The sequence below is a fragment of the Streptomyces sp. CLCI03 genome, assembly GCF_053615355.1.
On sequence record NZ_JBSIFU010000001.1, the window covers coordinates 55276 to 170618 of the forward strand.

Here is a 115343-nt window from a genome sequence, read left to right on the forward strand (position 1 = left end):
ATTCCTGAGAAGACCTGTGGGCGACGGCCTGACACTTCACGACCTCGCGGCCGGGACACTGGCCCCGGTGAATACCACCCTGGCCGACATCGATCCGGAGAACGCCCGGCTCGCCGCCCTCATCCGAGCGCTGCTGCCGACCGAGCGCACCAGCGCCATGGCGTGGGCCCATCCGCAGGTGTCCACTTGGGCCGAGGCTGCTCAGCACGCAGGCGCGGCTGAACCCACCACCGACGGAGAACGCGTCAGGCGCAAGATCCGCCGGATCGCTGCCGAGCTTGAACGCCGCCGAGTCCAGGCGGTGCGGGGCCTCAGGAGCCAGCCGTGAGCCTCCTCATGGCAGCAGCGCCCGAGTTCTTGGGAAGCATTGCCGCATCCTTGCTCGTCGCTGGTGCCACTGCGTTCGTCCGCAGGCTTCGCCGGCAGCACACTGCAGAGACGACCTCCGAGGACCGGCCGGACTGAACCGGTGCCTGGATCTGGCCCTATTTCGATCCCGACCCCACGAAGACGAAACTCGATGCTGACGTCCAGGAGCCATACGCCTGCCGACGTCGAGTCCTGAGTCGAGGAGACTTGGCTGCCCGACATGGCAGCCGCCCGCGACCAGATCGTTGATGGCATCGGGGTTGGCGGCGTCGCCGACCCATTTCCCGTCCGCGGCGAACGCCGGCACGGTGTTGCGGTCCGCGTCGAAGACCGTCGTGTAGTTGCCCCAGCGCTCGATCGCGAGGTCGTGCAGCACCGGGCCGGTGCGGCGTCCAGGACCTCCAGGGCATCCATGATGAGCCGGGACCGGGGCGTCGGGCCGGACGGTGGTGCCGGTGACGCGCGGGATGTCGTCGAGCTGGATGTCGCGCAGGAGAACGTCGGCGATGGGCGGTTCGTCGGTGGTGCAGGAGTACGCGACGTCGGGGCGTCGGGGCGAATCCGGTTCGCGCCGGCGGAGGCGTGGATCAGGTCGAACGTTGTGCCCCAACTGGCGTCGGGACCCGCGGGGTTGTGAAGCCCGTTGTTCATGGGTTTGGGAGGCGCCCAGATCCACGGTCGGGTGATGTTCACGAGATTTGAAGTCGCCAGGGTTCTTGCCACGGGAGCATCGGGATGCTCCTGGTGAAAGGGCCTCGTCATGCCGCAGATGTCGAAGGTCGAGCTGTACGCGGCGATCCGTCGCGACCACCGCGGCGGTATGAAGATCCGGGAGATCGAGCGCAGGTACAACGTGTCGTGGCGGACGGTCCGCAAGGCCGTGGACTCGGTCTGGCCGGAGCCGCGGAAGCAGCTGCCGCCGCGGCCGACTGCTCTGGATCCGTACAAGCCTGTCGTCGATGAGATGCTGCGGACGGATCTGGATGCGCCGCGTAAGCAGCGGCACACGATCACGCGGATCTTCCATCGCCTGGTCCAGGAGCACGGCGCGGATGTCTCCTACCAGATGGTCCGGCGCTACGTCTCGGACCGGAAGCCGCAGATCCTCGTCGAGTCGGGGAAGGCGCCGGTCGAAGCGTTCGTGCCGCAGACCCACCAGCCCGGCATGGAGGCCGAGGTCGACTTTGGCGACGTGACCGTCCGGCTCGCTGGCGAGCTTGTGACCTGCTATTTGTTCTCCTTCCGCCTGTCCTACTCGGGCAAAGCCGTCCATCGTGTCTTCGCGTCCTGCGGGCAGGAAGCCTTCTTCGAAGGGCACGTTCACGCGCTGCGGACGCTGGGCGGGGTCCCTCGGAGCAAGGTCCGTTACGACAACCTGAAGGCCGCCGTCGCACGGGTGCTGGGGCTGAGCCGGGCCAGGGTGGAGGCTGACCGGTGGATCGCGTTCAGATCGCACTTCGGGATCGAGAGCTTCTACTGCCGGCCCGGCATCGAGGGCGCCCACGAGAAGGGCGGAGTCGAGGGGCAGATCGGCTACTTCCGCCGCAACCACTTCACCCCGGTGCCCGAGGTCGACTCGCTGGCCGAGCTGAACGAGCTGGTCGATCAGTGGGATCTGCATGACGGACGGCGCCGGATCGGTTCGCGGCCGCGGACCATCGACGAGTACTTCCAGGTCGAGCGGCCGCTGCTGATGCCGCTGCCGGAGGAGCCTTTCGAGACGGGCCGGCTGTTCACTCCGAGGGTCGACCGCTACAGCCAGATCGCGGTCCGCACGAACAGGTACTCGGTGCCGGTCCGGCTGATCGGCAAGCGGGTCCGGGTGGTGCTGCATGCCTCTCACCTGGTGGTTTACGACAGGAATGTGGAAGTGGCCCGGCATGAGCGTCTGATCGCGAAGGGCGGCTGCCGCCTGGATCTGGACCACTACCTGGAGGCCCTGATCCGTAAGCCGGGGGCTTTCCCTGGTGCTACCGCGCTGGAACAGGCCCGCTCGGCGGGCAAGTTCACCCCGGTCCATGACGCCTGGTGGGCCGCGGCGGTCAAGGCCCACGGCGACACGGCCGGAACAAGGGCTTTGATCGAGGTTCTGCTGCTGGCCCGCCACGTCTCGCACGAACACCTGATCGCCGGCCTCGCAACGGCTCTGCGGGCCGGGGCACTGACTGCGGACGCGGTCGCCCTCGAGGCCCGCAAGGTCGCCCAGGCCGAGGACGAACCCGCCGGGCACCCTTCGCCTGCCGGCTCCGCTGGTGAGGCGACGGTGACGTTTCTGCACGAGTGGAGGCTCGCGCATCTTCCCCCGGACACCAGGCCGCTGCCCTCGGTGACCCACTACGACCAACTGCTCCGACGCCGTCGCACCAGCGGCGGTGAACACCGCGAGGGAGAAGCACAGTGACCCTGCCCCGCCAGCGAGGACTGACCGAGCAGGCCGCCACCACGGCCATCGACACCGCCTGCCGCCTACTGCGGCTTCCGTCGATCAGGAACGAGTTCTCCGACATCGCAGACCGGGCGATGAAGGACCAGATGACCTACCGCGGCTTCCTCGCCGAGCTGCTGATGGCCGAGTGCGACGACCGGGCCCGGCGCCGTTCTGAGCGGCGGATCAAGGCGGCTGGCTTCCCCCGGGACAAGTCGTTGCGGACCTTCGACTTCGACGCGAACCCCAACATCGACGCAGCCGCCATCCACACGCTCGCCAGCTGCGAATGGATCAAGAAGAGCCAGCCGCTCTGCCTGATCGGCGACTCCGGAACCGGCAAGTCCCACATGCTGATCGCTCTGGGAACCGAGGCAGCGATGGCCGGCTACCGGGTCAAGTACGTGCTGGCGACGAAGCTGGTCAACGAACTCGTCGAAGCCGCTGACGAGAAGCAACTCTCCAAGACGATCGCCCGCTACGGCCGCGTCGACCTCCTCTGCATCGACGAACTCGGCTACATGGAACTCGACCGCCGCGGCGCCGAACTCCTCTTCCAGCTCCTGACCGAACGCGAGGAGAAGAACAGCGTCGCCATCGCCTCCAACGAGTCCTTCGGCGGCTGGACCAAAACGTTCACCGACCCCCGCCTCTGCGCGGCCATCGTCGACCGCCTCACCTTCAACGGCACCATCATCGAGACCGGCACCGACTCCTACCGCCTCGCCAGCACCCGAGCACGGGCCGAGCACGCTGCAGCCAGCTGACTGGAGCCCCCTGCTGGTCCGCTGCCCCAAGGGCAGCGGACCAGCCAAGCCTCATGACCTGCTTCATTCTCCGAGTGCGAACGACGCCCGTTCTTGCCACTTCACGCCGTCGTGCACCATCAGTTCAACCGACGCGACGTGAGACGTGAACGGGAGCCTGCCTGCGAGGTCGGCCTCGATCTCCTCCAGGACGGCGTCTTCCTGACCTTGAGCGATGGTCAGGTGCGGAACGATCTCGGCAAACCGGCCGCCATACGGCGGAGCCTCAGGCCAACGATCAGCAATCGCCTCCGTGAGCTGCCGCAACTGCGTGTCAGGCTCGGGAACGAGATACAGCACTTCCGGGAGCCGTCCACACCTCTCGAACCTCAGGTCAAAGGCCTGGTGGCTGCCCAGCAGGTCCGTGAGAGCGGAGTAGACGACCGCATCTATTCGGCTCTCATCAAGGAACGGGAAGAGCACGGTGATGTGGGCTGGAACCCCGGCCTGGGCTGAGGGGTCGAGCCGTTCACGCCACCCTCGGACGGCCGGCTCCGCCTCCGGGATCCGGACGATGAGCCCCGTCTGGCCCGCCTGAAACGCACTGGTGTTGTCATCTGCCATGACACCGCATGCTGTCACCTCCGTCGCAGACAGCACGGCTCCTTTTCCGCCGAACGATCACGACCGATCTCCGAAGCAAGTCGCGAGGGGCCACGGAGAAGGCGACGCTGCCGTCATTTCCCGTGAACATCCAGAGCGCGGGTGATCACTGAACGCCTCCGGAATCCACGAACAAACGCTGTCGGTTGAAGTGAACGAAGCCAAACAGATGTTGGGGGGGCGGGGGAGCGACTGAAGCGACTGAACTTCACACACTTCTAGACTTCCTTGAGTGCAGGCCGGCATCAGTGGACGCCGCCACATCGAACCGCGTCAGGTCGGGGTTCGCCTGGCACCTGGTGCCGCATCAGACAACGTTCGCCCCGTCGCGACGTGCCGCCCTGTCGCTGTTCCGGGCGTCACCGGACGGCCGGAATGATCACGCGGCTGCACGCGTACAGGTCCGCGAGATCGATGACGACGAGGGCAGACGGCTGCTGCGGATCGTCCGCCGGGGCACCGGGTCGGTGGTGGCGGCGGGCCCAGATGGTGCTGCTGTCCGCCCAGCGCATGCCCGTGGCGAAGATCGCCGAGGTCACGTTCACCAGCGCGGACCGGGTCCGCGACGTGATCCACAACTTCGACGCCGACGGCTTCGACTCGCTCTACCCGAAGTACAAGGGCGGCCGGCCCGGATCCTCACCCAGCCCGAGCGCCGGGATATCAAGGAAATCGCATGTCGTGGCCGGCCGCCGGTGGTACGCGGGTCCTGAGGGGCCGGGTCAGGCAACCGTCGGCGCGGACGCCGACGGCCCGCGCTGCGAGCGGACGGTCTTCTTGCCGACCTCCCGCGGCGCGATCGTGCGGGGGTCCACGGCTTCGCCCGGAGCGCCTTCCTTGTACAGGCCGTGGGGCTCGGAGTCCCGGTCGTGCGGCAGCAGGTAGAACACCCGCCGCTTGTACAGCCCGCTGTCGGGGTCCGCCTCCGCGGTGTCGCCGAGCTCGGTGAAGCCGATCATGCGCCCGTCACGGTGGTAACGCGGCTTCCCCCGGCGCCGGGGGGTCTTGTCCAAGGCCTGGCGGACGTAATCGAGCTCTGCGGGGTCCTCCAGCCACACCACTGTGTCCTCGTGGGTGAGATCGCTTGCCGTCAGTAGCGAGCTCATGGCCTGGATCCTTCCTCGTTCACGTCGGCCCTCGCGAGCCCTGGATTCCTCCACGCCGCGAGCGGCGCCGATGCCGATATGTGGCTCCGCTCGGTGGGCCACCGCCGGATGGTGGGTCTGTTCATCGTCCTTGTCCATCGTAGGCGTGCCGCCCCCGGGGCAGCAGCACACATCACGTCGCGTTTGCCCGGTTGCGTGGTGCGGTGTCTACTCCTCGTCGGCCAAGAGAGCCAGACCGGGGTAGAACTTCTGCCCGTTCGAGCGCAGCATCTCACTGGGTGAGGCCACACCGACCTCCGCGCGGATGCGTGTGGCGAACGCGCGGGTCGTGGCCGGGCGCAGGCCCTCGCCGTCCTGGCACCAGGCACTGTAGGCCCGGTACAGGGCTCCCTGCTCCACTTTCAGATCTCGTGAATCAGGCAGGTCAGCCCCGCTGGTGCAGCATTCCGACAGGAACCGTCCTATGTGGTCCTCGGTGGTGGCGTAGGCCTGGGTGGCGGTGCGGACCACGCTGGGCCCGGTCAGGGCCGGCTTGGTCGCGAGGTAGGCCTTGGCTCCCTGGATCATCCAGTGCAGAATGCCCGGGCCCTCCTCCTGGACGAGCGCCTCCGCCAGGTTGTCGATCTTACGGTGGTCGGGTACGACCCGCTCGAAGGGGATCAGCCGGATCCGCCGCCAGAAGGCGTGGCCGCCGGTGCCGACCTCCGGGCGGTGGTTGCCGAGCAGCCACAGCTTGTGCGTGGGCTCGAAGCTGAAGAAGTCCTGCCGCATGCGGCGTGCCTTGAGGCGGTCACCACCGGTGAGGAGCTTGACGCGGGCCTCGTCGAACCTGTCGTGCGGCTTGAGCTCGCTGCACACGAACAGGCGGCGCCCGTGGAGCTCCGTCAGCTCGGTGGAGTGCTCGTTGAACTTGCCGCGCTCCATGAGGAATCCGGGCGGGGCGACGTCCGCGTAGTCGCCGAGGATCTTGATGACGACGTCGAGGAGGGCCGACTTGCCGTTGGCGCCGACGCCGTACAGGAAGGGCAGGACCTGGCCGCCGACGTCGCCGGTGATGGAGTAGCCGAGCAGGAGATGAAGGAAGTCGATCATCTCCTTGCCCTTGCCGTCGTCGCCGAAGGTCTGGTGGAGGAAGTCGTGGAACCTCGGGGTGTGCATGGCCTCGGGGGCAAGGTACGTGGCTCGGGAGTGCAGGTCCCGGGTGGGGTCGGGCTTGTGCAGGTCGCCGGTGCGCAGGTCCACGACGCCCGCGGGGGTGCACAGGGCGTACTTGTCGCCGTCCAGGGAGTCCGGGTCCAGGGCGAGTTCGGGGGAGGCCTTGGCCTGGGCGAGCATCGCCTTCACGCCCGAGGTGGACATGGCGCGTCTGCGGTGCTGGGCCAGTTCCCGGTCGGTGAAGACGCCGCGCGGGTCGTTGCAGGGTAGTTCCTCCGCCATCTCGCCGGCGGCCCAGATCGCGGCCTTCTCGCCACCGGTGCGCTTCCACCGGTACTCGTTCCACACGTACCAGCCCAGTCCCTCGACGTGGCGGAACCGGTCATGGTGGAGGTGCGCGAACAGCTTGGCGTTGCCTCGGTCGGTGAGGTTGCGCAGCAGTCCGGCGGAGATGAAGTCGCCTGCGGCAACCGCTGCCGGGGTCGCGGTCTGCTGCGCGGGCAGGCGGCGCCGGTCGCCCCGCCGGCCGGGCTCGGCCGTGTCGGTGGGCGGGGCGACCGCGGGGGTGTCGGCGGAGCTGTCCGTGGTGAACGCGGCGAGCTGTTCCGCCGCGGCCCGGGCGTCGAACCCCCTGCTTCCGGCGTTGCTCATGGGCGTTCCTCGGTGTGGATGGGTCGGTTGCTTCCGGCGCACAGCCCTGTTTCGACGATGAGGCGGTTCCGGCGCGGCTGGTGGGGGCGTGCGTGATCGGCGGCTTCGAGGAGCAGCCGGCGGCACTCCTGCGGGTCGAAGTGGCCCGTGGCCGCCAGTCCTCCCGCGGTGAATGCCGCTCGGTTGAGCTTCTCGCTGAACGCCGTACCGGCAGGTCTGGTCGCGCAGGCCCGCACCTCGTCGACGAGCGGGGTCAGGACGCGTGCTGCGGCTTGTGTGCGCCCCTGAGACCGGACGCGCGGGAGCTGACGGGCCGCCACAGGGCCGCCGGGAGGCATCGCGCGGGAGTCCTCGACCGAGTGCCCGGTGCGGGCGAGTTCGGTCGTCAGCCACAGCGGCAGGGGGGCAGGGAGCCGCGCTCCGGGCAGCGCCTCGTACACACCGGCGGTCGTGCGTGTGGCGGGCGCCACGATGTATCCGCCGACCGCACGGACGTCGACCTGCCAGGCGAGCGCCACCTTGGGGCTCGATCCGTTGGAGGACCGGAAGCCCGGACCGTCCTTGGGAGCCCGGTACCAGACGTGCATGCCTCCGGAGGGCGTACGGACGCGCAGGGTCGACGTGTCCTCGCACGGATGGGGCCGCGAACGGTACGCCGCCAGCAGCGCGAGGGTGTCGAAGCCGCTCTGCAGTCCGGTCAGGTCCACCCGGTCGTCGACGGGGATTCCGGGCAGCAGCCGCCCGCGGTCGGGCAGCGGGCCCGGGTGGTTGTCGACGTCGATGGCCACGAGCCGGGCCGGGCCGCAGGAGACGCCCGCACCGAACCCGGGCTCCGCCTCCCACCACCGCAGCACCGTGGGCACGTCCGTGGTGGCGGCGTGGAAGCCGTGGCACCAGCGGCCCAGGGCGTGGCACGGGCATTCCTGCGGGGGGTGCCGGCGGTCGCGGCATTCGGGGCAGTTCGGGGCGGGAGTCTTGGTCCCCGGCGCCAGCGGGTGCACGGGGTGGCCCTTCCTGGCCAGCCAGATGGCCACGTCCCGCGCCGTCCTGCCACTTTCACCACGTGGCAGGCTCTGGGAATGGACGGGCACTGGCTCTTCCTTGACGCATCGTGAGCGGCGGCTGCTCCGGTCCCCGGGCGGTTCTCCACGGAGCACCTTGACCGTGCCTCAGGGACCAGAGGGACTGAAGGTTCACTGTGCCGGAGACTACCCCAGAGATCTCCGCAGGCGGGGATGCGGCTACTGCTGTATCAGAAGTTCAGTCCCTTCGGTCCCTTGGTCCCTCACGCCATCCAACAGGTTCGTCAGGGTGGGCCCTTCTCGGAGGGCCGTTCGCACCCGGGCGTGTCGCGGCGGCGTCCCTGCACCGCATGAGCCGCCTCTGGGCGGCCACGGCAGCAGTCCTTCCGCTCCAGGGTCTGAATCCGGCGGATTCGCTTTCAGTCCCTGCTTGTTGAGTCCCTGAAGAAAATCGCAGGTCACAGCCCTGTGTATCGAGCCTCAGGGACTGGAGGGACTCGGAATCGCTCTATCCGACCTTTGTGTGTGCGTGTGTATGCGCTCGCGTAAGTAGTCAGTAGGTATTACTGCAAGTAGCGTGGGCGGCTCATAACTGGAGATTTGAGTCCCTTCGGTCCCTCTCAGTCCCTGCCGGAGCCGCTGACCTGCAGGTTCTTCAGTGACCGAAGGGGCAGGGACTCAAAGGTGCCCACCGGGCTTCAGTCCCCCGAGCCGGGGAGGGAGTACCGGGGGAGGGGGCGGCCCAGGTCCCTGAAGGCCGGGACGGACAAGGCGTGAATGCGCCGTCACGCATTCCACAGCGGTATTCGACGCGGGCCGGAATCGGGTCACCGCTCACCGACACCTGGAGGGGAGCACGCTCATTCATGCCGTCCAGGGCCACCGGCCCCGCCGGTCGGCAACGGCATCGGCGTCGACCGCGGCCGGCGGCCCGTGCGGATACCGCGCACGGGCCGCCACCGGGGGACACGAGCGGCGTCGGCGGCGCCACTGCTGCGGCCGGGGCGACAGCAGCCACCTGGACATCGGCCGGGGAGAGGCAGAGCCTTCCGCCCCGGGGAAGCGCTCGACCGGACCCGCGGGCAGCCGGGCGTACACAGCCGGATCGGGCCGGCGGGACCAGGGCGGCCGGGCCTCGGTCAGTGCAGTGGGTGGTGGCGCAGCCTGCGCACCGTGGCGTCGCCGCCCGTACCGGCGTTGCCGGCAGCACCCGGGAGCGGTTCGGCCGTCATCGCCTGGCTCTTGCCCGTCAGGGCGATCCGGTAGATCTGTGCCAGCACCCCCCACGGCGTGTGCATCGGAGCGTCACTCACCTCGGCGGCCCAGCCGGTGTCCGCGGGTGCCACGACGCTCACCCGCGACGGACGGTCAGGGGGAGCGAGCGGGCACCGAACAGCCCCTCGCGGTGGAAGTCGTACGACGCGCCCGGAGTGACCCTGATGTCCTCGAACCGGTCCAGCAGCATCTCCAGGGCGACCCTGCCCTCCAGGCGGGCCAGCGGACCGCCGAGGCAGTAGTGGATGCCGTGGCCGAAGGCCAGCTGCGGGTTGGGACTGCGCTTGGGGTCGAAGACCTCCGGGTCCTGGATGTGCCGCTCGTCGTGATTGGCCGAGAGCAGCGACGCCATGACCATCCGATCCTTCGGGATGGTCACCCCGCCGACGACGACCTCCCCGGTGGTGACCCGGGCCGCGACCGTGATCGGGGGCCGCATCCGCAGGACCTCCTCGATGACGCCCGAGATCAGGGCGCGGTCGGCCCGCAGCGCGGCGGCGGTCTCGGGGTTCTCCTCCAGGCAGAGCACCGTGTTGCCGAGCAGCATCGACGTGGAAACGTGCCCGGCCATCAACAGCAGCGCGCCGAACTCGACGATCTGTCGGTCCGTCAGCCTCTCGCCGGCGATCTCCGCCGTCACCAGTCGGGACAGCAGGTCGTCGCCCGGCGTCTCGCGGCGGGCGACGACGTGCCGCTGGAGGTAGGCGTGCATCTCCTTGAGCGGCTCCCTGACCAGCCGCTCGTAGTCCTCGCCCGCCTCGTCCCCGAACTGCATCTCGACGGCGTCGTCGACCTGCATCGAGAGCATCCGGTCCGACCAACCGCGGAACAGCTCGCGGTCCTCGGCCGGGACGCCCAGCAGCTCGGCGATCACGATCACGGGGAGCGGGTAGGCGAAGTCACCGACCAGGTCGAACTCGCTGCCCTCGACCTTCTCCAGCAGCCGGCCGGCGAGTTCGGTGACACGAGGCTCCAGGTCGGCCACGGTGCGCAGGGTGAACGCCTGGCTGACGAGGCTGCGCAGCTTGCGGTGGAGCGGCGGGTCGATGACGGAGAGGATCTCCTCACTGAGCGCACTGGAGTCCGGGCGCAGCCGGCTCAGGTCGGAGGAGAAGACGGCGGGGTCGGAGGTCACCGCCAGGACGTCGCTGTGGCGGTAGACGTGGAACACACCGTACTGGTCCTCGTGGACGGGGTGTTCGTCACGCATCGTCCGCAGCCAGGCGAGCATCGCCTTGCCGCCGTCCGCCATGGACGGTGGTGCGGGAGGGGTCTGCTGGGCCATCTTTCGGCTCCTTCGGTGCAGGGGGCTGGCGGTGCGGTGGGGAGAGGGATGTCCGGTACGGGGGCCGGGGCAGGGCGGGCTCGCGCACGGGCACCGGCCACCTGCTCGGGGCACGGTGCGCGGGTGCCGTCCCGCCGCTGCTCAGGTGCGGTCGACGGCCATGGCGGCCGTGTGCGCCGCGGTGTCGGCGTCCGCGTGCGTGCCGGTCGGGGAATACGGGTCGAGGGCGTCGGCGGGGTGGTGCTCGATCTGGAGCCGCAGGCCGAGGTCGTGCTCGGCTGCGACCTCCAGCAGTACCTCCATCGCCAGGTGGTCCTCCAGGGCGAAGCCGGTCGAGTCGAAGACCGTCAGTCGGCCGCGCAGAGCGTCGGCGGCCGCCGGATCGGCGCAGAGCTCTCCGAGGCTGAGCCCGATCTCGTGCGGCTCCAACTGCTGGCACTCGCCCTCGTGGCGGGCCTGCTCGGGGTGGTCGGGGCTCACGTGCGCCCGCCGCAGCAGGTCGAGCGGCAGCTCGGTCTTGCCGACCAGGTCGGCGCCGATGGCGTTGATGTGCAGGTGGGGGCGGAACACGGCATCGGCCGGCAGGACGGGCCCGCCGCCGACCGGGACGGTGGTGGCGGTGCAGATGATGTCGGCCTCGGCCGCGATCCGGTGCGGTTCGGCGACCTGCACGTCGAGGCCGAGGAACGCCACCCGGTCGGCGAGGCTCGCAGCGTGCGACGGGTCGGCGTCCCAGGTGAGCACCCGCTCGACAGGGAAGACGCGGGTGAGGGCGTGGAGCTGGGTCACCGACTGGGCGCCGGACCCTATGAGTCCGACCACGCGGCTGTCCGGTGCGGCCAGCAGCCGGCTGGCGACGGCGCTCGCCGCGCCCGTACGGATCGCGGTGAGCAGCACGCCGTCGATCAGCGCGGTCAGCGAGCCGGTCGTGTCGTCGAAGCGGGCGACCGTGCCGATGATGGTCGGCAGGCCGAACCGCCCCGGGTTGGCGGGGCTGTAGCCGACGGCCTTCAGGGTGATGCTGTCGCCGGCTTCGCGGTGCGGCATCCACTCCCAGATACCCGGGACCGGTTCCTCCCGGTTGAATCCGCCGCGCTGCGGGGAGAGCGCGCGGCGGCCCCGGCCGACTTCGGCGAGGCCCTCGGTGAGGCGGTCGATGACGCGGTCCATCAGGGCGTCGCGGCCCACGCTCTCCACAGCCCGTGTCACGTCGCGCTCGCTCAGGACCCAGGTCTCCATCAAACGCTCCCAGAGTTTCTCGTCGGCCGGTGCCTCGGGCACCGGCCGGAGGCTGAGCGGACATCGTCGGAGGGCCTGTTGACACGCGCCTGACACAACTGACGGGGCGGGGGCCCCCGCGGGGACGTCAGCCGGCTCAGCGCGGTGTCAACGTGCCTGCCGAGACTCGCCGGGCACCCGATGCCGGCGCCCGCCCGAGGGCGCCGGACCCTTGGTGAGCACGACGGAAGGACAAGCGATGCTGGATGGATGCGTGCCGTGGCCCCCTGATGCCGCCGAGCGCTACCGCGAGGCCGGGTACTGGCGCGGTGAGACGCTCGGTGCCCTGCTGCGCGGTTGGGCCGAGAGGTACGGGGACCGGGTCGCCCTGGTGGGTGACGACGGCACCCGGGTGACGTACCGCGAACTGGACATGTGGTGCGACCGGCTGGCCGCCGGTTTCTCCGGGCAGGGTGTGGCGCCGCGCGAGCGCGTGCTGGTGCAGCTGCCGAACACCCCGTCGTTCGTGGCGGTCTGTTTCGCCCTGTTCCGGCTGGGCGCGGTGCCGGTTTTCGCGCTGCCGTCGTACCGCAGTGCGGAGCTGCGGCACCTGGCGGAGCTGTCCGGTGCGGTCGCGATGGTGATCCCGGACGAGGTCAGGGGGTTCGACCACCGTGCGCTCGTGCGCGACCTGCTGCCGGAGCTCCCGCGCGTGGCCCGGGTCTTCGTGGCGGGCGATCCGGGCGGAGAGGAGGACGGCCTGGTCGCGCTGGCGGCCCTGGAGCAGGATCCGGTCGCACTGCCCGAGCCGGACGCCTCCGACGTCGCGTTCTTCCTGTTGTCCGGCGGTACGACCGCGCTGCCGAAGATGATCCCCCGCACCCACGACGACTACGCGTACCAGACCCGGATCACCGCCGGGATCTGCGAACTCGGCGAGGACACCGTCTACCTGGCGGTGCTGCCGGTGGAGTTCAACTTCCCGTGGGGCTGTCCCGGCATCATCGGCGTACTGGGCGTCGGCGGCCGGGTGGTGTTCGCGCCGGACCCGACCCCGCAGACCTGCTTCCCGCTGATCGAGCGGGAGCGGGTCACCATGACCTCGGTCATCCCGACCATCGTGCACCTGTGGCTGGACGCGGCCGGGCGCACCGGCCACGACCTGTCCAGCCTGGACGTCGTACAGGTAGGCAGTTCGAAGCTGCACGACGAGGTCGCCGCCCGGATCGAGCCCGAGCTCGGGGTGCGGCTCCAGCAGGTGTTCGGCATGGCGGAGGGGCTGCTGACCTTCACCCGCTACGACGACCCGCGGCAGGTCGTCCTGACCACCCAGGGCCGGCCGGTGTCGCCGGCCGACGAGATCCGGGTGGTGGACGGCGACGACCGCGAGGTGCCGGACGGTACGGTCGGCGAGCTGCTGACCCGGGGCCCGTACACGCTGCGCGGCTACTACCGTGCTCCGGAGCACAACGCCTCGGCATTCACCGCGGACGGGTTCTACCGCAGCGGTGACCTGGTCCGCAGGACCCCCACCGGTGAGATCGTGGTCGAGGGCCGGGTCAAGGACGTGGTGATCCGCGGCGGCGACAAGGTGTCCGCGACGGAGGTCGAGGGCCATCTGACGGCGCACCCGGGCGTGCAGCAGGCCGCGGTGGTCGCGATGCCCGACCGCGTACTGGGCGAAAAGATCTGCGCCTACGTGGTTGCCGACCGGGACGGGCCGGCGCCCACTCTGCCGGAGCTGCGCCGGCTCCTGCGCGCCCGCGGCCTGGCCGACTTCAAACTGCCGGACCGACTGGAGGTGGTGGAGGCCTTCCCGCTGACCGGTCTGAACAAGGTGGACAAGAAGGTCCTCGCGGCCCGGGCCGGGCTCCTGCACAGTGGTGGCGGTGCGGGCCGAGGAGATGCGCGGTGACGGCGGCGCAGCGCTACCTGGTGCCGTTCCAGCGCCGGGGGAGCATCGTGGGCCAGGCCGACCTGGCGGCGCTCGCCTCGGTCGTGCACTCGGCGGAGCCGCTGTCGGCGGGGGTGTGGCGCGAGCGGTTCGAGCAGCGCTTCCGGGAGGTCACCGGAGCCCGCCACGCGCTGTCGGTGACCAGCGGGACGGTGGCTCTGGAGTTGGCCGTCCGGCTGCTCGACCTGCAGCCCGGCGACGAGGTGATCGCCACCCCGCAGACGTTCCAGGCGACGGTGCAGCCGTTGCTCGACCACGACGTCACCGTGCGGTTCTGCGACGTCGACCCGGACACCCTGAACATGGACCCCCAGGTCCTGGATTCGCTGATCACCGACCGGACGAAGGCCATCCTGCTGGTGCACTACGGCGGCCTTCCGGCGGACATGGCGGCCATCCTGGCCCGGGCCCGCCGTGCGGGCGTCGTGGTGGTGGAGGACTGCGCGCACGCGCTGGGCGCTTCCTACCAGGGGGACAGCCCCGGCGCGCTCGGCGACATCGGGTGCTTCAGCTTCCACTCGACGAAGAACATCACCACGCTCGGCGAGGGGGGCATGATCACGCTGAACCGGGCCGACTGGGCCGAGCGGGTCGAGCGGCTGCGGGGCAACGAGGTGGACGGGGTGTTCGCCCCGGTGCCCGGCTTCGCGGACGACGAGCCCGCGCTGCTGCCGTGGATGCGCTTCTCCGCCGACGTCTACCGCCGCCAGGCCGTCGGTATCCGGGGAGCGGGCACCAACGCCACCATGTCCGAGGCCGCCGCGGCGGTCGGGCTGGTCCAGCTGGATGCGCTGGAGCGGTTCACCGAGCGCCGCCGGTGGATCGCGGCCCGGCTGGACGCCGCCGTCTCGGCGTTCCCCGGCACCCGCCTCCAACGCACGCCGGAGGGCAGCACCCACGCCTACCACCTGTACACGTTCTTCGTCACGGCCGGGCGTGAGGTGCGCGAGCACTTCGTGCGCGCCCTGGACCGCAGGGGCGTGGAGGTTCAGCTGCGGTACTTCCCGCTGCACCTGCTGCCCGAGTGGCGGCTGCGCGGCCACGGTCCGGGCGAGTGCCCGCAGGCCGAGCGGGTCTGGTTCGACGAGCACCTGAACCTGCCCTGCCACCCGGGGCTCACCGACGAGCAGGTCGACCACCTTGTCGAGTCGGTCACCGCTGCGATGCACGAGGCCACGGCCCTCGCCAGGACGGGCCGGCCGCTGGCGGTCCGATGACGACCCGCCGGCGGCAGCCCACTTTTTTCACGGACCAGACCCGAAACGGACCCGAGAAAGGCTCCTGACGTGCCCTACATCGACGTGAAGATCTACGAGCGCCGCCTGGACGAGCGGACCGAGCGCGAGCTCGTCGAGCGGATCACCCAGGCCGTGGTGGACGTCTTCGACGAGTCCATCCGGCCGCAGACCTGGGTGGCGCTGACGGGCGTCGAGCCGCGCCGCTGGGGGATCGGCGGTGTCACCGGCAGCTGACCGGCTCTCACCCGTGCGGGCCTGTCGGACTCAGTCCGACAGGCCCGCACACATGCCGGCGATCAGCCAGTCGAGGGCGCGGTCGAAGTCGCTGTCGCGCATCTCGTCGAGGCTGAGTCCGGCGCGGCGTTCCATCAGTCCGCCGCCGGCCTCGATCTCGGGGGCCTGCGCGATGCTGCCGGCGACCTCCTCCAGGAACTCGTCGGCCGTACGGCCCACTTCCTTGCCGTACTCCAGCCAGCGGCTCTCCATCGAGGTGAAGCCGTACACGTACTGGAACACGGCCGACAGCGCGGCGGGTCGTTCGGCCTCGGGCAGCGGCGACCGGGCGACGACCGCCTGGGCGCAGGCGGAGAACCGCATGCTGTGCGGGCCGATGTTGAGGTACTCGGCGTACGAGCGGATGGCCCACGGGTGGGAGACCATGGTGCGCCGCCAGGAGAGCGCCAGCGCACGCAGGTCCTCCCGCCAGTCCCGGCCGGCCGCCGGGTCGGGGAGCTTTATCTCCGCCGCCACGGCGTCGAGGGCCAGCTCCATCAGGTCGTCCTTGTTCGCGATGTACCAGTAGACCGACATGGGGGTGACCCCCAGTTCCGTGGCCAGCACGCGCATCGTGAACTTCGCGTCGCCCTGTTCGTCGAGCAGTCGCACCGCGGCGGCGACGATCCTTTCCCGGTCCAGGCTGCCCGCTCCCGAACCGCGTTCGGGACCCCGGCGGCCGCGGGTCGTCGGCTCCGGAGTGAGCCACACGCTGCTTCTCGGTTGCGAGGCGCGCTTGGCGGCCACGTTCGTCCTCCCTGGGGTCGTCCTTCGGCTACGGGCTGTACAAAGGTACGCGGCCGGGTGCGAGCGTGCTCGCACCCGGCCGCGTGGGGATCAGACGGCAGCCTGGTCCCCGGCGGGGGCCGCGGAGGTCTCCGCCGCGGCGGCCTCGGCACGCGCCGCGCGGTGGAGCAGCAGGCCGGCCAGCAGGCCGCCCGCGAACACTGCCGCGGCGCCGATCAGCTGGCTGGTGCCGACCCCGGAAGCGAACGCGTCCCGGACCTGTTCCTGCACGTCCCCCGAGGGGTCGGCGGCGAGCGCCTCGTGCAGCGACCCGGCCGTGCCGGCCCCCACGGTGGCCGGGAGCAGCGCCGCGAAGCGGGAGTTCAGCACGGCACCGAGGACCGCGACGCCGAGGCCGCCGCCGAATTCGGTGATCGTTCCCTGGACGCCCGCTCCTACACCGGCCTTCTCCGGCGGGATGGAGCCCATGATGGCGTTGGCCATCGCCGGCATCGCCAGGGCGATGCCGGAGCCCATGAGCACCAGGCCGACCAGCATGCCGCTGTAGCCGAGGCTGCCGCCGACGGTGGCCACGGCCGCGAGCCCGCCGGCGAGCAGGGTCATGCCGGAGGTGATGGTCCCGGCGGCACCGAGCTTCGGCAGCACCTTCGCGCCGACACCCGCCAGGTTGAGTCCGACGATGGTCAAGGCGAGCGGAGCCATGCGCAGGCCGGCTTCCAACGGGCTGTAGTTCAGGACGAGCTGCAGGTGCTGCGTGAGCAGGAACAGCGAGCCCGCCATGCCGAACGCGACGAGGATGCCGCCGGCCACGGCGCCGTTGAAGCGCCGGTTGCGGAAGAAGCTCATGTCGAGCATCGGCGCCGGGACGTGCAGCTCCCAGCGGACGAAGGCGGTGAGGCTTGCCAGGCCGACCAGGGCCGGTACCAGCACGCTGACGGACGTCCAGCCGTGCTCAGGGCCGGAGATGATCGCGAAGACCACGCCGACCATGCCGACCGTGGAAAGTACGGCGCCGACCAGGTCCGGGCGCTTGCCCAGCGGGTTCTTGCTCTCCGGGACGAGCTTGGCGACGGCCAGCCCGCCGATCAGCGCCACCGGGATGTTGATCAGGAAGATCGAGCCCCACCAGAAGTGGGCCAGCAGAAAGCCGCCCACCAGGGGGCCGCCGGCGAAGCCGAGCGAGCTGACGGCACCCCACATACCGATCGCCTTCGGCAGTTCCTCGCCGTCGAACACCTGCATGATCACCGCGAGGGTGGTGGTCATGAGCAGGGCGCCGCCGATGCCCATGCCCGCACGGGCGGCGATCAGCTGGCCGGACGACGCACTGAAGGCCGCGGCCGTCGAGCACAGGCCGAATGCGACCAGACCCGTGATCAGCGCCTTCTTGCGGCCGTACCGGTCGCTGAGGCTTCCGGCGGTGAGCAGCAGGCCGGACTGGACCAACGCATAGGCGTTGATCATCCACTGGATGTCCGTCGTGCTCGCGCCCAGGTCCTCGGTGAGCGCGGGGATCGCGAGGTTCAGGACCGTGTTGTCGAGGAGGACGACGAGTTGGGCGAGGCAGATGACGCCGAGGATCACCCAGCGCCTGGGGTTGCGGGCCGGTACAGGCGCCGCCGTGATCTGTGTGTCTTGCAAGGAGACCTCCCAGGAGTGAGTGAGGAACTGTTCTACAACGTATATGAGAGTTATACGATGTACAAGTGACGTGCGGGTGAAGCCTGCCCGGGGCGCGTGACGTGCGACCCGGACACGGACAGGAGCCGTCCGCTGGGACGGCAGGAGTGAGGGCCGGTGCTCAGACGGCGGGCGCGCGCCGGACGTCGGCCGGCACGGCGGGCCGGCAGTCCAGTTCGCCGCGCTCGACCGGACCGGCCGCGATCATGGGGAGCATCAGCTTCCAGAACCCGGAGAGGGATCCGGAGGCCAGCCAGGCGGAGTCGAACCTCGCCAGCACGCCGAATCCGAGGACGGTGGCCGTCACGACCCCGGCGACGTCCGAGGGCGTCACGGCCGAGGTCAGCGAGCCGTCCCGGCCGGCCCGCTCCAGCAGCCGCACGACACTCTGGCGCCAGTGCTCCGGGAGGTCGTGAGTGGCCTGTCGGGCCGCATCGCCGCTGAGCCGGAACCCGGCACGCACCACCACGTCCTGGCGCAGCCGGAGCATGACGGCGTGACTGGTGTCGACCAGGGCCTGGAGCGCGGAAGCGCCCCTCCGGGCCGCTCCGTCGACGATCGTCCGCATCCGCTCGGCCGCCTCCGCTTCGACGGCGGCGGCGAGCGCTTCCTTGCTCTCGAAGTGGAAGTGCAGGGCCCCGTTACTGACACCGGCGCTGTTGCTGATGGCGGTGAGCGAGGCCGTCGCGAAACCCTGCCGATCGAAGGCCTCGGCCGCCGAGAGCACCAGCTGGGTGCGGGTGCGGAAGGCGCGTTCCTGTTTGGGTGTCAAGGCAACTCCTGACGTGCACCGTTTGGCTGAGGCAAGCGAACCGCTCGGTTTGCTGAACGTCTCGTGTGCTGCCGGCGGGCGTGGTTCGGATGCGGGCAGGTCAAGGCCGCGCGCAGGGGCGACCGAGCCCCCGGCTGGAGGGAAGGCTGCCGCTGCCCGCACGTGACACCGAACGGGCGCCCGGTGCGAGTTGCGGCGCTGCGGCATCACGATACAAACCGTCAGTCCCGATTGCCAAGTCAAACCAGACCGGTTGCCTTGTTTTTGGCCGAAGTTCTTGCTGCCCCGTTGCCCGGCGGCCCGTTCGCGGGCGGGTGGGGCGGCGGAAGCAGACATGCCGGGCACCCCCTGGGTGCCCGGCATGTCCTGAAGTCGGTGCTCCTACTCGTCGGAGGCGGCCTCGGAGGCCTCCGCAGCCTCGGCGGCTTCGGCCGCCGCCTCGGCCGCCGCCGCGACCTTCCCGATCCGCTCCTCGCCGGTTTCGATCCAGGTCAGCATGGACGCCGGCACGATGCTGGGCAGCACGTGGTTCCACATCACCGAGATCCGGTGGCCGAGGTCCTGGCGGTCGGAGGTGACCCGGGAGACCGCCTGGAGCCCGGTGAAGCAGCCGACGATGAAGTCGCCGGTCTTTTTCGGGTTCACGTGCGGAAGCACCTCCCCCCGTTCCTGTGCCTCCGCCAGGAGCTGGGCGCAGATGTCGCCCCACTCGCCGAACGGGTTGGCGTCGGAGAAGTCCACCGCCCCCTGGTCCAGGGCGAGCCGCGTGCCCGCCCGCAGGATCGGATCGTGCAGCATGCCGTGGGCGACCAGCATGGTGAGGTCTACCAGTTCCTGCGCCTTGGAGCCGGATTCCGGCACCGCCACGTGCAGGGTCTGCTCGGCCAGCACGCCGCGGGCCAGCTCTTCCTTGGAAGCGAAGTGGAAGTACATCGCGCCCTTGGTGACCGAGGCCCGCGAGAGGATCTCTGCCACTGTGGCGGCCTCGAACCCGTACTCGTCGAAGACCGAGGCGGCTGCCCGCACGATCGCCTGCCGCGTGCGGACGGCCCGTTCCTGTCGCACTGCCACCCGTTCGTGTCGCACTGCCATAGGGCTTCTCCTGTCATGCATCCGCCGCTGTCGGGCGACCCGGCCAGTCAGCCTAGATAGATCAACATCCGGCTATCAAAAGAACCGGTTGGTATGTATCTTATCGGCGGGGGAGACGGGGAGGCGCCCGTTCCCGCGAGATCGGTTTCTATGGGGGATTCCATGTCTGTTGTGTTGGTTGAAAACGAAACCCTGCCTGTGGCCGTCCCGGCCCGGCGAACGGCGTTCCAGACCGGCCGACCGGCCCGCGCATCGGCCATGACCAGCACGGTTCCGCGGGAGCTGGTCCACCGGGCGGCGGTCGCCGAAGTGTTTCTGACGGGATGGAGCCGGACCGCGGAGAACCGATTCGCCCTGACGGCGCAGTGGCCCAGGGCGCACAGCTACTTCACCCCGGTGAACGGCTGCTACGACCCGCTGCTGGCCTCCGAAACCATCCGACAGGTCGGTACCCTTCTCTCCCACGCGGAGTTCGGGGTCTCGTTCGGGGACCAGTTCCTGATGTGGGACCTTCACCACAGCGTCAGGCCCGAGCAGGCGGGCGTCGGTGCGGCCCCGGCCGACCTGGAACTGGACGTCATCTGTTCCGACATCCGCCGCCGCGGCCGCCGCCTGGCGGGCATGCGCTACGAGGTCACCCTCTACTGCGGCGGCCAGGTGATCGCCACCGGCGGCGCCGCCTTCGACTGCACCAGCCCCGCCGTCTACCAGCGGCTGCGCGGTGACCGGGTCGGTGCCACGGGCGTGCGGCCCCTGCCGCAGCCGCTCGCCCCCGCGTCGGTCGGCCGCTTCCTCACCACGGACGTCGTCCTGTCCGCCACCGAGCGTCCGCTGGAGTGGCAGCTGCGGGTGGACGAACAGCATCCCGTGCTCTTCGACCACCCTGTCGACCACGTTCCCGGCATGGTGCTGATGGAGTCCGCCCGCCAGGCCGCCCAGGCCATCGACCCGTCCCGGCCGTTCCTGCCGACCACGATGCGCTCCGAGTTCAGCCGGTACGCGGAGCTCGACAGGCCCTGCTGGATACAGGCGGAGCCGCTGCCCGCGGCCGACAACGGCGACCGGCAGGTCCGCGTCACCGGCCACCAGGACGACACCACCGTCTTCAGCTGCCTGATCGGGACCCGAGGCGCAGCCGAGTGAGCCGCCCGGTCCCCGTCGCACCCGCCCCCGAGCGGCTGTCGACAGCCGGGGCCGCGCCGTACGGCCCCCCGGCCGACCGGCGGATCCTGGTCACCGGATCGACCGGTTTCATCGGCGGCAGGGTCGCCGCCGCCGCCCGTACGCTCCCGGGCGCCCGCCTCGTCGTGGCGAGGCGCTCCACCGGCCCCGCCGAAAAGGACCCCGCGGTCCGGTACGTCCACGCCGACCTCACCGACTCGGCAAGCCTGTACGGCGTGTGCGACGGCATCGACATCGTGCTCCACTGCGCGGCGCGGGTCGGCGGCCCGGAGCACTCGGCCCGGGCGGTCAACGAGGAGGGCACCCGGGCACTGCTGGCCGAGGCTGAACGGGCCGGAGTCCGCCGCTTCGTCCAGGTCGGCACCGCCTCCGTGTACGGCCGGGGGGTGTTCCGGAACGCCGGACCCGAGCACCTCCCCGTCGTGCCGCAATCGCCCACCAGCCGGACCCGTGCCGCCGCCGAGAGGCTCGTGCTCGCGGCCGGCGGGACGGTGCTGCGCCCGCACCTGGTCATCGGGGCCGGCGACCGCTGGGTGGTCCCGGGTCTGGTCCGCCTCCACCAGCGGCTCGCGGCCTCCGTCGACGGCTGGCGGGCCCGGATGTCGGTGGTCGACGTCGACGACCTCGCCCGTGCGGTGATCGCCGTCGCCGTCGCCCCCCAGGACACCTCCGGCGTCTGGCACGCCAACCACCCCGAACCGGTCGGCTGCGCCCGCATCTTCGACGCACTGGTACGCCTGCTCGGCCTGCCCGCGGGCACCGGCGACATCGAAGCCGGTGGGGCCCGTCGCCGCCTCGCCGAGCACCCGGTCCTGCTGCACCACCTCGCCATGCTGACCACCGACCACTGGTTCGCCAGCTCCCGGCTCTGGCGCGAGACCGGCTGCCCGGCCGGGGGCACGTTCGAGGAGAGCCTCGCCCGCCACGCCCCGTGGTACCGCGAACACCTCGCGACGGACACCGCAGGCCGGCCGGGCCGGACGGGCATGCCGGAATCCGGGCGGTCCTCCGGCGGATCGTGAAATCAGAGGATGGTGAACCCGCCGTCGACCACCAGGGTCGACCCGGTGACGAAGGACGCCCGCTCGCTGCACAGCCACGCAGCGGCCTCGGCGATCTCCTCGGGTTCGGCGGTACGGGGCTGCGGCGTGGCCCGGTGCAGCAGCTCCTCGGCATCCGGGTTCTGCGCGAACCAGTCCGCCACCATCTCGCTGCGGGTCGTGCCGGGGGCTATCGCGTTGACCCGAATGCGGTGGGCGCCGTACTCGGCGGCAGCCGCCTTGGTCAGACCGAGCACCGCGTGCTTGGACACCACGTACGGCGCGGCGACCGGAGTGGCGACCAGGCCGCCGGTGCTGCTGGTGTTGACGATCGAACCGCCTGCTCCGGATCCGAGCATCGCCGCGATCTCCGGGCGCAGGCAGTTGAACACCCCGCGCACGTTGGTGTCCATGATGTCGTCGTAGACGCGGTCGTCCATCAGGTGCAGCGGTGTGCGGCCGGCCCCGTGGCCGGCGTTGTTGAACGCGGCATCGAGCCTGCCGAAACGTTCCACCGTGAACTCGACGGCACGTACCGCGTCCTCGGACCGGGTCACGTCGGCGACCACGTATGCGGCTCGGGCGCCCTGCGCCCGCAACTCGTCCACCAGCCCGGCCAGCCGCTCCTCGCGGCGGGCGGTGACCACCACCGCCGCGCCCTCCCTGGCGAACACCCGTGCTGCGGCGGCGCCGATGCCGCTGCTGGCTCCCGTTATCAGTGCGATCCTGTCTGTCAGAAGCCCTTGTCGATCAGTCATTTCCGGAGTCTTTCATCCGATGAGCCCGCCGGAAAAGACCGGCACCCGGCTTCGCCCCCGGGGGTCAGGGCGAGGCCGGGTGCCGGCGGATGCGGGCGGCGGCACCGATCACATCGGATCGATGTCCGCCGTCCCGCCGTCGACCCGGATCCACCGGGTGATCTGGAGGTCCCGCAGGAACGCCAGGTCGTGGCTGACCACGATGAGCGCGCCCTGGTAGGACTGCAGGGCCTGCGTGAGCTGCTGCACGCTCGCCAGGTCCAGGTTGTTGGTCGGCTCGTCGAGCATCAGCAGCTGCGGCGCGGGGTCGGCCAGCAGCAGCGCCGCCAGCGTCGCCCGGAACCGCTCGCCACCCGATAGAGTACCGACCAGTTGGTCCGCTTTCCGGCCGCGGAAGAGGAAGCGGGCCAGGCGGGAGCGGATGACGTTGTCGGTGGCGCCGGGAGCGAACCGGCCGACATTCTGCGCCACCGTCAGCTCCTCGTCGAGCAGGTCGAGCCGCTGCGGGAGATAGCGCATCGGGACGGCGGCCTTCACCTCGCCCGCCACCGGCGGGATCTCCCCGACGACGGTGCGCAGCAGCGTGCTCTTGCCCGCCCCGTTGCGTCCCACCAGGGCGATCCGCTCCGGCCCCCGCACCTCGAAGTGGGCCCGGCTGCCGAAGCGGAGCTCGACGTCGCGCAGGGTGAGGACGGTGCGGCCCGCAGGTACCGAGGTCTCGGGCAGGTCGACCCGGATCTCCCGGTCGTCGCGCACCGCCTCCTCGGCCTCGGTCAGCCGCTCCTTGGCCTCCTCCAGCCGCTCCAGGTGCATGTTGCGGTGCTTGCCCGCGGCTACTTGGGCCTGGCGCTTGCGCTCCTTCATCACGACCTTGGGCTCGCGCTTGGTCTCGTACATCTTGTTGCCGTAGCGGACGCGGCGGTCCAGCTTGATCCGTGCGTCGGCCAGCTCCCGCTTCTGGCGGTGGACGTCGGACTCGGCCACGCGCACCATGCGCTCGGCCGCCTCCTGCTCCACGGCCAGGGCCTCCTCGTAGTCGCTGAAGTTGCCTCCGTACCAGCGCACTTCGCCGCTGCGCAGGTCGGCGATCTGGTCGACCAGGTCGAGCAGTTCCCGGTCGTGGCTGACGATCACGATCGAGCCCTTCCAGGAGCCGACCGCCTCGTACAGCCGGCGGCGTGCCTCCAGGTCGAGGTTGTTGGTCGGCTCGTCGAGCAGCAGGACATCGGGACGGAGCAGGAACTGGGCCGCCAGGCAGAGCATGACGGACTCCCCGCCGGACAGTTCGCCGATCCGGCGGTCCAGCGTCACGTGCGTCAGCCCCAGCTTGTCCAGCGTCGCCCGGGCGCGCTCCTCGACGTCCCAGTTGTCACCGATCACGGTGTAGAGCTCCTCGGAGGTGTCGCCGCCCTCGATCGCGTCGATGGCGGCGCGGATCTCCGCGATGCCCAGCGCCTGCTCGACGCGGACCTCCGGCTCCAGCGCGACGTTCTGCGGCAGGTAGCCGAGTTCGCCGGTCACCTTGACCGAGCCGCCGCTCGGCGTGAGCGCTCCGGCCATCAACCGGAGCAGGGTGGATTTGCCCGAGCCGTTGACGCCGATCAACCCGGTCCGGCCGGTGCCCACGACCAGGGAGAAGTCGGTGAACACCGGGGTCCCGTCGGGCCAGGCGAAGGAGAGGTCGGCGCAGACGACGGATGTGTTGGTCAAGGTCATGGGTCCTCCTGATGTCATGTCTGTCCCGGGGCTGCGGGACGGCGGTCACGGTCGGATGCCGTCGGCCCCGCGGCATGCGGGTGACGGATCGTCTGGTGGCGGGCCGCAAGCGGCTCGCCGTACGGGAGCGCTGCACGCACCACCCCTACGGGGGCGCGGGCACCACATGACTTCAGAAGAGCAACGGCCTTCTCCTATGGACGGCAGCAGTTCTTCTACAGCGTATACCTATCGGCATCCGGGCGCTCCATCATTCGGACGCACCGTCAACTGACGGCCCGATGGGCGGCGGTTGGAGCCGCGTGTGGCCCCGGCGTCCCGGACGCCACTCTAAAACAGACCGACTGGTCTCTGACTCACAAACCGTATAGTCTGTTTTCATTGTGGGGGCGGCGCACTCGTCGGCCCCAGGGCCCCCATGCTGGGCAGAAGAACAGGGAGACAGCGTGGACATCGACGTGCTGGGATCGCTGACCGTACGAGAGGGCGGGGCGCCCGTGGCTCTGACCGCCCCCAAGCCGCGCCAACTGCTCGCCGTCCTGGCGATGCACGCGGACCGGACGGTGCCGGTGCCGCTTCTGATCGAGGAACTGTGGGAAGGCCGGCCCCCGCGATCGGCCCGCAACACCCTCCAGACCTACATCCTCCAGCTCCGCGAACTGATCGGCCAGGCACTGCGGCTCGCCGGCGACGCGCACGACGCCAAGCGGGTCCTCGTCACCGAACCCGACGGCTACCGCCTGGACACCAGAGGCGGCGCCATCGACACCCACGAGTTCGAGCGCCGGGCCGCATCCGGCTACCGGGCCATGGCCCAGGAGGACTTCGCCGCGGCCTCCCGCCGCCTGCACGACGCGCTTGCCCTGTGGCAGGGGCCGGCCTTCGCGGGCATACGCACCGGCGCGCTGCTCGAGATGGAGATCCGCCGCCTCGAGGAGGCCCGGCTGTGCGCCCTCGACCAGCGGATCGAGGCCGATCTGCGGCTCGGCCGGCACCGAGAACTGGTCGGCGAGCTGACCGTTCTGGCGTCCCGTCACCGCATGCACGAGTCGCTGCACCGTCAGCTGATGATCGCGCTCCACCGCTCGGGCCGGCGCGCAGAGGCACTCGCCGCCTACCAGCGGCTGCGTACGACGCTCGTTCGCGACCTGGGCCTGGAGCCCTCACCGGCCCTGCGCCGCCTCCAGCACTCGATGCTCGCGTCCGGCCCGGAGCGGGAGGCCGTCGAACCGGCCTGGGGGCAACTCGCCCCCACCGGTTGAGCGGATCCGGTCCCCGAAGGGAACGGGATCCCGGATCCCGGACCGAAGGAAACGGGCCGGATCCCTGACCGGGGGAAACGGATCGGATCCACAACCATGAGAAGGGAAAATTGTGATGCAGCAGAGATCGGTGATCACCTGTCGGAGGCTGGTGACCGCTGCAGCGGAACTGTTCGACCGCAAGGGGTACGTGAACGCGACCCTGGGGGAGATCACCGGTGCGGCACGGGTCACCAAGGGGGCCCTGTACTTCCACTTCGCCTCCAAGGGCGAACTGGCCCACGCCGTGGAGGAGCACGGCTGCACCCTGCTCGCCCAGTCGGTCGACCGGCTCGCCGCCGGCAGCAGCTCACCGCTGCAGACCCTGATCGACTTCACCCACTGGCTGGCCCGGGGGCTGCGCGAGGAAGCCGCGCTGCGCGCCAACTTCCGCCTCAGCAGGGAGCTGCGCGGCGGGGAGGCGGCCGGTGGCGGCTTCACCGAGGCGTGGATGACCACCGCCTGGTCGCTGCTCGACCGGGCCGGTGCGGCCGGGGAACTGCGCAACGGCGCCGACCGCGCGGGACCGCAGACGCTGCTCGCCGCGGCGGTGGCCGGCATCGAACTGCTCGCTGCCACCGACATGTCGGACGAGGAACTCACCGCCCGGGTCGCTGCCCTGTGGGACCTCGCTCTGCCCGGCCTGGTCGGGCCGTCCGGACGGACCGATTATCGGACGACTCCCCGCTGAGAGGGGTTCCCCTCCCGCATCTGGTCCTTTCGAGGGAGCAGGTCCCGGCCGGTCCTCATTCCGGGGGAGCGGGAGCGGGGGGAGATCGTGCGGATGGTCCTTCGGGACCACCCGCGAATTCCTCACCGCGAGCGATGGTTCAGAACCCGGTGCGCCACCAGAATTCCCTTGTACCCAAACCGGGTTGGAATCCTGAAGACCGTGGAGACCTGCTGTGCCCGACGCTGCTCCGGATGCGAAGAAGAAAAAGGCCAAGAGTTCCGAGAACGTGCTGTCGCGCGCCGGCGGAACCGGGGACATGATTCCCCGGGACCGGCGAGCGGCCTTTCTCGAGCAGATGATGCTCTCTCGTGAATGCGACCGACGTTCCGGGATCGTTCTGCGGCAGGGCCAGGCGTGGTTCCACATCTCATCGGCCGGCCACGAAGCCCTCGCAGCCCTGTGTGAACTGCTGGAACCCGAGGACCTGATCTTCCCCCACTACCGCGACCGCACCCTGATGCTGGCGCGCGGAATGGATGCCGAAGGACAGGCCCGTGACCTCATGGCCAAGGGCGGATCGCATTCCGCCGGACGTAATATGAGTTCGCACTTCAGCCACCGCCCGGGAAATGTCTTCTCCCTCGCCAGCCCGACCGGAAGCCAGTGCCTGCCGGCGGCCGGCGCCGCGTGGGCGTCCGTACTGAGCGGCGAGAGGAAGGTCGTCGTCTGCTCCATCGGCGACGCCTCGACGCGACAGGGTGAATTCTTCGAAGCGGTCGCCTTCGCGGTCGAACGGAAACTCCCGGTCGTCTTCCTCGTCTCCGACAACCGCTACGGAATCAGCACCCCGACCGACGGCCTCTCGCCGCAGCGGCTCGGCCTGATGCCGGACGCGATCACCAAGGTCGTCGACGGGTCGGACCCGGACGCCGTGCACGCCGCCGCGGCCGCCGTGCTGCCGGACGTCCGCGCCGGCCGGGGCCCGGCCGTGCTGTGGTGCCGGCTGGACAGGCTCGACTCGCACACATCCTCCGACGACCAGCGGCTCTACCGCACCGAGGACGAACTCGCCGCCATGCGCGACCCGGTGGCCCTCTTCACCGACCGGCTGGAAGCCGAGGGGACGATCGTCCCCGGCTGGGCGGACCAGGTCCGGGCCCGGCTCGCCGACGACGTCGAGGAGGTCTTCGACCGTGTGGCCGCAGAACCCTCCGCCGACCCCGGCGAGGTGATGGACCACCTGTTCGCCGCGGCGGACGAGCAGCCGACCGCCCCCGCCGACACCCGCCCCTGCGGCGGAACGATGGTCGAGGCGGTGAACCGGGCCCTGCGCACCGGGCTGGAGAACGACCCGACGCTGGTGCTGTTCGGCGAGGACATCGAGGACCCGAAGGGCGGCGTCTTCGGATTCACCAAGGGCCTCGGCACCCTCGCCGGCCCCCGGATGACCAACTCCCCGCTCGCCGAGGCCACCATCGTCGGCGCCGCCGTCGGGCTCGCTGCGGCCGGCATGCGGCCGGTGGTCGAGCTCCAGTTCGTCGACTTCGCCGGACCGGCCTGGAACCAGATCGCCTCCCAGCTGACCACCCTGCGCTGGCGGACGGCCTCCGCCTGGCGCTGCCCCGTCGTGATCTACGCACCCTGGGGCGGCTACCTGCCGGGCGGCGGAATCTGGCACAGCCAGAGCAACGAGAGCCTGTTCACCCACCTGCCCGGGCTGCGGGTCGTGGTGCCCTCCACCCCCGAGGACACCGAGGCGGTCTTCCTGGAGTCCTTCGCATCCCCCGACCCGACGCTGATCCTGCTCCCCAAGCACCTGATGCGCCGCCAGCACCCGCCGCAGCCCGGACCGGCACCCGCCCGGGGCGCCCGGCTGCTGCGTACCGGAGCCGACGTCACCATCGCCACCTGGGGCAATGGCACCGAACTGGCCACGGAGGCGGCGGACCGGCTGGCCGCCGAGGGCGTCGGCACCGAGGTGATCGACCTGCGCTGGTTGACCCCGGTCGACCGAGAGGCGGTCGCCGCCTCCGTCCGGCGGACCGGCCGTCTGGTGGTGGTCCAGGAGGACAACCGCACCAGCAGTTTCGGCGCCACCGTCCTGGCCGACCTCCTCGGCAGTGATGACGAGTTCTACTCGCTGCTCGCGCCGCCCCGGCTCGTATCCCGCCGGGACGTCCACATCCCCTTCCACCCCGACCTGGAGAGCGCCGTGCTGCCCGCGGCGGACGACGTGGTCGCGGCCATCCGATCGGTGCTGGCATGAGCGAGAAGAAGACGACGACCACCTTGACCGTCCCGCGACTGGGGGAGGGGATCGTCGAAGTCCTGATCCTGCGTCTGCTGAAGCAGCCCGGTGACCTCGTCGCCAAGGACGAACTGCTCTACGAGATGGAGCACGACAAGGCTTCCCTGGAGATCGAGTCGCCGACGGCCGGCAGGCTGACCGCCTGGCTGGTCGAAGAGGGCCGACGGGTGCCGATCGGCGGAGCCGTCGCCGAGATCGAGCCGGTCGCCGAGACCGAGCCGGTCGCCGAGACCGAGGCGGTCGCCGGGACCGGAGCACCCGCCGAGCCGGGCGCAGCCGCCGACGGCGCAGGCCCGGCTCCCGCACCCGCGCAGGGCGCGTCGCCCGCCGGACCGCCCGGACAGCCCCGGACCGGCACCGTCCGCATCCCGCCCCGCACCCGGGCCCACGCCCGCAGGCTGGGCCTGGACGAGACGGTCCTGGCGACCTTGGTTCCCGCCCGGGGGCGCAGCCTGATGCCGGCCGACCTGGAGCGCCACGTCGCCGACCGCGCCTGCGCCGCCCCCGAGCCGCAGCAGGTCCGGCTCCAGGCCCGGTCCCAGGACCCGGTCGAGGGCGCGAAGCCCGTCACCCCGGCGCCGCTCACCGGCGCCGGCCACGACTTCACCGACCGGCCCGTCAGCCGGCGTCAGAAGGAGCTCAACCGGGCGCTGCGTTCCGGCACCGGTGACGTGGTGCCTGCCGTTGTGGCCACCGAGGTCCGGGAAGAACTCCTCGCGAGCGCGCTGCGCGCCCGCCGCGCCGCCAGCGACGGCCAGAGCTTCACCACTGCCTTCCAGGTCTTCGCACACCTGGCTGCCCGTGTCGCCGCCGACTTCCCGTTCCTGAGGTCGCGCCGCCTGGGCGAGGACCACCTGCGCGTCTTCGACCACGTGGACCTGGGCATCGCCTGTGCCGGTGAGGACGGTGATCTGACGATCGGCGTGGTGCGCGGCTCCGACCTGCTGGACGCCGACCGGTTCGACGAGCGCTACGCCGACGCCGTCGAGCGCGCCCTCGGCGGCGAGTCCCAGGCCGACGGCCGGGTCACCCTGATGCTCTCCCACCTCGGCGACCAGGGCGCGACCTTCGCCGTCCCCGTCGTCGTGCCGCCCGCCGCCGCCACGCTGTTCCTCGGAGCGCCGTCCGGCAGCGGGCCCAAGGCGGTCCGCCGGATCGTTCTGGCATTCGACCACACCGTGTTCAACGGCCAGGAGGCCGCCCGCTTCCTGGACGCCCTGCGGGCCGAGCTCGCACAGGCCGGTGAACCGGAGGCACCCGTCCCGGCCGCGACGACCGACCGGACCCGGGCCGACGGACAGCAGGCCAGGGAGGTCCGGGAGAGCGCGCTGGAGCGGCTCACGGCTCTCGCGAGCGAGGTGGCCGACCACGCGGTGGATCCCGACCGCCCGCTCGGCGAGCAGGGCATCGACTCCGCCAAGGCCCTGCGCCTGACCCGTGAAGCGGGCCGCATCTTCGGGACCAAGCTGCCCGCCACCGCGATCTGGAAGTACCCGACCCTGCGGGCCCTCGCCGAGCTGCTCCCGCAGACCGCACCCGGCGAGGCGCGCCCGACCCCGCCCACGCCGACCGTGCCGGTCGCGTCCGTGCCGGTCGCGTCCGCGGCGGCCACGTCCGTAGCGGCCACGTCCGTGCCGGTTCCGGTGGCCGTTCCGGATGCCCGCGGGCCGGCTGAGGAAGACGTACGGGGCGCCGTCGCCGTCATCGGCATGGCCTGCCGTGTCCCCGGCGCCGACGACGTGGACGCGTTCTGGTCCCTGCTGGCCGAGGGCCACTGCCGGATCGAGCCGGTTCCCGCGGGTCGTTTTGCCGGGTCCCCGGCCGGCGACCCGGCCGCCGCCGCGCCGCGGGCCGGGCTGCTGGACCGGATCGACCTCTTCGACGCCCGCTTCTTCTCCGTCACCCCGCGCCAGGCCGCCTCGATGGACCCGCAGCAGCGCGCGCTGCTCGAACTGAGCTGGCACGCCCTGGAACACGCGGCCCTCGACCCGGACGACCTGGCGGGCACGCCGGTCGGCGTGTTCGCCGCCGCGTGCAGCTACGACTACCGCGAGCAGCTGGTGGAGCGGGACGCCGCCGACGGGTACGCCACCGTCGGCACCTTCCCCGCCTTCCTCGCCAACCGGATCTCCCACACCTACGACTTCACCGGCCCGAGCATCACCGTCGACACCGCCTGCTCCGGCGCGCTCACCGCGCTCTCGCTCGCCGAGCGGGCGATCCGCTCCGGAGACTGCGAGATCGCCCTCGCAGGCGCCGCCAACCTGCTGAGCAACGGCTTCAACAACGAGGCGTACCGCCGGGCCGGCATGCTCTCCCCGCAGGGGACCAGTCTGGTGTTCGACCGAGGAGCCGACGGGTTCGTCCGCGGCGAGGGCGCCGGCTGGGTGGTGCTCAAGCGGCTCGACCGGGCGATCGAGGACGGCGACCCGGTGCTGGCCGTCCTGCGGGCGACCGCCGTCAACCATGGCGGTCGCGCCGCCGCCCTGACCGCCCCCAACCCCCGCGCGCAGGCCGCCCTGGTGCGCACCGCCCTGGACCGGGCCGGTCTGCACGCCGCAGACCTGGGCTTCCTGGAGGCTCACGGCACCGCCACCCCGCTCGGCGACCCGATCGAGATCGACGCCGTCCGGGAGGTGCTGGAGGGTGGCGCCGGGGGACCGGTCACCCGGGCCGCCGGCCCGCTGGACCGGCTGTGGGTCGGCTCGGCCAAGGCGAACATCGGGCACCTGGAGGGCGCGTCCGGCCTCGCCGGCCTGATCAAGGCCGTCCAGGTGCTGCGCAACGAGCTGATCCCCGGGACACCGAACTTCACGGAGCTCAACCCGCACATCGACCTCGACGGCACCCCGCTCACGGTGGCCGACCACCCGGTCCGCTGGCCGCGGGTGGACGGCTCCCCGCGTCGAGCCGCCGTCAGCGCCTTCGGTTTCGGCGGCAGCAACGCGCACGCCGTCCTGGAGGAGGCCCCGGCCCTCGACGGCCCGGGCGCGGCGAACGGGCACGGCGTACTGCTGGCCGTCCCCCTGTCGGCCGCCACCGCGCGGTCGCTCGTCCGGTTGGCCGGCCGCCTCGCCGACCGGATAGGGAAGGAACCGTCCGGCCTCGACCTGCAGCAGATCGCCTGGTCCCTGCAGAGCGGCCGGCGCGCCCTGGCTGAGCGGATGCTGGTCGTCGCCCGCGACACCGGTGAACTGGCCGACGCCGTGCGGGCGTTCGCCGCGGGGGAGACCCACCCGGCGACCGCCACCCTCGAACGCCCCGACGCCCTCGCCACCCTGAGCGACGAACGGGCCCGCACCGCCCTGCTCCAGTGGCTCTCCGGCGGCACCGCCGACTGGGCGGCCCTGTGGACCGGCGGGCAGCCGCCCCGGCGCGTCCCGCTGGTGCCCTACCCGTTCGAGCGCGAGCCGTACTGGCTGCCCGGCGAGCCCGCGGCCCGCCCCGCGTCGGCGGTGGCTGCCCCGTCCGGCCCCGCGCCGACGGCCGTCGTGGCGACCGCTGCCGCCGTGACCGGCGGTCGCACGAACGCACTCGTGCTGCCCGCCGGCCACCCGCTGGCCGAGCACCGCGTGGCCGGCCGGGCCGTCGCCCCCGGCGCACTGCTGATCGACGCTCTCGCCGGCGGCGGACCCGTCGCCCTGAGCGGCGTCCGCTTCCTGCGCCCCGTCCCGTTCGACGACGGCCTGCGCCTGGAACGCGGCACGGACGACGGCCACGGCCGGACGGCCCTCACGGTCCACCACGACGGCCACGTCCACGCCAGGGCCGTCGCCGACCCGGGGACCCCGGAGCCGTTGGCGGCCAGCGACCGCACCCTTGCCGACGGCACCCCGGTCGACCTCGCCGATATGCTGCACCGGGCCGGCATCGATGTGGGCACCGCCTACCACGCCGTCACCGCCCTGGTGCGGTCCGGCAACCGGGCAGCCGGCCGGCTGACCCCGCCGGCCGGCGACCCGCTGACCCGCCGGGTCGGCTGGCTCGACGCCGCCCTGCAGGCAGCCTGCGCACTGGCCGCCCCCGGCAGCACCCTGATGGCCGCCGCCCTCGGCCGGGTGTTCTGGAGCGGCGAACTGCCCGACCGCGCGGACCTGCTGCTGCACCTCGTGGAGGATTCCCCCGAACACGTCCTGGTGGACCTGGACGCCGTCACCGAGGACGGACGGGCCGTCCTGCGGGTACGCGGCCTCCGCCTGGTTCAGGCACCGTCCGCACCCGCGTCGACCGCACCCGCACAGGCCGCGCAGGACAGCGCCCCGATCCGCGTGCTGTCGCCGGTCTGGGCCGAGGAGAGCACCCCCCGCCCCGCCCCGGCCGGCACCGCGACCCATACCGTCACGCTGTACGACCGGCACACCGAGCGGGCCGCCGAAGGCCTGCGCGGAGACGTCGCGACCCTGCTCCCGGTCGGCCCGGACGGCGTCGACCGTGACCGCCTCGGCACGGCCGTCCGCGCCGCAGCCGGATCCCCCCTCGCCGTGACCCTCCTCGTCGGCGGCTGCCGGTGGACGGAGGACACCGCCGGCGTCACGGCGCTGCGCCACTGGCTCACCGCACTGCTGACGACCGCCCAGGTCCTCGCGGAAAGCGGCACACCCGCCGAGGTGCGGCTGCTGACCACCGGCCTCGGAGCCCCCGACGGCGAGTCCCCGGCCCCCGGCGCCTCGCTCCAGGGCGCGCTCCTCGGAGCGCTGCGCACCCTGCCACTGGAGGTGCCGACCGTCACCGCCGCCGCCGTCGACCTGCCCGCCGACGCGCTGCACAGCGCCGCCTTCGAACCGATCGCCGCCGCCGTGGCCGAGCCCTGCGGGCGGGCCGTCCCACTGGTCGCGCTGCGCGGCGTCCGCCGCTTGCGCCAGGTGCTCGCCGAGCGGCCGCTGCCCGACGCCCGGGGATTTCGCCCCGGAGGGGTGTACGTCGTGTTCGGCGGCGCCGGAGGAATCGGCGGCGAGGTCGCCCGCCATCTCGCCGCCCGCTACCGCGCCTCGCTGCTGCTCGTCGGCCGCTCGGCCGAGGGCGAGGACGTCCGGAACCTGCTGGAGGACCTGCGGGCAGCCGGCGGGCAGGCCCACTACCACCGCGGCGACGTCACCGACGCCGGCGATGTCGCCGCCGCACTCGCCCGCTGCCGCACCGACTTCGGCGAGCCCGACGGCCTGCTGCACAGCGTCGGCTCCGTGAGCGACGGCCTGCTGACCGGGCTCACCGCCGCCGACATCGACCACGTGCTCGAAACCAAGGTCACGGCCGTCCTGACGCTGCGCCGAGCCCTGGCGGGCCGGCCGGGCACCGCCCTGGTCCTGTTCTCCTCCGTCGCCGGCCTGTTCGGCAGCGTCGGCGGCCTCAACTACGCGGCGGCCAACGCCTTCCTCGACCACTACGCGGCCGCCGTCGACGGCGACGGCGGGCTGGTGGTCCGCACCTTCGACTGGGGCCTGTGGCGCGGTACCGGCCTCGCCCGCCAGTACACCGCACACGTCCGGCGCCAGTACCCGGGACTGACCGACTTCGAACCAGAGAGAGGGGTGGCCGCCTTGGAAGCGGGCATGTCCGGCACCGATCCGCAGACCGTCGCCATCAGTGGCGATCCGGAGCCGCTGCGGGCCCTGACCCGTCCGGCCGCCGCCGACCCGGCGCACCTGCTGGAGCGCTACGCACGCGGCGCCCTGGCCCGGACCATGGCCGACCTCGGCCTGGACCACGGCACCGCCCGGGCGGGCTGCACCGCCGCCGCCGACCTGCTGGGCGTCGTCCCCGAGCACCACCGCCTGCTCGCCGCCGTCCTGGACCTGCTGGAGGGCGAGGGCCCCGACGCCCGGTCAGCCGTGCACCTGGCCGCCGACCGTGCCGCCCTGCTGGCCGGCCACCCCGACCTGCTCGGTCACGTCGAACTGCTGGACCGCGCCCTCGCCTCGTACGGCCCGGTGCTGCGGGGCGAGCAGCCCGCCACCGCGGTGCTCTTCCCGCGCGGCGACCTCGGCGCGGTGTCCGCCATCTACAGCAACAACCAGCTCTTCGACCCGGTCAACGCGGCCGTTGCCCGTGAGCTCGCCGCCGACGCCGCCCGGATCGCCCGCGAGGGCCGGCGCCCTCGCATCCTGGAGATCGGTGCGGGCGTGGGCGGCACCACCGCCTCCGCGCTGGCCGCGATGGACGCCCTCGGCGTCACCGACGCCGAGTACGCCTACACCGATGTGTCCCGCGCGTTCCTCCAGCACGCCCGGCGCCGGTTCGGCGAGCGGGTCGGCCCGCAGCTGCTCGACATCGAGAAGAGCCCCGCCGGTCAGGGTTTCGCCACCGGTCACTACGACCTGGTCGTCGCCAGCAACGTGCTGCACGCCACCCGCGACCTGACCCTGGTGCTGCGCCACGTGTCCGAGCTGCTCGCCCCGGGCGGACGGCTGCTGCTCGTCGAGATCACAGTCCCCGCCGCGGTCTACACCCTCACCTTCGGCCTGACGGACGGCTGGTGGCGCTACGTCGACAGCCAGTACCGTCTGCCGCACGGGCCGCTGCTCGACGGCGCCCGCTGGCAGGCCCTCCTGGAGGCCGGTGGCTGGACGCTCGCCGGGGTCGGGCACCAGCGCGACGTACCCGGATGTGTGGCGCTGCTGGACTGCCGTGCCCCGTCCGCCCCCGCCGCAGACGCGCCGGCCGCCGCAGCGGCAACCCGGACCCCGGCCGCCGACGGCACCGACGGCACGGGCGGCACCCGCGACCGGCTTCGGGAGATCGTCCGGGAGCTGCTGGGCGACCCGCGGGCCGATGTCCCCGGCGACCGGCCGTGGCAGGAGCTGGGCATCGACTCGCTGCTCAACCTGGAGCTCGTCACCGCCGTGTCGAAGGCGTTCGGCGAGATCTCCAGCACCGCGCTGTTCGAGCACCGGACGCTCGACGAACTGGCCCGGGCGCTCGGCGGACGGGTCCGCCCGGCCGGCGCCACCGCTGCGGCCACCGCCTTCGCCGCGGCCGAGGCCCCGGACGAGGCCCCGGCCGCCGGCGACGGTGACGCCACCGGCGACGGCGCGGGCGCCGCGGACCTGCTCGCCGAACTGACCGGGCTGGCCGCCGACCTGACCGGCCAGGACCACGCACTCATCGACCAGGATTGCGACTTCCCCGGCATCGGGGTGGACTCGCTGCTCAACGGCGAGTTCACCGCCGCCCTGCGGCAGCGCTTCCCTGCCCGGGCGATACCCTCCACGGTGCTGTTCGAGCACACCTCGCTGCGCTCCCTGGCCGCCTGGCTGGCGGCCCCCACGCGCCGGGCCCGCCCGCACGCGGTCACGGTGGCGGCCGCGACACCGCCCGCACCCCTCACCGTCCCGGCCACCCTGCCCGTCTCCCCGGACGCCGCGGCCCGCAGCGCTGCCGGCCCGCGCCCGGCCCGCCCGGCGGTGCCGGCCGAGCCGAGCGGGCACCGTGCACCGGTCGCCATCGTCGGCCTGGCCGGACGCTATCCGGGCGCCGAGGACATCGACGCCTTCTGGCGGCTGCTGTCCGAGGGCCGGAACCCGGTCACCGAGGTCCCGGCCGAACGCTGGGACTGGCGCACCGCCCGCACCCTCGGCGGCGGCTACGCCCGCTGGGGCTGCTTCGTCGACGGCTGGGACCGCTTCGACCCCGAGCTGTTCCGCATCACCCCCCGCGACGCCGCCGTGATGGACCCCCAGGAACGGCTCTTCCTGGAGGTCTCCTGGGAGGCGTTCGAGACCGCCGGCTACAGCCGCCGCACCCTGTCCGGCAGCGCCGGCGGCCCGAAGGTCGGCGTCTTCGCAGGCGTCACCTCCAACAGCCACCTGATCGCCCAGCACCAGGCGCGGCTGGCAGGCGCCGACAACCCGGAGTACGCCGTCACCGCGGCGGCCTCCGTCGCCAACCGGGTCTCCCACGCGTTCGACCTCAGCGGCCCGAGCCTGACGGTCGACACCATGTGCTCCTCCTCCCTGACCGCCCTTCACCTGGCCTGCCGCGCCGTCCAGGACGGTGAGGCGGACCTCGCCCTCGCCGGCGGCGTCAACCTCTATCTGCACCCGGACCGGTTCGCAGGCCTCTGCGCGCTCGGCATGCCCTCGCGCGGCGACCGCACCCGCGCCTTCGGGGCGGGCGGCGACGGCTTCGTCCCCGGTGAGGGCGTCGGAGCCGTCGTCCTCAAGCGCCTGGACCGGGCCGAGGCCGACGGCGACACCGTCTACGCAGTGATCCGCGGCACCGGCCTCAACCACGGTGGCGGCACCGGCGGATACACCGTGCCCAACCCGCTCGCCCAAGCCGCCGTGATCGGCACCACCCTCGACGCCGCCGGGATCGACCCCGCCGCAGTCGGCTACCTGGAGGCCCACGGCACCGGAACCGAACTCGGCGACCCGATCGAACTTCGGGCACTGGCCCTCGCCTTCGACGGCGACCGTCCCGCCACGGCCGGCCTGCGGATCGGCTCGGTCAAGTCCAACATCGGACACGGTGAGGCCGCCGCGGGCATCGCCGGCCTCACCAAGGCCGTCCTCCAACTGCGGCACGGCCAACTCGTCCCCACCCTGCACGCCGAGCAGCTCAACCCCAAGCTCGACCTGGACGGCACCTCCCTGCACATCCAGCGCCGCGCCGAGGCCTGGCCGCAGTTCGTCGACGCCGAGGGCCGGACCCTGCCGCGGCTGGCCGCCGTCAGCTCCTTCGGCGCCGGCGGGAGCAACGCCCACGTCCTGCTGGAGGAGTACCCGCGGACCGCACAGCCCGCGCCCGCCCGCCCCGGGGCCGACCGCACGCCGGTGCTCCTCCCGCTGTCGGCCCCCGACCCCCAGCGGTTGCGCACCCTCGCCGCCCGGCTCGCCGGCCTGATCGCCCACGTTCCCGGCAGCGAGACGCTGCTGGCCGCCACGGCCACGCCGACCGACATCGCGCACACCCTGCGGGTGGGCCGCGAGACCTGGCCGCACCGCGCCGCGGTCACCGCCTCCGACCCGAGGCGGCTGCGCGAGGCGCTCACCGCCCTCGCCGAGGGCCGCCCCCACCCGGACGTGGCCACCGCCGACACCGCCGACCACGCCGAGGCCGTCGCCCGGGCCTGGGTCGTCGACGGACGGCCGCCCGCGCAGGACCTGCCCGGCCGCCGCGTGGCGCTGCCCACCACGCCGTTCGCCCGCCGCCGCTGCACCCTGACCGCGCCCGAGGGGCACGACCCACTACTGGGCGCCCCGATCGACCTGCCGCTGGCCGACTCCGTACGGATCCCCGCGACCCGGACGGTGACGGCCCGCCTCGGCGGCGCGTCCCGCTGGGTGGCCGATCACGTCGTCGACGGCACCGCGCTGCTGCCCGGAGCCTTCCACCCCGAACTCGTCCACGAGGCGCTCCTGACCGCCGGCGAGTCCCCGTACCGCCAGGTCATCCGTGACCTGATGTGGCCCGCCCCCGCCGCCGGGCTCCCCATGACGGTCCGTGCCGAGCTGGCCGAACCCGGCGCCGACGGTACGCGCAGCTTCACCGTCGAGGCGGTCACCGCCGCAGACGGCGAGCGGACCGCGGCACGCGGCTGGACCGAAGCCGCCGTCGCCGACCGGGTCCAGCCCTCCCTGCGGTACCGGCCGGAGGACCTGGCCCGGCACCTCGCCGAAGGCGTCGACGCCGAGGACTTCTACCGGGTCTTCGCCGGCCACGGCTTCGCCTACGGTCCGCTCTACCGGACCGTGCGCCGTGCGCTGCGCGACGGCGAGGAGACCACCGCCCGGCTCCGGCTGCCCGACGGCGAGGACCGTGACGGCAGGCAGGTGCTTCACCCGGCGCTGTTCGACGGCGCCTGCCAGACCGCGGCCTTCCTGCTGCTCTGCGAGGATCCCGCCGCCCGGCGCCGCTACCGGCCGCTGTCCGTGAACCGCCTCGCCGTGCACGCCCCGGTGACCGGCGAGGCGTACGTCCACGCGCGCCGGGTCCGCGCCGAGGAGGCGTCCGGCACGCACGTCTTCGACGTGCGCCTGGTCGACGCCGGCTCCGGCGAGGTGCTCGCCGAGGCCGAGGGCTTCCGCATCAGGGTGGAGGACCGCGACGCCCCGGCGGCCCCGGCCCGTACCGCCGACACGGCCACCACGGCTGCCGCGTTCGCTCCGGCGGACGGCGACCGCGCCCCGGCCGTCGCCACCTACCGGCTCGGCTGGCCGGACGCCCCCCGTCCCGCCGCAGGGCGCCCGATCGGCACCCTCTGGACGGTGGGCGACGGCGCCCTCGCCGACGGCCTGGCCCCGCAGGCCGCCGCCCGCCTCTCGTTCGACCGGGCCTGCGACGTCGACGCACTGGCGGAGACCGCCGGGCGCACCGGAGCCCCCGCGACCGTCCTGGTCGACCTCACCGGCGGCCCGCGCGGCCTGGGGTTCGGCGCCGACCCGCTGCCCGCGGGGCAGATCGCGGCCGACTGGACGGACTTCAGGACCGGCCCGATCGCACAGGTCTTCGGCCTGCTCCAGGCCCTGGTCCGCTCCCGCGCCCTGGACGGCGTCCTGGTGCTGTTCGCCACCGACGACTCCGCCACCGGACCGTCGCCCTTCCAGCGCGCCCTGCACAGCCTGGTGCGGACGGTGGCCGGTGAGACCGGCAGGCTGCGGCTGCGGATGGCCTCCGTCGGCTCCGGCACGGCCGGCACCGTACTGCCCGACGCCGACGCCGTCGCCGCCGTCCGGGCCGAGCTCTCGGCCGAACCGGCCGACGGCGAGGACTGGGTGCGGATCGGCCCCGGCGACCGCCGCCGGCGTGCTGCCCTGGCCCCCGTCCGGGACACGGGTACGGCCGACCCGGCCGGCCTCCTTCGCGCGGACGGAACCTACCTGGTGATCGGCGGGCAGGGCGGCCTGGGCAGCGAGATCGCCGCCGCCGTCCGGGCCGCCCGGCCGACCGCACGCCTCGTCCTGGTCGGGCGCTCGGCCCCCGACGAGGCGGCCCTGGCCCAGCTTCGCGGGCCGGCCGGCACCGGACCGGTGGACTACCGCCGGTGCGACGTCACCGACCTCGCCCAGCTCGCCGAGCTGGCCGCGGAGTTGCAGCGCTCCGGCACCGAGCTGCACGGCATCGTGCACACGGCCGGCGTCCTGCGGGACGGCTTCCTGCGGGGCAAGACCCCCGAGATGATCGAGGAGGTCTGCCGGGCCAAGGTGCTGGCCGCGGTCGCGGTGGACGCTGCCTTCCACGACCACCCGCTGGACTTCTTCGTCGTCGCCTCCTCGCTGGCCGCCCTGGTCGGCAACCAGGGGCAGTCCGACTACGCCTTCGCCAACGGCTTCCTGGACGGCTTCGCGGTCGCCCGGACCCGCTGGACGGAACTGGGCCTGCGGTCCGGGCGCAGCCTCTCCGTGGGCTGGCCGGTGCTGGAGGGCGCCGGCATGGCGCCCGAGCCCGCCGCCCTGGGCTACCTGTCCGACACCTTCGGGCTGCGCCCGCTGCCGGTGCGCGAGGCCGTACGCCGGATGTGGCCGCTGCTCGACCTGGCCACCGGACCCGGGCAGGCGCACGCCGCCCTGGTCGCCGGCGACCAGGACCTGTGGTCCCGGGCCCTGGGAGTCGCCGCCGACGCCGCCGCGGACACCCCGGAGCCCCGCGAGGCACCGGCCGCTCCCACTCCCGCTGTCGCCGACGCCGCCGCTCCCACTCCCGCTGTCGCCGACGCCGCCGCTGTCGCCGACGCCGCCGCTGCCGCCGACCCGGCTCCGGCCGCGGACGGCCGCACCGCCGCGCTGCGCTGGCTGGCCGAGCGGGTGGGCCGGGCGATCGGCGTCCCGGCGGCCATGATCGCCGCCGACCGCCCGCTCCTGGACTACGGCGTCGACTCCATCGCGGTGATGCGCCTCAGCCGGCTGCTGGAGGACGACCTGGGCCGGCTGCCCGTCGCCCTGCTCCTCGACAGCTCCACCCTGGGCGAGTTGACCGACCGCCTGCTGCGCGACCACGGAGCCCAGCTCACCGCGGCGGTCTCCGCCGAGACCGGGCCGGCCCCCGCCGAAGCCCCCGCGGCCCCCGCGGTCACCGGGGCCGCACCGGCCCCGGTCGACGCCGCAGGCACCGAAGCCGTACCGCTGCCCGACCGCCTGATCGGGATGTGGACCTCCGACCAGGCCGCGGCCCCGCTGGCGCCGTACAACATCTCCCTGTCCTGGCGGCTCGCCGACGCCGACCGCGCCGCGCTCGCCGGTGCGGTGGACGACCTGGTGCGCCGTCACCCGGTGCTCGGCTGCTGCGTGCGCCCGCACCGCGGCGAACCGTCGTTCGTCCCCGCCCGGACGGCACCCGCCCTGGTGGACCGCTCGCCCGAGGTCGGCATGGACCTCGCCACCGCCGTACGGCAGGAGGCCGACCGCCGCTTCGCGCCGGCGACCGAGCCGCTGCTGCGGCCCGTGCTCTGGCGGGACGGAACCGACACCGTCGTCCAGCTGACCACGCACCACCTCGCCGCCGACGGCCGGTCGGCCGAGCTGATCGGCCAGGACCTCGCCGCCCTCTACGCGGCCCGGACCGGCGGGGGAACGGCCCTCGCCCCGGCGCCCTCCTTCGCCGACGTCCTGCGCCGCGAGCGCGAGGACGCAGCCCGGACCCGCGCCGCCGACGAGTCCTTCTGGGCCGGCCGGCTGGCACGGCTGACGGCCGAGCCGCTCTTCCCGGACGCGGACACGGGCACCGACGCCGCGTCCGCGCAGCGCGAGTACGGACTGGGCGCCGACCTGTCGGCACTGCTGTCCGCCACCGCCCGCACCGCCGGCGTGACCCCGTTCACCGTGCTGCTGGCCGCCTTCGCGGCCTCCCTCGGCCGGCTGACCGGACGCCGCTCGTTCCTGCTCGCGGTGCCCGCCTACGGCCGGGCCTCGGCGAGCGAGGACGACGCGGTCGGCTGCTTCGTCAACTCCGTGCCGCTGCGCATCGACCTGGACCCGGCCCGTCCGGTCGCCGACTGGCTGACCTCGCTCCACGACGAGGTCCGCGGTGCGGTCGGCCACGCCGGACTGCCCTACCCGCGGCTCGCCGAGCTGTGCCGGGCCGCCGGGGAGCACACCGTCCCCACGGTGACCTTCGCCTACCAGAACTGGCGCCGCGAGACCGCCGGTGCCGCCCCGGGCGGACGCACGGACATCGGCCTGCCGGTCCACCGGCGCGGCCAGCGCGGCCACTTCGACCTCGGACTGGAGGTCACCGACGGCCCCGACGGGATGGACGTGCTCGCCAACCACCGCACAGGTGCGCTCGACGGCCCGGCCGTCGACGGCCTCGTCGAGGACCTGCGGCGCATGGTGGTCGAGCTGTCCCGGGACCTGGACGGCGGCCGGACCGGCCGGCTGCTCGACCCCGCCGGGTCCACCCTGGTCAGCCGGTTCGCCGACTCGGTCCGCCGCACCCCGGACCGCACCGCGGTCGAGGACCGGGACGAGACGTTCAGCTACGCCGCGCTGGACGAGCTCTCCGACGCCGTCGCCCGGCAGGTGTCGCGGGCCACCGGCCCCGGTGAGCCGGTCGCGGTGCTGATGCACCGCTCGGCCCGGCTCGCGGCCGTCCTCCTCGGCATCCTCAAGAGCGGCCGGCCCTACGTTCCGCTCGACGACTCCTACCCCGCCGACCGCCTGCGGATGGTGGTCGAGGTAGCGGAGTGCCGGCTCGCCGTCGCCGACCCCGACCTGGCCGCGCTGCTGCCCGCCACCCTGCGGGTACTGCCCGCGGCCCAGGCCCTCGACCCGGCCGCCGCGCCGGAGCCGGACTCCGGGCGGGGCACCGCACCCCTCCCCGGCGACCTGGCCTACCTGATGTTCACCTCGGGCAGCACGGGCCGGCCGAAGGGAGTCGGCGTCACCCACGGGAACGTCGTCCACACCCTGGAGGCCATCGCGGCCACCACCGGAACCGGCCCGCAGGACCGCCTGCTCGCCGTCACGACGGTGTGCTTCGACATCTCCGTCCTGGAGCTGTTCATGCCGCTGCTGACCGGCGGCACCGTGGTGGTGGCCCGCCGCACCGACGTCGTCGACGCCGGGCGGCTGGCCGACCTGATCGAGAGCCGGAACGTCACCGTTCTCCAGGCCACCCCGGCCGGCTGGCAGCTGCTGCTGGACGGCGGCTGGCGGGGCCGCGCGGGGCTGACCGCGCTGTGCGGCGGCGAGGCGCTGCCGCCGAACCTGGCGGCCGGGCTGGTCTCCCGCACCGGCAGCCTGTGGAACGTCTACGGGCCCACCGAGGCCACCATCTGGTCGACGATCGGACGCGTGGACGGCGCGGCCGTGCACCTCGGCGGTCCGATCGGCGCGACCGACCTGGTCGTCACCGAGGTCGACGGCACGGCCGCGCCCGCCGCGGGCGAGCCCGGCGAGCTGTGGATCGGCGGACCCGGCGTCGCCCAGGGCTACTGGCGCAGGCCCGACCTGACGGCCGAACGGTTCACCGCCCACCCGGCCCGGCCCGAGGGCGGCGGACGCTGGTTCCGCACCGGCGACCTGGTGCGGCGCGACGAGCAGGGCCGGCTGGTCTTCCTCGGCCGGGCCGACAGCCAGGTCAAGATCCGCGGGCACCGCGTCGAGCTGGGCGAGATCGAGGCCGTGCTCGGCACCCATCCGGGCCTGGCCCGGGTCGTGGTGGTGCTCCGCGGCGAGGGGGCGCTGGTCCGGCTGGTGGCCGTCGCCGTCCCGGCGCGCGGCGCCGCCGCACCCGGCCTCGACGAGCTCCGCGCGTTCGCGGCGGCGAGCCTCCCGGCCTGGATGCTGCCCGACCGGCTGGTCACCACCCCCGAGCTGGCGCTCACGCCCAACGGCAAGGTGGACCGCAAGGCCGCCGCACTGCTGGCCCGGCCCGCAGCGGAGCGGGAGGCCGCCACCGATCCGGTCCGGTCCGCAGATCCGGCGCCCGCGCCGGTCCCGATGCCGCCTGCGGTCCACGCGCCGGCGCAGGCCGACCCGGCGCGGATCCGACAGAGCGTCACCTCCTTCTGGGCCGAGCTCCTCGAACTCGACCACGTCCCCGGTGACCGGCGGTTCTTCGACCTCGGCGGCAACTCGCTGCTGCTGGGCCGGCTGTTCGCCCGACTGGAGGACCGCTTCCCCGGCACCGGCCTGGAGGTCGCCGACCTCTTCGCCCGCCCCACCCTCGACGACCAGGTGGCCCTGCTCACCGAGCGGCTCGTCCCGGCCGCACCCCCCGCCCCGGCCGCCCCCGCCGCCCGGACCGCGCTGCCCCCTTCCGCTCCCGCTGCCCGCCCGTCCCGCCGCGAGGCACGGCGCGCCCTTCGACTCGGAGACGACCACCGATGAACCACGACCACCACCCGTACGACGCGGTCGACGACCCGAACGCGGTGGCCGTCGTCGGCATGTCCTGCCGCTTCGGCCCCGCCACCTCGGCGGACCGGCTCTGGGAGCTGCTGGAGCAGGGCCGCAGCGGGATCCACCGCTACTCGCCCGAGGAGCTCGTCCGGCTGGGCCACCGGCCCGAGCTGGTCCGGCGCCCCGGCTTCGTCCCCGCCGGCGTCGTCATGGAGGACGCCGACGCCTTCGACAACGAGTTCTTCGGCTACAGCCCGGTGCACGCCGAGTGGCTGGACCCGCAGCAGCGGGTCCTGCTGGAGACGGCCTGGCACGCCCTGGAGGACGCCGGCTTCGCGCCGGACCGCACGGGGCTGCGCACCGCCGCGTACGTCTCGGTCGGCCAGTCCACGATGCCGCAGGTCGGCATCACCGACCTGGACGCGGCCGGCATGATCCGCTTCTCCTCCTCCGACAAGGACTTCGCCGCAAGCCGGATCTCCTACAAGCTCGGCCTCACCGGCCCCAGCCTGACCGTGCAGTCCGCCTGCTCCAGCGGACTGGTCGCCGTCCACCTCGCGGTGGAGAGCCTGCTCGGCGAGGAGAGCGACCTGGCCGTCGTCGGCGCCGCCTCGCTGCACTTCCCGCAGGCGGGCTACCTCGCCGCACCGGACATGATCCTCTCGCCGAGCGGCGAGTGCCGGCCGTTCGACGACGGCGCCGACGGCACGGTCTTCGGCAACGGTGCCGGCGCGCTCGTACTGCGCCGGCTGGCCGACGCCGTCCGCGACGGCGACCCGATCCGCGCGGTGATCCGCGGCAGCGCCGTCAACAACGACGGCGCCCGCAAGATGGACTACCACGCCCCGTCCCCGGAGGGACAGGAGGCAGTCCTGCGCGAGGCGCTGGCCGTCGCCGGGATCGACGCGCACACCGTCGGCTACCTGGAGACCCACGGCACCGGCACCCACCTCGGCGACCCGATCGAATACGCGGCCCTCGACCGCGTCTACGGCGGCGAGCGGCCGCACCCCGCCGCCATCGGCTCCGTCAAGAGCGTCGTCGGCCACCTCAACACCGCGGCCGGACTCGCCGGCCTGGCCAAGGCGATCCTCGCGCTGGAGCACGCCGCCGTGCCGCCGCAGGCCCCGTTCGAGAAGCCCAACCGCCGGCTCGCCGGGACCGGCGGCCTGCGGATCGCCGCCGGCGGCGACGGCTGGCCCGTACCGGACGGCCCGCGCCGGGCCGCGGTCAGCTCCTTCGGCATCGGCGGCACCAACGCCCACGTGGTGCTGGAGCAGGCGCCCGACCTGCCGGCCCCGCCCGCCGGCAACGGCCACGACGAGCACCGGGTGCCCGTGTCCGCCCGTACCGAGGAGGCCCTGCGGCAGCTCGCCGCCTCCCTGGCGGACTCCCTGGGCGGCCCCGGCGCCCCGGAGCCGGCCGACGTCGCGCACACCCTGCGCACCGGCCGCAGCCACCGTGCCGTCCGGGCCGTGCTGACCGCGCGCACCACGGCCGAACTGGCGGAGCAACTGCGCACGCTCGCCCGGGAGGGCACCGCGGCAGCCGCGACTTCGGCCGCCCCCTACCGGGCGTGGATCGAAGGCACCGGCGAGCTGCCCGAACCGGAGCCCGCCGCGGGCCGGACCGGCCGACGCGTCCGGCTGCCCGGCTACCCCTTCGCCCGCCGCCGGTGGCCTCGCCCCGACGCCCCGGACCTCGCGCCGGACAGCCGGTCGCCCGAGGCGGCCACCGACGCGCTCCCGGTCCGGACGGTGCGCCCCGGTGACCCGCTGGCGGCCGACCACCTCGTCGGTGGGCTGCCGGTCTTCCCGGCCGCCGCCCAGATCGACCTCGCACTGACCGCCGCCGGCCGACTCGCCGGCGGACCGGCAGCCGGCCTCGCCGACCTCGCGTTCCGCCGCACGGTCGAGGTGGTGGACCCGGTCGAGCTGCGGGTGGAGATCGAGGACGGACAGGTCCGCGTGGCTTCCACGGACGTCCACTCCCAGGCCCGCCTGCTTCCGGCCGGCGCACCGGAGCGGCCCGCCCCGCTCGACCTCGCCGCCCTGCGCCGCGCGTACCCCGAATCGGCGGAACCCGAAGCCCTCTACCGCTACTTCGCGGACAACGGCGTCGGCTACGGCCCGGCCTTCCGGGTCCTGCGCGAACTGCACCACGGTCCCGCCGGGGTGCTGGCCCGGGTGACCGCCGCACCGGAGTCCGTGCCCGGCGAGACGGTCTCGCCCTGTGTCCTGGACGGCGCCCTCCAGTCCGTCATCGGCTGCGTCCTGCGCGAGGACCTGGCCGGCGAGACCTTCATCCCGTTCGCCATCGACGAGCTGACGGTGCACGCTCCGCTGCCCGGCGAGGTGTGGGTCACGGTCAGCCCGCAGCGGCTCGCCGGCGGCGGCCGGCGGGTGCGCCGGTACGACGTGGCCGTCGCGGCGGAGGACGGCGCGGTCCTGCTGACGCTGCGCGGCCTCGCCCTGCGCCCGGTCACCGCCCCCGCTGCGGCCGGTGCGCCCGCCGTGCCGCAGGGAGTCCACCTGTTCGCCTCCACCGCAGAGGAGTTCGCCCCGACCGGCCGGGACGCCGCCACGGCCGGACCGCTGGTGCTGATCGGCGACACGGCCCTCGACGGCGCCGACCTGGTGCTCCCGGCGCCCGCCGACCCCGACGCCGCCGCGGCGGCGGGAGCCGAGCTGGCCGCTCGGCTGCCCGCCGGCGCGGGCCGGCCGACCATCGTGTGGCCGGCCGCCGACGACCCGCACACCGACCCCGCGGCCACCGCCACCGACGGCGCCCTGCGCGTCCTGGCCCTGCTGCGCGCCCTGCTGCGCCCGCTCGGCCGACGTGGCGCACACCTGGTCGTCCCCTACCCGGCAGGCTCCCCGGCGGGTGCGGTGGCCGGCGCCGGCCTCGCGGCCCTGGGGCGCTCGCTGACCGGTGAGAACCCCCGCTTCGACCTCACCGCCCTCGCCGTCGAGGACGGCGCCGGACCGGCCGGGCTGCGCCGCGCGCTCGACGCCCTGACGGTGCGCGTGCCGCTCTCCCGTGCGCTGACCGTCGCGGCCGACGGCGGGCTGAGGACCACCGTCCTGGCACCGCTCACCCCGGCCGCCGGCTCCCGGTCGGTCCTGCGCCACGGCGGGCGCTACTGGATCCACGGGATGGGACGCCTCGCCGCCCTCCTCGCCGAGCACCTGCTCGACCGTCACGCCGCACGGATCGTGCTCACCGGCCGGTCCGCCGCCGACGGCGCGCGCGGCGAGGAGCTGCGCCGGCTCGCCGACCGGGCGGCCCGGACCGGCGGTTCGGTCGAGTACCGGCAGCTGGACCCGTCCGACCCGGCAGCCGTCGGCGACACCGCCCGGCGGATCGCTGCCGACGGCCCCGCCGTGAACGGCGTCTTCCACTGCGCCGGGGTCCTGCGCGACGGGTACGTCCTGCGCAAGACGGTCGCCGACGCCCGCGAGGTGATCGTTCCCAAGCTGGTCGGCGCGGCCGAGCTCGACTCGGCCACGGCCGACTGGGACCTGGACTGCTTCGTCGTCTTCTCCTCCGTGTCGGGCGCCCTCGGCAGCGCCGGCCAGGCCGACTACGCCTTCGCCAACGCCGCCGCGGACGAACTGGTCCGCCGCCGCGCGGACCGGGCCGGCCGGGGCCGTTCGGTCTCGATCGCCTGGCCGTTCTGGGCGGACGGCGGGATGCGCCCGGACGGGCCGGCCCAGGAGGAACTGGCCACCCTCGGCATGCGGGCCCTGCCCACCGAGGCCGGGCTCGACGTCCTGGAATCCCTGCTCGCCGGTCCCGCGACCGCGCCCGTGGTGCTGTACGGCGACCGGGAGGCCCTGCTCGCCTCCTTCCCGCTGCTGACCTCCGAGGCCCCCGCGGCCGTCCCGGAGCCGGCTCCGGCCCAGGCTCCGGCTCAGGCCGCGGAACAGGCGGCACCCGCCGCCGCGCCGGCCGGGGAGGTGACCGCCGTCCTGCACCGGCGGCTGGCGGCCGTCGTGGCCGAGGCGACCCGCACTCCCGTCGACGACGTCACCGCCGACCGCCTCTTCGACGACCTGGGGATCGACTCCCTGCTCGCCATCCGGGTCGTCGAGCTGCTGGAGAAGGACTTCGGGCGGCTCTCCAAGACCCTGCTGTTCGAGTGCCGTTCGGTGGAGGAGCTCGCCGAGTACCTGAGGGAGGAGCACCCCGAGCGGTGTGCCGCGCTCGCGGGCGGACCGAAGGAGACCGCCGCCCCGGCCGCTCCCGCCGCCCAGGCCCCGGCTCCCGCCGCCCCGGCCCAGGCCCCGGCTCCCGCCGTGTCCGCCATGCCGTCGGCGCCGTCCGACGACGACCTCGCCGACCCGCGGGCGATCGCCGTGATCGGCGTTGCCGGACGCTTCCCCGAGGCCGACGGCCTCGACCGGCTGTGGCGGAACCTGACGGAGGGCCGCGACAGCATCACCGAGGTCCCGGCCGACCGCTGGGACGCCGAGGCCCTCTACGACGCCGACAAGACCCGCGTCGACCGCACCCACACCAAGTGGGGCGGATTCGTCGACGGCGTGGAGAACTTCGACGCCGCGCTCTTCAACATCTCGCCCCGCGAGGCGGGGATCGTCGACCCGCAGGCCAGGCTGTTCCTGGAGAGCTGCTGGGCGGCCCTCGACGACGCCGGCTACACCCCGGACCGTCTGGTGTCGGCCGCGGAGGACCCGGTGCACCGGCGCGACGTCGGCGTGTTCGTCGGCGCGATGTACGGCGAGTACCAGCTCCACGAGGCGGAGGAGCGGCTCAGGGGCAATCCCGTGCTGGCCAACAGCGCCTACTGGTCCATCGCCAACCGGGTGTCCTACTTCTTCGACTTCCAGGGCCCGAGCGTCGCCGTCGACACGGCCTGCTCCTCCGCGCTCACCGCCGTCCACCTGGCGGTCGAGTCGCTGCGGGCCGGCACGTCGCGGGTCGCGATCGCGGGCGGCGTCAACGTCCTCATCCACCCCAACAAGTACTTCATGCTCGGCCAGGGCAGGTTCGCCTCCAGCGACGGGCGCTGCCGCAGCTTCGGCGCCGGCGGCGACGGCTATGTGCCGGGCGAGGGCGTCGGAGCCGTGCTCCTCAAGCCGCTGCGGGACGCGCTGCGCGACGGCGACCACATCCACGCCGTGATTCGCGGCACCGCCGCCAACCACGGCGGCCGTACCAACGGCTACACCGTGCCCAACCCCCGCGCCCAGGCCGACCTGGTGACGAAGGCGCTGCGGGACGCCGGCCTGACCGCCCGCGACCTCGACTACATCGAGGCGCACGGCACCGGCACCGCGCTCGGCGACCCGATCGAGATCCGCGGACTCGCCTCGGCGTTCGCCCGGGACGGCATCAAGGGCCCGGGCAGCCTCCCGATCGGTTCGGTCAAGTCCAACGTCGGCCACCTGGAGTCGGCCGCCGGTTCGGTGGCGCTCGCCAAGGTGCTGCTCCAGCTGCGCCACCGCACCCTGGTGCCGTCGCTGCACGCCACCCCGCCCAACCCGGAGATCGACTTCGACGGGGTCCCGTTCAGCGTGCAGCAGCAGCTCGCGCCGTGGCGCACCCACGACGGCGCCGCGCGCCCGCTGCGGGCCGGGATCAGCTCGTTCGGTGCCGGCGGCGGCAACGCCCACCTGATCGTCGAGGAGGCACCCGCGCCCGCCCCGCGTCCGGCAACCGGCCGCCGGGAGCCGCAGGTACTGTTCCTGTCGGCCCGGACGGACACCGCGCTCGCCGCGTACGCCCGGGACCTGAGGGACCATCTGCTCCGGGCCCGTTCCGCCGGCGAGGAGCCCTCGGCGGCCGACGTCGCCTTCACCTTCGCGGTCGGGCGCGTCGACCTGGCCCGCCGCGCCGTCCTCCCGGCCGACTCGCTCGACCTGCTGCTCGCCGGTCTGGAAGCCCTGGCCGAAGGCCGGCCGCGGCCCGTCCCGCCGGCCGGCGAGGAGATCGCCGCCTGGCTCTCCGGCCGGCGCATCGACCGCGAGGCCGCCTGCGGTGCCGCGTCCGTCGGCCGCCGCATCCCCCTGCCGCACTACCCGTTCGAACGTGTCCGCTGCTGGTACGACCTGCAGATCGCCCACCTGCACCGGCAGGGCCTCGGCAGTGCCGGGCAGGAACCCGCGTTCGCCCGGGACCACTTGCGCGACTTCGGCCGGGCACCTTCCGACCGGCCGCAGGCCATGCCGAGTACCGCGCCGGCGCCGGCCGCCGTGCCCGTGTCGGCCGCCGAAGGCGCGCAGGTCTCCGCGCCCACGGGCGTACCCGCCCGGGCAGCGGTTCGCCCCGCCGTACCCGCGCCGACTGCCGTACCCACCCTGACCCTGCGCGGTGCGGCCGAGCCGGCCCGCCGGCCGGCAACCGACCCGATGGAGAAGCCACAGATGACCAGCGACCGCAAGATCTCGCTCCGGCCGCTCGCTCCGGCCACGGCCGCGACGAGGCCCGCTGCACCGGCGACCCCGGCGACCCCGGCGGCTCCCGCCGCCGTGCCCGCCCCGCCTGCCGCACCGGCCCCTGCCGCCGTCCCGGCGGGCCGTCAGGAGGAGATCGCCGAGGAGGTCGCCCGGCTGCTCGCCGGTGTGCTGTACCTCGAACCGGAGCGGCTCGACCCGGAGGAGACCTTCCTGACCCTGGGCGTCGACTCGATCCTCGGCGTGGAGTTCGTCGCTGCCGTGAACGCCGCCTACCCGGTCGGAGTCAAGGCGACCGCCCTGTACGATCACCCGACGCCGGCCGCGTTCGCCCGGCACATTGCCGAGTCGCTCGGCGCCCCCGCCCCGGCACCGGCCTTCGCTCCGGCCGTCCCGGCCGCTCCGGCCGTCCCGGCCGTGGCCGTCGACCCCGCCCCCGTCGCCCAGGCACTGCGCGAGGAGCTGGCGCGGACGCTGTACTGCGAGCCCGGCGACATCGACGACGAGGCGAGTTTCAACACCCTCGGCCTGGACTCGATCCTCGGCGTGGAGTTCGTGGCGTTCGTCAACCAGACCTACGGGCTGGACGAGAAGGCCGGCATCCTCTACGACCACCCCAGCCTGGCCGCGCTGAGCCGCCACGTCGCCGGACGCGCCGCCCCGGTCCCGGCCGCCGCCGCGGAGCCCGCCGCCCTCCCGCTGCCGGTGACCGGCGCCGGGGAGCCCTCCCAGGCGGACCTGGACGCGCTGCTCAGCGCCGTCCGCGACAACCGGCTGTCCATCGAGCAGGCGGTCACCCTGCTCACCCCGCGGCGCTGACCCCGCCCTCCCGCACCACCTCGACCGCCCGACCCGTACGAGAACCGAGGAACAGACACACCATGACCCCCGACGAGATATTCGCCGTCGTCCGCCGCAACCTGCTCGACGTGATCCCGGAGCTGACCGAGGCGCAGATCACGCTGGACCACAGCATGCGAGAGCTGGGCGCCAACTCCATCGACCGGATGGACGTGGTCATCGCCACCCAGGACGACCTCGGCGTCCGGGTGCCCGCCGAGCAGCTCACCCGCGCCAATGACCTGCGGTCCCTGGTCGCCGTGCTCAGCGAGCACGTGTGAGCGACGACGCGCCCGAGGCCCCGGCGCAGCCGGTGGCGGTCACCGCGGCGGCCGTTCTCGGTCCGCTCGGTGACCGGCTGGACGGCTTCACCGCCAACCTCCTGGCCGGACACAGTGCGGTGCGGATGCCGTCCGGGGACGGCACCGCGGACGGCGGCCCCCTGCCCGTCGCGGCGCTCGACGACTTCGTCCTCGCAGCGTGGGCCGAGCGCCACCTCGCCGGCAACGGCGAGACCGCCGCCCTGCTGCGGCGGGTCGCCGGCCGGGCCGCGATGCCGGCGAGGACCGCAGCCTGCGTGGCGCTGCGGGCCGTGCTGGACGCCGGCCTCGAACCCGGCGGCGCGTGGGGCGAGGAGACCGCACTGCTGGTCGCGGGCAGCAACCTCGCCCTCGCCCACCAGGCCGCCACCGTGCTCGGCCACCACAGCTCGCCGGGACGGCTGCGGGCCTCGTACGCGCTGACCCACCTCGACGTGGACGTGGTCGGCACCGTCAGCGAGGTCACCGGCGTCCGCGGCGAGGGCTGGACGGTGGGCGGCGCGTCCGCCAGCGGCACGATCGCACTGATCCAGGGCGCCCGGATGGTCGCCTCGGGATGGGCGCGCCGGGTCCTGGTGGTGGCGCCGGCCGCCGAGCTGTCCCCGGTCGAGGCGGAGGCGTTCCGCCGGACCGGGGCCATGGCCCACGAGGCGCTGCGCGGTACGCCGGAACGGATGTGCCGGCCGTTCGACCGCGCCCGCCAGGGGTTCGTCCGGGGCGAGGCCGCCGCGGCGGTGGTCCTGGAGTCCGCGGCCGCCGCACGGTCCCGCGGCACCGAGGTGCTCGCCGAGATCGCCGGTCACGGCCAGCGGCTGGACGCACGCCGGGGCACCGAGCCGGACGCCCGGGGCCAGGCCGCGGCGATGCGGGCGGCGCTCCGCTCGGCCGGCCTGACCGCGCAGGACGTCGACTACGTCAACGCGCACGGCACCGGTTCGGTCCTCGGCGACGAGGTGGAGGCCGCGTCGCTGCGCGAGGTGTTCGGCGAGCGCCCCTCGCTGCGGATCAACTCCACCAAACCGCTGACCGGGCACTGCCTGAGCGCCGCCGGGCTGGTCGAGGCCGTCGCCGTCATCGGCCAGCTGCGGGCCGGCAGCGTCCACCCCAATCCCAACCTGGAACACCCGGTGGACCCCGGACTGCCGCTGGCCGGCACCCGCGCCGAACGCCACCCGATGCGCACCGCCCTCAGCAACAGCTTCGCGTTCGGCGGCGTCAACGCCTCCGTCGTCCTGCGCCTGCCGGGCACCGCGCGCGCCGCGGCCGCGCCCATCCACCCGAACCCTGACCACACCTGACCTAGGGAGACCACCCCCATGAAGCCGGTCGGCATCGAAGCCATCAACGTCTACTGCGGAGAGACCTACGTCGACGTACCCACCCTGTTCGCGGCCCGGCAGCTCGACGACAGCCGCATCGACAACCTGATGATGGCCCGCAAGAGCGTCGCCCTGCACTGCGAGGACGCCGTCTCCTTCGCGGTCAACGCCGCCAAGCCCATCGTGGACGCGCTGTCCGAGGAGGAGCGCGGCCGCATCGAGCTCCTGATCGTCGGCACGGAGTCCGGCGTCGACTTCGGCAAGTCCCTCGCCACCTACGTCCACGACCACCTCGGACTGCCCCGCTCCTGCCGCCTGTTCGAGACCAAGCAGGCCTGCTACAGCGGCACGGCGGCGACACAGATGGCCGCGGCCGTGGTCGCCGCCAGCCCGTTCGACGGCGCCAAGGCCCTGGTGATCAGCAGCGACGTCGCCCGTCCCGTGCCGCACACCTACGTCGAGCCGAGCCAGGGCGCCGGCGCGGTCGCCATGCTGATCAGCGACGAGCCGGTCGTCGCCTCCTTCGACCGGGGCGCCAACGGCTTCCACAGCTACGAGGTGATGGACACCTGCCGCCCCGACCCGGAGGCGGAGGCCGGCGACGTCGACCTGTCGCTGCTCACCTACATCGACTGCCTCAAGAGCTCCTTCACCGACTACGCGCGCAAGGTCGAGGGCGCGGACCTCGTGGACAGCTTCGACCTGCTGGCCATGCACACGCCGTTCCCCGGCATGGTCAAGGGCGCGCACCGGGCCGTCCTGCGCAAGCTCAAGCGGATGTCCCCGCAGGCCGTCGAGGACGACTTCGCCGCCCGTCTGTCCGCGGCGGTCGAGTACCCGCGCCAGGTCGGCAACATCTACGCGGGCACCGTCTTCCTGGCGCTGGCCAGCACCATCGACAACGCCGTCATCGACCGGGAGCGCCGGGTCGGGATCTTCTCCTACGGCTCCGGGTGCAGTTCCGAGTTCTACAGCGCCGTCGTCACCCCCGAGTCGCAGCGCGCGGTCCGCGCCATGGGCATCCGCCAGGCCCTGGACGACCGCTACGAGCTGTCCGTGCCGGAGTACGACGAGCTGCTCACCGCCACCGCCGAGCTGAAGTTCGGCGCCCGCGACTTCACCTTCGACCTGGACCGCTTCCCGCAGATCACCAAGGCCCGCTTCGGCGGCGGCACGAGCCGCCCCCGACTGGTCCTGGAGGCCGTCCGCAACTACCACCGCGAGTACGTCTGGCTGGGGGACGGCCGATGAGCCACCCGGACGCCGTGCGCGTCGTCCGCGGCCGCGGGCTGCTGCGGGCCGTCCTCGACCGCCCCGAGCGGCGCAACCCGATCGACGCCGGACTGCTCACCTCGCTCGCCCGGGCCCTCGACCAGGCCGAGAGCGACCAGGACTGCCGGGTGTTCGTCCTGTCGTCGACGGGCGAGGACTTCTGCGCGGGCACCGACCTGTCCGGCGGCGACCCCGCTCCCGAGCCGCTGCCGGACGGCGCCGAACTGCCCTACTGGACGCTGCTGGAGCGGCTGACCCGCAGCCCGCTCGCCACCGTCGCCGTCGTCGACGGCCGGGCCACCGCGGGCGGGGTCGGCCTGGCCGCCGCCTGCGACCTCGTCCTGGCGGGGGAGCGGGCCCGCTTCCGGCTCACCGAGGTGCTGGCCGGGCTGGTCCCGGCGATGGCCCTGCCGTTCGTCGCCCGCCGGACCGGCGAGCAGCGGGCGTTCGCCGCGACCCTGCGCGCCGAGGAGTTCGACGCCGGCGCCGCCCACCGGGTCGGCCTCGCCGACCTGGCCGGCCCGCGCGCCGAGGACCTGCTGCCCCCGGTGCTGGCCGGACTCGGCAGGACCGACCGGAGCACCACCGCGGCGCTCAAGGAGTACCGCGCCCGGCTGTTCCCCCGGGACGCCCGCCTGGGCCACGACGCCTCGCGGCTGCTGATCGAGCGGTTCGCCGCACCGGGAACCGGGCAGCTGCTGGCGCGGCTGCGCGAGGCCGGAGCGGCGGCATGAGCCCGGTCACGGCGCGCACCGGCGCCGCCGACGACGTGGTCCACCTGTCCTGGCAGGGACCGGTGGCCGTGATCCGGATGGCCGACCACGAGGGCCGCAACACCTTCGGCCCGGCCCTCAGCCGCGGCCTCGTCGACGCCGTCGACCGGGCCGTCGCCGAGGAACGCACCCGCGTCCTGGTCGTCGAGGGCATGCCCGAGCTGTTCTGCGCCGGCGGGTCCCAGCGGGAGCTGGTCCACTTCGCCCGGGGCGACGGCAGCTTCGACACCGACGACTTCTTCCGGGTCCTCGCCCGCTGCCCGCTGCCCGTGGTGGCCGCGGTCCAGGGGCACGCGATCGGCGGCGGCCTGGTGCTGGCGCTCTACGCGGACCTCGCGGTGTTCAGCGAGCGGTCGGTGTACGCAGCCAACTTCATGCGCTACGGCTTCACCCCCGGCATGGGCGCGACCCACCTCCTGCCCGCCCGCTTCGGCCACCAGCTCGGCACCGAGATGCTCTACACCGCGCGCAACCACCGCGGCGCCGAGCTCCGCGAACGCGGGGCGCCGGTCAGGGTCGTGGCGCACGACGACGTGGCATCCACCGCTCACGCGCTGGCCGCCGGCATCGCGAACGCGCCGCGCGCCTCGCTGGAACTGCTCAAGCAGGACCTGGCCGCACCGCTGCTCGCCGCCACCGACGCGGCGATCGAGCGGGAGGCGGCCATGCACCGCACCACCTTCCGGCTGCCCGAGGTGATGGACCGCATCGTCGACGGCTACGGCGCCGCCGGCCTCCGACACCCCTGACCCGCCGCCGGCCGAGAGCCGGACCGCCGCCCGACCAGACCGACACCGCCGACGCGAGGACCGCGAGAACTGATGGACGCGAAAGAGATCCTGACCCGATTCAAGGACGGGGGCCTGGACCGGGCCGCCGCCCAGGCGCTGCTCGCCGGCCGGACCCCGGCGGCCGCACCGCGCCCGTCCGAGCCCGCAGCCGCGCCCACCCGGCCCGCTGTGCCCGCCGTGCCCGCAGTCGAGCCCGCCGCCGGGACGACCGTGGCCGCCGCGGGCACGGCCGGCCGGCCCGAGCCCGTCGCGGTGATCGGCTACAGCGCGCGCTTCCCCGGAGCCGCCGACGCGGACACGTTCTGGCAGCGGATCCTCGACGGCGACGACCTGGTCACCGAAGTGCCGCCGGAGCGCTGGCGCACCGAGGAGTTCTACGACCCGGACCCGGCCGCCGAGGGCCGTTCGGTCTCCCGCTGGGGCGCCTACGTCGCGGACGCCGACCGCTTCGACGCGGACTTCTTCCGGATGACTCCCCGCGAGGCCGAGCTGACCGACCCCCAGGCGCGCCTTTTCCTCCAGGAGGCGTGGCGAGCGCTGGAGCACGCGGGCCGGGACGCCCGCTCGCTCGCCGGAACCCGCTGCGGCGTCTACGCGGGCGTCATGCTCAACGACTACCAGGACCTGGTCGAGCGGGAGAGCCCGTACAAGCGGCTCCCCCAGGTGATGCAGGGCAACTCCAACTCGATCCTCGCCGCCCGGATCGCCTACCACCTGGACCTCAAGGGCCCCGCCGTCACGGTGGACACCGCCTGTTCGTCCTCGCTGACCGCGCTGCACCTGGCCTGCCAGTCACTGTGGCTCGGAGAGACCGACCTGACGGTGGTCGGCGGCGTCACTCTGTACCTGACCGAACTCCCGCACGTGTTCATGAGCGCGGCCGGGATGCTGTCCCCCAACGGGCGTTGCCGACCGTTCGACGCCGCCGCCGACGGCATCGTGCCGGGCGAGGGTTGCGCCGTCGTGGTGCTCAAGCCGCTGTCGAAGGCGCTCGCCGACGGCGACCCCGTGCACGCGGTGATCCGGGCGTCGGGGCTCAACCAGGACGGGCGCACCAACGGCATCACCGCCCCCAGCGCCCGCTCGCAGACCGCCCTGGTCCGCGACACGCTGCAGCGCTTCGCGGTGGACCCCGCCGGCATCGACTACGTCGAGTGCCACGGCACCGGCACCCCGCTCGGCGACCCGATCGAGGTCACCGCCCTCAACGAGGCGTTCGCCGGCGCCGGACTGGCGCCCGCCAGCGTGCCGATCGGATCGGTCAAGGGCAACATCGGCCACACCTCGGCCGCGGCCGGCCTGGCCGGGCTGCTGAAGGCGGCCGGCGTGGTGCGCACCGGGCTGGTCCCGCCGTCGCTGCACTACGCCCGGGCCAACCCGCAGATCCCCTTCGACCAGGGCCCGTTCACGGTTGCGGGGGAGCGCCGAGAGCTGGGCCGCCCCGACGGCGGCCGCCCCCGCCGGGCCACCGTCAGCTCCTTCGGCTTCAGCGGCACCAACGCCTACGTCGTCGTCGAGCAGGCCCCCGAGCAGGCCGCCCGTCCCGCCGGCGACGACGGTGCCCCGCCCGTCCTGGTCCCGCTGTCCGGCCGGCGCGCCGACGCGCCCGCCGCCCACGCCGCCGACCTCGCCCGCTGGCTGCGCGGCCCGGGCTCCGACGCGTCGCCCGCCGATGTCGCCCACACCCTGGCCGTCGCCCGCACCCACCACACGTACCGCTCCGCGCTGCTGGTCTCCGGCCGGGACGAACTGCTGGAGTCGCTGGACCTGCTCGCCGCCGGTTCGGCCGACCCGCGGCGCACCGACACCGCGCCCGACGCCGCCGCGCCCGACGCCGCCGTCCGCCGCGCCCAGGCCGCACTGCTGGCCCGGCTGGTGGAGCGGGCGGGCGAGAACCCCGGCCCGGTCGAGCTGGCGGCCCTGGCCAAGCTGTACACGCAGGGACACACGGTGGACTGGGCCGTGGTCAGCCCGCCCGCCCGGCACCGGCGGCTCTCCCTGCCCGCCTACCCCTTCGCCCCGCACCGCCACTACGTCGAACGCCCCGCCCCCGTCACACCCCCGACGCCTGCCGCCACTTCGGCGCTCGCCGAGGCGTCGCACGGGACTCCGGCCGAGCCGGCCGGCGCCCGCACCCCGCAGGAGGCCCTGGCCGACGTGCCGCTCACCGAACCGGTTCTGCACCGGCAGGAGTGGATCCCCGCCCCGCTCCCGGCCGCCGCACCTGCCCCCACGGCCCCGGTGCTCGTGCACGACCCGGCCGGCGACCTGGCGGCCGCACTCGCCGCCACCGGGCTCGACGTCCACCGGCTGGGCGGGGACCGGACCGCCGCCGAGGCGCTGCGGGCCACCGGCGCGCAGGCCGTCACCGTCGTGCTGCGGCTCACCCCTCCCGCGGACGGCGCCCCCGCGACCGCCGTGGACCTGGCGGCGTTCGAGGCCGCCCGCGCGGCGCTGGCCGTCCTGCGCACCCAGCAGCTCACCCTGCTGGCCGTCACCGCGGATCCCACCCGCGCCGACGCGGCCGGAGCGCTCGTCCAGACCCTCCGTCAGGAGAACCCCCGGCTCTCCGGCCGCGCGGTGCTGACCGCGGACGGCACGCCGGACGCGAGGCGGTTGCTCGCCGAGATCGCCGCGCCGGCCGCCGAGCACGGGCACCTGGCCGACCTCCGCTCCGCCCGGCGGCTGCGCCGGGTGCTGGTACCGGTTCCGCTGCCCGGCACCCGCCCCTTCGTGCGCCAGGACGGCGTGTACCTGGTCAGCGGCGGTGCGGGCGGCATCGGCCTGGCACTGGCCCGGCACCTGACGGACCGTCCGGGCACCCGCGTGGTGCTCTGCGGACGGACCGCGTGGGACGACCTCGCCGAAGCGACCCGCAGCGCCGTCTCCGGCAGCGACCGCCTGCGCTACGCCAGTGCCGACGTCACCGACCCCGAGGCCGCCGCCGCGCTCGTGGCCGAGGTCGTCCGGACCGAGGGCGCCCTGCACGGCGTCTTCCACGCCGCCGGCGTGGTGCGCGACGGCTACCTGGTGCGCAAGGACCCCCGGGACGTGGCCGACGTGCTGGCGCCCAAGATCCTCGGTGCGCGGGCGCTGGACGAGGCGACCGCGGCCCTCCCGCTGGACGCGTTCGTGCTGTTCTCCTCGGTGGCCGCGGTGACCGGCAACCTCGGCCAGAGCGACTACGCGTTCGCCAACGGCTTCCTCGACGGCTTCGCCACCCGCCGTGCCGGGCAGGTGGCGCGCGGCGAGCGGCACGGCAGGACGCTGTCCGTGCAGTGGCCGCTCTGGGACGTCCCCGGCATGAGCATTCCCGAGCCGGTCCTGGAAGTGGTGGCCCAGCACACCGGCATGGCGCCGCTGCCCGCAGCCGTCGGCCTCGCGGCTCTGGAACGCCTGCTGGCCGCCGACGGCCCCGAGGTCGTCTCGCTCTTTCACGGCGACGCGGCCACGTGGCGGGCCCACCTGGCCGCCCTCCACCTGGAGCGGCCGGCCGCGGCCGGCCAGGTGACGGCCGCCGCTCCCGCCGCTCCCGCCCCTTCCGACACCCCCGTCCTCGCGTCGGCCGATCCTGCTGCGGCGGATGACGGCCGGCGCGCCGAACTGGCCGACCGGGTCAGCCGGACGGTGGCCGACACCATCGGCCGCCCCGCGGGCAGCATCGGCGGTCACACCTCGCTCGAGTCGATGGGGCTGGACTCCGTCATGATCCGCACCCTCGCCTCCCGGCTCAGCGCCGAAGTGGCACCGGTCGGGCCGGAGATGCTCTTCGGCCTGCGCGACCTGGACGAACTGGTCGACCACCTGGTCGCCGCCCGGCCGGTCCCCGTAGCGGAACCGGCCACACCGGCGGTCCCGCCGGCACCCACCGCCACGGCGGCCACGGTCTTCGCACCGGTGGCTCCGGCGGACCCGGCCGTTGTCCCGGCCGCCCCGGCCGCCCTGCCCGTCCCCGCCGCCGCGCCGGCATCCGCCTCCCGTACGCTGCCGGCGCCGTCCGCCGATGACCGCTTCGCGATCATCGGCATCAGCGGCCGCTACCCGCAGGCGCCCGACCTGGACGCCTTCTGGCAGAACCTGCTGAACGGCAAGGACACCGCCTCCGACCTGCCCACCGACCGCTGGCCGGACGCCGCGGGCGTCAACGCCCGGGGCCACTTCCTCGAAGGCGTGGACGCGTTCGACCCGACGTTCTTCGGACTGTCCGCCCATGACGGGACCCTGCTCGACCCGCAGGAACGGCTGTTCCTGGAGGTCGCCTGGGAGGCGCTGGAGGATGCCGGATACACCGGCTCGCGTCTGCACGACCTCGTCGCGCCGGACGGCGAGCGCCGCAGCGTCGGCGTCTTCGCCGGGATCACCTCCAGCGACTACAAGCTGCTGGGCGCCGAGCGCTGGGCAGCCGGACACCGGGAGATGCCCTCCGGGCACTACTGGAGCCTGCCCAACCGGCTGTCCTACCTGCTGGACCTGCGCGGTCCGAGCCAGCCGGTCGACACCGCCTGCTCGTCCTCCCTGGTCGCGCTGCACCTCGCGCTCGACGCGCTCCGCCGCGGCGAGTGCGCGGCCGCTCTGGTCGGCGGGGTCAACCTGTACGTCCACCCCTCCCGGTTCCGGATGCTGCGCCGGTCCGGCTTCCTGGCCGAGGACGGCCTGTGCCGCAGCTTCGGCGCCGGCGGGGCCGGCTTCGGCCCGGGCGAGGGCGGCGGTGCCGTCGTGGTGAAACCGCTCGCCGTCGCCCTGGCCGACGGTGACACCGTGCACGCGGTGGTCCGCGGCAGCGCGGTCGCACACGGCGGGCGGACCAACGGCTTCACCGCGCCGAGCCCGTGGGCGCAGGCACGGGTGCTCCGTGCCGCGCTGCGGAACTCCGGCACCGACCCGGAGACCGTCAACGTGATCGAGGCGCACGGCACCGGGACGGAACTCGGCGACCCGGTCGAGCTGGCCGGCCTCCAGGACGCGTACGGCTCCGGCCGCGTGCCCTGCTCGCTGGGGTCGGTCAAGTCCGCGGTGGGGCACGGCGAGTCGGCGGCCGGCATCGCCGCGCTGACCAAGGTGGTCCTCCAACTGCGCCACGGCGAGCTGGTCCCCACCCTGCACGCCGACCCGGTCAACCCGGGCCTGCGCCTGGAGGACACCCGCTTCGTCCTCCAGCACACCCCGGGCCGCTGGGAGCGACTGACCGGCGCGGACGGCAGCCCGCTGCCGCGACGGGCGGGCATCAGCTCCTTCGGCGCCGGCGGAGTCAACGCCCACGTCATCGTCGAGGAGTACCTGCCTGAGCCGCACGGCCGCGCGGCCGCCGCCGAGCCGGGCCGCCCGGAACTGGTCCTGCTCTCCGCCCCGACGCGCGAGCACCTGGCGGCCACCGCCGACCGCCTCGCGCGCCGGCTGGAGGGCCCGGAGGCGCCCGCCGACCTGCGGGCGGTGGCGTACAGCCTGCGCACCGGCCGGTCCGCCATGGACTGTCGCCTCGCCGTGGTGGCGACCGACACCGCCGGCCTGGCGGCCGCGCTCGGCGCCTTCGCCCGCTCGGCCGACGCCGGCGAGGGGGAGTCCGCCGTGCGGTACGCCGACCTGCGGGACGGCCGCCGTGCCCATCGGGACCTGGACACGGTGCCCGAGACGACCGCGTTCCTCGCCGACCTGTGGCGCAACCGGCGCCTGCACCAGCTCGGCGAGCTCTGGCTGTCGGGCCTCGACATCGAGCGTGCCGCGCCCCGTGAGCCGGGCACCCGGCTGGTGCCGCTCCCCACGTCGGCGTTCCTGCGGCGCCGGCTCTGGATCACCGACCCGGTCACGGCGGACACCACGCCCACACCGGACCCTCTGCCCACACCGGACCCCCTGCCCGTACCGCTGTCCGCTCCGGCACCGGCCCCCGCCCCCCGGCCCGCGCCGACCACCGCCCCGGCCCCGGCAGCCGCGCCCGCCGCAGCGCCTGCCAGGTCCGGGGAAGCGGTGACCGAGCAGCTGTCGCGCCTCGTCGCGGGCTTCGTACCCGACGCGGCCGGGTCGGTCGACCCCGACCGCACCCTGCTCGAACACGGCATCGACTCGATCAACCTGATGAACCTGCGCTTCGAGATCACCGAGCGGTTCGGGCGGACCCTGCCGCTGCAGTTGCTCAGCGAGTCGACCGTCCCCGTGCTCGCCGCCCACCTGTCCGCCGACCGTGCCCACGACCGGGCCTGAACGAGAGAGTTGGCGCCACGCCATGACCATCCAGAACAACGCCGCCGACCGCTACCAGCCCTTCTCCCTCACCGAGGTCCAGGAGTCCTTCTACGTCGGCCGGACGGCGGGCGGACACGCCGGCGGCACCCAGATCCACCTGGAGTTCGAGGCGGACCACCTCGACCCGGCGCGGCTGCGGGAGAGCTGGAACCGCTGCGTCGCCGACACCGACATGCTCCGCGCCCACCTGCTGCCCGACGCCCGCCAGGCCGTCCTGGAGCAGGTGCCCGAGTACCGGTTCGAGGTCCGCGACCTCACCGCGGTCGGCCGCGACGAGTTGCGCGCCTCACTGGAGCGGATGCGCCGGGAGTCCGCCGCCGCCATCGACCCGCACCGCTGGCCGCTGTTCGCCCTCGCCGCCGCCGAACTGCCGGGCGGGCGCACCAGGGTGATGCTCACCGTCGAGGAGCTGATCGCCGACGGCCCGAGCGTTTCGCTGCTGGTCCAGGACTGGTACGCGCGCTACGCGTTCGGTGAGGAGCCCGGCGTCCCGGAGATCTCCTTCCGCGACTACGCGCTCGCCACCGGCGGCCGCCGCCCGTCCGAGGAGTCCCTCGCGTACTGGCGGGACAAGCTCGGGGCGGTGGACTTCGGCCGGCCGCTGCCGCTCGCCCGCCCGGACGCCGATCCGGCGGCCGCCGCCGACGGCGAGCACCGGCGCATGACGCTCCACCTGGACCGCGAGCAGTGGGACCGCGCCAAGGAGGCCGCCCGTGAGGCCCGGGCCACCCCGTCGGCGATGCTGCTTGCGCTGAACGCCGCTGCCGTCGGCACAGCCGGCAGCGGACCGCTCCCGCTGGTCCTCACCACCTACAACCGCCTCCCGCTCCACGCCGACGTGGCCCGCCTGGTCGGCCCGTTCCTGTCCACCTCGGTCTTCGTCGCCCCCGAGGCGGCCGGAACCCTGGGCGAGCTGCTCGGCGAGGTCAGCGGCCAGCTCTGGCGCGACCTGGAGCACGGCGACGTCAGCGGGGTGCGCGCGCTGCGCGAACGCGCCCGCACCGAGCCCGGCCGCCGGGCGGTCCCCGTGCCGGTCGTCTTCACCAGCCTGCTCGGCAGCGTCACCGACCGGCGCGCCGCCGACCCCGGCAACTGGGCCGCCCTGGTCGACGTCGACGCATCCGCCACCCGTACCTCCGGCGTCCAGCTCGAGATGTGCGTCCAGGAGCGTGCCGGGCAGCTCCACGTGTCCTGGGACTACCTGCCCGGGGCGCTGGACGGCGCCGAGGTGCGGGCCGCCTTCGAGCGGCTCGGAGCCCTGCTGCGCCGGGTCGCGGAGCTCGGCCCGGCCGTGTGGAACACCGGCCTGCCGGCCACCGCCGCGCCGGACGCCGGTACGGAGACAGCCGGCCGGGCGTCCTTCGGCACCGCCGGGCGACTGCCGCTGACCGAGGTGCAGTCGGCCTACCTGGTCGGCCGGCTCGGCACCCTCGGCGGCGCCACGGAGACCCGCGTCTACCAGGAGTTCCTTCTGGAGAACCACGATGTGGACACCCTGGAGGCGGCCTGGAACCGGCTGGTCGCCCACCACCCGATGCTGCGCGCGGCCGTCCACCAGGACGGCACCCTGGAAGTCGCCCCGGCCGTCCCCCACTACCGCATCACCCGGCACGACCTGACGGGTCTGCGACCGGCCGAAGGGCCGGCCGCCGACGGCGGGTCCCCGGTCGAGCGGGCGCTCGCCGACACCGCCGCCCGGCTGCGCGGCGGTACCTTCCCCCTGGGCAGCCGGCCGATGTACGCCCTGGAGGCCAGCATCCTCCCGGACGGCACCACCGTCCTGCACGTCGTCCTGGACGCGCTGCTCGCCGACGCGCGCTCCTTCGCCCTGCTCTTCGGCCAGCTGTTCGCGCTGCACGACGGCGACTCGTCGGTGCTGGACGAGCCCGCCGACCCGGGCCCGTACCTGCTCGGCCTCCCCGCACACGGCCAGGACGGTTCGGCGGAGGCCGCCCGGCTCGCCTGGCGGGAGAAGTTCGCCGCCCTGCCCGCAGGCCCCCCGCTCCCCGACCCGGCCCCGCAGGCCGCCCGGCTGCACCGCCGCACGGACCTCGGGTCCTGGCGGCGCCTCACCGAGCGGGCAGCCGCGATCGGCGTCCCGGCCGACATGGTGCTGCTGACTGCTTACACCGACGAGCTGCGCCGCACGTTCGGCCCGGAGCCGTTCACCGTGACCGTGGTCTCCTGGGACCGGCCCGCCGGCCTGGCCCACGCGGACCGCATGGTTGCCGACTTCACCCAGCTGGCCTGGGTGGTGGTCGACGACACGCTGCCGGCCGACTTCGCGCAGCGGGCCCGCGAGCTGTGGGGCCGGGTCCGCGCAGACCTGGAGCGCGGCGAGCTCCGGCCCGGCCTGGCCGAGCTGCGGGGCCGGGTCTTCCGCTCCGGCGGCAGGCTGCGGCTGCCGGTGGTCTTCACCCGGGTACCCGAGATCGATCCCGCCCTGCACCCGCGCGGCGTACGGCTGCGCGAGAGCCAGTCGCAGACCGCCCAGGTCGCGCTGGACCACGTCCCGCTGCTCGTCGGCGACGACCTGGTCGGCCAGTGGGACGCCGCCGAGGGCTGCCTCTCCGCCGACCGGATGGACACCATGTTCGAGGGCTACGCGCGCCGTACCCGCTCCTTCGTCGAGTCCGCCGGGTCCGCGGGGTCCGCCGGGTCCCCGGGGTCCGCCGGGTCTGCCGGGTCTGCCGGGTCCGCCGGGTCCGCCGGGTCCGCCGACGAGCTGTCGGCGACCATGACCGGCCTGCTCGCCGAGACGCTGTCCCGCCACCCCGACCGCCCGGCCGTCCACTGGGACGGGCGCGTCGTCGACTACCGCGAGCTCGACCACCGTACGGCCCGGCTGGCCCACCAGCTGATCGCCTCCGGGATCCGCCCGGGCGACCACGTCGCCGTACACATGAACCGCTCCGACGACCTGGTGGTCGCGCTGGTCGGCATCGTGCGCGCCGGAGCCGTCTACGTCCCCGTCGACCCGGCCAACCCGCCGGAGCGGGTGCGCTACCTGCTGGAGGACAGCGGCGCGCGCGTGGTGGTCGCCGACGCGGCGCTCGCAGCCGTACCGGCCGCCGCCGGCGCGGTCGTCCTCTGCCAGGACCGTGACGAGGACCGGGCGCTGCTGGCGTCCCGCCCGGTGACGCCGCCCCAGGTGGAGGTGGGCCCGGACGACCCCGTCTACACGATCTACACCTCGGGCACCACCGGCAAGCCCAAGGGCTGCCGCAACACCCACAGGGGCTTCGTCAACAGGGTTCGCTGGATGCAGGACCGCTTCCCGCTGGGCGCCGACGACCGGGTCGCCCAGAAGACCCCGTACGGCTTCGACGTCTCGGCCTGGGAGTTCTTCTGGCCGCTGCTGGCCGGGGCGTCCATCGTGGTCGCCCGGCCCGGCGGCCACGTCGACCCCGGCTATCTCGCCCGGCTGCTGCGCGAGGAGCGGGTGACGGTCGCCCACTTCGTGCCCTCCGTGCTCGGCCTGTTCCTGCGGGACCGGGCGGCGTCCGACTGCGCGTCGCTGCGGTACGTCTTCGCCAGCGGCGAGGCGCTTCCTGTCGCGACCATGAAGCGGTTCTTCCAGGTCCTGCCGGACGGCGCCGAGCTGCACAACCTGTACGGCCCGACCGAGGCCGCCATCGACGTGACCCACTGGGCGTGCCGTCCCGACTGGGACGAGCCCACCGTGCCCATCGGCCGGCCGATCGCCCGCACCCGCATCCACGTGGTGGACGAGCGGATGGCACGGGTCCCGGACGGCACGCCGGGCGAGATCGTCATCGGCGGGGCGGGCGTCGCCCTCGGCTACCACGGCCGGCCCGAGCTCACCGCCGAGCGCTTCGTGGCGTCGCCGTTCGCCGACGACCCGTCACCACGCCTGTACCGCACCGGCGACCTGGGACAGCTCGGCCCGGACGGCGAGATCAGGTACCTCGGCCGGATCGACGGCCAGTTCAAGCTCCGCGGCCTGAGGATCGAGCCGGAGGAGGTCGAGGCCGCGCTCACCGAGCTGCCCGGGGTGTCCGAGGCCCGGGTGCTCCCGGTCACCGACCCGGCCACGGGCGAGCAGATCCTGGCTGCGGTATGCGTCGAGGCCGACGGCACCCTGGCCCCGTCCGTCGGGCAGATGCGCCGCGACCTGGCCCGCTCCCTGCCGTCGTACCTCGTGCCGAGCAGCTTCCGGTTCGTGGACCGGCTGCCGCTGACGGCCAACGGCAAGCTCGACCGCCGGGCCGCCACGGCCCTCTTCGGCACCACCCCGCCTGCCGCTCCGGCTCCCGTTGCTCCGGCTCCCGTCGTTGTTCCGGATCCGGCTGCCGCCGCCCCCCGGCCACCCGCTCTCACCGGCCACCCGGCCCCCGCCATCGAGGAGGACCCCGTGTACGACCCCCGCAACGGACGACCCGACGAGGGAACCGCCGCGCTCGTCGGGGCGGCCGTCGCCGACTGCCTGCGGCTGGAGGTGGTCGACCCCGACGCCGACCTGTTCGACCTGGGCGCCACCTCGTTCACGATGATCCGGCTGGCCCAGGAGATCGAGCGGCTGACCGGTGTCGCCCTGTCCGTCGACGCCCTGATCAGCGGGCCGACCGTCACCGCGCTGCTGGCTGCCGTCCGCGCCGGCCGGGCCGCCGCCGACCGGACCGAGCCGGAGACGACCGGAGCGGCCGTCCCTCCCGGTCCGGAGGCGGACGTGGCGGCAGTGGCGGACCTGGCCGCCGGCCTGCTCGGCCTGGCGGAGGCCGACCCGGACACCGACCTGTTCGACCTGGGCGCGACCTCGTTCACGATGATCCGGCTGGCCCAGGAGCTCGCCGAGCGGTTCGGGGCGGACGTCCCGGTCGACGCCCTGATCCAGACCCCCACCGCCCGCGGCATCGCCGCGAGCCTGGCCCCCGCTTCCGCGCCCCAGGCGGCCGCCGCGCCGCGGGCAGCAGCATCCGCTGCCCGCACCGACATCCGGATCGCCCTCGACCCGCAGGCCAAGGCCGCGTTCAAGGAGGCCAGGGTCGCCGAGCGCCGGTTGCCCGGGTCGCTGGCCAGGCTGCCGTTCCCGGATCCCACCCCGCAGGACCGGCGGGCGTTCTACGACGCCTCGTCCTTCCGCGAGTTCGCCGACGGGCCACTGCCCGGCGACCGGCTCACCGAGCTGCTGGGCACCCTGGCCCGCGGCGAGCTCGACGGCCGGGCCAAGCACCGCTACCCGTCCGCAGGCGGTTTCTACCCGGTGCAGGTCTACCTGTACGTCAGGCCGGGGGCCGTGGAGGGCGTCGACGGCGGCCTCTACTACCTGCACCCGGGCGAGCGCGCCCTGGTGGCGATCGACCCGCAGGCCCGCTTCGGCACCGACGTCCACGTCTTCCACAACCGCGCCCTGGTGGACGCCTCCGCCTTCGGCGTCTTCCTGGTGTCCACCCCGGCGGCCATCGCGCCGGCGTACGGCGAGCGCAACGCCGGCCGGTTCTCGATGATCGAGGCGGGGCACGTCGCCCAGCTGCTGCTGACCGCCGGGCCCGAGCGCGGCCTCGGCATGTGCGCAGTGGGGGAGATGGACTTCGGCGCGGTGCGCGGGCACTTCGGCCTCCAGGACGACCAGGAACTGCTGGTCTCGCTGTGGGGCGGTGCCCTGTCCGGGCCGGCCGTGCTCCGCCGGGCCGAGCTGGTCGCCGCCGAGCGGCCTCAGGAGAGCGCGCCGGTGCCGTCCGGCCCGCGCCCGGTGGCCGTGGTCGGCTTCGCGGCCCGGCTGCCCGGGGCCGACGACCTGCGCGGGCTGGACGCGATGCTGGCGGCCGGCGACTGCGCTCTCGGCCCCGCCCCGGAGGAGCGCTGGGCCCCGCTCCGGAGCAACGCCCGGCGCGCCGGCGCTCGCGTCGGCGGCTACCTGCCCGACGTGACGGCCGTGGAGGTCGAGGAGTTCGGGCTCGCGGACGCCGAGGTGGCCGCCGTCGACCCGCAGGAGCGGCTGCTGCTGACGGTCACCCGACACTGCCTGGAGGATGCCGCGATCACCCCCGAGCGCCTGTCGCAGACCGGCCAGGTCGGTGTGTTCGTCGGGTCGATGTGGCAGGACCACGCGCTCCACGGGGTGGCGGCCCGGGCCGAGGGACGGACGGGCACCCACGCCACCCGCGGCGGACTCGCCCACCGCATGTCGCATGCGTTCGGCCTGACCGGCCCGAGCCTGGTGATCGACACCGGCTGCGTCTCCGGGCTCGCGGCCGTCGAGGCGGCCTTCCGGGCCGTCGCCGACGGCCGGTGCGAGGCCGCCGTCGCGGCCGGTAGCAACCTGGTGCTGCACCCGGACCACCTGGACGTGCTGTCCGAGCTGGGATTGGTCGCCGAGCAGGAGGACTCCTGCGCGTTCACCGACCGGGCCAGCGGCTGGCTGGTCGGGGAGGGCGTCGGCGCGGTCCTCCTCAAGCCCCTCGACCGTGCCCTGGAGGACGGCGACCCCGTCCACGCCGTGCTGCGCGGCGGCGCGCTCCTGCACTCGGGAACGACCCGCCAGTTCGGGATCCCGGACCCGCGCCGCCAGGAGCAGGTGATGCGGGCCGCGCTCGCCGACGCCCGGCTGACGGCCGGGGACATCGGCTACGTCGAGGCGGCGGCGGCCGGCGCGGCGCTGGCCGACGCGCTCGAGTTCACTGCGCTGGGACGGCTGTTCGGCGCCGCCGGCGTTGATGGCGGCGCTGACGTCGGGGGTGCGAGCGGAGCCGGGAACGGCGCCCGAGCGGGCCTCGGGCCCGTGCCGGTCGGCTCGGTCAAACCGAACACCGGCCACCTGGAGGCAGCCTCCGTCTTCGCCCAGCTCGGCAAGCTCATCGCCCAGTTCCGCCGGGACCGGCTCTACCCGACCCGACTCACCTCGGCCGCCAACCCGGCACTCGCCCCGTACCGCGGATCCGTGGCCGTGGCCGGCCCGTCCGCCGACCAGTGGCGCACCGCGCCCGGCGGCACCCGACGGGCCCTGGTGAACGGCTTCGCGGGCGGCGGATCGTACGGCAGCCTCGTGGTCGAGGAGCCGCCGGCCGCCGCGACCGCGGCACCGGCCGACGCCGACACGGCTGTCAGCGAGGGGACCGAGGTCCTCGTACTGTCCGCGGACAACCCGGAGAACCTGGCCCGCTGGGCCCGCTCCCTCGCGGAGGAACTGGACGCCGACCCCGGTCTCGACCTCGCCGCCGTCGCCCGTACGCTGCGGGAAGGACGCCGGGCACGCGCTGTCCGCGGGGCGGTGGCCGCCGACCGTGGCCGGGCTGCCGGGGCGCTGCGCACCCTCGCCGAGCGCGTGCTGCGCGACGGCACCGGCGCCACCGTCGAGGCCGCCCGGACGACGGCGGACCAGCAGGCGCTGACGGCGCTCTGGTCGGCCGGCGGCGAACTCCCGGTGCCCGCCACGTCCGCCGTGCCGCGCCGCCGGCCGCTGCCGCCGGTGCCGCTGTCCGTCCGCCGGGTACCGCTCCCGGTGCCTGCCGCCGCATCCGCGCGGCCGGAGAAGGAGCAGCGGCCGGACGGCCCGACCGGGACCGGGCCGACGCCGTTCGAGCGGATGGCCGGCATCGTCGCCCAGGAGACCGGGGCGGATCCGGACCGGCTCGCCCCCGCCGACGACCTGTTCGCGATGGGCGTCACCAGCCGCCAGCTGCTGCGGATCGCCGCCCGGGTGGCCGACGACGGAGGCAGCGAACTCCCCCTGGAGTCGCTCTTCACCGCCCCGGACCTCGCGGCCCTGGCCGAGCTCGCCTTTCCCATAGCCGTACCCGCCTGAACGCCCCCCGAGCAAGGAAGCCACGACGATGACCCGGATCTTTATGTTTCCCGGACAGGGAGCGCAGCGCGTCGGCATGGGCCGGACGCTTCTCGACCGCTTCCCCGACCTCGAACGCGAGGCCAGCGACACGCTCGGCTACAGCCTGCGCCGGCTGTGCCTGGAGGACCCCGAGGGCAGGCTCGGCAACACCCGCTACACCCAGCCCGCGATGTTCGCCGTGAACGCCCTCGCCCACCGCGCGGCCGTCGAGGACGGTGCCCGCCCCGACATCGCGATCGGTCACAGCCTGGGTGAGTACAACGCCCTGGAAGCCGCCGGGGTCTTCGGCTTCACCGACGGCCTGCGGCTGGTCGCGGCCCGCGCCGCGGCCATGGCCGAGGTGGGCGGCGGAGGGATGAGCGCGGTCGTCGGGCTCACCGAGACCAAGCTGCGCTTCCTGCTCCTGCGCGCCGGATTCGCAACGCTGGACCTCGCCAACCTCAACACCGCGAGCCAGACCGTCCTGGCCGGGCCGCTGGAGGACCTGGAGGAAGCAGGCCAGGTACTGGAGGACGCCGGCGCGCGCATGGTCCGCCGACTGGACGTCAGCGGCCCCTTCCACTCCCGGTACATGGCGCCCGCCGCCGCCGCGCTCGTCCCGCTGGTCCGGTCCGCCCGGCTCCGGCCACCGGCCTTCCCCGTGATCGCCAACCGCACCGCGCAGCCGTACCGCGCGGAGCTGGCCGCCGACCTGCTGCTCCAGCAGATCGACCACCCCGTGCGCTGGCACGAGACCGTCCGCACCCTGCTCGACGAGCCTGACGCGGTGTTCACCGAGATCGGCGAGAGCACCGTGCTGACCAGCATGGTCCGGCAGATCAAGCGGGACGCCGAGCCCGCCCGCGCGGCCCGCCCGCGCCAGGCCGTCGCCTGAAGCGACGCCACGCACCACACGAAGGAGACGCGATGACGAGCAACACCTTGAGGTTCCGCCCGCCGGCCGGAGCGGGCCACTGCCCCCGCCCGGTCCCGGGAGCGGCCCTGCGCCTGTTCCTGTTCCACCACGCCGGCGGCTCCCACCTGGTGTACCGCGACTGGATCACGCACTTCCCGGCCGACTGGGAGATCCACCTGCTGGACGCCCCCGGCCGAGGCCGACTGACCGACGTGCCGGCCTGCGCCGACGCCGAACGGCTGGTGGACTTCTTCCACGACGAGATCGTGCTCGCGATGGACCGCCCGTTCGCCTTCTTCGGCCACAGCATGGGCGGCCTGGCCGCCTACGAGCTCACCAACCGGCTGGCCGCCGAGGGGCTGCCGCTCCCCGCATGGCTCGGCCTGTCGGCCCGCGGCGCGCCGCGGCAGCCGCTCCCGACCGACAACCGCCACCGCATGCCCGACGCCGAACTCCGCCGGCACCTGGCACGGATGGGCGGCACCCCGCCCGAGGTCCTGGAAGACCCGGACATCTGGCAGCTGTTCGCTCCGATGATCCGCAACGACCTGCGGCTGGTGGAGACCTGGAGCCCGCGGCCGCACACGCCGCCGCTGTCCGTCCCGCTGTCCGTCTTCGGCGGCGCCGACGATGTGGTGGTCTCGCCCGAGCGGTTGGCCGCCTGGGAGCAGTACGCGCAACGGTTCCTCGGCCTCCACCTCTTCGACGGCGATCACTTCTACTTCCGCAGCCGCCCCGCCGAGATGGTCCGGCTGATCACCGAACAGGTCCGGACCGCGACGGCGGGCCGCCCGGCGACGGGAGCGGCGCGATGAGCGCGCGGGCGGCCGCAGGCGCACGGCGGCCCGCCGACGGCGAGGTCAGGCTCTGGGTGTGCGCCAACGACGACCTCGGGCCGGGCACCGCCACCGCCCTGGCCGGCCACTGGCTGGACGAGCACGAACAGGCGACCGCGGACCGGTTCATCTTCGAGCGGGACCGCCGCCAGTACCTCGTGGCACACGTCCTCGTGCGGCGCCTGCTCTCGCTGGAGACCGGTGTCCCCGAGGCGCTGATCGAGCTGCGCAGGTCCGAGCGTGGCCGGCCCTCCGTACGGCCGCCCGAGGGCGGCTGGCCCGCCGCACAGGGCCCGCTGGACTTCAACCTCTCGCACGCCCGCGGATACAACGCGATCGCGGTCGGCCGGGGACGCCGGGTCGGGGTCGACGTCGAACGGCTCGACCGGGTGAGCAGCCGCGCACTGGACGGGATCGCCGAGAGCTTCACCCCCGGCGAGCGCGTCCAGCTGGCCCGGACACCCGCTGAGGTGTACGACCGAACGGTGCTGCGCCTGTGGACGCTCAAGGAGGCCTACGCCAAGGCGCGCGGACTCGGCCTCGGACTGCCCTTCGACTCGTTCGGCTTCGTGCTGTCCGACAACGGCGGGGTGGCCGCGTTCGAACCGCCGGCCGACGACCCGTCGGGAACCTGGTGGTTGCTCGAACTCGAACCCGAGCCCGGGGTGCTGGTCTCCCTCGCGGTCGAGGACGGGGCCACCCCGATGACCGCGCTCAGGCTGCACACGGGCTTCCCCTGGCGGCCCTCCGCCCTGCGCGCGAGCATCCACCCCGGGAACCCCGTCCCGCTGCTCGCCCCCGGGACCCTCTCCGCCGCGCTCCCCCTCGCCGGGGCCGCGCCCCACCGAGCGCGCCCCACCGAACTCCAGAGGAGCGTCGCATGATCGCAACCGCACGGGCGGCGGACGCGACCGTCCATCTCGCGGCCGACTCCGTGACCAGGATCCGCGGCGACCGCACTGTCCTCAACGGCATCTCGCTGACCGTCTCGGCCGGCGAACGCCTCGGCCTCATCGGGGACAACGGCGTCGGCAAGTCCACCCTGCTCCGGGTTCTGGCCGGCCTCGACGCCCCGGACGGCGGCCGTGTCCGGGTCGGCCTCGGCGGAGGCACCCCCGGCTACCTCTCCCAGGAACCCGACCTGCCCGCCGACTGGGACCTCGCCCGCTGCCTGGCCGAGGCCCGCCGCGAGATCGACCGGATCGCGGCGCGGATGCACGAGGTCGAGCAGCTGATGGCCGCGGCCGAAGACACGGAGCCGGCCGCGCTCCTCGACGAGTACGCCGTGCTCCAGGAGGACTTCGAAGCCCGCGACGGCTGGCGCTTCGAGGCCAGGGCGTCCGAGGTCTTCCAGGCGCTCGGCCTGCACCGGCTGCCGTCCGAGCGGCCGGCCGGGCAGCTCTCCGGCGGTGAGCGGGCCCGGCTCGGTCTCGCCCTGCTCGTCCTCCAAGAGCCGCCCGCCCTGCTGCTGGACGAGCCCACCAACCACCTCGACGACGAGGCCGTCGAGTGGCTCGCGCGGTGGCTCCGCGAGTTCAGGGGACCCTGCCTGATCGCTTCCCACGACCGCGACCTGCTGGACGGCGCCGTCACCGGACTGCTGGACCTGGACGGACCGCGCGGGTCGGTGGTCCGATACGGCGGGACCTACCGCGACTACGCCGCCGCGCAGGCCGCCGCCCGGCGGCGCTGGGAGGCGGACTACGAGAACTGGACCGAGTCGCTCGCCGCCGCCCAGCTCCGGCTCAACCGCTCCGACCGGGCCGCCGGGCACTACCGGCCGCCCCGCGACAACGCCAAGATGAACTACGACCTGCGCGGCGCCGGAGCCCAGGCGGCGGTGGCACGCACCGCCCGCGCCGCCAAGGAGGAGATCAGGCGGCTCGAACTCCAGGCGGTGCCGCGGCCGCCCGCCCCGCTGAGCTTCACCGCGGTCGGCCTCGGCGACCGGGCGGGCCGGGGAGCCGCGGAGCCCGGGCAGGAGGCCGGCCCGCTGATCGAGCTCAGGGACGTCCGCACGGCCCAGGGCATCCGGCTGCCCGAACTCGCCCTGACCGGCACCGACCGGTTGGTGGTCGCGGGGCCGAACGGGGCGGGCAAGTCGACGCTGCTGCGGATTCTCGCGGGGGAGCTGGAGCCCGGATCCGGCACCGTCGCCACCCGTCCGGGCGTACGGGTCGGCCACTTGTCCCAGGAGAGCGAATACCCGGCCGGCCGGGTCCCGCTGCTGCGCACGCACGCACAGGTGATCGCCGCGACCGAGGACGAGGCGGCGGAGCAGTTGCTGGAGCTGGGCCTGTTCCGCCCGGCCGATCTCCAGGTACCCGTCGGCGCGCTGAGCGCCGGTCAGCGCAGGCGGCTCGACCTGGCCAGGCTGGTGGCGATGCGTCCGCACGTCCTGCTGCTGGACGAGCCCACCAACCATCTGAGCCTGCCGCTGATCGAAGACCTGCAGACGGCGCTGGACGAGTTCCCCGGCCCGGTGGTCACCGTCACGCACGACCGCCGGATGCGCAGGTCGGCGGGCCGGACGCTGCTGCTGGAGCGGGACTGAGCAGGCGCCGGTGCGGGCCTCGCGCGGGCCCGCACCGCCGGGGCGCCGGCTGGGGTCAGCGGGCGGCCGCTGTGCGGGCGGTGAGCTGGTCCATCCGGCGGGCCAGGTCCTCCTGCTCGCGGGTCAGGTTCTCCAACCGCCTCCGCAGTCGCGCCAGTTCGTCGCCGAGGTCGAGGACGACGGCCCCGCCCCGGGGAGCCGTCGATGCAGCCCGCTGACCAGCGGTGCCGGGCCGTGGCGGGAGGGAGCGGACCACCGGCGCCGCCGAGCGCGCCGCAGCGGGGGCCGGCTGCTCGCGGCCGGGGCTGAGGATCGACCGGACCCGTCGGCGCAGCGCCGCACCGGGCTCCACCCCGAGTTCATCGGCCAGACGCGTCCGGGCCCGCTCGTACGTGCCGAGCGCCTCCGCCTGCCGGCCGCAGCGGTGGAGGGCGACCATCAGCAGCTCGTAGAACCGCTCCCGCACCGGATTGTCACCGATGAGCTCCTCCAGCTCGCCGGTGATCTCGTGGTGCAGGCCCGCCCGCAGGCCGGCCTCGTAGAGCGTTTCCAGGGCGACCAGCCGGTTCTCCTCCAGCTGGGCGGCCTCCGCCAGGCAGATGTCCCCGCCGAGGCTGCCCTGCAACGCGGGCCCCCGCCACAGGGCGAGTGCCTGGCGCAGCAGGTGGACGGCCCGCTCGGGGTCGGTGGCGATCACGGCCCGGCCCTGGGCGCACAGCCGGTGGAACCTGCCGGCGTCGGTCGCGTCCGGCCCGGTGTGCAGCTGGTAGCCCAGCGCGTGGGTGTCGATCCGCTCCTGACCGGTCGATCCGGCGTCCTCCAACAGCTTCCTGAGCCGGGCGACGTGGGCCTGGAGGGCGTTGGCCGGGTTCGCCGGCGGGTGTTCGCCCCACAACTCGTCGATCAGGCGGTGGTACGACAGCAGATGGCCGGCCTTCACGACCAGGGCGCCGAGCAGGACGCGCTGCTTGGAGCCCGTGGGTACGATCCGCAGGCCGCGCCGCTCGTCGTGGATCTCTACAGGGCCGAGAATGCGGAACTGCATCTTTCCTCACCTATGCGTCCGGATGGGGTCGTGGGACGGGTGCCGGGGCGTCAGCGCAGGGAGTTCGGGTCAGCGAAACCGAGCGGGACGGCCGGGGTCCTGCCGCGGACCATGTCGGCGACGGCCTCGCCGATCCCGGTCGCGTGCTTGAAACCGTGGCTGTTGCACCCGCCCGCGACGATGATCCGCGGGTCGTGCCGCAGCGGGCCGAGGAGGAACTGGCCGTCGGGGGTGCGCGCGTACAGGTTGGCCGTCGCCCGCGAGGGGGTGTCGCCGAGGCCGGGCACGGCCGCCGGGAGGATGCGGGAGAGCACCGACCAGTCGGCGGGGGAGACCGAGCGGTCCATGTTCTCGGGGTCGACCACGCGGAAGTGGCGTCCGCCGTCCTCCAGCCCGAGCTTCACCTCGGTGCCGCCGGGCAGGGTGCCGTGGCCCCAGATCACGTTCCCGTCGGCGAGTTCGCGCATGAACACCGGCAGCCGCTCCAGGGTGAACCGCGGATCGGGCTCGGCCGGGGTGAACCAGGTCGTGGGCATGCGCAGCACGTCGAGGGGGAGCCCCGGCACCAGCTGGGACAGCCACGGGCCCGCGGCCACCACGAGCCGGGCAACACGGAGCGTCCGCAACGCGGTGCGCACCACGATGCCGTCGTTGCCGGGTTCGACCGCGGTGACCCGGGTGTCGGTGACCACCCGGGCCCCGGCCGCCCGCGCCGCGTCGACCGCGGCGGCGATGGTGTGCTCGGGGTAGGTCAGCCCGCCGGCCGGCTCCAGCACGCCCACATGGTCGTCCGGCAGCCCGGCATGCGCGGGGACCCGCTCGCGCATGCTCGCCGGGTCGAGCAGCTCGATGTCCAGCCGGTGCTCGCGGGCCGCCCGCAGCGCGCCGCCGACGATGCGCCCGTCCGGCGGGCCGATCAGCATGGCCCCGGTCCGCTCCATCAGCACCCGGCCGGTCTGCTCCTCCAGCTCGGCCCACAGCTCGCGCGAGCGCTGCGCGAGCGGGACCAGGTCCGGGTGCTCCAGGCAGGCGGTGCGGAACATGCGGCTCTCGCCGTACGAGGAACCGTGCACGTTGCCGATGCCGTGGCGGTCGATGCCGATGACGTCGACCCCCTGCCGGGCCAGCTGCCACAGGGCGCAGGCGCCCCAGGCGCCCAGCCCCACGACGGCGGCCTCGGCGTCCAGGCCGGTGGCTGTACGGGCCATGTCCCCTTCTCCTCTTCTCCTCGTGTCCGTCTCGTGTCGCGATGTGCCCTGGTGTGCCGCCCCGCCGGCGCGTGCTGCCGCCGGCGTGGCCCCTGGGTCCGGCTCAGCCCGCTGCCGGCACCGCGACGGCCTCCGCCCCGGCGGCCGCACCGGCCCGGCCGGTGAAGGAGGGGGCGACCTGCAGGGCGAACAGCTCCATGGCCCGCGCGGCCCGCTCGAACGGCAGGTGGCCGGGGCTGAACTGCAGGCTCAGGCACAGGTCCGACCCGTACTCGGCGGCGATCTCGCGGACCTGCTCGGTGACGTCCTGCGGGGTGCCGGCGAGGACCTTGCCGTCGGTGAGCGCCCGGTCGAAGTCGTAACCGCGGGCCTTCTCCACGAACCGCTCGTAGCCGGGGTACTGGCTGCTGCGGGTGTGCGCCCAGGACGAGACCGCCTCGGCCATCCGGGACACGTAGTTCTGCTCCTGCTCGCGGGCGTCCGCCAGCGCCAGATCGCGGTCCTCGGACACGTAGCAGGTGTACTTCACCTGGATCCGCCCGCCGCTCGGGTGCCCGGCCTCGGCGCGTGCCTGCCGGTAGCCCTCGATCATCTCCTTCAGGCCCTGACGGGTGGTCACCGAGGGCACGACCTGGAGGTGGTGGCCGGCCCGGCCGGCTGCCGCGCAGGAGTCCGGGCTGCTGGCGGAGGCGACGAACACCGGCGGGTGGGGCTGCTGGTAGGGGCGGGGGAAGCCGGTGAAGGGCCCGAACCGGTGGACGGCGCCCTCGAAGACCGTGTTCTCCTCGGTCCACAGCGCGATGCAGGCCGCGATGCCGTCGTCGAACCGGGAGCGGCTCTCCTCGATCGGCACGCCGAAGGCCTCGAACTCGTCGGGCAGGAAGGCCCGTCCGAAGCCGACGTCGAGGCGGCCGTGCGAGAGGTTGTCGAGCATCGCCAGGTTGGCGGCGAGCTTGACGGGGTGGGTGAAGGCGGCGATGACGGCGCCGGTCGCGAGCCGGATGCGGCTGGTCCGCGCGGCGGCGGCGGCCAAGAACGCCACCGGATCGGGACTGTAGCCGCCGTACGGGGAGCCGTAGTGCTCGACGATCTGTACGTGTTCATAGCCGAGCGACTCGGCCAGTTCGACCAGCCGAAGACTCTCGGCGTAATACTCGGCGGCAGTTTTCCGTTCCGGGTCCACGACCGGGAAGAAATTGACTCCGAATTCCATGACGACTCCGTCCGAAGGTTCGGTGCGGGGGCAGTGAGTAAATGGGGCGGGATGATCGGTGAATGCGCCCGGAGAGCAGAACGATATCCGGGCGGGCGGCCGCGGTCGCATGTTCGCGACCGCCCTCCCAGCGGGGTTCCAACGGCTCTCAAGCGAGCGTGGGGCGCGGCACTCCGCGCCGGGGGCGGGGGCGGCGGGGTCCGATCAGCGGGCTGCCGCGCGGTCGGCCGCAGACAGGGCCCGCCACCAGGCGTCCACCGTCGGCGTGGCGATGAGCTCGGGGAACGCGACCTCGATGCCGCTCTGCTGACAGAGGCTCACGACCTGCATGACCGCGATCGAGTGCAGGCCGTAGTCGACGAGGTCCTCGTCGTCGCCCGGCATCTCGTCGGCGGTCAGCCCCATGCTGTCGGCGATCAGGGAGCGCAGTCCTGCTTTGGTCATGAGCGGGTTCTCGGATTTAGTGTTCATGGCCAGGAAACGTAGCATCAGAAATGGCTCGGTGAAATCCCGTCGAAGGCCTCTGAATTTCCTGCTGGGACGGCATTGGCGAATCGCTTGAAACGCGCTTGAGGAACCGGCGCCGGCGCCCCGCCGACGGCTACCTTCTGCTTTCGGGAGGACGCTCCGCACCTGCGGCGGCCCCTGGAACACGGACACCGCGAACGTTGGGAGTGAGGATGGAACGGCGAGCACAGGGCTGGCCCGCATCCAGTGGGACCGCCGCGCTGCGGGTCCTGCCCGGCGGAGCCGGGCCGGCCCGGCCCCGCAGCAGCCGCCACACCCTCCTGCCCCCGCTCGCGGACCGGGCCGCGCCGCCGGCCGCGTACCCGTGGGCGCCGGCCCACGACGACCTCGTTCGGTCCGAGGAGCCCGCGCCCGACGGTGCGGACACCGTCCGGGTCTTCCTGCTGGGGCCCGACGCGCTCGCCCGGGCCGGCCTGCGCGCCCTGCTGGAGAGCCAGCCCGGGGTCGTGGTCGCGGCGGAGGGCGAACCCGGCCCCCGGGCCCTGGCAGACCTGAGGATCAGCTGCCCCGACGTCATGGTGCTCCACGGGGTGCCGGACCCGCAGCTGATCGGGTTGCCCGGAAGCCAGGACCCCGGCGGGACACCGCTGCTGGCCGTCGGCGGCCCGGAGCCGGCCGAACCCGGCCCCCATCTGAACGGCTGCCTCCCCGCGACGGTGACGCCCGCGGACCTCGCCGCCGCGGTGCGGATGGCCGCCGCCGGCTACCACCTGAGCCGTCGGCCGTCCCGGCGGACGGCCGACGACGGAGGATTCCGCCGCGCCGAGGTCTCCGACGTCGACCCCGACGAGCTGACGGCCCGGGAGAGCGAGGTGCTGGACCTGATCGCCCGCGGCCTGTCCAACGCGGAGATCGCCGGTGCGCTGATGCTCTCGGAGCACACCGTCAAGTCCCATGTGCAGAACCTGCTGGGCAAGCTCCGGTTGCGCAGCCGCGTCCAGGCGGTGGTCTACGCGTATGAGATCGGGCTGCGGCGAACCCGCTGACCGCCCGTCGGCCCCACCCGCTCACGTCAGGCGCGTCAGCCGTCCGTCAAGCACCCGGGTCAGCATGCAATTCGATCTCGTCGACCCCAGTGGTCGGCTGCGCCTGCCCCCGGCCCGTCGGGCCGCGGCGGCCGGCTCGACAGGAGGGGAAGAGATGAGTGGTGCCAAGGTCGCGTCCATGGCCCTCACCGATGCACAGCTCGGTGTCTGGTTCGCCCAGGCCAGGGACCCGCACAACACGGCGTTCAACACCGGCGAGTACGTCGAGCTGACGGGCCCGCTGGACGCCGGGCGGTTCACCGCTGCCGTGCGCGCCGCGGTCGAGGCCACCGAGTCCCTGCGCCTGCGCTTCCACACCCGCGCCGACGGCGAAGTGCGCCAGCGGGTCGTCCCCGCGGACGAGTCGGCCTGGGAGCTGCGCCACGTCGACGTCAGCGCCGAACCCGACCCCGAGGCCGCCGCCGACGACCTGATCCGCCGGCAGCTGGCCGCCCCGATGGCGGTCGACGCCGAAGGACCGCTGTTCGACCAGGTCCTGTTCACCCTCGGCCCCGGCCGCCACCGCTGGTTCCAGCAAGTCCACCACCTGCTGCTCGACGGCTACGGGCTGCGCCTGGTGGCCCGGCGCGTCGCCGACGCCTACAACGGCGCGGGCACGCCGGCCGAGGCCGACGACCTCGCCGCCCTGGTCGACGCCGAGAGTGCTTACCGTGCTTCGCGCGGCCACGCCCGCGACCGCGCGTACTGGCTCACCTCCTGGGCGGACCGCCCGGAGGCACCCACCCTGGGCACCGGTCCCGTCGCCCGGGGCGACGCCCCGGCGGCTGCCGAGGGCGGTGCCGTGCCGCTGCGCCGCACGGTGTTCCTGCCCGCGGCCGTCCAGGAGGGCCTCGACGCGCTCGCCCGCACCGCGCAGACCGGCTGGCAGGTGGCCGCTCTGGCCGCCGTCGCCCTCTACACCCGGCGCCTGACCGGCGCCGGGGAGGCCGTACTGGGGCTCCCGGTCACCAACCGGCGTTCGAGCAGAGCCCGCCGCACCCCCGCCATGCTCACCAACGTGCCGCCGCTGCGGGTGCCCGCCCGGCCCGACACCGACCTCACCGGCCTGGTCACCGAGGTCCGCGACCGGGTCGCCGAGGTGCTGCGGCACCAGGGCTACCCGTACGCCGAACTCCGCCGCGAACTGGGGCTGCTGGCGCAGGACCGCCCCCTGCACTCGATCGTCGCCAACATCATGCCGTTCGACCACGGCCTGGACTTCGAAGGCATCGAGGCGCAGGTCCACCCGGTGTCGACCGGCCCCGTCGAGGACCTCAAGTTCTCGGTGTACGAGCGTCCCGGCGGCGCCGGCCTGCGGATCGATGTCGAAGCCGACGCCCTGCGCCACCGTGAGGAGGAGGTCGCCGCCCACCTGGCCCGCTTCACCGCCCTGCTGCATTCCTTCGCCACCGCCGACCCCGCGCTGCCCGGCGGCCGGCTGGACGTCCTCGCCCCGGGCGAGCACGTGCAGGCCGCCGGCGAGGCGTTCGCGCCCGAGCCGTCCACCGACGAGCCGTCCACCGACGAGCCGTCCACCGACGAGCCGTCCGCCCACGAGCCGTCCACCCCGGACCGTCCCACCACGCTGCCCGCCCTGTTCGAGGCGCAGGCCGCCCGGACCCCGCAGGCCGTCGCCGTCGTCGACGGCCACCGGCAGCTCACCTACCGCGAACTCGACGCCAGGGCCAACCGCCTCGCCCACCTGCTCATGGCCCGCGGCGCCGGCCCCGAGCGTACCGTCGCGCTCGCCCTGCCCCGCTCCGCCGACCTGGTCGTCGCCCTGCTCGCGGTGGTCAAGACCGGCGCCGCCTACCTGCCGTTGGACCCGGACTACCCGGCCGAGCGGCTGGCGTCCATGCTGGCCGACGCCGGCCCGTCCGTGATCGTCGCGACGGCCGCCACCCCGGTCGTCGCCCCCGACCGCACGGCTCTGGTCCTCCTTGACGACGAGCCGCAGGCCGGCCTGCCCGACACCGCCCCGCGCACGAAGCACGACCCCCGCCACCCGGCCTACGTCATCTACACCTCCGGCTCCACCGGCCGGCCCAAGGGCGTGGTCGTCACCCACCACAACGTGGTGCGGCTGTTCACCGCCGCACAGCAGCACTTCGGCTTCGGCCCGTCAGACGTGTGGACGCTGTTCCATTCCTACGCCTTCGACTTCTCCGTGTGGGAGATCTGGGGCCCGCTGCTGCACGGCGGCCGCCTGGTCGTCGTCCCGTACTCCATCAGCCGTTCCCCCGGAGCCTTCCTCGACCTGCTGGCCGAGCACCGGGTCACGGTGCTCAACCAGACACCGTCCGCGTTCTACCAGCTGATCGAGGCCGACCGGGAGCGGCCGCGGCCCACTGCCCTGCCCGCCCTGCGGCACGTCGTCTTCGGCGGTGAGGCCCTGGACGCGCCCCGGCTGGAGGGCTGGTACGAGCGCCACGGCCACACTGCGTCGCTGTCCAACATGTACGGGATCACCGAGACCACCGTGCACGTCACCCACACCGCCCTCGACGGACCGGACGGCGCCCCCGGCTCCGTGGGCGCACCCCTCGCCGACCTCCGCGCCCACGTGCTGGACGGAGCGCTACGTCCCGCGCCGCCCGGCGTCACCGGCGAGCTGTACGTCGCGGGCCCCGGCCTCGCCCGCGGCTACCTCGGACTCCCCGCCCTCACCGCCGAGCGGTTCGTCGCCGACCCCTTCGCGCCCGCCGGCGACACCGGCGCACGCATGTACCGCACCGGCGACCTGGTCCGCCGCCGCGCCGACGGCACCCTGGAGTACGTCGGCCGCGCCGACCACCAGGTGAAGATCCGCGGGTTCCGCATCGAACTCGGCGAGATCGAGGCGGCGCTCGCCGCACTGCCGTCGGTGGCCCACGCCGCGGTGACCGCCCGCGAGGACACCCCGGGCGACCGGCGGCTCGCGGCGTACGCCGTCCCGGCCGACGGCGTCCCGGCCGACCCGGCCGCCTGGCGCCGCGAGCTCGCCGCCGTACTGCCCGCACACCAGCTGCCGGCCTCGTTCACCCCGCTCGACGCGATCCCGCTCACCGTCAACGGCAAGCTCGACCGTGCCGCCCTGCCCGCCCCCGCCCCCGGCCCCGCCGAGGCCGCGTCGCGGGCCACGCAGGCAGCCGCCGCCGGGCCGCTGGAAGAACTGCTGTGCCGCCTGTTCGCACGCATCCTGGGCGTGCCCGAAGTCGGACCGCGGAGCGACTTCTTCGCACTCGGCGGGCACTCGGTGATCGCCAACCGGCTGCTGTCCGCAGCCCGCAGCGAGCTCGGCGTCGAGCTGACCATCGAAGACCTCTTCGACCGGCCCACCCCCGCCGGCCTCGCCCGGCTCGCCCGGGGCGCCGACACCGCCCGCCCGCGACTGCGGCCCGCCGGCGACCCGGACGGACCGGCCGTCCTCTCGCCCGCCCAGCAGCGCATGTGGGTGATACGCGAGGTCGAGGGCCGCGCCCCGACGTACAACATGCCGCTGGCGTTGCGGCTCACCGGCGCACTGGACCGCGGCGCGATGCAAGCCGCCCTCGGCGACCTGATCGGCCGCCACGACACCCTGCGCACCATCTGCCCGGCCGGACCGGACGGCCCGCTGCCCCGGGTGCTGCCGCTCGACGACGTCCCGCCGTGGCTGACCGAGACCGAGGTGGCCGAATCGGATCTGGCGCAGGCCCTCACCTCGGCCGCGCGCGAACCGTTCGACCTCGACACGCAGATCCCGCTGCGCGCCCACCTGTTCACCCTGGCCCCCGGCGAGCACGTCCTGCTGCTGGTTCTGCACCACATCGCCGGGGACGGCTGGTCGCTGCGCCCGCTCTTCGGCGACCTCGCCGCCGCCTACGACGCCCGCTCCACGGGCACGGCACCCCGCCCGGAGCCGCTGCCCGTCACCTACCGGGACTTCGCGCTCTGGCAGCGCGAACTGCTCGGCGACGAGAGCGAGCCGGCCTCCCTGGGCGCCCGCCAGCTCGACCACTGGCACCACGCGCTGGCCGGCCTGCCCGACCAGCTCCAGCTCCCCTACGACCGCCCCCGCCCGCCGGTCGCCCGGCACCGCGGCGGCTCGGTGCCGCTGACCATCGGCCCCGCGCTGCACGCGCAGCTCGACGGGCTCGCCCGCACCGGCGGCGCCACCGTCCACATGGTCCTCCAAGCCGCCCTGGCCGCACTGCTCACCAGGCTCGGCGCCGGCACCGACGTCCCCATCGGCTGCCCCACCGCCGGCCGGGACGAGGAGGCCCTCGACGGGCTCGTCGGCTTCTTCGTCAACCCCGTCGTGGTCCGCGCCGACACCTCCGGCGACCCGGCCTTCGCCGAACTCCTCACTCGCGTACGCACCACCGCGCTGGCCGCCTACACCCACCAGGACGTGCCCTTCGACCGAGTGGTGGAGCGCCTTCAGCCGGCCCGCTCCGCCGCCCGGCACCCGCTTTTCCAGGTGGTGCTCTCGTACCAGGAGTCCGAGGCCCGGCCGCGGCTGGCCGGACTCGTCGTGCGTCGCGAACCGGTCGACTTCGGCGTCGCCAAGTTCGACCTCACCTTCAACCTGGTCGAGCACCGCGACGACGCGGGTGCCCCCGACGGCATCCACGGCGACCTCGAGTTCGACCTCGACCTGTTCGACCCCGCGACCGCGCAGGCCGTCGCCCGCCGGCTGCTGGCCCTGCTGGAGGCCGTCGCCGCCGGCCCCGAACTGCCGATCAGCCGGTTCGACCTGGTCGATGACGCCGAGCGGGCCATGCTGCGCCGGTGGAACGACACCGCCGCCCCGGTCCCGGACACCGGTCTCGCCGAGCTGTTCACCGCCCAGGCGCGCCGCACCCCCGACGCGACGGCCCTGGTGGCCGGCGACACCGAGCTGACCTACGCCCAGCTCGACGCCCGGGCCGGCGCCCTCGCCGCCCGGCTCACCGCCCTGGGCATCGGCCCGGAGTGCCCCGTCGCCGTGCTCCAGGAACGCTCCGCGGACCTGGTGGTGTCCCTCTTGGCCGTACTGCGGGCCGGCGGCTTCTACGTCCCGCTCAACCACCGGAACCCGGCCTCCCGGATGAGTCAGATCATGACCATGGCCGGGGCCCGGGTCCTGCTGACCGACCGGGCCGCACACGAAAGGCACCGCTGCCACGCATGGGCCGGGCAGGCCGAGGTGGTCGTCGTGGACGATCCCGCGCCCGCGTCGGCGCCCGCCCCCGCCGCGGTCGTCCCGGGCCACCCCGACCGGCTGGCGTACGTGATGTACACCTCCGGCTCCACCGGCACGCCCAAGGGCGTCGCCATCACCCACCGGGACGTCGCCGTGCTCGCCGCCGACCGCTGCTGGCGCACCGGCAACCAGCAGCGGGTACTGCTGCACTCCCCGTACTCGTTCGACACCTCCCAGTACGAGCTGTGGGTGCCGCTGCTGTCCGGCGGGACCGTCGTGGTCGCCCCGCCCGGGGACCTCGACACTGCCGCTCTCCGCGAGGCCCTCACGCGCGGACGGGTCACCGGCATGTGGCTCACCTCCGGGCTGTTCAACCTGCTCGCCGAGGAGAGCCCCGAATGCTTCCGCGGCGTGCGCGAGGTGTGGACCGGAGGTGACGTGGTCTCGCCCGCTGCCGTCACCCGGGTCCTGGCCGCCTCCCCGGACACGCTGGTCGTCGACGGCTACGGCCCGACCGAGACCACGACCTTCTCCACCCACCACTTCATGCGCGCCCCGTGGACCGAGGAGACCACCGTCCCGATCGGCAGCCCCCTCGACAACACCACCTGCCACGTCCTCGACCAGCGGCTTCGCCCCGTGCCGCCGGGAGTCACCGGCGAGCTCTACATCGGCGGCGCCCGTCTCGCCCGCGGCTACCTCGGCCGCCCCGACGCCACCGCCGAACGGTTCGTGGCCGACCCGTCCGGTACGCCCGGCGCACGCATGTACCGCACCGGCGACCTGGTGCGCCGCCGCGCCGACGGCATCCTGGAGTTCCTCGGCCGCGCCGACCACCAGGTCAAGGTCCGCGGCTTCCGCATCGAACTCGGCGAGATCGAGTCCGTCATCGGCCGCCACCCCACCGTCGCGCAGAGCGCCGTACTCGTACGCGAGGACCGCCCCGGCGACAAGCGGGTCACCGCCTACGTGGTGCCCGCCGCGGCAGCCGCGGCCGACGCCGGCGAACTGCGCCGGCACGTCGCCGCGTCCCTGCCCGACTACATGGTCCCGGCCGCCGTCGTGCTGCTGGACCGGCTGCCCCTGACCCCCAACGGCAAGCTCGACCGCCGGCAGCTGCCCGTCCCCGAGTTCGCCCCCGCAGGCGACCACCGGGCCCCTGCCGGCCCCCGCGAGGAACTGCTCGCCGGCCTGTTCGCCGGCGTCCTCGGCCTGGAGCAGGTCGGTACCCACGACAGCTTCTTCGACCTGGGCGGCGACAGCATCATGGCGATCCAGCTGGTCGGCCGCGCCCGCCGGTCCGGCCTGCTGCTCTCGCCCGCCCAGGTCTTCGAGCACAAGACCGTCGCCGCCCTGGCCGGCGTCGCCACCGCGGCGGCCGACAGCGGACCGGCCCCCGGCACCGCACCGGCGGACGACCGGGCCTGGGGCGAGGTACCGCTCACCCCGGTCATGCACTGGCTGCACGAACGCGGCGGCCCCGTCGAGGCGTTCAGCCAGTCCCTGCTCGTCCGGGTGCCGGCCGGGCTCGGCGAGCAGCGCCTGGCCACCGCCCTGCGCGCCCTCGCCGACCAGCACGACATGCTGCGCGCGGTCCTGTCCGCCGACCCGGACAGCGGTTGGCGGCTGCGCATCGAACCGCCCGGCGGCGGCAGCGCCGAAGCCTGGGCCCGCAGGGTCGACACCGCCGGCCACACCGACGACGCACTGCGCACCCTGATCGCCACCGAGGCGGCCGCCGCACGCAGCCGGCTCGACCCCTGGTCGGGCGTGATGGGACAGGCCGTCTGGTTCGACGCCGGCCAGAACCGGTCCGGACGCCTGCTGCTCACCCTCCACCACCTGGTGGTCGACGGCGTGTCCTGGCGCATCCTGCTGCCCGACCTGGAGGCCGCCTGGCAGGCAGCGACCGGGGACACCGCCCCGCGCCCGGCGCCCGCCGGCACCTCCTTCCGCAGCTGGGCCCGGCACCTGGCCGCCGAGGCCGCCCGTCCCGCCCGCCTCGCCGAACTCGACCTGTGGACCGGCCGCCTGGCCGCGCCCGCCCTGCCCGTCACCGACCGGCCGCTCGACCCCGCCCGGGACACCTCCGCCACCGCACGCAGCCTCACCCTGACCCTCCCGGCGGCCGCCACCGAACCCCTGCTCACCACCGTGCCCGCCACGTTCCACGCCAAGGTCGACGACGTCCTGCTCACCGCCTTCGCGCTGGCCGTCGCCGATTGGCGGGCCCGCCGCGGTCTCGGCGACGCGTCAGCCGTCCTGCTCGACCTGGAGGGCCACGGCCGCGAACCGGGCGACAGCGGCGCCGATCTGTCCCGTACCGTCGGCTGGTTCACCAGCCTCTACCCCGTACGCCTCGACGTCGGCCCGCTCGATCGCCGCGACGCCCTGTCCGGCGGCCCCGCGGCCGGACAGGCTGTCAAACGGGTCAAGGAACAGCTGCGGGAACTTCCCGACGGCGGCCTCGGCCATGGCCTCCTGCGCCACCTGAACGCCGAGACCGCGCCGCTCCTGGCCGCACTGCCGACGCCCGACATCGGCTTCAACTACCTGGGCCGCTTCCAGGAGCCGGACGGGCCGGACGCCGAATGGACCGTCACCCCCGACGCCGAATCCCTCGGTGAGGGCACCGACCCCCGACTGCCGATGGCCCACGGCGTCGAGCTGAACGCCCTCACTCTGGACGGCCCGGGCGGCCCCCGCCTGACCGCCACCTGGAGTTGGCCGCAGCACCTGCTCGACGAGGGCTCCGTACGCGACCTCGGACAGGGCTGGTTCCGCGCCCTCGAAGCCCTCACCGCCCACGCCGAGCGCCCCGACGCCGGCGGGCACACCCCGTCCGACTTCTCCCTGGTCTCCCTGAACCAGGCCCAGATCGACCGACTCGAAGCCATGTGGAAGGTTGCCCGATGATCCAGAACGGCCTCGCCGACTTCCTGCCGTTGTCGCCGCTTCAGGAGGGGCTCCTGTTCCAGGTCCAGTACGACCCGGACGGAGTGGACGTCTACAACGTCCAGATGGTCCTCGAACTGCGCGGCCCGCTCGACACGGACGGCCTGCGGGCCGCCGTCCAGGGCCTGCTGCGCCGCCACCCCAACCTGCGGGCCGGCTTCTGGCAGCAGGACATGGACCAGCCCGTCCAGTTCGTGCCGCACCACGTCGACCCCGAATGGCAGGAGCTCGACCTCACCGCCCTCGACCCGGCCGCCCGCGAGGACGCGCTCGCCCGGTTCGTCGCCGAGGACCGCGCCCGCCGCTTCGACCCCGCCCAGCCGCCGCTGCTGCGCCTGGGCCTGGCCGCGCTCGGCCCCGACCACCACACCCTCGTGCTGACCACCCACCACCTCCTGATGGACGGCTGGTCGATGCCGCTGATGGTGCGCGAGCTGTTCCAGCTGTACGAACGCGGCGGCGACGACCGCGGCATGCCCGCCGCACCCCCGTACCGCACCTACCTGGCCTGGCTGGCCGGACGTGACCAGGACGCCGCCCGCGAGGCGTGGCGCGGCTACCTGGCGGGCCTGGAAGCCCCGACCCTGGTCGGCCGGTCCGGCCGGACCGGCAGGGACACCACCGCCCCCTCGGAGCTGCCCGGCCAGCTCTGGTACGAGCTGGACGCCCCCGCGTCGGCCGCGCTGGCCGCCGCCGCCCGCTCCCGCGGCCTGACCCTGAACACGGTCGTGCAGGGCGCCTGGGCGGTTCTGGTCGGCCACCTGCTGGGCCGCGACGACGTGGTCCTCGGCGCGACCATGGCCAACCGCCCGCCGGAGATCCCCGGCATCGATTCCACCATCGGCATGTTCATCAACACCCTGCCGGTCCGCGTGGCACTGCGCCCCGCCGAGCCGTTCGCCGACCTGCTCGCCCGGGTCCAGCGCGAACAGGCCTCGCTCATCGACCACCGGCACATGTCGCTCGCCGAGATCCAGCGGACCGCCGGCCACGGCGAACTCTTCGACTCCGCAGTCGTGTTCGAGAACTATCCGCTGGACCCGACCGTCCTGCGCGCCGAGAGCCGCGGCCTGCGGCTGGCCGACTTCCAGGTCGGCGACGCCACCCACTTCGCCCTGACCCTGCTCGCCATCCCGGGCGAGCGGATCCGCTTCCGCCTCGACCACCGCGCCGACGCGCTGGACGCCGCCGGCGCCCGCACCCTGCTGGAGCGGCTGGAGCGGCTCCTCACCGGCTTCGCCGCCGACCCCGACCGCCCGGTGGGCAGGCTCGGACTGCTCTCCGACGCCGAACACCACCAGGTCGTCGAAGGCTGGAACGCGACCGGCCGCGCCGTGTCCGACCGCACCCTGCCCGAGCTGTTCGAGGAGCAGGCCGCCCGGACCCCGCGGGCCACTGCCCTCACCTTCGAGGGCCGCACCGTCGACTACGCCGACCTGAACGCCCGCGCCAACCGGCTCGCCCGCCGGCTGGCCGCCCGCGGCGCCGGACCGGAGCGGACCGTCGCGCTGCGCCTGCCCCGCTCCGTCGACCTGTACGTCGCCGTGCTGGCCGTGCTCAAGACCGGTGCCGCCTACCTGCCCATCGACCCCGAGTACCCGTCCGACCGGATCGCCGCCATGCTGGAGGACGCCCGTCCGGCCCTGGTCCTCACCGAGGACGACGTCGACGAAGACCTCTCCGGCATCCCCGACGGGAACCTGACCGACGCCGAGCGCACGGCGCCGCTGACCCCGGCCCACCCGGCGTACGTCATCTACACCTCCGGCTCCACCGGCCGCCCCAAGGCCGTCGTCATGCCCGGCGCCGCAGTCGTCAACCTGCTCGCCTGGCACCGCCGGGAGATCCCCGCCGACGCCGGCACCACCGTCGCACAGTTCGCCTCGCTCAGCTTCGACGTGGCCGCCCAGGAGATCCTCTCCGCCCTGCTGTACGGCGCCACCCTCGCCGTCCCCACCGACGCGGTGCGCCGGGACGCCGACGCGTTCGCCGCGTGGCTGGAGGAGTACCGGGTCAACGAGCTGTACGCGCCCAACCTGGTCGTCGAGGCGCTCGCCGAGGCCGCCGCCGAACAGGGCCGTATCCTGCCCGACCTGCGGCACATCGCCCAGGCCGGCGAGGCGCTCACCGCCGGCCCGCGCGTCCGCGACTTCTGCGCGGCCCTGCCCGGCCGGCGCCTGCACAACCACTACGGCCCCGCCGAGACCCACGTGATGACCGGCATCGAACTCCCGGTCGATCCGGGTGGGTGGCCGGAGCGGGTGCCGATCGGTGGTCCGGTGGACAATGCGCGGCTGTACGTGTTGGACGGGTTCTTGCGTCCGGTGCCGCCGGGTGTGGTGGGTGAGTTGTATCTCGCGGGTGCGGGTGTGGCCCGTGGTTATCTGAATCGTCCGGGGCTGACGGCGGAGCGTTTTGTCGCCGATCCGTTCGGTGGGCCGGGGACGCGTATGTACCGCACGGGTGATCTGGCGCGGTGGGCCGGGTCGGGTGTGCTGGAGTTCGCGGGCCGTGCGGATCATCAGGTGAAGGTCCGGGGTTTCCGGATCGAGCCGGGTGAGGTGGAGAGTGTGCTGGCGGCGCAGCCGGGGGTGGCCCGGGCTGTGGTGTTGGCGCGGGAGGACCGGCCGGGGAGCGGCGGCTGGTGGCCTATCTGGTTGCGGTGCCGGGTTCGGTGCCGGATCCGGGTGTGTTGCGTGAGGCTCTGGGTCGGGTGTTGCCGGCTTTCATGGTGCCGTCGTCGTTCGTGGTGTTGGATGCGTTGCCGTTGACGCCGAACGGGAAGCTGGACCGGGCGGCGCTGCCGGCGCCGGGCCGGTCGGTGGAGGGCCGCGGTGTGCCGCGCACGCCGCAGCAGGAGATTCTGGCGTCGTTGTTCGCGGAGGTTCTGGGGCTGTCGAAGGTCGGCATCCACGAGGACTTCTTCGATCTGGGCGGGCACTCGTTGCTCGCGACCCGGCTGACCAGCCGGATCCGTACCGTCCTGGGTGCCGAGATCGCGGTCCGTGACCTGTTCGAGGCACCCACCGTCGAGGCCCTCGCCGAAACCCTGGACGAGGCCCGCGAGGTCCGCCCCGCCCTGCGCGCCACCGACCGCCCCGCACACGTCCCGCTGTCCTTCGCCCAGCGGCGCCTGTGGTTCCTCAACCGCCTGGAAGGACCCAACTCCACCTACAACATCCCGCTCGCCCTGCGCCTGCGCGGCGAGCTGGACCGACCGGCGCTGCAACAGGCCCTCACCGACCTGACGCACCGCCACGAAAGCCTGCGCACCGTCTACCCGAGCGCCGACGGCCGGCCCTACCAGCACGTCCTCGCACCGCACGAGGCCGAGCCCGGCCTCGTCGTCGTCCCCGCCGACGAGGCCGGACTCGCCGAGATGCTGGCCGAGGCCGCCCGCCACGAGTTCGACGTCACCTCCGAACCGCCGCTGCGGGTCTCCCTGTTCACCCTCGCACCGGACGAGCACGTCCTGCTCCTGCTGCTGCACCACATCGCCGGCGACGGCTGGTCGCTCGCACCACTCACCCGCGACCTCACCCGCGCCTACACCGCCCGCCGGGACGGCGCCGCCCCCGACTGGGAGCCCCTCCCGGTCCAGTACGCCGACTACACCCTCTGGCAGCAGGAGATGCTCGGCTCGCCGGACGACCCCGACAGCCTCGGCGCCCGCCAGCTCGACCACTGGGCCCGGTCCCTGGCCGGCGCCCCCGAGCAACTGGAACTGCCCACCGACCACAACCGGCCGGCCGCCGCCGGCCACCACGGCCGCACCGTCCCCTTCCACCTGGAGCCCGAGCTGCACGAGCGGCTCAGCGCCCTGGCCAGGTCCTGCGACGCCAGCCTGTTCATGGTCCTGCACGCCGCGTTCGCCGCCCTGCTCACCAAGCACGGCGCCGGCACCGACATCCCGATCGGCAGCCCCATCGCCGGCCGCACCGACGAGGCCCTCGACGATCTGGTCGGGTTCTTCGTCAACACCCTGGTCCTGCGCACCGACACCTCCGGCGACCCGACCTTCCGCGAACTCGTGGCACGCACCCGCGCCACCGACCTGGCCGCGTACGCACACCAGGACCTGCCCTTCGAGAAGCTCGTCGAGACCCTCAACCCGCAGCGCTCGCTCGCCCGCAACCCGCTGTTCCAGGTACTGCTGGCCTTCCAGAGCATGCCCACGGCACAGCCCGTGCTGCCCGGCCTCGACGTCGTCCACGAGCCGGTCCGCGTCGGATTCGCCAAGTTCGACCTGGCCCTGGCCGTGGCCGAGGAACGGCACGCCGACGGCCGCCGGTCGCTGCGCGGCGACTGGGAGTTCAGCACCGACCTGTTCGAGCAGGCCACCGTGGAGGCCCTCGGGGCCAGGCTCACCGCCCTGCTGGCGTCGGTCGCCGCCGACCCCGACCAGCCGATCGGACGGGTGGGCATCCTCGACCCGGCCGAACGCCACCGCATCCTCCACACCTGGAACGACACCTCCCGCCCCGGCGCGGACGCCACCTGGCCGGAGCTGTTCCAGGCCCGCGCCGCCGAGCACCCCGACGCCGTCGCCCTGGTCCAGGAGGGCACCGAGACCGGCTACGCCGACCTGAACACCCGGGCCAACCGGCTCGCCCGGCTGCTCTGCGCACAGGGCATCGGCCCGGAGCAGGTGGTGGCCCTGTCGCTGCCCCGCTCCGCAGACCTGATCGTCTCCGTCCTCGCCGTGCTGAAGACCGGCGCCGCCTACCTGCCGGTCGATCCCGCCTACCCGGCCGAGCGGATCGCGTACCTGCTCCAGGACGGCGCCCCCGCGCTCGTCCTCACCCACACCTCCGTCGCGGCCGGCCTGCCCGGCGGCGTACCGCAGCTGCTGGTCGACCAGGTCGGCCTCGACGATGTCCCCGGACACGACCTCACCGACGCCGAGCGCACCACGCCCCTGCACCCGCTGCACCCCGCCTACGTCATCTACACCTCCGGCTCCACAGGCCTGCCCAAGGGCGTGCCCGTCCCGCACCGCAGCGTGGCGTCCGTTCTCGTCCCCCTGATCGAGGAGTTCGGCCTCGGCCCCGGCAGCAGGGTCCTGCAGTTCGCCTCGATCAGCTTCGATGCCGCCCTGTGGGAGATCACCCTCGCCCTGCTGTCCGGCGCCACCCTCGTGGTCGCACCCGCCGAGCAGCTTCAGCCCGGCCCCGCGCTGGCCGAGCTCGTCGCCCGGACCGGCACCACCTTCCTCACCCTCCCGCCCACCGCCCTCGCGGTCCTCGCCGACGATGCCCTGCCGGCCGGCGTGGACCTCGTCGTCGCCGGCGAGGCGACCTCCCCCGACCAAGTCGGACGCTGGTCCACCGGCCGCCGGATGACGAACGCCTACGGGCCCACCGAGGCCGCGGTCTGTACCACCATCAGCGCCCCCCTCACCGGCGCCGTCGTACCGCCGATCGGCCGGCCCGTCCCCAACGCCCGCGCGTACGTTCTCGACGCGCTGCTCCAGCCGGTACCGCCCGGAGTGGTCGGTGAGCTGTACCTGGCCGGCGGCGGCCTGGCCCGCGGCTACCGCAACCGGCCCGGCCTGACAGCGGAGCGGTTCGTCGCCGACCCGTTCGGTACGCCCGGCGCGCGCATGTACCGCACCGGCGACCTGGCGCGGTGGCGCCCCGACGGCGAGCTGGAGTTCGCCGGCCGCACCGACCACCAGGTGAAGATCCGCGGCTTCCGGATCGAGCCCGGCGAAGTCGAGGCCGCGCTCGCCACCCACCCGGCGGTCGAACGCGCCGCCGTCATCGCCGCCCGGCACGAGGACGACCGCCGCCTGGTCGCCTACCTGGTACCCGCCGGGGCCGGCACGCCGGCCGACGGCCGCGACCGGGGCCGCGAGCAGAGCCAGCTCGACAGCTGGCAGGAGACCTACGACGAGCACTACGGTGAGCTGACGGGCACTTTCGGCGACGACTTCGACGGCTGGAACAGCAGTTACACCAACACGGCCATCCCCGCCGCGGAGATGGCCGACTGGCGCGACGCCAGCGTGGACCGCATCCGCGCCCTGCGCCCGAGCCGGATCCTGGAGATCGGCTGCGGCTCGGGCCTGATCCTCGCGCCACTGGCCGGCGAGTGCGAGGCGTACTGGGGCACCGACATCTCCCCGGCCGTGGTGGCCCGCCTGCGCGGGCAGGTCGACCGCGTGCCCGGGCTCGCCGGGAAGGTCGAACTGCGAGCCCGGCCCGCACACGTACTCGACGGCCTGCCCCGCGGGTTCTTCGACACCATCGTGCTCAACTCCGTCGTGCAGTACTTCCCCAACGCCGACTACTTGGCGGACGTTCTCACCGGCGTCCTGGACCTCCTCGCCCCCGGCGGCTCGGTCTACATCGGCGACGTCCGCAACCACCGGCTGCTGGAGACCTTCCGCACCGCCGTCGAACTGCGCAGGGCCGGCGCCTTCGCCGACGACGGCGCCGTCCGCCGGGCCGTCGCCCAGAGCACCGCCGACGAGCCGGAGCTGCTGCTCGACCCCGACTTCTTCACGGTGTTCGCCGCGGCCGCGCCCGCGGTCACGGGCGTCGGCCTGGAGGTCCGCCGCAGCCGCCACCACAATGAGATGAGCCGCCACCGCTACGACGTGGTGCTCCGCACCGCCGTCCCCGCCGCCGTCCCCGCCGGCGTGGAGGAGACGCTCGACTGGGACGCCGACCTCACCGGCCCGGACGCCCTCGCCACGCTCCTGGAGCAGCGCCGGCCCGCGCGCCTGCGCGTCACCGCCGTCCCCAACCTTCGCCTCGCCCAGGAGAACCGGGCCCGCCTGGCACTCCAGGACGATGGCGCAGCCCTCGCCCTCGCCCGGCTGGACGAGCCGGCTCCCGCCGGCCTCCCGGACTGCGAGGACTTCCACGCCCTCGGCGAACGGCTCGGCTACCGCACCGCCGTCACCTGGTCCGACGGCCGCGACGGAGCCCTCGACGTGGTGTTCACACTGCCGGAACTGCCGGAACTGCCGGAGACGGGAGGGGACGCCGCACCCTACCGCTCGACCGCCCCGGCCGGCACCCCGCTCGCCACCCTGGCGAACGACCCCGGCCGCGCCCACAGCGGCGGCGAACTGGCTGCCGAGGTACGGGCCCACGCCGAGCGGATCCTCCCCGCCCACATGGTCCCCGCCGCGTTCGTCGTCCTCGACGACCTGCCGCTCACCCCCAACGGCAAGCTCGACCGCGCCGCGCTGCCCGCCCCCGACTGGGACGCCGACGCCGCCGGCCAGGCCCCGCGCAACCAGCGCGAGGAGATCCTCAGCACCCTGTTCGCCGAGGTCCTCGGCCTGCCCAAGGTCGGCATCGACCGGGACTTCTTCGCACTCGGCGGCCACTCGCTCCTCGCCACCCGGCTGCTCAGCCGGATCCGCGCCGTCCTCGGCACCGAACTGGCCGTACGCGACCTCTTCGAGGCGCCGACCGTCGCCGCCCTCGCCACCCTGCTCGGCAACGCCCTGGGCGTCCGCCCGCCGCTGCGCCCCATGGAGCGGACCGGCCCGCTGCCGCTGTCCTTCGCCCAGTACCGGCTGTGGTTCCTGCACCGCCTGGAAGGCCCGGGAGCGACCTACAACATCCCGATGAGCCTGCGGCTGACCGGCGAACTCGACGCCGCCGCGCTGGCCGAGGCGCTCGCCGACGTGACCGCCCGCCACGAGACCCTGCGCACCCTCTACCCGGAGACCGACGGAGTACCGCACCAGATGGTCCTCCCGCCCGGCGGGGCCCGCCCCGCCCTGCGCACGGTGGACACCACCGCGGCCGACGCGGACGCGCTGATGGCTGCCGAGGCCGGCATCGGCTTCGACCTCGCCGTCGAACTCCCGCTGCATGCCACGCTGTACCGGCTGGCACCGGACGAGCACGTCCTGCTGCTGGTGCTGCACCACATCGCCGGCGACGGCTGGTCGTGGCGGCCCCTCGCCCGCGACCTGTCCACGGCCTACGCGGCCCGCGTCGAGGGCCGCGCCCCGGACCACGCGCCGCTGCCCGTCCACTACGCGGACTACACCCTGTGGCAGCGCGACCTGCTCGGCGACGAACACGACCCCGACAGCCGGTACGCCCGCCAGCTCGCACACTGGACCGGCGCACTGGCCCAGCTGCCGGAGATGCTGGAACTCCCGCTGGACCACCCCCGCCCGGCCGTCATCAGCTACCGCGGCGACCACGTCCCGTTCACCGTGCCCACCGCACTGCACCGGCGGCTGCTCGCCCTCGCCGCCGACACCCGCGCCAGCCTCTTCATGGTGCTCCAGGCCGCCTTCGCCGAGCTGCTCACCAAGCACGGTGCCGGCACCGACATCCCGATCGGCAGCCCCATCGCCGGCCGCACCGACGAGGCCCTCGACGATCTGGTCGGGTTCTTCGTCAACACCCTGGTCCTGCGAACCGACACCTCCGGCGACCCGACCTTCCGCGAACTCGTCGAACGGGTCCGGGAGGGCGACCTGGCCGCCTACGCACACCAGGACCTGCCCTTCGAGAAGCTCGTCGAACGGCTCCGCCCGGAGCGCTCCCTCGCCCGCCACCCGCTGTTCCAGGTCATGCTGGCCTTCCTCAGCGACGGCGAGGCACAGCTCGACCTGCCCGGACTGCGTGCGACGCCGGCACCGGTCGGCGTCGGCATCGCCAAGTTCGACCTGCACCTGAGCATGGTCGAGCACCGCAGCGCCGACGGCGGCCCCGCCGGGATCCAGGCAGCCCTCGAATTCAGCACCGACCTCTTCGAGCGGTCCACCGCCGAGGCCGTCACCCGGCGCCTGCTGCACCTGCTGGAGCAGGTCACCGCCGACCCGGACCGCCCGCTGAGCGGCATCGACATCCTCGACCCGGCCGAGCGGCAACGCCTGCTGACGGACTGGAACACGACGAACGGAGCGCAGAACGATGAGTGCATACCGGCGATGCTTGAGCGCCAGGTGGCGCATACGCCGGATGGTGTGGCACTGGTGCACGAGGGCGATCGGCTGACCTACGCCGAGCTGAACGCCCGCGCCAACCGCCTGGCCCGCCGCCTGGTCGCCCGCGGCGCCGGACCGGAGCAGATCGTCGCCCTGGCCCTGCCCCGCTCCGTCGACCTCGTCGTCGCGCTGCTCGCCGTTCTCAAGACCGGCGCCGCCTACCTGCCCGTGGACACCGAATACCCTGCCGCGCGGATCACCCAGATGCTGGGCGACGCGGCACCGGTGTGCATCGTCACCGTGCCCGGAGCCTGCGACGGAGTGCCTGAGGGGCTCGACCGCCTCGACCCGTCCGACAGCACCGGACCGTCCGACGGCCACACCTTCGGCGGTGAACCCGCCGAGAGCGACCTGACCGACGCCGAGCGGACGGCGCCGCTGACCCCGGCCCACCCGGCGTACGTCATCTACACCTCCGGCTCCACCGGCCGCCCCAAGGCCGTCGTCATGCCCCACGCGGGCCTGGCCAACCTGCTGACCTGGCACGCCGCACGCTTCCCGGGCGGCCCGGGCGTGCGCACCGCCCAGTACACCGCCATCGGCTTCGACTTCTCCGTCCAGGAGATCCTCTCGCCGCTGGTCATGGGCAAGACCCTGGTCGTCCCGACGGACGCCGTGCGGCGCGACGCCGACGCGCTCGCCGCCTGGCTGGAGGAGTACCGGGTCAACGAGCTGTTCGCCCCCAACCTGGTCGTCGAGGCGCTCGCCGAGGCCGCCGCCGAACAGGGCCGTACCCTGTCCGACCTCACCGACATCTTCCAAGGCGGCGAGGCCCTCACCGCCGGCGAACAGGTTCGAGAGCTGTACCGGACGCTCCCCGGCCGACGCCTGCACAACGTCTACGGCCCGGCCGAGACCCACGCTGTCACCACCCACACCCTCCCGGTCGATCCGGGTGGGTGGCCGGAGCGGGTGCCGATCGGTGGTCCGGTGGACAATGCGCGGCTGTATGTGTTGGACGGGTTCTTGCGTCCGGTGCCGCCGGGTGTGGTGGGTGAGTTGTATCTCGCGGGTGCGGGTGTGGCCCGTGGTTATCTGAATCGTCCGGGGCTGACGGCGGAGCGTTTTGTCGCCGATCCGTTCGGTGGGCCGGGGACGCGTATGTACCGCACGGGTGATCTGGCGCGGTGGGCCGGGTCGGGTGTGCTGGAGTTCGCGGGCCGTGCGGATCATCAGGTGAAGGTCCGGGGTTTCCGGATCGAGCCGGGTGAGGTGGAGAGTGTGCTGGCGGCGCAGCCGGGGGTGGCCCGGGCTGTGGTGTTGGCGCGGGAGGACCGGCCGGGGGAGCGGCGGCTGGTGGCCTATCTGGTTGCGGTGCCGGGTTCGGTGCCGGATCCGGGTGTGTTGCGTGAGGCTCTGGGTCGGGTGTTGCCGGCTTTCATGGTGCCGTCGTCGTTCGTGGTGTTGGATGCGTTGCCGTTGACGCCGAACGGGAAGCTGGACCGGGCGGCGCTGCCGGCGCCGGGCCGGTCGGTGGAGGGCCGCGGTGTGCCGCGCACGCCGCAGCAGGAGATTCTGGCGTCGTTGTTCGCGGAGGTTCTGGGGCTGTCGAAGGTCGGCATCCACGAGGACTTCTTCGATCTGGGCGGGCACTCGTTGCTCGCGACCCGGCTGACCAGCCGGATCCGTACCGTCCTGGGTGCCGAGATCGCGGTCCGCGACCTGTTCGAGGCACCCACCGTCGAGGCCCTCGCCGATGTCCTTCAGCGGGGCGACCGTGGCCGGCGGCCCGCTCCCCGCGCCACCGACCGCCCCGAACACGTCCCGCTGTCCTTCGGACAGAACCGGCTGTGGTTCCTCAACCGGCTCGGCGGCCCCGACCCCAGCTACAACCTCCCGGTTGCGGTCCGCCTCACCGGCCCGCTCGACGAGGCCGCCCTCGGCGCCGCCCTCGCCGACGTCACCGCCCGGCACGAGAGCCTGCGTACCGTCTTCCCCGACCACGACGGCACGCCCTGGCAGCGGGTCCTCACCGGGGACGACGCCCGCCCCGCCCTCGCGGTACGGGCCACCACCGAGCAGGACCTCCCCGGCGACCTCGCCGCGGCGGCACGGCACGGCTTCGACCTCACCCGTGAACTGCCGCTGCGCGTGACCCTGTTCACCCTCGCACCGGACGAGCACGTCCTGCTCCTGCTGCTGCACCACATCGCCGGCGACGGCTGGTCGCTCGCCCCGCTGGGCCGCGACCTGACCCGCGCCTACCGGGCCCGGCTCGACGGCGGCGCACCCGACTGGGAGCCCCTCCCGGTCCAGTACGCCGACTACACCCTGTGGCAGCGCGAACTGCTCGGCGACGAGGACGCCCCGGACAGCCTGCTGCACCGCCAGCGCGACCACTGGAAGCAGACCCTGGCCGGGCTGCCGGAACAGCTCGATCTGCCCGCCGACCGGCCCCGCCCGGCCGTCGCCGGCAACCAGGGCGAAGCCATCCTGCGGACCCTCCCCGCCGATCTCCACCGGGACCTGCTGGCCCTGGCCCGGCAGAACGGCGCGAGCCTCTTCATGGTGCTCCAAGCCGGCCTCGCCGCCCTGCTCACCCGGGTCGGCGCCGGCACCGACATCCCGATCGGCACCCCGGTCGCGGGACGCACCGACGACGCGCTCGACGACCTCGTCGGACTGTTCATCAACACCCTGGTCCTGCGCACCGACACCTCCGGCGACCCGACCTTCCGCGATCTGATCGGCCGCGCCCGAAAGACGGCCCTGGCCGCCTACGCCCACCAGGACCTGCCCTTCGAACGGCTCGTGGAGGCCGTCCGCCCGGAGCGGTCGCTCGCTCACCACCCCTTGTTCCAGGTCCTCCTCGCCCTCCAGAACACCCCGGAGGGCGGCCTGTCGCTCCCCGGCGTGAGCGTCCGCGCCGAAATGGTCGACCTCGGCGCCGCCAAGTTCGACCTCACCTTCAACCTGGTCGAACGGCACGCCGAGGACGGCACCCCCGGCGGCATCGACGCCATGCTGGAGTACCGCACCGACCTGTTCGACCCGGCCACCGCCGAGGCGCTCGCCGACCGCCTGGTACGGCTGCTGGCGCACGCCGCCGCCGCACCGGACCGGCCGATCGGCCTCCTGCCGATCCTCGACGACGCCGAGCACGAGCGCGCGGTGACCGGCTGGAACGCCACCGCCCACCGGCCGGCCCGCTCTGCGGCGACCCTGACCGGCCTCTTCGCCGAGCAGGCCGCCCGCACCCCGGACGCCGTCGCTGTGGCAACGGGCTCCGAGCAGTTGACGTACCGCGAACTCGACACCCGGGCCAACCGGCTCGCGCACCGGCTGATCGCCGAGGGCGTCCGCCCGGAAACACCGGTGGCCGTCCTCCAGGAACGCTCCGCCGACCTGGTGGTCTCCACCCTCGCGGTGCTCAAGGCCGGCGGCGTCTACGTCCCCCTGCACACCGGACACCCTGCCGAGCGGATGCGCCAGGTGATCGCCCAGACCTGCGCCCCCCTGCTGCTCACCGACCGCGCCTCGCTGGACCGCCTGCCCGACCCGGGCACCCGCGGCCTGGTCGTCGACGCGCAGACCGCGGACGACGCGCAGACCGCGGACGCCGCCGGCGTCTGGCCCGGCCACGACCCCGGCGTCGCCGCCGCACCCGACCAGCTCGCCTACGTGATGTTCACCTCCGGTTCCACCGGCGTCCCCAAGGGCATCGGCATCACCCACGGCGACGCCGTCGACCTCGCCCTGGACCGCTGCTGGGAGCCCGGCCCCGACGCGCGGGTTCTGATGCACTCCCCGTACGCCTTCGACATCTCCACCTATGAACTGTGGAGCCCGCTGCTGTCCGGCGGCCGGATCGTCGTCGCCCCGCCCGGCAACCTGGACGCGGCCGTGCTGCGCCGGGTCGTGGCCGACGAGGGCGTCACCTCCCTCCTCCTGACGGCCGGCCTCTTCGGGGTCGTCGCCGACGAGGCGCCGGACGCCTTCGCCGGAGTCCCCCAGGTGTGGACCGGCGGCGACGTCGTACCGCCGACCGCCGTGCGACGCGTCCTGCAGCACTGCCCGGGCACCGTGGTCAAGGTGCTCTACGGCCCGACCGAGACCACCCTCGGCTGCACCTGGCACGCGTTCACCGACGCCGGCCGGGTCCCGGACCTCGTGCCGATCGGCCGTCCGCTGGACAACACCCGCGCCTACGTCCTGGATGCCCGGCTCCAGCCCGTCCCCCCCGGAGTCCCCGGCGAGCTGTACATCGCCGGCGCCGGCCTCGCCCGCGGCTACTGGGGAGAGCCCGGACGCACCGCGGAGCGCTTCGTCGCCGACCCGTTCGCCGACCGCTTCGACGACACGGGCTCCCGGATGTACCGCACCGGCGACCTGGCCCGCCACACCGCCGACGGCGTCATCGAGTTCCTCGGCCGCTCCGACGACCAGGTGAAGATCCGCGGCTTCCGGATCGAACCCGGCGAGGTGGAGAGCGCCCTCGCGCTGGACCCGGAAGTCGCCCGGGCCGCCGTTGTCGCCCGCGCCGACCGCTCCGGCAGCACCGCCCTGGTGGCGTACGTCCTGCCGGCCGACCCCGCCGCCGCACCCGACCCGGTCCGGCTCCGCGCCGACCTGGAGGCCAGGCTGCCCGACTACATGGTCCCCTCCGCGTTCGTGGTGCTGGACACCCTCCCGCTGACCCCCAACGGGAAGCTCGACCGGGACGCCCTGCCCGCACCGCAGTGGGCCGGCCCCGGCACCGGGCGGCTGCCCCGCGACCCCCGCGAGGAACTGCTCTGCGGCCTCTTCGCGGAGGTGCTCGGCCTCGAACGGGTCGGCATCGACGACGGCTTCTTCGAACTGGGCGGCCACTCCATGCTGGCGACCAGGCTGATGGGCCGTATCAACACCGTCCTCGGCACCGAGCTGACCGTACGCACCCTCTTCGAGGCCCCGACCGTGGCGGCGCTCGCCGCCCGCACCGACGGCCCGCAGACCACGGCCGACCCGCTGGGCGTCATCCTCCCCCTGCGGGCCGAGGGCACCCGGCCGCCGCTGTTCTGCCTGCACCCCGCCGGCGGATTCGGCTGGATCTACTCCGGCCTGCTGCGCCACCTCGACCGCGACCAGCCCGTGTACGCCGTCCAGGCCAGGGGACTCGCCCAGGACGAACCGCTTCCGCCGACCCTGGACGAGATGGCGCAGGACTACGCGGAACAGATCCGCAAGACCGCCCCGAACGGCCCCTACCAGCTGCTCGGTTGGTCCTTCGGCGGACTCCTCGCCCATGCCGTCGCGTCGCGGCTGGAAGCCGGGGGCGCCGAGGTGACCCTGCTCGCCGTCCTCGACGGCTACCCCGGCTCCTACGGCTCCGGCGAGCACCAGGTGGGCGAACAGGAGGTCATGGCGATCCTGCTGAACGCCGCCCAGGTCGACCGGACCGTACTCGGCGACGGCTCCCTCAGCCGCCCGGAGGTCATGTCCCTGCTGCGCGAGTCCGGCAGCGCCCTGGCCGGCCTGGACGAGGACACCGTCACCCGCATGGTCGCCGTCTTCCTCAACAACACCCGCCTCCTGGAGGGCTTCGTGCCCGGCCACTTCGGCGGCGACCTGGAGTTCTTCGCGGCCACCCGCGACCGCACCGACCCGACCCTGACGGCCGACCTGTGGCAGCCGCACATCGGCGGCCTCATCGACGAGCACCGCCTGGACACCGACCACGCCGGACTCGCCCGGGCCGACGCCCTCGCCGTGATCGGCCGCACCCTGGCCGCCCGGACGCCCCGGCCGGAGGCCGCGACGCCCCGATGAGTCCCGCCCCATCCACCCGAACGGAGACCCCCTTGCCTTCCACCCTCATCGCCGGCGCGGTGCCCGGCACCACTTCCCGCCCGCACACCCCGGACGTGGCCGACACCACCCTGACCGGCGACTTCGCCGCCGACCGCGACACAGCCACCGGCCTGCTGCGCACGCTCACCGCCCGCATCACCGAACTGCCGACCCGGGGCGAGCGGACCGAGCACCAGCAGCGCACCGCCGACACCCTCCACCGGGGCGCCCGCACCCTGCGCCGGGACTTCCTCGCCCGCCACGCGGAGCAGGTCTACACCGAGCTGACGGACGGCCACACCCGCCACCTCCGCCTGGACCGGCTCGCCGAACTGGCTGCCGACCGCTACCCGGGGCTGGTGCCCGGCCGCGACCTGCTGGCCGCCGACGGCCGGCTCGCCCAGCGCGACAAGGAAGGCTGGGAAATCGACCTCGGCATCTTCTTCCACGCCGTCCTCGACTCCCCCCGGGCCGGCTCCCACCTGCTGTGCACCATGCTGCGGCCCACCCCCGACGCCCTGGCCGCGCTCCCCGAGTACCGCCGCACCGGCCGGGCCGACCTGAAGCTCGCCACCGTCACCCGCCGCGACGGCATCGCCCACCTCGAGCTGTGCAACGACGCCTACCTCAACGCCGAGGACGACGCGGCCGTCGCCGCCCTGGAGACCGGCACCGACCTGGTGCTGCTCGACGAGGCGAGCCGGGTCGGAGTCCTGCGCGGCGCTCCCATGTCGCACTCGGCCTACCGCGGCCGACGGGTGTTCAGCGCCGGCATCAACCTCACCCACCTCTACCACGGCGAGATCTCCCTCCTCGGCTTCTTCCTGCGCCGCGAGATCGGCTACATCGCGAAGTTCACCCGCGGCCTGTGCCTGGACGGCGAGGCGGGCGGTGAGCGCTGGTGGCCACAGGCGGACAAGCCGTGGGTGGGCGCCGTCGATTCCTTCGCGATCGGCGGCGGCATGCAGATCCTGCCCACCCTCGACCGGGTGGTGGCCGCCGACGACTCGTGGTTCAGCCTGCCCGCCATGGAGGAGGGGCTCGTCCCCGGCGTCGCCAACCTGCGACTCACCGCACTGACAGGCAGCCGGCCCGCCCGCCGGATCGTCCTGTGGGGCCACCGGCTGCGCGCCGGTGACCCGGACGCGGCACTGCTCGTCGACGAGACCGCCCCGGCCGACGCCATGGACGCCGCCGTCGAGCGGGCCGCCCAGCACCTCGACAACCCCGCCGTCGCCGCCAACCGCCGCATGATGACCCTTGGTGAGGAGCCGCTGGACCTCTTCCGCCGCTACATGGCCGCCTACGCCCTCGAACAGTCCTACCGGCTGTACAGCCCGGACCTCATAGCCAACCTGGAGCGGACCTGGATCGGTCGCCGCGCCCGCAGCGGAGGTGGCCTGCGGTGACCGTACTCGAAGCGGCCACCGCCGCCCCGGCCCCTGCCGGTCCGGTCACCGCCGGTCCGGTCACCGCCGCCCCGGCCGCCGCCGGGGTGCCGCCCGACCGGCAGCTGCTCATGTACCGGGCCATGGTGGTCGGCCGCGCCTTCAACCGGCAGGCCACCGCCTTCAGCCGGCAGGGGCGGCTCGCCGTCTACCCCTCCTCCCGCGGCCAAGAAGCCTGCCAAGTGGGCTCGGCGCTCGCCGTCCGCCCCACCGACTGGCTGTTCCCCACCTACCGGGAGAGCGTCGCACTGCTCACCCGAGGGATCGACCCGGTGCAGGTGCTCACCCTCTTCCGGGGCGACCAGCACTGCGGATACGACCCGGTGACCGAGCACACCGCCCCCCAGTGCACCCCGCTGGCGACCCAGTGCCTGCACGCCGCCGGGCTGGCCGACGCCGCCCGCATGGCAGGCGACCCGATCGTGGCGCTCGCCTACATCGGCGACGGCGCCACCAGCGAGGGCGACTTCCACGAGGCGCTCAACTACGCCGCCGTCCGCCGCGCCCCCGTCGTCTTCCTGGTCCAGAACAACCAGTACGCGATCAGCGTCCCGCTCGCCAAGCAGACCGCGGCCCGCACCCTGGCCGACAAGGCCGCCGGCTACGGCATGCCCGGAGTGCGGATCGACGGCAACGACGTTCTCCAGGTGTACCGGGCCGTCCACGACGCCGCCGAACGGGCCCGGGCCGGCCACGGGCCGACCCTGATCGAGGCGGTCACCTACCGGATCGACGCGCACACCAACGCCGACGACGACACCCGCTACCGCCCCGCCGGGGAGGCCGACGCCTGGGCCGCCCAGGATCCGGTCGACCGCCTCGAACGGGACCTGCTGGCCGCCGGGGTGCTCGACCGCGCCGCCGCCGACGGGATCGCCGCGGCCGCCGACGCCTTCGCCGGCGAACTGAGCGCTCGCTTCTCGACGCCGCCGACGGGGGACCCGATGCAGATGTTCCGGCACGTGTACCACCACCTACCGCCCCACCTGCGCGAGCAGTCGGAGCGGCTGGCAGCCGAACTGGCCGCGGACGGACAGGGGGACTGATGTCCGAGATCACCATGGCCAAGGCGCTCAACACCGCCCTGCGCGACGCCCTGCGCGACGACCCCAGGACCATCCTGTTCGGCGAGGACATCGGTGCCCTCGGCGGCGTCTTCCGGATCACCGACGGGCTGGCCGCCGAATTCGGCGACGAACGCTGCTTCGACACCCCGCTCGCCGAATCGGCCATCCTGGGCACCGCCGTCGGCATGGCGATGTACGGCTACCGCCCGGTCGTCGAAATGCAGTTCGACGCCTTCGCCTACCCCGCCTTCGAACAGCTCGTCAGCCACGTCGCCAAACTGCGCAACCGCACGCGCGGCGCCATCGGCCTCCCCTTGACCATCCGCATCCCGTACGGCGGCGGCATCGGCGGCGTCGAGCACCACAGCGACTCCTCCGAGATCTACTACATGGCCACCCCCGGACTGACGGTCGTCACCCCGGCGACCGCGGCCGACGCGTACTCGCTGCTGCGTCGTTCCATAGCCTCCCCCGACCCCGTGGTCTTCCTCGAACCCAAGCGGCTGTACTGGCGCAAGGAGGCCCTCGGACTGCCGGTGGACACCGGCCCGCTCGGCTCGGCGGTCATAAGACGGCACGGCACCCATGCCACCCTCATCGCCTACGGCCCCGCGGTCACCACCGCGCTGGAAGCCGCCGAGGCCGCAGTCGAGCACGGCTGGGACCTCGAAGTCATCGACCTGCGGACCCTGATGCCGCTCGACGACGCGACGGTCTGCGCCAGCGTGCGCCGTACCGGACGCGCCGTCGTCGTCCACGAGGCGCACGGCTTCGCCGGCCCGGGCGCCGAGATCGCCGCCCGGATCACCGAACGCTGCTTCTACCACCTGGAAGCACCCGTGCGCCGCGTCACCGGATTCGACGTGCCGTACCCGCCGCCGCTGCTGGAGCGCCACTACCTGCCCGGCGTGGACCGGATCCTGGACGCGGTGGCGTCCCTGGAATGGGAGGCGGTCCCGGCATGAGCACCGAGGCCACCGCCACCTGGTTCCGCTGCCTGCGCCCCCGGCCGGCCGCCCGGATCAGGCTGCTGTGCTTCCCGCACGGCGGCGGCTCCTCCGCCGCCTTCCGCCAGTGGCACGCCCTCCTGCCCGACGACGTGGAACTGCACGCGGTCGAGTACCCCGGGCACGCCGACCGCCTCCTCGAACCACTCGTCGACGACCTCGCCCGGCTCGCCGACCGCGCCTGCGAGGCTGCACTGCCCCTGCTGGACCGGCCGTTCGCGCTCTACGGACACAGCCTCGGCGCCCTCGCCGCGTTCGAGACCGCCCGCCGGCTGGAGGCCCGCGGACACATCGCGGTCCGGATGACCGCCTCCGGGATGCCCGCACCACACATGGTGCGCCCCGGCACCGTCCACCTCGGCGACGACCGCGCCGTACTGGCAGAACTCGACCGCCTCGGCGGAGTACCGCCCGAAGTACTCGAACACCCGGACCTGCGCGAGCTCGTGCTGCGCACGGCCCGTGCCGACTACCGCCTGGCCGAGACCTACCGGACCGCGCCCGGCTCGGTCCTGCGGGCCCCGGTGACGACCCACCGGGGCCTGCAGGACCCCGAGCTGACCGGGGCCGAAGCGGCCGGCTGGCGGCTCGCGACCACCGCCGGAACCCTCCACCGGACCTTTCCCGGCGACCACTTCCACCCGGCCGCCGACCCGTACCCGGTCGTCGCCGACGTCCTGACCGGCCTGACCGGCCCCGGTGAGCCGGCCGGCGGCTCCACCACAGGACAACCGGCGGAGCGCTCACCCACCGCATCCGTGTCAACGGCGTCAGCGCGCTGACAGTGCCGCACCCGACCCTGTTGGCACGGCCCGGCCGGCCCGGAGCCCGGTCCACCGATCCGTCGACCCATCCGAGGAGAGTCATGACCAACCCGTTCGAGGACCCCGAGGCCACCTATCTCGTACTCGTCAACCACGAGGGCCAGTACTCGCTGTGGCCGTCGTTCGCCGAGGTTCCGGCCGGTTGGACGGTCACCGTCCAGGCCGCCGGACGGCAGGACGCGCTCGACCGGATCGCCGGACTCTGGACCGACATGCGGCCCAAGAGCCTGGTCGACGCCATGAACGGCACCTCCGCGTGAATGCCGCCCCCGGCCCGGCATCCGGACTCCTCGACCCGCCGCGTCCGTCGGCGTCGGCGCCGGCCGGGGGAGTCATGAGCACCGCCGACCTCCATGCGTCGGTGACCGATCCCGCACTGACCTCGATGACCCTGCTCAACGAGATCACCGGCCGGTACCCGCAGGCGGTGTCGTTCGCGGCGGGTCGCCCCTTCGAGGGCAGCTACCAGGTGGCCGCGCTCCACCGCTACCTGGAGACCTACACCCGCCACCTGGCAGGGCAGGGCCTCGACCCCGACCAGGTGACCAGCGCGCTGTTCCAGTACGGCCACACCAAGGGCATCATCAACGACCTGATCGCCCGCCACCTCGCGGTCGACGAGCAGCTGACGGTGGACCCGGCCTCGATCGTGGTCACCACCGGCTGCCAGGAAGCCATGGTCCTGGTGCTGCGCGCGCTGCGGCGCGACCCGCAGGACGTCGTGTTCGCCGCCGCCCCGACGTACGTCGGCTTCACCGGCGCCGCCCGGCTGGTCGAGATGCCGGTGCGGCAGGTCCGGGAGGGCCCCGGCGGCCTTGACCCCGACGACCTGGAGGACCAGATCCGCAGGGCTCGCGCCGCCGGCCTCACACCGCGCGCCTGCTACGTGATCCCCGACTTCGCCAACCCCGGCGGCGCCGCCATGCCGGTCGCCGACCGGGAGCGCCTGCTGCGGATCGCCGAGCGCGAGAACATCCTCCTGCTGGAGGACAACCCGTACTCGATGTTCCACGACGGAGCACCGCGCCGGCCCACACTCAAGTCGCTGGACCGCGGCGCCCGGGTGGTCTACTTCGGCTCGTTCGCCAAGACCGCCTTCCCCGGCGCCCGGATCGGCTACGTCATCGCCGACCAGCCCGTCCGGGAGGGCGGCGTCCTCGCCGACCAGCTGGCCAGACTCAAGAGCATGCTGACGCTCAACACCTCCTCCGTCGCGCAGGCCGCCATCGGCGGACTGCTGCTGGAACACGGGTGCAGCATGGAACGGGCCAGCGCACCCGCGGCGAACGTCTACCGGCGCAACCGGCACGCCCTGCTCGACGGCCTCGCACGCCGGTTCGGCGACCCGGAGCACGGCGTCCGCTGGAACACCCCGGCCGGCGGGTTGTTCGCCGTGGTCACCGTCCCCTTCCGTGCGGACGACGCGGCCCTCGACGACTCCGCGCGCCGCTTCGGCGTGCTGTGGACGCCGATGCACCACTTCTACGCCGGCACCGGTGGCACCGAGCAGCTGCGGCTGTCGTTCAGCGTGTTGACGCCGGCCGAGATCGACAGCGGCCTCGACCGGCTCGCCGCGTTCATCGCCGACCGGAGCCATTGATCCATCCCCCCAGGGCCCGCCCCGCACCCCCGTCGGGGCGGGCCCTTCTCCACGCCCTCGCCGATGCACTCCGCCGCCTCCGTGCCGCGCCGGCCCCCCTGTCAGCACTGTCAGCGCCGTGAGGGCGGCCCCCGGCAGACTCGTGACCGCACGTCACAGCGGTGACCCGGCAGGCCCGGAGTACGACGCTGCCCCCGAGGAAGCGGCAGCCGCGCTGCGGAGGTGTGCGTACAGCCGGTGGAGGCGAACCGCCCGCCGTCCCACGCCCCTGATTTCGATCCAGGAGAGACCTCAGATGACCCATGACCCCTCCGCAGGCGTGCTGACCGGGACGCGGGCGGCGGACGGCGCCCGCCGAACCTCCCTGACCGAGGAACAACTCGGCCTGCTGCTCCAGCACCGCGCCGATCCCGCCGCATCCCCGTACAACGTGCCGCTGGCACTCGACCTGCGCGGCCCCCTCGACCCCGCCGCACTGGAACGGGCACTCGGCACCCTGACGACCCGCCATCCCCTGCTCTCCGCCCGCGTCGTGGACGGCGCCGACGGCCTGCCCGAGCTGGAGATCCTGCCCGGCCGCACCCCGCGTCTGGAGCGCAGCACCGTCGCCCCCGCCTCCGACGGTGCCGAAGCCGCCGCGCTGCTGGCCGTCGCACGCCACGAACTGGACCTGGAACGGGACGGCGTCCTGCGGGCCCTGCTGCTGCGTCACGGCGCCGAGCACCACACCCTGCTGCTCGTCGTCCACCACCTCGTCGTGGACGGCGAGTCCACCGCGATCCTGCTCGCCGACCTCCTCGCCGCCTACAGGGAGGGCGAGGTCCCCGGCGAAGCCCCGGCCGACTTCGCGGACTACGTCGCCGACCGCGCCCGGCGCGCCGACACGGACACCACCGCCCTGGAGGAGTACTGGCGCCACCGCCTGGACGGTGCCGACGTCGACGTCGACTTCCCGCTGGACATCCCCGGCCGCGGCGACACGCCCGTAGGCCGCAGCGTGCCCGTCGAGCTGGACGCCGACCTGTCCGCCGAGATCGGCCGCTTCTCCCGTACCCACCGGGCCGGCCCGGCCGCCGTACTGCTCGCCGCCTACCTCAAGGCGCTCGGGACGTATGCGCGCCAGTCCGCCCCGACCGTGGCCGTCCCGCTGGGCGTCCGCAACGACCTGCGGTTCGAGCGCACCGTCGGCTATTTCGTCCGGACCCTGCTCGTCCGTTCCCCCGAGCAGGCCGGCCTGAGCGCGGCCGGCTTCGTGGCCCGCGTGCAGACCGAACTCGCCCGCGCCGTCGACCACTCCCAGCTGCCGTTCCCCAAGATCGCCCGCCTCGTTCCCGGCACCGACCCGGCGGACCCGCAGGTCTTCAACTGCACCTTCGTCCTGCACAGCTGGGCCGACTCCTCCGCAGCCGCCACCGAGGGCGTCGAACTGCCCGGCGGCCTGCGCGCCCGCTGGCGCCAGGACGTCCCCTCGCCCGGCCTCGGCCTGCTCACCCTCGAACTGTACGAGGGCGAGGGCCGGGTCCGCGGTCGCCTCAAGTACGACGCCTCCCGCATCGAGGCCGGCACCGCCGAGGCCTTCGCCGAGCATGTCACCACCCTCGCCCGGGAGATCGTCCGCGAGCCCGAGCGCCCGGTCACCGACCTGGCGGGCATCGGCCCGGCCGCCCGCGCCACCCTCGAACTGCTCAACGCCACCGACCACCCCATCCCCGACACCGACATCGACACCCTGCTGCGCCGCCGCACCGGGCAGCAGCCCGACCACGTCGCCGTCGAGTCCGGCGACCGTGCCTGGACCTACCGCGAGCTCGACGACCGCATCGACGCCTACGCGCAGGCCCTCACCGGCCGCGGGGTCGGCGCCGGCGACCGGGTCGGCACCATGCTGCCCCGCACCGACGAGGCCGTCGCCGCCATGCTCGCCGTACTCCGGATCGGCGCCGCGTACGTACCGGTCGACCCGGCCCACCCCGAGGCCCGCCGGCGCCACATCGTGGACAGCAGCGGCATGCGGACGGTACTGGTCACCGCCGACACCGAGGCGGCCTGCCCGCCCGGCCCCGTACCGGTCCGCCTGGAGACGCTCACCGCCGGCCCGTCCTCCGTGCCCCGAGGCGCCCCCACCGCCGACAGCGCCCTGCACGTCCTCTACACCTCCGGGTCCACCGGCCTGCCCAAGGGCGTGCAGCTCAGCCACCGGGCGCTGGCCACCGACGTCCTCGCCGCGATCCGCCACTTCGGCATCGGCCCCGACGACGCCATGCTGCTGAAGGCGCCGTTCACCTTCGACGTGAGCGCCCACGAGATGCTGGTCGCGCTGGTCGCCGGCGCCCGGCTGGTCATCGCCCCACCGGACGCCGAACGCGACCCCGACCTGCTCGCCCGGACGCTCGACCGGCACCGGGTCACCCTGCTCCACTTGGTTCCCTCCCAGCTGCGGCTGCTGCTGGAGGCCGAGGACTTCCCCGCCAACCGGAGCCTGCGCACCGTGGTCAGCACCGGCGAGTCGCTGCCCAACGAACTGCGCCGCGCCTTCGAAGCGGTCCACCCCGCCCGCCTGCACAACGCGTACGGTCCGACCGAGACCTCGTACTCGACCGTCTTCTCCTGGCCGCGCGGCGACGCGGGCTCGTGGACCGGCCGCGGCGAGGTGCCGATCGGCGTGCCCTTCGACAACATCCGCTGCCACGTCCTCGACGACGGGCAGCGGCTGCTGCCGCCCGGCGCGCCGGGCGAGCTGTGGATCGGCGGGGGGACGGTCTCCGACGGCTACCTCGGCGATCCCGACCGGACCGCCGACCGCTACCGCACCCTCGACCTCGGCGACGGCCGCCCCGGACGGGTCTACCGCACCGGCGACCTCGTCAGGCTGCTCCCGGACGGATCCCTCACCCACCTCGGGCGGTTCGACGACCAGGTGAAGATCAACGGCAACCGGGTCGAACTCGGCGAGGTGCGCGCCGCGCTGATGGCCGTCGACGGCGTCGAGGACGCCACCGTCCAGGTCGCCCGGCACGCCGCGGGCAGCCTGCAGATCACCGCCTACGTGGTGCCGCAAGGCCTGGACGCCGCAGCGGTGCGCCGGGACGTGAGCCGGGCACTGCCCTCGCACATGGTGCCGGTGCGGATCACGCCCGTGACCCGGATCCCCCTGCTGGCCAACGGGAAGACCGACCGCCAGGAGCTGGCCCGGCTCGCCGCCACGGCCGAGCCGTCCGATGCACAGGCCGTCGAAGCACAGGGGGCCGAAGCACCGGCCGCCACCGCGACGACCGTCTCCGTCGCCGCTGCGCAGACCTCCCCCTCCGGTGCCGTTCCGACGGCACCCACCGGTGCCCCGACGGCGTCCGCCCCCGCCGCGGTGACGCGGCCGGCCGTCCTGCCCAGGCTGCGCGCCGTCTGGGCCGACCTGCTGGGAGCCACCGAGGACAGCAGCCAGTTCTTCGAGGACGGCGGTGACTCCATCCTCGCCATGCAGCTGGTCTCCCGGATGCGGCGCGAGGGCTACACCCTGACGATGCGCGAGATCTACAAGCACCCGGTGCTCGCCGATCTCGCCGCCCATCTCGACTCCGGCGTGCCGCAGGGCCCCACCGCGGCAGCCGCCGCGCCTGCGGCCGCCGGCCCGGCCGGCGGACGGCCGCTCGCCCCCGTCCAGTCGTGGTTCTTCCGCCACATCAGGACCGATCTCCACCAGTGGAACCAGTCCGTCCTGCTGGAGCTCAACCGCCCGCTGGACGCCCCCGCGCTGCGCCTCGCCCTGCAGGCCGTCGTGGCCGCCCACCCCGCGCTCAGCGCCCGCTTCGAGCACGACGGCGCCACCGGCGACGGCAGGATGGCCGACGCGGCCCCCTTCGCCGCCTACCCGCCCCGCGAGGTGTTGTGGGAAAGGGAGTTCGGCGGTGAGGACGAGCTCGACCGGGTACTCGAAGAAGCCGAGGAGAGTCTTCGCCCCCTGGACGGCATCCACGTGCGGGCCGTCCTCGCCCGCGACCGGCGCGACGGCACCGGTCTGCTGCTGATCGCCGTCCACCACCTGGTCGTCGACGGGGTGTCCTGGCGCATCCTCCTGGAGGACCTGGAACACGCCCTCGACGCCCTCGCCGACGGCGCCCTGCCCGCTCTGCCCGCCGAGGCCTGGTCCTACGGCCAGTGGGTCGACGACCTGCCCGCCGTCGCCACCCGCCCGGGCGAGGCCGACCACTGGCTCGCCCTGGCCGAGCAGCGCAAGGCCGCCCGTACCCTGCTGCTGACCACCCCGGCCGCCGACGAGCAGGAGATCCGCCGCATCGAGTTCTCCCTCGATGCCGAAGCCACCCAGCAGCTCATCGGCCCGCTGCCGCGCCGCCTCGGCCTGTCCGTGCACGAGACGATGACCGGCGCGTTCGCCCAGGCCCTCGCCCGGTGGCGCGGCACCTCCACGGTCACCTTCGACGTCGAGACCCACGGCCGACACGGCCGCGACGACCTGTTCCGCACCGTCGGCTGGTTCACGGCCATCCACCCGGTGGTGATCAGTGCCGAACGCGCCCGGCAACCGGAGGAGTTCGTCACCGAGGCCGGCCGTGAGCTGGCCACCGTACCGCAGGGCGGCGTCGGCTTCGGCGCCTGCCGCGAGTACGAGCCCCGGCAGGCCGTGCGCGAAGCCCTGCGAGCCATGCCGCCCGCCCTGGTCTGCTTCAACTACTACGGCCAGGCCGACCAGCTCAGCCCCGCCGGCCGGTTCCGGATGTCGGGCCGTCCGATCCCCCGGGAGCACTCGGCGCGCTGCGAGCGCGTCTACGGCATCGAGGTCTACGGCATCGTCCACGACGGCCGCCTGCGGATGGGACTGACCTGGGTCCCCAGCCCCGCCGACGGCGTCGACGAGGTCGCCGTCGAGGCACTGGTCGCCCAGATGCGCTGGGTGCTCGCCACCCTCGCCGGCGCCGATCCCGACGCCGTCCTCGCCGGCGAGATCACGGCCCCCGGCCACGCCGCCCGGCCCGTCCGCACCGGCCGCACGACCCCGGCCGGACCGCGGCGCGAGAGCGTTCCGGTCACCGCCCAACAGCACGGCCTGCTCCTCGACGCCCTGGCCCACCAGGGCACCGGCCGCTACGTCGAACAGCTCCACTGGCGCTGGCACGGGCCCCTGGACACCGACCGCTTCACCGCGGCCTGGGAGGCGGTCTTCGCGCACGAGGCCGTGCTGCGCACCGCCTTCGACTGGCAGGCCGAACCACGGCTCGTCCTGCACGACGAGGGCCGGCCCGAGGTCGTCCGCCTCGCGCACGGCAGCGACGACTGGGACGACCTGCTCGAACGCGACCGGCTGCGCGGCTTCGACCTGCGCCGCCCCGGCCTGCTGCGCGCCACCCTGTTCGACGAGGCCGCCCCCGGCGACACGGAAACGGCATCCACCCGAGTCCTGCTGACCTTCCACCACGTCCTGCTGGACGGCTGGAGCGTCTCCCTGCTGATCCAGCAGTTCTACCGCGCCTACCTGGAGGGCGGCACCCTGTCCGAAACCGGCACGCGCCGTCCCGACTTCCGGGACTACTCGCGCTGGCTGCACGCCCAGGACACCGGCCCGGCCCGCGAGTACTGGTCCGCAGCCGTACCCGCGGGACCGCTCGCGGTACGCCCCGCCCTGCCGGGCGAACCGACCGGGCAGCAGGGCTCCGGCCGCGCCCAGACCCGGCTGACGCCGGCCGAGGCCGACCGCCTGCGCCGCTGGGCGGCATCCCACGCAGCCACCGAGAGCAGCGCGCTCAACACCGCCTGGGCCCTGCTGCTCAGCCGCGCCTGCGGCAGCACCGGACCCGTCCGGGTCGGCTTCGGAGTGACCGTCTCCGGACGCGGCATCCCGCTCGACGGCGTCGAACGCCTCCCCGGCCTGCTGATGAACTCCCTGCCCATGACCGTCGAGGTCGACCCCGCGGCGACCGTCCCCGGCCTCCTCGCCGGCCTGCGCGACCAGGCCCTGGACATGGCCTCCTACGAGTGGGTGTCCACCGGCCAGATCCACGAGTGGAGCGGCCGCGGAGCCGGCGAGAAGCTCGTCGAGAGCCTCCTCGTCCTGGAGAACTACCCGCGCTCCCAGGACGGCCTGGAGAACGACCTCGCCGACCAGGGCATCCGGGTCGAACTCCCCGACGCCGCCGGTTCGGAGACCGCCTTCCCCGTCGCCCTGCTCGCCTACCGCGACACGGACGGCAGCCTCGTGCTGGCCGCCGTCCACGACCGGTCCCGCCTGGCCGACGCCGAAGCCGCCACTCTGGTCGAGCTGTGCGCCCGGCTGCTGCGCGACCTCCCGGTGACCGGCGACGACCTCACCACCGTCGCCGATCTCCTGGAGACCATCCCCGACGACGCCCTGCCCATGATGGCCGACCGACCCGTGGGCGACCGCGCCGACGACGCCGCCTCCTGGCCCGAGGGCCCCGACACCCAACTCCTGCGGGACGCCTGGCAGGCCGTCCTCGGCACCGCGGACGTCGCCACCGGCGACCACTTCTTCGAGGCCGGCGGCCACTCGCTGCTCGCGATGAAACTGCTGCGCGAGATCGCCGAACGCACCGGCCGCACCCTGCGCCTGGACGATCTGCTCGCATACCCCACGGCCGGGGCCCTGGCCCGGCTGCTGGCCGACGGCCCGGGCACCGGCGAGGGGGGCGTACTCGTACCGCTGCGCGAGGCCGCCGACCCGGACGCCGGAACCGTCTACCTGGTCCACCCCCCGGGCGGGCAGGTCGCCTGCTACGCCCAGCTCGCCCAGAGCTACCCGGGCCCCGAAGCCCTCACCGGCATCCGCGACCCGCGCGTCGACCAGGCCGAGCCGGAGCACCTGACGACCGAGCAACTCGCCGGAATCTACCTGGAGGCGCTGCTCCCGGTCCTGGAGAGCGGCCGGCGGGTCGTGCTCGGCGGCTTCTCCGGAGGCGGAGTCATCGCCTACGAGATCGCCCAGCGGATCACCGCCGACGGCTGGCAGCCGCCCCTCGTCGTGATGATCGACGCGGGTGCCCCCGACGGAGAGATCACCGACACCGAGGCCGAGGGCTCGTTCGCCTCCAGGCTGCGCGCGGTCGCCGAGAACCGCGCGGACACCGCGGCAGGCACCGAGGCGGGCACCGGGGCGGGCACCGGGGCGGACACCAAGACCGACACCAGGCCGCACCCCGCCGACGACCCGGCGCAGGGCCGCACCGACGAGCCCGCCGACGCCGACGCCTACCTCGCCGAACTCGCCCAGATCGCCGACTGGGTCCGCGGCGACGGCGGCGGCGACCCGGTCGCCCTGATGACCGACAGCGTCGAAGCCGTCCAGCGGTACCGACCCCTGCCGTACCAGGGGCCCGTCGCGGTCCTGCGGGCCGGCGACACCGGCTTCGGCCGCGGTACCGACTACGACGAGTCGGACCGCTTTCACGGCCGCCCGGGCCTCGGCTGGGAGGACCACTGCGAGGACCTCGCCATCCGGATCGTGCCCGGCAACCACGTGACCATGCTGACCGGCGACAACGTGCGCACCCTCGCCCGCATCCTGGCGTCCGCCGCCAGGACCT

General features: G+C 74.0%; 52 protein-coding genes and 2 pseudogenes (1 of these 54 running past the window's edge). 37 read left to right on the forward strand and 17 right to left on the reverse strand.

Translation table 11 applies throughout. The features are described from left to right. Positions 1-67 precede the first annotated feature (67 nt). The 4 genes from ACWG52_RS38960 to istB all read left to right on the forward strand — a co-directional run bounded on the left by ACWG52_RS38960 (position 68) and on the right by istB (position 3561). Positions 68-328, forward strand: a complete 261-nt coding sequence (locus ACWG52_RS38960) for a hypothetical protein (RefSeq protein ID WP_453129123.1) — start codon at positions 68-70, stop codon at positions 326-328. 261 nt (positions 329-589) lie between these two features. Continuing rightward, positions 590-1006, forward strand: coding sequence for a hypothetical protein (locus ACWG52_RS38965; RefSeq protein ID WP_453129124.1), 417 nt, complete (start codon positions 590-592; stop codon positions 1004-1006). Between the two features lie 132 nt (positions 1007-1138). Further along, positions 1139-2770 (forward strand): IS21 family transposase, encoded by a 1632-nt coding sequence (istA, locus tag ACWG52_RS38970; protein ID WP_453129184.1) that lies wholly within the window; start codon positions 1139-1141, stop codon positions 2768-2770. Continuing rightward, positions 2767-3561 carry an IS21-like element helper ATPase IstB gene (istB, locus tag ACWG52_RS38975; RefSeq protein ID WP_453129125.1) on the forward strand — a complete coding sequence of 265 codons (795 nt, stop codon included), beginning with the start codon at positions 2767-2769 and terminating at the stop codon, positions 3559-3561. The genes istA and istB overlap by 4 nt, the downstream gene beginning before the upstream one ends. A 63-nt stretch (positions 3562-3624) precedes the next feature. Here istB and ACWG52_RS38980 read toward each other — a convergent pair whose 3' ends face one another. Next, positions 3625-4164 (reverse strand): 2'-5' RNA ligase family protein, encoded by a 540-nt coding sequence (locus tag ACWG52_RS38980; RefSeq protein WP_383312503.1) that lies wholly within the window; start codon positions 4162-4164, stop codon positions 3625-3627. A gap of 386 nt (positions 4165-4550) precedes the next feature. Between ACWG52_RS38980 and ACWG52_RS38985 the strand changes: the two are divergent. Further along, a pseudogene (locus tag ACWG52_RS38985) lies at positions 4551-4880 on the forward strand (helix-turn-helix domain-containing protein); the annotation flags it as partial. A 45-nt stretch (positions 4881-4925) separates the two neighbouring features. On the opposite strand, the gene ACWG52_RS38990 reads toward ACWG52_RS38985, so the two are convergent. The 6 genes from ACWG52_RS38990 to ACWG52_RS39015 form a co-directional block, all read right to left on the reverse strand. Beyond that, entirely contained in the window at positions 4926-5309 is a 384-nt protein-coding gene (locus ACWG52_RS38990) for a DUF6009 family protein (RefSeq protein WP_033220322.1), read from the reverse strand. 207 nt (positions 5310-5516) lie between these two features. After that, positions 5517-7115 (reverse strand): DNA primase family protein, encoded by a 1599-nt coding sequence (locus tag ACWG52_RS38995; RefSeq protein ID WP_389814741.1) that lies wholly within the window; start codon positions 7113-7115, stop codon positions 5517-5519. Then, positions 7112-8149: a bifunctional DNA primase/polymerase gene (locus ACWG52_RS39000; RefSeq protein ID WP_390140226.1), complete on the reverse strand. Its 1038-nt coding sequence runs from the start codon at positions 8147-8149 to the stop codon at positions 7112-7114. Before ACWG52_RS39000 ends, ACWG52_RS38995 begins: the two co-directional genes overlap by 4 nt. Positions 8150-9276: 1127 nt before the next feature. After that, positions 9277-9483, reverse strand: a complete 207-nt coding sequence (locus tag ACWG52_RS39005) for a hypothetical protein (RefSeq protein ID WP_158711824.1) — start codon at positions 9481-9483, stop codon at positions 9277-9279. 5 nt (positions 9484-9488) lie between these two features. Continuing rightward, on the reverse strand, positions 9489-10697 hold the full coding sequence (locus ACWG52_RS39010; protein ID WP_389814746.1) for a cytochrome P450: 1209 nt from the start codon (positions 10695-10697) through the stop codon (positions 9489-9491). Between the two features lie 141 nt (positions 10698-10838). Then, positions 10839-11978 (reverse strand): ornithine cyclodeaminase family protein, encoded by a 1140-nt coding sequence (locus ACWG52_RS39015; RefSeq protein WP_244290791.1) that lies wholly within the window; start codon positions 11976-11978, stop codon positions 10839-10841. 196 nt (positions 11979-12174) lie between these two features. Here ACWG52_RS39015 and ACWG52_RS39020 point away from each other — a divergent pair, with 196 nt between their 5' ends. The 3 genes from ACWG52_RS39020 to ACWG52_RS39030 all read left to right on the forward strand — a co-directional run bounded on the left by ACWG52_RS39020 (position 12175) and on the right by ACWG52_RS39030 (position 15341). Beyond that, on the forward strand, positions 12175-13830 hold the full coding sequence (locus ACWG52_RS39020; RefSeq protein WP_390140224.1) for a (2,3-dihydroxybenzoyl)adenylate synthase: 1656 nt from the start codon (positions 12175-12177) through the stop codon (positions 13828-13830). After that, entirely contained in the window at positions 13827-15086 is a 1260-nt protein-coding gene (locus tag ACWG52_RS39025) for a DegT/DnrJ/EryC1/StrS family aminotransferase (protein ID WP_033220485.1), read from the forward strand. Before ACWG52_RS39020 ends, ACWG52_RS39025 begins: the two co-directional genes overlap by 4 nt. A 69-nt stretch (positions 15087-15155) precedes the next feature. After that, positions 15156-15341: a tautomerase family protein gene (locus ACWG52_RS39030; RefSeq protein ID WP_033220310.1), complete on the forward strand. Its 186-nt coding sequence runs from the start codon at positions 15156-15158 to the stop codon at positions 15339-15341. A 30-nt stretch (positions 15342-15371) separates the two neighbouring features. Here ACWG52_RS39030 and ACWG52_RS39035 read toward each other — a convergent pair whose 3' ends face one another. From ACWG52_RS39035 to ACWG52_RS39050, 4 genes are all read right to left on the reverse strand, one after another. Further along, positions 15372-16127 carry a TetR/AcrR family transcriptional regulator gene (locus tag ACWG52_RS39035; RefSeq protein WP_389814751.1) on the reverse strand — a complete coding sequence of 252 codons (756 nt, stop codon included), beginning with the start codon at positions 16125-16127 and terminating at the stop codon, positions 15372-15374. Between the two features lie 90 nt (positions 16128-16217). Further along, positions 16218-17768: an MFS transporter gene (locus tag ACWG52_RS39040; RefSeq protein WP_389814754.1), complete on the reverse strand. Its 1551-nt coding sequence runs from the start codon at positions 17766-17768 to the stop codon at positions 16218-16220. Positions 17769-17928: 160 nt separating this feature from the next. Further along, positions 17929-18579 carry a ScbR family autoregulator-binding transcription factor gene (locus tag ACWG52_RS39045; protein WP_051763259.1) on the reverse strand — a complete coding sequence of 217 codons (651 nt, stop codon included), beginning with the start codon at positions 18577-18579 and terminating at the stop codon, positions 17929-17931. A gap of 381 nt (positions 18580-18960) precedes the next feature. After that, on the reverse strand, positions 18961-19671 hold the full coding sequence (locus ACWG52_RS39050) for a ScbR family autoregulator-binding transcription factor (RefSeq protein WP_376060491.1): 711 nt from the start codon (positions 19669-19671) through the stop codon (positions 18961-18963). A gap of 258 nt (positions 19672-19929) precedes the next feature. Here ACWG52_RS39050 and ACWG52_RS39055 point away from each other — a divergent pair, with 258 nt between their 5' ends. Together ACWG52_RS39055 and ACWG52_RS39060 are read left to right on the forward strand one after the other, a co-directional pair. After that, a complete protein-coding gene (locus tag ACWG52_RS39055; RefSeq protein ID WP_033220480.1) occupies positions 19930-20814 on the forward strand; it encodes a ScbA/BarX family gamma-butyrolactone biosynthesis protein in 885 nt (294 codons plus the stop codon). Then, positions 20811-21875, forward strand: a complete 1065-nt coding sequence (locus ACWG52_RS39060; RefSeq protein ID WP_389814760.1) for an NAD-dependent epimerase/dehydratase family protein — start codon at positions 20811-20813, stop codon at positions 21873-21875. The genes ACWG52_RS39055 and ACWG52_RS39060 overlap by 4 nt, the downstream gene beginning before the upstream one ends. Positions 21876-21877: 2 nt before the next feature. Here the strand turns inward: ACWG52_RS39060 and ACWG52_RS39065 are convergent, their stop codons facing one another. Together ACWG52_RS39065 and ACWG52_RS39070 are read right to left on the reverse strand one after the other, a co-directional pair. Next, positions 21878-22651, reverse strand: a complete 774-nt coding sequence (locus ACWG52_RS39065; protein WP_389814763.1) for an SDR family NAD(P)-dependent oxidoreductase — start codon at positions 22649-22651, stop codon at positions 21878-21880. A gap of 108 nt (positions 22652-22759) precedes the next feature. Next, the gene (locus ACWG52_RS39070; protein ID WP_033220299.1) at positions 22760-24367 is read right to left on the reverse strand and encodes an ABC-F family ATP-binding cassette domain-containing protein; all 1608 of its coding nucleotides are present in this window, start codon (positions 24365-24367) and stop codon (positions 22760-22762) included. A 446-nt stretch (positions 24368-24813) separates the two neighbouring features. Here ACWG52_RS39070 and ACWG52_RS39075 point away from each other — a divergent pair, with 446 nt between their 5' ends. From ACWG52_RS39075 to ACWG52_RS39150, 16 genes are all read left to right on the forward strand, one after another. Further along, positions 24814-25629, forward strand: coding sequence for an AfsR/SARP family transcriptional regulator (locus ACWG52_RS39075; protein WP_033220297.1), 816 nt, complete (start codon positions 24814-24816; stop codon positions 25627-25629). 115 nt (positions 25630-25744) lie between these two features. Beyond that, positions 25745-26359: a ScbR family autoregulator-binding transcription factor gene (locus ACWG52_RS39080; protein WP_389814768.1), complete on the forward strand. Its 615-nt coding sequence runs from the start codon at positions 25745-25747 to the stop codon at positions 26357-26359. 337 nt (positions 26360-26696) lie between these two features. Then, positions 26697-28607, forward strand: a complete 1911-nt coding sequence (locus ACWG52_RS39085; RefSeq protein WP_389814770.1) for an alpha-ketoacid dehydrogenase subunit alpha/beta — start codon at positions 26697-26699, stop codon at positions 28605-28607. Continuing rightward, a complete protein-coding gene (locus ACWG52_RS39090; RefSeq protein ID WP_453129127.1) occupies positions 28604-43915 on the forward strand; it encodes an amino acid adenylation domain-containing protein in 15312 nt (5103 codons plus the stop codon). Before ACWG52_RS39085 ends, ACWG52_RS39090 begins: the two co-directional genes overlap by 4 nt. Continuing rightward, a complete protein-coding gene (locus tag ACWG52_RS39095) occupies positions 43912-51162 on the forward strand; it encodes a beta-ketoacyl synthase N-terminal-like domain-containing protein (protein ID WP_453129128.1) in 7251 nt (2416 codons plus the stop codon). Before ACWG52_RS39090 ends, ACWG52_RS39095 begins: the two co-directional genes overlap by 4 nt. Before the next feature lie 62 nt (positions 51163-51224). Continuing rightward, entirely contained in the window at positions 51225-51464 is a 240-nt protein-coding gene (locus ACWG52_RS39100) for a phosphopantetheine-binding protein (protein ID WP_033220286.1), read from the forward strand. Next, positions 51461-52801, forward strand: coding sequence for a beta-ketoacyl synthase N-terminal-like domain-containing protein (locus ACWG52_RS39105; RefSeq protein ID WP_453129129.1), 1341 nt, complete (start codon positions 51461-51463; stop codon positions 52799-52801). The genes ACWG52_RS39100 and ACWG52_RS39105 overlap by 4 nt, the downstream gene beginning before the upstream one ends. An 18-nt stretch (positions 52802-52819) precedes the next feature. Continuing rightward, a complete protein-coding gene (locus ACWG52_RS39110; RefSeq protein ID WP_389814781.1) occupies positions 52820-54073 on the forward strand; it encodes a hydroxymethylglutaryl-CoA synthase family protein in 1254 nt (417 codons plus the stop codon). Continuing rightward, complete coding sequence (locus ACWG52_RS39115) at positions 54070-54828, forward strand: enoyl-CoA hydratase-related protein (protein WP_051763256.1); 759 nt, start codon at positions 54070-54072, stop codon at positions 54826-54828. The genes ACWG52_RS39110 and ACWG52_RS39115 overlap by 4 nt, the downstream gene beginning before the upstream one ends. Next, positions 54825-55616: a polyketide synthase gene (locus ACWG52_RS39120; protein ID WP_331720998.1), complete on the forward strand. Its 792-nt coding sequence runs from the start codon at positions 54825-54827 to the stop codon at positions 55614-55616. Before ACWG52_RS39115 ends, ACWG52_RS39120 begins: the two co-directional genes overlap by 4 nt. A gap of 72 nt (positions 55617-55688) precedes the next feature. Continuing rightward, on the forward strand, positions 55689-61856 hold the full coding sequence (locus ACWG52_RS39125; protein ID WP_453129130.1) for an SDR family NAD(P)-dependent oxidoreductase: 6168 nt from the start codon (positions 55689-55691) through the stop codon (positions 61854-61856). 22 nt (positions 61857-61878) lie between these two features. Beyond that, complete coding sequence (locus ACWG52_RS39130; RefSeq protein ID WP_453129132.1) at positions 61879-69663, forward strand: amino acid adenylation domain-containing protein; 7785 nt, start codon at positions 61879-61881, stop codon at positions 69661-69663. A 28-nt stretch (positions 69664-69691) separates the two neighbouring features. Continuing rightward, complete coding sequence (fabD, locus tag ACWG52_RS39135; RefSeq protein WP_078909288.1) at positions 69692-70579, forward strand: ACP S-malonyltransferase; 888 nt, start codon at positions 69692-69694, stop codon at positions 70577-70579. A gap of 32 nt (positions 70580-70611) precedes the next feature. Further along, positions 70612-71415: a thioesterase II family protein gene (locus tag ACWG52_RS39140; protein WP_078909287.1), complete on the forward strand. Its 804-nt coding sequence runs from the start codon at positions 70612-70614 to the stop codon at positions 71413-71415. Next, complete coding sequence (locus ACWG52_RS39145) at positions 71412-72320, forward strand: 4'-phosphopantetheinyl transferase family protein (RefSeq protein WP_063734091.1); 909 nt, start codon at positions 71412-71414, stop codon at positions 72318-72320. Before ACWG52_RS39140 ends, ACWG52_RS39145 begins: the two co-directional genes overlap by 4 nt. After that, entirely contained in the window at positions 72317-73990 is a 1674-nt protein-coding gene (locus ACWG52_RS39150) for an ABC-F family ATP-binding cassette domain-containing protein (RefSeq protein ID WP_078909286.1), read from the forward strand. Before ACWG52_RS39145 ends, ACWG52_RS39150 begins: the two co-directional genes overlap by 4 nt. 55 nt (positions 73991-74045) lie before the next feature. Here ACWG52_RS39150 and ACWG52_RS39155 read toward each other — a convergent pair whose 3' ends face one another. The 4 genes from ACWG52_RS39155 to ACWG52_RS39170 all read right to left on the reverse strand — a co-directional run bounded on the left by ACWG52_RS39155 (position 74046) and on the right by ACWG52_RS39170 (position 77927). Further along, entirely contained in the window at positions 74046-75035 is a 990-nt protein-coding gene (locus tag ACWG52_RS39155; protein ID WP_389814795.1) for an AfsR/SARP family transcriptional regulator, read from the reverse strand. 50 nt (positions 75036-75085) lie between these two features. Next, positions 75086-76243 carry an N-methyl-L-tryptophan oxidase gene (solA, locus tag ACWG52_RS39160; protein ID WP_390140210.1) on the reverse strand — a complete coding sequence of 386 codons (1158 nt, stop codon included), beginning with the start codon at positions 76241-76243 and terminating at the stop codon, positions 75086-75088. Between the two features lie 103 nt (positions 76244-76346). Then, positions 76347-77456, reverse strand: coding sequence for an LLM class flavin-dependent oxidoreductase (locus tag ACWG52_RS39165; protein WP_389814801.1), 1110 nt, complete (start codon positions 77454-77456; stop codon positions 76347-76349). A 204-nt stretch (positions 77457-77660) separates the two neighbouring features. Next, entirely contained in the window at positions 77661-77927 is a 267-nt protein-coding gene (locus ACWG52_RS39170) for a phosphopantetheine-binding protein (RefSeq protein ID WP_389814804.1), read from the reverse strand. A gap of 209 nt (positions 77928-78136) precedes the next feature. Here ACWG52_RS39170 and ACWG52_RS39175 point away from each other — a divergent pair, with 209 nt between their 5' ends. The 11 genes and pseudogenes from ACWG52_RS39175 to ACWG52_RS39225 all read left to right on the forward strand — a co-directional run. After that, positions 78137-78970: a response regulator transcription factor gene (locus ACWG52_RS39175; RefSeq protein WP_331720992.1), complete on the forward strand. Its 834-nt coding sequence runs from the start codon at positions 78137-78139 to the stop codon at positions 78968-78970. A 154-nt stretch (positions 78971-79124) separates the two neighbouring features. Continuing rightward, the gene (locus ACWG52_RS39180) at positions 79125-87071 is read left to right on the forward strand and encodes an amino acid adenylation domain-containing protein (protein WP_453129137.1); all 7947 of its coding nucleotides are present in this window, start codon (positions 79125-79127) and stop codon (positions 87069-87071) included. Continuing rightward, positions 87068-89659: pseudogene (locus ACWG52_RS39185) on the forward strand (non-ribosomal peptide synthetase); the annotation flags it as partial. The gene ACWG52_RS39180 and the pseudogene ACWG52_RS39185, both read left to right, overlap by 4 nt. Positions 89660-89877: 218 nt before the next feature. Further along, entirely contained in the window at positions 89878-101826 is an 11949-nt protein-coding gene (locus ACWG52_RS39190; RefSeq protein WP_453129186.1) for an amino acid adenylation domain-containing protein, read from the forward strand. A 32-nt stretch (positions 101827-101858) separates the two neighbouring features. Next, the gene (locus tag ACWG52_RS39195) at positions 101859-103256 is read left to right on the forward strand and encodes an enoyl-CoA hydratase/isomerase family protein (RefSeq protein WP_389818277.1); all 1398 of its coding nucleotides are present in this window, start codon (positions 101859-101861) and stop codon (positions 103254-103256) included. Then, positions 103253-104341 (forward strand): thiamine pyrophosphate-dependent enzyme, encoded by a 1089-nt coding sequence (locus ACWG52_RS39200; protein WP_389818274.1) that lies wholly within the window; start codon positions 103253-103255, stop codon positions 104339-104341. The genes ACWG52_RS39195 and ACWG52_RS39200 overlap by 4 nt, the downstream gene beginning before the upstream one ends. After that, the gene (locus ACWG52_RS39205) at positions 104341-105327 is read left to right on the forward strand and encodes an alpha-ketoacid dehydrogenase subunit beta (RefSeq protein WP_390140203.1); all 987 of its coding nucleotides are present in this window, start codon (positions 104341-104343) and stop codon (positions 105325-105327) included. Before ACWG52_RS39200 ends, ACWG52_RS39205 begins: the two co-directional genes overlap by 1 nt. Beyond that, the gene (locus tag ACWG52_RS39210; protein ID WP_331720988.1) at positions 105324-106151 is read left to right on the forward strand and encodes a thioesterase II family protein; all 828 of its coding nucleotides are present in this window, start codon (positions 105324-105326) and stop codon (positions 106149-106151) included. The genes ACWG52_RS39205 and ACWG52_RS39210 overlap by 4 nt, the downstream gene beginning before the upstream one ends. A gap of 83 nt (positions 106152-106234) precedes the next feature. Then, positions 106235-106453, forward strand: a complete 219-nt coding sequence (locus tag ACWG52_RS39215; RefSeq protein ID WP_033226914.1) for an MbtH family protein — start codon at positions 106235-106237, stop codon at positions 106451-106453. A gap of 74 nt (positions 106454-106527) precedes the next feature. After that, positions 106528-107793, forward strand: coding sequence for an aminotransferase-like domain-containing protein (locus ACWG52_RS39220; protein ID WP_390169609.1), 1266 nt, complete (start codon positions 106528-106530; stop codon positions 107791-107793). Between the two features lie 295 nt (positions 107794-108088). Further along, on the forward strand, positions 108089-115343 hold the 5' portion of the coding sequence (locus ACWG52_RS39225; RefSeq protein ID WP_453129139.1) for an amino acid adenylation domain-containing protein. The gene runs 2 nt beyond the window's last position; the window shows 7255 of its 7257 coding nt (coding positions 1-7255); it begins with the start codon at positions 108089-108091; its stop codon straddles the right edge of the window (only 1 of its three bases is visible, at position 115343).

Coding starts and splice junctions, on each gene's coding strand:
- ACWG52_RS39205 (WP_390140203.1), top strand. CDS start 104,341: ATGTCCGAGATCACCATGGCCAAGGCGCTCAACACCGCCCTGCGCGAC.
- ACWG52_RS39125 (WP_453129130.1), top strand. CDS start 55,689: ATGGACGCGAAAGAGATCCTGACCCGATTCAAGGACGGGGGCCTGGAC.
- ACWG52_RS39220 (WP_390169609.1), top strand. CDS start 106,528: ATGAGCACCGCCGACCTCCATGCGTCGGTGACCGATCCCGCACTGACC.
- ACWG52_RS39065 (WP_389814763.1), bottom strand. CDS start 22,651: ATGACTGATCGACAAGGGCTTCTGACAGACAGGATCGCACTGATAACG.
- ACWG52_RS39210 (WP_331720988.1), top strand. CDS start 105,324: ATGAGCACCGAGGCCACCGCCACCTGGTTCCGCTGCCTGCGCCCCCGG.
- ACWG52_RS39090 (WP_453129127.1), top strand. CDS start 28,604: ATGAGCGAGAAGAAGACGACGACCACCTTGACCGTCCCGCGACTGGGG.
- fabD (WP_078909288.1), top strand. CDS start 69,692: ATGACCCGGATCTTTATGTTTCCCGGACAGGGAGCGCAGCGCGTCGGC.
- ACWG52_RS39140 (WP_078909287.1), top strand. CDS start 70,612: ATGACGAGCAACACCTTGAGGTTCCGCCCGCCGGCCGGAGCGGGCCAC.
- ACWG52_RS39175 (WP_331720992.1), top strand. CDS start 78,137: ATGGAACGGCGAGCACAGGGCTGGCCCGCATCCAGTGGGACCGCCGCG.
- ACWG52_RS38990 (WP_033220322.1), bottom strand. CDS start 5,309: ATGAGCTCGCTACTGACGGCAAGCGATCTCACCCACGAGGACACAGTG.
- ACWG52_RS39080 (WP_389814768.1), top strand. CDS start 25,745: ATGCAGCAGAGATCGGTGATCACCTGTCGGAGGCTGGTGACCGCTGCA.
- ACWG52_RS38965 (WP_453129124.1), top strand. CDS start 590: ATGGCAGCCGCCCGCGACCAGATCGTTGATGGCATCGGGGTTGGCGGC.
- ACWG52_RS39070 (WP_033220299.1), bottom strand. CDS start 24,367: ATGACCTTGACCAACACATCCGTCGTCTGCGCCGACCTCTCCTTCGCC.
- ACWG52_RS39180 (WP_453129137.1), top strand. CDS start 79,125: ATGAGTGGTGCCAAGGTCGCGTCCATGGCCCTCACCGATGCACAGCTC.
- ACWG52_RS38980 (WP_383312503.1), bottom strand. CDS start 4,164: ATGGCAGATGACAACACCAGTGCGTTTCAGGCGGGCCAGACGGGGCTC.
- ACWG52_RS39020 (WP_390140224.1), top strand. CDS start 12,175: ATGCTGGATGGATGCGTGCCGTGGCCCCCTGATGCCGCCGAGCGCTAC.
- ACWG52_RS39145 (WP_063734091.1), top strand. CDS start 71,412: ATGAGCGCGCGGGCGGCCGCAGGCGCACGGCGGCCCGCCGACGGCGAG.
- solA (WP_390140210.1), bottom strand. CDS start 76,243: ATGGCCCGTACAGCCACCGGCCTGGACGCCGAGGCCGCCGTCGTGGGG.
- ACWG52_RS39100 (WP_033220286.1), top strand. CDS start 51,225: ATGACCCCCGACGAGATATTCGCCGTCGTCCGCCGCAACCTGCTCGAC.
- ACWG52_RS39120 (WP_331720998.1), top strand. CDS start 54,825: ATGAGCCCGGTCACGGCGCGCACCGGCGCCGCCGACGACGTGGTCCAC.
- ACWG52_RS39085 (WP_389814770.1), top strand. CDS start 26,697: ATGATGCTCTCTCGTGAATGCGACCGACGTTCCGGGATCGTTCTGCGG.
- ACWG52_RS39095 (WP_453129128.1), top strand. CDS start 43,912: ATGAACCACGACCACCACCCGTACGACGCGGTCGACGACCCGAACGCG.
- ACWG52_RS39010 (WP_389814746.1), bottom strand. CDS start 10,697: ATGGCCCAGCAGACCCCTCCCGCACCACCGTCCATGGCGGACGGCGGC.
- ACWG52_RS39055 (WP_033220480.1), top strand. CDS start 19,930: ATGACCAGCACGGTTCCGCGGGAGCTGGTCCACCGGGCGGCGGTCGCC.
- ACWG52_RS39215 (WP_033226914.1), top strand. CDS start 106,235: ATGACCAACCCGTTCGAGGACCCCGAGGCCACCTATCTCGTACTCGTC.
- ACWG52_RS38995 (WP_389814741.1), bottom strand. CDS start 7,115: ATGAGCAACGCCGGAAGCAGGGGGTTCGACGCCCGGGCCGCGGCGGAA.
- istA (WP_453129184.1), top strand. CDS start 1,139: ATGTCGAAGGTCGAGCTGTACGCGGCGATCCGTCGCGACCACCGCGGC.
- ACWG52_RS39165 (WP_389814801.1), bottom strand. CDS start 77,456: ATGGAATTCGGAGTCAATTTCTTCCCGGTCGTGGACCCGGAACGGAAA.
- ACWG52_RS39115 (WP_051763256.1), top strand. CDS start 54,070: ATGAGCCACCCGGACGCCGTGCGCGTCGTCCGCGGCCGCGGGCTGCTG.
- ACWG52_RS39110 (WP_389814781.1), top strand. CDS start 52,820: ATGAAGCCGGTCGGCATCGAAGCCATCAACGTCTACTGCGGAGAGACC.
- ACWG52_RS39150 (WP_078909286.1), top strand. CDS start 72,317: ATGATCGCAACCGCACGGGCGGCGGACGCGACCGTCCATCTCGCGGCC.
- ACWG52_RS39130 (WP_453129132.1), top strand. CDS start 61,879: ATGACCATCCAGAACAACGCCGCCGACCGCTACCAGCCCTTCTCCCTC.
- ACWG52_RS39155 (WP_389814795.1), bottom strand. CDS start 75,035: ATGCAGTTCCGCATTCTCGGCCCTGTAGAGATCCACGACGAGCGGCGC.
- ACWG52_RS39170 (WP_389814804.1), bottom strand. CDS start 77,927: ATGAACACTAAATCCGAGAACCCGCTCATGACCAAAGCAGGACTGCGC.
- ACWG52_RS39050 (WP_376060491.1), bottom strand. CDS start 19,671: ATGGCAGTGCGACACGAACGGGTGGCAGTGCGACAGGAACGGGCCGTC.